The sequence below is a fragment of the Achromobacter sp. K91 genome (assembly GCF_003576205.1).
In the GTDB taxonomy this organism is placed as follows: Bacteria; Pseudomonadota; Gammaproteobacteria; order Burkholderiales; family Burkholderiaceae_B; genus Achromobacter; species Achromobacter aegrifaciens.
The window spans coordinates 169,201-266,065 of the sequence record NZ_QWFB01000012.1 but is presented as its reverse complement, the minus strand read 5'-3'; the positions used below and the strand labels follow the sequence as shown (position 1 = coordinate 266,065).

Annotated in this window: 99 protein-coding genes and 1 tRNA gene (1 of these 100 cut by a window edge); 36 read left to right on the top strand and 64 right to left on the bottom strand. The window is 66.2% G+C overall.

Annotated elements, in window-relative coordinates; translation table 11 throughout:
• Nucleotides 1-51: 51 nt before the first annotated feature.
• Genes DXK93_RS03570 through DXK93_RS03535 form a run of 8 tightly spaced genes read right to left on the bottom strand, consistent with a single transcriptional unit; the run spans nt 52 to nt 8,514 of the window.
• Complete coding sequence (locus tag DXK93_RS03570; protein WP_054456141.1) at nt 52-687, bottom strand: TetR/AcrR family transcriptional regulator; 636 nt, start codon at nt 685-687, stop codon at nt 52-54.
• A 6-nt stretch (nt 688-693) separates the two neighbouring features.
• Nucleotides 694-1,848: a thiolase family protein gene (locus DXK93_RS03565; RefSeq protein WP_119449357.1), complete on the bottom strand. Its 1,155-nt coding sequence runs from the start codon at nt 1,846-1,848 to the stop codon at nt 694-696.
• The gene (locus DXK93_RS03560; RefSeq protein WP_119449356.1) at nt 1,845-3,704 is read right to left on the bottom strand and encodes a long-chain fatty acid--CoA ligase; all 1,860 of its coding nucleotides are present in this window, start codon (nt 3,702-3,704) and stop codon (nt 1,845-1,847) included. The genes DXK93_RS03565 and DXK93_RS03560 overlap by 4 nt, the downstream gene beginning before the upstream one ends.
• Entirely contained in the window at nt 3,701-4,495 is a 795-nt protein-coding gene (locus tag DXK93_RS03555) for an ABC transporter ATP-binding protein (RefSeq protein WP_054456135.1), read from the bottom strand. The genes DXK93_RS03560 and DXK93_RS03555 overlap by 4 nt, the downstream gene beginning before the upstream one ends.
• Nucleotides 4,496-4,547: 52 nt before the next feature.
• A complete protein-coding gene (locus DXK93_RS03550) occupies nt 4,548-5,729 on the bottom strand; it encodes an ABC transporter substrate-binding protein (protein ID WP_054456133.1) in 1,182 nt (393 codons plus the stop codon).
• A gap of 41 nt (nt 5,730-5,770) precedes the next feature.
• Nucleotides 5,771-6,808 carry a branched-chain amino acid ABC transporter permease gene (locus DXK93_RS03545; RefSeq protein ID WP_013394582.1) on the bottom strand — a complete coding sequence of 346 codons (1,038 nt, stop codon included), beginning with the start codon at nt 6,806-6,808 and terminating at the stop codon, nt 5,771-5,773.
• A gap of 3 nt (nt 6,809-6,811) precedes the next feature.
• The gene (locus DXK93_RS03540) at nt 6,812-7,690 is read right to left on the bottom strand and encodes a branched-chain amino acid ABC transporter permease (RefSeq protein WP_054456130.1); all 879 of its coding nucleotides are present in this window, start codon (nt 7,688-7,690) and stop codon (nt 6,812-6,814) included.
• A complete protein-coding gene (locus DXK93_RS03535; RefSeq protein WP_054456127.1) occupies nt 7,690-8,514 on the bottom strand; it encodes an ABC transporter ATP-binding protein in 825 nt (274 codons plus the stop codon). The genes DXK93_RS03540 and DXK93_RS03535 overlap by 1 nt, the downstream gene beginning before the upstream one ends.
• 230 nt (nt 8,515-8,744) lie before the next feature.
• On the opposite strand from DXK93_RS03535, the gene DXK93_RS03530 reads away from it, so the two are divergent.
• Nucleotides 8,745-9,548: an enoyl-CoA hydratase/isomerase family protein gene (locus DXK93_RS03530; protein ID WP_119449354.1), complete on the top strand. Its 804-nt coding sequence runs from the start codon at nt 8,745-8,747 to the stop codon at nt 9,546-9,548.
• A gap of 36 nt (nt 9,549-9,584) precedes the next feature.
• Here the strand turns inward: DXK93_RS03530 and DXK93_RS03525 are convergent, their stop codons facing one another.
• The 3 genes from DXK93_RS03525 to DXK93_RS03515 are packed head-to-tail and all read right to left on the bottom strand — an operon-like array spanning nt 9,585 to nt 12,564.
• Entirely contained in the window at nt 9,585-10,361 is a 777-nt protein-coding gene (locus DXK93_RS03525; RefSeq protein WP_119449353.1) for an enoyl-CoA hydratase/isomerase family protein, read from the bottom strand.
• 14 nt (nt 10,362-10,375) lie between these two features.
• On the bottom strand, nt 10,376-11,587 hold the full coding sequence (locus DXK93_RS03520; protein WP_225590308.1) for a CaiB/BaiF CoA-transferase family protein: 1,212 nt from the start codon (nt 11,585-11,587) through the stop codon (nt 10,376-10,378).
• A 2-nt stretch (nt 11,588-11,589) separates the two neighbouring features.
• Nucleotides 11,590-12,564, bottom strand: a complete 975-nt coding sequence (locus DXK93_RS03515; protein ID WP_054456123.1) for a tripartite tricarboxylate transporter substrate binding protein — start codon at nt 12,562-12,564, stop codon at nt 11,590-11,592.
• Nucleotides 12,565-12,690: 126 nt separating this feature from the next.
• Here DXK93_RS03515 and DXK93_RS03510 point away from each other — a divergent pair, with 126 nt between their 5' ends.
• Entirely contained in the window at nt 12,691-13,650 is a 960-nt protein-coding gene (locus DXK93_RS03510; protein ID WP_054456121.1) for a LysR family transcriptional regulator, read from the top strand.
• On the opposite strand, the gene DXK93_RS03505 is transcribed toward DXK93_RS03510, so the two are convergent.
• From DXK93_RS03505 to uvrB, 11 genes are all read right to left on the bottom strand, one after another.
• Nucleotides 13,643-14,527: a methylglyoxal synthase gene (locus DXK93_RS03505; protein WP_119449352.1), complete on the bottom strand. Its 885-nt coding sequence runs from the start codon at nt 14,525-14,527 to the stop codon at nt 13,643-13,645. The genes DXK93_RS03510 and DXK93_RS03505 overlap by 8 nt on opposite strands.
• 138 nt (nt 14,528-14,665) lie before the next feature.
• The gene (gene iscX, locus DXK93_RS03500; RefSeq protein ID WP_119449351.1) at nt 14,666-14,860 is read right to left on the bottom strand and encodes a Fe-S cluster assembly protein IscX; all 195 of its coding nucleotides are present in this window, start codon (nt 14,858-14,860) and stop codon (nt 14,666-14,668) included.
• Nucleotides 14,860-15,201 (bottom strand): ISC system 2Fe-2S type ferredoxin, encoded by a 342-nt coding sequence (fdx, locus tag DXK93_RS03495; RefSeq protein WP_013394592.1) that lies wholly within the window; start codon nt 15,199-15,201, stop codon nt 14,860-14,862. The genes iscX and fdx overlap by 1 nt, the downstream gene beginning before the upstream one ends.
• A gap of 9 nt (nt 15,202-15,210) precedes the next feature.
• The gene (gene hscA / locus DXK93_RS03490) at nt 15,211-17,073 is read right to left on the bottom strand and encodes a Fe-S protein assembly chaperone HscA (RefSeq protein WP_119449350.1); all 1,863 of its coding nucleotides are present in this window, start codon (nt 17,071-17,073) and stop codon (nt 15,211-15,213) included.
• Nucleotides 17,074-17,145: 72 nt separating this feature from the next.
• Nucleotides 17,146-17,658, bottom strand: coding sequence for a Fe-S protein assembly co-chaperone HscB (gene hscB / locus DXK93_RS03485; protein ID WP_054456112.1), 513 nt, complete (start codon nt 17,656-17,658; stop codon nt 17,146-17,148).
• A gap of 3 nt (nt 17,659-17,661) precedes the next feature.
• Nucleotides 17,662-17,985, bottom strand: a complete 324-nt coding sequence (gene iscA / locus DXK93_RS03480) for an iron-sulfur cluster assembly protein IscA (protein ID WP_042794073.1) — start codon at nt 17,983-17,985, stop codon at nt 17,662-17,664.
• Nucleotides 17,986-17,987: 2 nt separating this feature from the next.
• On the bottom strand, nt 17,988-18,395 hold the full coding sequence (gene iscU / locus DXK93_RS03475; protein ID WP_054456111.1) for a Fe-S cluster assembly scaffold IscU: 408 nt from the start codon (nt 18,393-18,395) through the stop codon (nt 17,988-17,990).
• Nucleotides 18,396-18,428: 33 nt separating this feature from the next.
• The gene (locus tag DXK93_RS03470) at nt 18,429-19,640 is read right to left on the bottom strand and encodes an IscS subfamily cysteine desulfurase (RefSeq protein ID WP_054456109.1); all 1,212 of its coding nucleotides are present in this window, start codon (nt 19,638-19,640) and stop codon (nt 18,429-18,431) included.
• Nucleotides 19,641-19,661: 21 nt separating this feature from the next.
• On the bottom strand, nt 19,662-20,204 hold the full coding sequence (iscR, locus tag DXK93_RS03465; protein WP_054456107.1) for a Fe-S cluster assembly transcriptional regulator IscR: 543 nt from the start codon (nt 20,202-20,204) through the stop codon (nt 19,662-19,664).
• A gap of 194 nt (nt 20,205-20,398) precedes the next feature.
• Entirely contained in the window at nt 20,399-20,890 is a 492-nt protein-coding gene (locus tag DXK93_RS03460; protein WP_006386176.1) for a low molecular weight protein-tyrosine-phosphatase, read from the bottom strand.
• A gap of 249 nt (nt 20,891-21,139) precedes the next feature.
• Nucleotides 21,140-23,260, bottom strand: coding sequence for an excinuclease ABC subunit UvrB (uvrB, locus tag DXK93_RS03455; RefSeq protein WP_225588755.1), 2,121 nt, complete (start codon nt 23,258-23,260; stop codon nt 21,140-21,142).
• 75 nt (nt 23,261-23,335) lie between these two features.
• Between uvrB and DXK93_RS03450 the strand changes: the two genes are divergently transcribed.
• Both DXK93_RS03450 and lexA read left to right on the top strand, forming a co-directional pair.
• Nucleotides 23,336-24,535 carry an amino acid aminotransferase gene (locus tag DXK93_RS03450; protein WP_054456103.1) on the top strand — a complete coding sequence of 400 codons (1,200 nt, stop codon included), beginning with the start codon at nt 23,336-23,338 and terminating at the stop codon, nt 24,533-24,535.
• 179 nt (nt 24,536-24,714) lie between these two features.
• Nucleotides 24,715-25,365: a transcriptional repressor LexA gene (gene lexA / locus DXK93_RS03445; RefSeq protein WP_054456101.1), complete on the top strand. Its 651-nt coding sequence runs from the start codon at nt 24,715-24,717 to the stop codon at nt 25,363-25,365.
• A 127-nt stretch (nt 25,366-25,492) separates the two neighbouring features.
• Here lexA and lon read toward each other — a convergent pair whose 3' ends face one another.
• The 5 genes from lon to DXK93_RS03420 form a co-directional block, all read right to left on the bottom strand.
• Nucleotides 25,493-27,943, bottom strand: a complete 2,451-nt coding sequence (gene lon, locus DXK93_RS03440) for an endopeptidase La (protein ID WP_054456099.1) — start codon at nt 27,941-27,943, stop codon at nt 25,493-25,495.
• Nucleotides 27,944-28,202: 259 nt separating this feature from the next.
• Entirely contained in the window at nt 28,203-29,501 is a 1,299-nt protein-coding gene (clpX, locus tag DXK93_RS03435; RefSeq protein WP_054456097.1) for an ATP-dependent Clp protease ATP-binding subunit ClpX, read from the bottom strand.
• 100 nt (nt 29,502-29,601) lie between these two features.
• A complete protein-coding gene (clpP, locus tag DXK93_RS03430) occupies nt 29,602-30,255 on the bottom strand; it encodes an ATP-dependent Clp endopeptidase proteolytic subunit ClpP (protein ID WP_054456095.1) in 654 nt (217 codons plus the stop codon).
• Between the two features lie 4 nt (nt 30,256-30,259).
• Nucleotides 30,260-31,570: a trigger factor gene (gene tig / locus DXK93_RS03425; protein ID WP_054456093.1), complete on the bottom strand. Its 1,311-nt coding sequence runs from the start codon at nt 31,568-31,570 to the stop codon at nt 30,260-30,262.
• A gap of 169 nt (nt 31,571-31,739) precedes the next feature.
• Entirely contained in the window at nt 31,740-32,495 is a 756-nt protein-coding gene (locus DXK93_RS03420; RefSeq protein WP_119449349.1) for a M48 family metalloprotease, read from the bottom strand.
• 259 nt (nt 32,496-32,754) lie between these two features.
• Here DXK93_RS03420 and DXK93_RS03415 point away from each other — a divergent pair, with 259 nt between their 5' ends.
• Nucleotides 32,755-33,306, top strand: a complete 552-nt coding sequence (locus tag DXK93_RS03415; RefSeq protein WP_054456088.1) for a TIGR00645 family protein — start codon at nt 32,755-32,757, stop codon at nt 33,304-33,306.
• 120 nt (nt 33,307-33,426) lie between these two features.
• Here the strand turns inward: DXK93_RS03415 and DXK93_RS03410 are convergent, their stop codons facing one another.
• From DXK93_RS03410 to DXK93_RS03390, 5 genes are all read right to left on the bottom strand, one after another.
• Nucleotides 33,427-33,633 carry a cold-shock protein gene (locus tag DXK93_RS03410; protein WP_006225311.1) on the bottom strand — a complete coding sequence of 69 codons (207 nt, stop codon included), beginning with the start codon at nt 33,631-33,633 and terminating at the stop codon, nt 33,427-33,429.
• Between the two features lie 330 nt (nt 33,634-33,963).
• Nucleotides 33,964-34,527, bottom strand: coding sequence for a DUF924 family protein (locus tag DXK93_RS03405; protein ID WP_054456086.1), 564 nt, complete (start codon nt 34,525-34,527; stop codon nt 33,964-33,966).
• Nucleotides 34,528-34,755: 228 nt separating this feature from the next.
• Nucleotides 34,756-34,959, bottom strand: coding sequence for a cold-shock protein (locus DXK93_RS03400; protein WP_006220190.1), 204 nt, complete (start codon nt 34,957-34,959; stop codon nt 34,756-34,758).
• Nucleotides 34,960-35,334: 375 nt separating this feature from the next.
• Nucleotides 35,335-35,655 (bottom strand): hypothetical protein, encoded by a 321-nt coding sequence (locus DXK93_RS03395; protein ID WP_054456085.1) that lies wholly within the window; start codon nt 35,653-35,655, stop codon nt 35,335-35,337.
• Nucleotides 35,656-35,748: 93 nt separating this feature from the next.
• Nucleotides 35,749-36,147, bottom strand: coding sequence for a hypothetical protein (locus tag DXK93_RS03390; protein ID WP_054456082.1), 399 nt, complete (start codon nt 36,145-36,147; stop codon nt 35,749-35,751).
• 125 nt (nt 36,148-36,272) lie between these two features.
• Here DXK93_RS03390 and DXK93_RS03385 point away from each other — a divergent pair, with 125 nt between their 5' ends.
• Nucleotides 36,273-36,572 carry a DUF2513 domain-containing protein gene (locus tag DXK93_RS03385; RefSeq protein ID WP_054456477.1) on the top strand — a complete coding sequence of 100 codons (300 nt, stop codon included), beginning with the start codon at nt 36,273-36,275 and terminating at the stop codon, nt 36,570-36,572.
• A gap of 12 nt (nt 36,573-36,584) precedes the next feature.
• On the opposite strand, the gene DXK93_RS03380 is transcribed toward DXK93_RS03385, so the two are convergent.
• The 3 genes from DXK93_RS03380 to DXK93_RS03370 all read right to left on the bottom strand — a co-directional run bounded on the left by DXK93_RS03380 (nt 36,585) and on the right by DXK93_RS03370 (nt 38,496).
• Nucleotides 36,585-36,857 carry a hypothetical protein gene (locus tag DXK93_RS03380; protein WP_054456080.1) on the bottom strand — a complete coding sequence of 91 codons (273 nt, stop codon included), beginning with the start codon at nt 36,855-36,857 and terminating at the stop codon, nt 36,585-36,587.
• A gap of 70 nt (nt 36,858-36,927) precedes the next feature.
• Entirely contained in the window at nt 36,928-37,314 is a 387-nt protein-coding gene (locus DXK93_RS03375) for a RidA family protein (protein ID WP_054456078.1), read from the bottom strand.
• Nucleotides 37,315-37,338: 24 nt separating this feature from the next.
• Nucleotides 37,339-38,496 carry a DSD1 family PLP-dependent enzyme gene (locus tag DXK93_RS03370; protein ID WP_054456077.1) on the bottom strand — a complete coding sequence of 386 codons (1,158 nt, stop codon included), beginning with the start codon at nt 38,494-38,496 and terminating at the stop codon, nt 37,339-37,341.
• 100 nt (nt 38,497-38,596) lie between these two features.
• On the opposite strand from DXK93_RS03370, the gene DXK93_RS03365 reads away from it, so the two are divergent.
• Nucleotides 38,597-39,502: a LysR family transcriptional regulator gene (locus DXK93_RS03365; RefSeq protein WP_054456075.1), complete on the top strand. Its 906-nt coding sequence runs from the start codon at nt 38,597-38,599 to the stop codon at nt 39,500-39,502.
• On the opposite strand, the gene DXK93_RS03360 is transcribed toward DXK93_RS03365, so the two are convergent.
• Complete coding sequence (locus tag DXK93_RS03360) at nt 39,499-39,897, bottom strand: RidA family protein (RefSeq protein ID WP_054456073.1); 399 nt, start codon at nt 39,895-39,897, stop codon at nt 39,499-39,501. The genes DXK93_RS03365 and DXK93_RS03360 overlap by 4 nt on opposite strands.
• A 63-nt stretch (nt 39,898-39,960) precedes the next feature.
• Nucleotides 39,961-41,151: an MFS transporter gene (locus tag DXK93_RS03355; protein WP_119449348.1), complete on the bottom strand. Its 1,191-nt coding sequence runs from the start codon at nt 41,149-41,151 to the stop codon at nt 39,961-39,963.
• A gap of 92 nt (nt 41,152-41,243) precedes the next feature.
• Here DXK93_RS03355 and DXK93_RS03350 point away from each other — a divergent pair, with 92 nt between their 5' ends.
• From DXK93_RS03350 to DXK93_RS32255, 4 genes are all read left to right on the top strand, one after another.
• Nucleotides 41,244-41,828: a TetR/AcrR family transcriptional regulator gene (locus DXK93_RS03350; RefSeq protein ID WP_119449347.1), complete on the top strand. Its 585-nt coding sequence runs from the start codon at nt 41,244-41,246 to the stop codon at nt 41,826-41,828.
• Nucleotides 41,829-41,945: 117 nt separating this feature from the next.
• A complete protein-coding gene (locus DXK93_RS03345) occupies nt 41,946-43,388 on the top strand; it encodes an MFS transporter (RefSeq protein ID WP_119449346.1) in 1,443 nt (480 codons plus the stop codon).
• 94 nt (nt 43,389-43,482) lie between these two features.
• A complete protein-coding gene (locus DXK93_RS03340; protein ID WP_059373681.1) occupies nt 43,483-43,791 on the top strand; it encodes a hypothetical protein in 309 nt (102 codons plus the stop codon).
• Between the two features lie 339 nt (nt 43,792-44,130).
• Nucleotides 44,131-44,337 (top strand): hypothetical protein, encoded by a 207-nt coding sequence (locus DXK93_RS32255; protein ID WP_225590306.1) that lies wholly within the window; start codon nt 44,131-44,133, stop codon nt 44,335-44,337.
• A gap of 1 nt (nt 44,338) precedes the next feature.
• Here the strand turns inward: DXK93_RS32255 and DXK93_RS03330 are convergent, their stop codons facing one another.
• On the bottom strand, nt 44,339-45,988 hold the full coding sequence (locus DXK93_RS03330) for an intermembrane transport protein PqiB (RefSeq protein WP_054456064.1): 1,650 nt from the start codon (nt 45,986-45,988) through the stop codon (nt 44,339-44,341).
• A 176-nt stretch (nt 45,989-46,164) separates the two neighbouring features.
• On the opposite strand from DXK93_RS03330, the gene DXK93_RS03325 reads away from it, so the two are divergent.
• Nucleotides 46,165-46,650 carry a GNAT family N-acetyltransferase gene (locus DXK93_RS03325; RefSeq protein WP_119449344.1) on the top strand — a complete coding sequence of 162 codons (486 nt, stop codon included), beginning with the start codon at nt 46,165-46,167 and terminating at the stop codon, nt 46,648-46,650.
• A 21-nt stretch (nt 46,651-46,671) separates the two neighbouring features.
• On the opposite strand, the gene DXK93_RS03320 is transcribed toward DXK93_RS03325, so the two are convergent.
• The 9 genes from DXK93_RS03320 to DXK93_RS03280 all read right to left on the bottom strand — a co-directional run bounded on the left by DXK93_RS03320 (nt 46,672) and on the right by DXK93_RS03280 (nt 51,889).
• The gene (locus DXK93_RS03320; protein WP_054456059.1) at nt 46,672-46,980 is read right to left on the bottom strand and encodes a hypothetical protein; all 309 of its coding nucleotides are present in this window, start codon (nt 46,978-46,980) and stop codon (nt 46,672-46,674) included.
• Nucleotides 46,981-47,046: 66 nt separating this feature from the next.
• Complete coding sequence (gene kdsA / locus DXK93_RS03315; RefSeq protein ID WP_054456057.1) at nt 47,047-47,904, bottom strand: 3-deoxy-8-phosphooctulonate synthase; 858 nt, start codon at nt 47,902-47,904, stop codon at nt 47,047-47,049.
• A 93-nt stretch (nt 47,905-47,997) separates the two neighbouring features.
• Nucleotides 47,998-48,561: a cytochrome b gene (locus DXK93_RS03310; protein ID WP_119449343.1), complete on the bottom strand. Its 564-nt coding sequence runs from the start codon at nt 48,559-48,561 to the stop codon at nt 47,998-48,000.
• 77 nt (nt 48,562-48,638) lie between these two features.
• On the bottom strand, nt 48,639-49,328 hold the full coding sequence (locus tag DXK93_RS03305) for an MgtC/SapB family protein (RefSeq protein WP_054456053.1): 690 nt from the start codon (nt 49,326-49,328) through the stop codon (nt 48,639-48,641).
• A gap of 51 nt (nt 49,329-49,379) precedes the next feature.
• Complete coding sequence (gene aqpZ, locus DXK93_RS03300) at nt 49,380-50,093, bottom strand: aquaporin Z (RefSeq protein ID WP_054456051.1); 714 nt, start codon at nt 50,091-50,093, stop codon at nt 49,380-49,382.
• A 260-nt stretch (nt 50,094-50,353) separates the two neighbouring features.
• Complete coding sequence (locus DXK93_RS03295) at nt 50,354-50,746, bottom strand: VOC family protein (RefSeq protein WP_119449342.1); 393 nt, start codon at nt 50,744-50,746, stop codon at nt 50,354-50,356.
• 116 nt (nt 50,747-50,862) lie between these two features.
• A complete protein-coding gene (locus tag DXK93_RS03290; protein WP_054456047.1) occupies nt 50,863-51,192 on the bottom strand; it encodes a hypothetical protein in 330 nt (109 codons plus the stop codon).
• A gap of 43 nt (nt 51,193-51,235) precedes the next feature.
• Nucleotides 51,236-51,568 carry a hypothetical protein gene (locus DXK93_RS03285; protein ID WP_054456045.1) on the bottom strand — a complete coding sequence of 111 codons (333 nt, stop codon included), beginning with the start codon at nt 51,566-51,568 and terminating at the stop codon, nt 51,236-51,238.
• A gap of 234 nt (nt 51,569-51,802) precedes the next feature.
• Nucleotides 51,803-51,889, bottom strand: a tRNA-Leu gene (locus tag DXK93_RS03280).
• Between the two features lie 47 nt (nt 51,890-51,936).
• Between DXK93_RS03280 and dapC the strand changes: the two genes are divergently transcribed.
• From dapC to DXK93_RS03235, 9 genes are all read left to right on the top strand, one after another.
• A complete protein-coding gene (gene dapC, locus DXK93_RS03275; RefSeq protein ID WP_192352324.1) occupies nt 51,937-53,133 on the top strand; it encodes a succinyldiaminopimelate transaminase in 1,197 nt (398 codons plus the stop codon).
• Between the two features lie 24 nt (nt 53,134-53,157).
• Entirely contained in the window at nt 53,158-53,979 is an 822-nt protein-coding gene (gene dapD, locus DXK93_RS03270) for a 2,3,4,5-tetrahydropyridine-2,6-dicarboxylate N-succinyltransferase (RefSeq protein ID WP_013394697.1), read from the top strand.
• Nucleotides 53,980-55,122, top strand: a complete 1,143-nt coding sequence (gene dapE, locus DXK93_RS03265; protein ID WP_119449340.1) for a succinyl-diaminopimelate desuccinylase — start codon at nt 53,980-53,982, stop codon at nt 55,120-55,122. It abuts the gene before it with no gap.
• A 9-nt stretch (nt 55,123-55,131) separates the two neighbouring features.
• A complete protein-coding gene (gene prmB, locus DXK93_RS03260) occupies nt 55,132-56,028 on the top strand; it encodes a 50S ribosomal protein L3 N(5)-glutamine methyltransferase (RefSeq protein ID WP_054456040.1) in 897 nt (298 codons plus the stop codon).
• Nucleotides 56,025-57,959: an ABC-F family ATP-binding cassette domain-containing protein gene (locus tag DXK93_RS03255; protein ID WP_119449339.1), complete on the top strand. Its 1,935-nt coding sequence runs from the start codon at nt 56,025-56,027 to the stop codon at nt 57,957-57,959. The genes prmB and DXK93_RS03255 overlap by 4 nt, the downstream gene beginning before the upstream one ends.
• A gap of 124 nt (nt 57,960-58,083) precedes the next feature.
• A complete protein-coding gene (locus DXK93_RS03250; protein WP_054456036.1) occupies nt 58,084-58,572 on the top strand; it encodes an RNA polymerase sigma factor in 489 nt (162 codons plus the stop codon).
• A 2-nt stretch (nt 58,573-58,574) separates the two neighbouring features.
• Nucleotides 58,575-59,495 (top strand): FecR domain-containing protein, encoded by a 921-nt coding sequence (locus DXK93_RS03245; protein WP_119449338.1) that lies wholly within the window; start codon nt 58,575-58,577, stop codon nt 59,493-59,495.
• Between the two features lie 117 nt (nt 59,496-59,612).
• Nucleotides 59,613-62,246 carry a TonB-dependent receptor gene (locus DXK93_RS03240; protein WP_119449373.1) on the top strand — a complete coding sequence of 878 codons (2,634 nt, stop codon included), beginning with the start codon at nt 59,613-59,615 and terminating at the stop codon, nt 62,244-62,246.
• Nucleotides 62,219-63,400, top strand: coding sequence for a cytochrome-c peroxidase (locus tag DXK93_RS03235; protein WP_119449337.1), 1,182 nt, complete (start codon nt 62,219-62,221; stop codon nt 63,398-63,400). Before DXK93_RS03240 ends, DXK93_RS03235 begins: the two co-directional genes overlap by 28 nt.
• A 63-nt stretch (nt 63,401-63,463) precedes the next feature.
• Here the strand turns inward: DXK93_RS03235 and DXK93_RS03230 are convergent, their stop codons facing one another.
• Genes DXK93_RS03230 through DXK93_RS03220 form a run of 3 tightly spaced genes read right to left on the bottom strand, consistent with a single transcriptional unit; the run spans nt 63,464 to nt 67,274 of the window.
• Nucleotides 63,464-63,769, bottom strand: coding sequence for a chorismate mutase (locus DXK93_RS03230; RefSeq protein ID WP_054456030.1), 306 nt, complete (start codon nt 63,767-63,769; stop codon nt 63,464-63,466).
• Between the two features lie 5 nt (nt 63,770-63,774).
• Complete coding sequence (locus tag DXK93_RS03225) at nt 63,775-66,069, bottom strand: UvrD-helicase domain-containing protein (protein WP_059373632.1); 2,295 nt, start codon at nt 66,067-66,069, stop codon at nt 63,775-63,777.
• Entirely contained in the window at nt 66,066-67,274 is a 1,209-nt protein-coding gene (locus DXK93_RS03220; protein ID WP_054456025.1) for a fatty acid desaturase, read from the bottom strand. The genes DXK93_RS03225 and DXK93_RS03220 overlap by 4 nt, the downstream gene beginning before the upstream one ends.
• A gap of 355 nt (nt 67,275-67,629) precedes the next feature.
• Here DXK93_RS03220 and DXK93_RS03215 point away from each other — a divergent pair, with 355 nt between their 5' ends.
• The gene (locus tag DXK93_RS03215) at nt 67,630-68,025 is read left to right on the top strand and encodes a hypothetical protein (RefSeq protein WP_119449336.1); all 396 of its coding nucleotides are present in this window, start codon (nt 67,630-67,632) and stop codon (nt 68,023-68,025) included.
• A 14-nt stretch (nt 68,026-68,039) separates the two neighbouring features.
• Here DXK93_RS03215 and DXK93_RS32590 read toward each other — a convergent pair whose 3' ends face one another.
• Entirely contained in the window at nt 68,040-69,380 is a 1,341-nt protein-coding gene (locus tag DXK93_RS32590) for an RsmB/NOP family class I SAM-dependent RNA methyltransferase (protein WP_054456474.1), read from the bottom strand.
• Nucleotides 69,381-70,407: 1,027 nt separating this feature from the next.
• Nucleotides 70,408-71,064 carry a phosphoribosylglycinamide formyltransferase gene (purN, locus tag DXK93_RS03205; RefSeq protein WP_119449372.1) on the bottom strand — a complete coding sequence of 219 codons (657 nt, stop codon included), beginning with the start codon at nt 71,062-71,064 and terminating at the stop codon, nt 70,408-70,410.
• A gap of 134 nt (nt 71,065-71,198) precedes the next feature.
• Here purN and DXK93_RS03200 point away from each other — a divergent pair, with 134 nt between their 5' ends.
• From DXK93_RS03200 to coaBC, 4 genes are all read left to right on the top strand, one after another.
• The gene (locus DXK93_RS03200) at nt 71,199-72,164 is read left to right on the top strand and encodes a bifunctional riboflavin kinase/FAD synthetase (RefSeq protein WP_054456020.1); all 966 of its coding nucleotides are present in this window, start codon (nt 71,199-71,201) and stop codon (nt 72,162-72,164) included.
• Nucleotides 72,154-75,015 carry an isoleucine--tRNA ligase gene (ileS, locus tag DXK93_RS03195; protein ID WP_119449335.1) on the top strand — a complete coding sequence of 954 codons (2,862 nt, stop codon included), beginning with the start codon at nt 72,154-72,156 and terminating at the stop codon, nt 75,013-75,015. The genes DXK93_RS03200 and ileS overlap by 11 nt, the downstream gene beginning before the upstream one ends.
• Before the next feature lie 2 nt (nt 75,016-75,017).
• Nucleotides 75,018-75,554, top strand: coding sequence for a signal peptidase II (gene lspA, locus DXK93_RS03190; protein WP_054456015.1), 537 nt, complete (start codon nt 75,018-75,020; stop codon nt 75,552-75,554).
• Nucleotides 75,555-75,720: 166 nt separating this feature from the next.
• Nucleotides 75,721-76,920, top strand: a complete 1,200-nt coding sequence (coaBC, locus tag DXK93_RS03185; protein ID WP_054456013.1) for a bifunctional phosphopantothenoylcysteine decarboxylase/phosphopantothenate--cysteine ligase CoaBC — start codon at nt 75,721-75,723, stop codon at nt 76,918-76,920.
• 99 nt (nt 76,921-77,019) lie between these two features.
• Here coaBC and DXK93_RS03180 read toward each other — a convergent pair whose 3' ends face one another.
• The 7 genes from DXK93_RS03180 to DXK93_RS03150 all read right to left on the bottom strand — a co-directional run bounded on the left by DXK93_RS03180 (nt 77,020) and on the right by DXK93_RS03150 (nt 83,394).
• Entirely contained in the window at nt 77,020-77,913 is an 894-nt protein-coding gene (locus DXK93_RS03180; RefSeq protein WP_119449334.1) for a cation diffusion facilitator family transporter, read from the bottom strand.
• A gap of 124 nt (nt 77,914-78,037) precedes the next feature.
• The gene (locus DXK93_RS03175) at nt 78,038-79,027 is read right to left on the bottom strand and encodes a tripartite tricarboxylate transporter substrate binding protein (protein ID WP_054456473.1); all 990 of its coding nucleotides are present in this window, start codon (nt 79,025-79,027) and stop codon (nt 78,038-78,040) included.
• A gap of 118 nt (nt 79,028-79,145) precedes the next feature.
• Nucleotides 79,146-79,832 (bottom strand): AroM family protein, encoded by a 687-nt coding sequence (locus tag DXK93_RS03170; RefSeq protein WP_119449333.1) that lies wholly within the window; start codon nt 79,830-79,832, stop codon nt 79,146-79,148.
• A complete protein-coding gene (locus tag DXK93_RS03165) occupies nt 79,829-80,758 on the bottom strand; it encodes a DUF1177 domain-containing protein (protein WP_054456009.1) in 930 nt (309 codons plus the stop codon). The genes DXK93_RS03170 and DXK93_RS03165 overlap by 4 nt, the downstream gene beginning before the upstream one ends.
• A complete protein-coding gene (gene pepE / locus DXK93_RS03160) occupies nt 80,755-81,459 on the bottom strand; it encodes a dipeptidase PepE (RefSeq protein ID WP_054456008.1) in 705 nt (234 codons plus the stop codon). The genes DXK93_RS03165 and pepE overlap by 4 nt, the downstream gene beginning before the upstream one ends.
• Before the next feature lie 70 nt (nt 81,460-81,529).
• Entirely contained in the window at nt 81,530-82,297 is a 768-nt protein-coding gene (locus DXK93_RS03155; protein ID WP_119449332.1) for an IclR family transcriptional regulator, read from the bottom strand.
• 158 nt (nt 82,298-82,455) lie between these two features.
• The gene (locus DXK93_RS03150) at nt 82,456-83,394 is read right to left on the bottom strand and encodes a LysR family transcriptional regulator (RefSeq protein ID WP_119449331.1); all 939 of its coding nucleotides are present in this window, start codon (nt 83,392-83,394) and stop codon (nt 82,456-82,458) included.
• A gap of 137 nt (nt 83,395-83,531) precedes the next feature.
• Between DXK93_RS03150 and DXK93_RS03145 the strand changes: the two genes are divergently transcribed.
• Complete coding sequence (locus DXK93_RS03145) at nt 83,532-84,524, top strand: tripartite tricarboxylate transporter substrate binding protein (RefSeq protein WP_119449330.1); 993 nt, start codon at nt 83,532-83,534, stop codon at nt 84,522-84,524.
• Between the two features lie 16 nt (nt 84,525-84,540).
• A complete protein-coding gene (locus DXK93_RS03140; protein WP_119449329.1) occupies nt 84,541-85,968 on the top strand; it encodes an amidase in 1,428 nt (475 codons plus the stop codon).
• Between the two features lie 9 nt (nt 85,969-85,977).
• Here DXK93_RS03140 and DXK93_RS03135 read toward each other — a convergent pair whose 3' ends face one another.
• Nucleotides 85,978-87,018 carry a metal-dependent hydrolase gene (locus tag DXK93_RS03135; RefSeq protein WP_054456000.1) on the bottom strand — a complete coding sequence of 347 codons (1,041 nt, stop codon included), beginning with the start codon at nt 87,016-87,018 and terminating at the stop codon, nt 85,978-85,980.
• A 106-nt stretch (nt 87,019-87,124) separates the two neighbouring features.
• Here DXK93_RS03135 and DXK93_RS03130 point away from each other — a divergent pair, with 106 nt between their 5' ends.
• From DXK93_RS03130 to DXK93_RS03105, 6 genes are all read left to right on the top strand, one after another.
• Entirely contained in the window at nt 87,125-87,763 is a 639-nt protein-coding gene (locus tag DXK93_RS03130) for a DedA family protein (RefSeq protein ID WP_054455998.1), read from the top strand.
• A 16-nt stretch (nt 87,764-87,779) separates the two neighbouring features.
• On the top strand, nt 87,780-88,298 hold the full coding sequence (locus DXK93_RS03125) for a hypothetical protein (protein ID WP_119449328.1): 519 nt from the start codon (nt 87,780-87,782) through the stop codon (nt 88,296-88,298).
• A 69-nt stretch (nt 88,299-88,367) separates the two neighbouring features.
• The gene (locus DXK93_RS03120; protein ID WP_175162993.1) at nt 88,368-89,054 is read left to right on the top strand and encodes a dUTPase; all 687 of its coding nucleotides are present in this window, start codon (nt 88,368-88,370) and stop codon (nt 89,052-89,054) included.
• A gap of 172 nt (nt 89,055-89,226) precedes the next feature.
• Nucleotides 89,227-89,922 carry a 2OG-Fe(II) oxygenase gene (locus DXK93_RS03115; protein ID WP_119449327.1) on the top strand — a complete coding sequence of 232 codons (696 nt, stop codon included), beginning with the start codon at nt 89,227-89,229 and terminating at the stop codon, nt 89,920-89,922.
• Between the two features lie 50 nt (nt 89,923-89,972).
• Nucleotides 89,973-90,677 (top strand): 2OG-Fe(II) oxygenase, encoded by a 705-nt coding sequence (locus DXK93_RS03110; protein ID WP_119449371.1) that lies wholly within the window; start codon nt 89,973-89,975, stop codon nt 90,675-90,677.
• Between the two features lie 14 nt (nt 90,678-90,691).
• Nucleotides 90,692-91,423, top strand: coding sequence for a 2OG-Fe(II) oxygenase (locus DXK93_RS03105; protein WP_370126305.1), 732 nt, complete (start codon nt 90,692-90,694; stop codon nt 91,421-91,423).
• Nucleotides 91,424-91,436: 13 nt separating this feature from the next.
• Here the strand turns inward: DXK93_RS03105 and DXK93_RS03100 are convergent, their stop codons facing one another.
• The gene (locus tag DXK93_RS03100) at nt 91,437-92,372 is read right to left on the bottom strand and encodes a LysR family transcriptional regulator (protein ID WP_054455989.1); all 936 of its coding nucleotides are present in this window, start codon (nt 92,370-92,372) and stop codon (nt 91,437-91,439) included.
• A gap of 146 nt (nt 92,373-92,518) precedes the next feature.
• Here DXK93_RS03100 and DXK93_RS03095 point away from each other — a divergent pair, with 146 nt between their 5' ends.
• Nucleotides 92,519-93,508 (top strand): tripartite tricarboxylate transporter substrate binding protein, encoded by a 990-nt coding sequence (locus DXK93_RS03095; RefSeq protein WP_119449326.1) that lies wholly within the window; start codon nt 92,519-92,521, stop codon nt 93,506-93,508.
• On the top strand, nt 93,505-94,602 hold the full coding sequence (locus DXK93_RS03090; RefSeq protein WP_233564495.1) for a maleylacetate reductase: 1,098 nt from the start codon (nt 93,505-93,507) through the stop codon (nt 94,600-94,602). The genes DXK93_RS03095 and DXK93_RS03090 overlap by 4 nt, the downstream gene beginning before the upstream one ends.
• 36 nt (nt 94,603-94,638) lie before the next feature.
• Here DXK93_RS03090 and DXK93_RS03085 read toward each other — a convergent pair whose 3' ends face one another.
• From DXK93_RS03085 to ehuD, 3 genes are all read right to left on the bottom strand, one after another.
• On the bottom strand, nt 94,639-95,751 hold the full coding sequence (locus DXK93_RS03085) for an NADH:flavin oxidoreductase/NADH oxidase (RefSeq protein ID WP_119449325.1): 1,113 nt from the start codon (nt 95,749-95,751) through the stop codon (nt 94,639-94,641).
• A 107-nt stretch (nt 95,752-95,858) separates the two neighbouring features.
• Nucleotides 95,859-96,629, bottom strand: a complete 771-nt coding sequence (gene ehuA / locus DXK93_RS03080; RefSeq protein WP_119449324.1) for an ectoine/hydroxyectoine ABC transporter ATP-binding protein EhuA — start codon at nt 96,627-96,629, stop codon at nt 95,859-95,861.
• Nucleotides 96,626-96,865, bottom strand: the final stretch of a protein-coding gene (ehuD, locus tag DXK93_RS03075; RefSeq protein WP_054455981.1) for an ectoine/hydroxyectoine ABC transporter permease subunit EhuD. It continues 432 nt past the right edge of the window; the window shows 240 of its 672 coding nt (coding positions 433-672); its start codon lies off the right edge, out of view — the gene reads right to left on this strand; it ends in the stop codon at nt 96,626-96,628. The genes ehuA and ehuD overlap by 4 nt, the downstream gene beginning before the upstream one ends.

Sequence of the window (96,865 nt, the reverse complement as noted above, 5' to 3'; positions counted from 1 at the left end):
AAGAGACAGTTCCTCAGGCGCCGGGGCGGAACGCCCGCCCCTGCCGCGCGCCTATTCGGGCCACTTGCCGGCGCCCGCCGGCAACGACGGCAGCGAGGCCTGCAACATCGCATCGATGAATTCGGCGGGCGGCAAGCGGCCGTCCGGCTTGTACCACTGCACCGTCAGGTTCATGGCGCCCAGCACGCAGCGCTTGATGACGCGCGCATCGCCTTGCAGCAGCCCCGCCGCGACCGCTGCCGCCACCGCGTCCTGCCACATCTCCTCATAGTGGTCGCTCAGCGATTTCACGGCCGCGCGGCTGGGTGCGGACAGGCTGCGCCATTCATAGACCAGCGCGTTCATCGCGTCGCCGCCCGCGCCGTGCAGCATGCTCCACATATGCACGCGGAACAGCGCCGCCAGCCGGTCAGCCGGCGCCCGGTAGCGCGCCAGCGCCCGTTCGCCGTCGTCTATCACTTCCTGGATGCCGTTGTTCATCACCGCCACCAGGATCTCCTCCTTGCTGCGGAAATGATGGAACAGGCTGCCGGACTGCAGACCCACCGCCCGCGCCAGCTCGCGCACGGTGGTGCGTTCGTAGCCGTGCTTGCAGAACAGCTGCCCGGCCGTCAGGATCACCTCGCGCCGGCGTTCGGACTCCGAACCCTCGTCCCGCCCTTGCGCGGCCTCCCGCAGTTTCTCCATGTCCGGTCACAGCCTCTGGATGATGGTCGCCGTGGCCATGCCGTGGCCGATGCACATCAGCTGCATGCCCAACTCGCCTTCGGTGGCTTCCAAGCCCGTCAGCATCTTGGCCATCAGGCCGGCTCCCGTCGCCCCCAGCGGATGCCCATGCGCGATCGCCCCGCCCCAGGGATTGACGCGCGACAGATTGGCGCCCAGTTCACGCTGCCAGGCCAGCACCACACTGGCGAAGGCTTCGTTGATCTCGATCCAGTCGATGTCTTCCAGGCTCAGGCCGGCGCGCGCCAGCGCCTGCCGCGCCGCCGGGATCACGCCCGTCAATTGCAGCACCGGATCCGATCCCACCACCACCCGCGCCAGGAAGCGCGCGCGGGGTCGCAAGCCATCGGCCAGCGCCGCATCTCGGTCGGCCAGCAGCACCGCGGACGCCCCGTCCGCCAACTGGCTGGCGTTGGCGGCCGTGACGCCACCCTGGCCCGGCGGCCGCAAGGCAGGCGCCATGGCGGCCATGCGGGCGGGGTCGGTTTTCTCGCGTATGCCTTCGTCACGCCCGGCATCGACCCGCGGCCCCGGCAGCAGCTCGGCGTGGCGGCCGGCCTGCGCGGCGCTCCAGGCGCGCGCGTGGCTTTCCCTTGCCCATTCGTCCATCTCTGCCTGGGACAGCTGCCAACGTTCTGCGATCCGCTCCGCGCTCTCGATCTGGTGGATCAACGGATAGCGCTCCAGCAGGGCCGGGTTCAAGCCTTCGAAGCCGCGGAACTCGCCCTGGCCCAGCGTCACGTCCAGGAACATCGGCACCCGGCTCATGCTCTCCACGCCGCCCGCGACCACGTAGCGCATGTCGCCCGCGGCGATGGCTTGCGCGCCGAAATGCACCGCCTGCTGGCTGGATCCGCACATGCGGTTCAGGGCCACGCCCGGCACGCTCTCAGGCAGGCCAGCAAGCATGGCGGCCAGCCTGCCGATGTTGGCGCCCTGCTCGCCCGCCTGGCTGACGCAGCCCGCGATCAGGTCCTCGACCTGGGCCCCCGGCAGTCCGGCCCGCGCCAGCAGGCCGGACACCGTCTCGGCCAGCAGCGTATCCGGCCTGGTATCCGCCCACCATCCGCCGCGCCGCCCGAAAGGGGTGCGCACGGCCTCCACGATCACGGCTTCGTTCATACCGTCGTCTCCTCAACGTAGAGCGCTTCGATCTCATCCGCATAGCTGCGGTAGATGCTGGCGCGCCTGACCTTCATGGTCGCGGTCACTTCGCCATCGTCGTGATCCAGCTCCTTGGTCAGCAGATGGAAGCGCTTGATCTGCGCCACCGGCGCCAGGCCGGCGTTGGCGCGCGCGACTTCCTGCTGCACCAGTTCGCGCACCTGCGCGCATTCGGCCAGCGAGCGGAAATGCGTGAAGGCGATGCGGCGCGACTCGGCCCATTTGCCCACCGTGTCGAACTCCAGCTGGATCAGCGCGGACACGTACTTCCTGCCGTCCGCGATCACGATGCATTCCTTGACGTAAGGGCTGCCCTTGACCGCGTTCTCGATCTCGGAGGGCGTCAGGTTCTTGCCGCCCGCCGTGATCATGATGTCCTTCAGGCGGTCCACGATGCGCACGCGCCCCGCGTCTTCGGCCACCACATCGCCCGTATACAGCCAGCCGTCGCGCACGGTGCTGGCGGTGGCTTCCGGATTCTTGTAATAGCCCTGGAACACCATATCGCCGCGCACCAGCAGCTCGCCGGCCTCGCCCATGCGCCATTCCACGCCCAGGATGGGTTCGCCCACGGTGCCCACCTTCACGCGGTCCGGATGCTGGCCGAAGATCATGCCGGCGGACTCCGTCAGCCCATAGACCTCGATCAGCGGCACGCCCAGCGTGCGGAAGTAGCGCACCACGTCCGGCGAGATCGGCGCCGCGCCGGTCATGGCCACGCGCACCCGCCGCAGCCCGATGAAGTTCTGCAGGGCGCGCAGCACCAGCCAGTACCAGAGCCAGCGCGTCCAGCGCTCGCGCAACGTGTACTGCGCGGGGGACTTTTCCAGGAACGGCGTGCAGGCGGCCAACGCGCGTCCGTAAAGCCATTGCTGCAAACGCCCGGCCTCCTGCATCTTGATCGAAATGGCGGCGTGCAGTTTTTCCCAGATGCGCGGCACGCCCAGGAAGATCGTGGGCGCGACTTCGCGCAAATCTTCTTGCACCGTGCGTATCGATTCGCCAAAGTTCACCTGCGCGCCCAGATAGATGGGCACGAAGGTGGACAGCATCTGTTCGGCCACGTGACATAGCGGCAGGTAGGACAGGTGCACGCTGCCGCCGTCCATCGCCAGGCGGTCGGCAATGCCCGGCGCCACGCCGCGCATATTGCCGTAGCTCAGCATCGCGCCCTTGGGCTTGCCGGTGGAACCGGACGTGTAGATCATGAGGCCGGTATCGTCCAGCCGCTGGCCGTCCAGCGCCGCGTTCAACGCGGCGAGTTCCGCCTCCTCGCGCCGCGCGCCCTCGGCCTCGATCTCGGCGTAGGTCACGATGCGCTCGCGCTCGGCCGGCGCATAGGAGCGCAGGCCCTTGGTCTCCATCATGACGATGCGGCGCAAAAGGGGCAGCCGGTCCGCCACCTGCAGCACCTTGTCGGTCTGCTCCTGGTCCTCGCACACCACCAGTTCCACGTCCGCGTGTTCCAGCACGTAGCCCATCTCCTCGGCCGGGCTGGTGGAGTACACGCCCACCGCCACCGCGCCGACCGCGCCCGCGCCCATCTGCGCCAGCAGCCATTCCACGCGGTTCTCGGAGACGATGGCGACCCGGCCGCCCGCGCTCAGTCCCAGGGCGCGCAGGCCCAACCCCACGCGGCAGGCCCGGCTCCAGTATTCCGCCCAGGTCATGGGCTTCCAGATGCCGAAATCCTTTTGCCGGATGGCGATGGCCGCGGGTTGGCGCCGGGCCTGTTCGCGCAGCATCTGCGGCAGCGTCAAGGCCGGCCACGCCTGCGCCGATGCGCCGGAGGTATCCATATGCTTGTCCATCATGACAGCCAGCGCTTGCGGCGCTTGTAGTGCTTGATGTCGCGAAAGCCACGGGCCTCGCCCGTGCCGCCCACGCCCAGGTAGAACTCCCGCACGTCGGGATCCGCCGCCAGCTTTTCGGCGCTGCCGTCGATCACCACCTTGCCGGTCTCCATGATGTAGCCATAATGCGCCACCGCCAAGGCCACCGAGGCGTTCTGCTCCACCAGCAGCATCGACACCCCTTGTTCGTGGTTGATGCGCGCGATGATGGAGAAGATGTTCTCGACCAGCATCGGCGACAGGCCCAGCGAAGGTTCGTCCAGCAGCATCAGCCTGGGCTGCGCGATCAGCGCGCGGCCGATGGCCAGCATCTGCTGCTCGCCGCCCGACAGGTAGCCTGCCAGGCCGCGGCGCCGCTCGAACAGGCGCGGAAAGTAGCCGTAGACCAAGTCGAAGTCGACCTTCGCCCCTGGCCTGCCCGTCAAGGCATAGGTCGCGGCCACCAGGTTTTCCTCGACCGTCAGGTCCTCGAACACCCGGCGTCCCTCCATCACATGCGCCAACCCCGCGCGCACCAGGTTCTGCGGCCTGGCGCCCGCGGTGTCGCCGCCGTTGAAGACGATCTGCCCGCGCACCAGCGCACCGTCCTCCAGATCCAGCAGGCCGGACACGGCCTTCAGGGTGGTGGACTTGCCGGCGCCATTGCTGCCCAGGAGGGCCACGATGCTGCCGGCGGGCACCGACAGGGACAAGCCGCGCAGCACCTGCACCGCCTTGTTGTAGACGACTTCGATATTGTTGATATCGAGCACCGCCGCTGCGGGCGCTGCGGCATGCGCGTCATGTCCAGGGTTCACAGCCGCCTCACTTCAGCACGATCCAGTCGGATGCCGGCACCATCTGCTTCTGCTTCACATCGGCGCGATAGATCCGGCCCACCGGGATGGAGTTGCCCTTGATCGAGATCGGCACGCCGATCAGGCCGCCCGTGTCGAAGTCCTTGATGCCGTCCAGCGCCGCCTTCATGTTGGCGCTGGTCAGCTCCTTGCCGGCGTCCAGCGTGCGCTTGGCGACCTCGGTGAACAGCATGGCGGCCAGGAAGCCCTGCATGTAGCCGGTGCTCTGGTACTGCGGGCGCATTTCGCGGATCTTCTTCAGCATCGGCGCGTCGGCCGCCGTGTCGTAGTAGTAGCGGTACGGCATCACGCCCATGAAGCCTTCGGCGTCCTCTCCCATCTGCATCACGGTGGAGTTGTCCATGGTCCAGAACGTGCCCATGTAGCGCGTCTTCAGGCCCATGCGCTTGCCCTGCCCCACGAATTCGGGAATCGGCGCCAGCACGTAGCCGTGGAAGATGGTGTAGTCCGGATCGGCGCGGCGCAGCTTGATGACCTCGGTCGACACGTCCACGCTGCCCGGCGGCGTCATGATCTCGGTCGCGACCTTCAGGCCCAGCTTTTCCGCCACCGCGCGCGAGCTGGCGATGGGATCGCGGCCGAACTCCGTGTCCGAATACACGAAAGCCACCTTGGCGCCCGGCTGTTCCTTGGCGATATAGCGCAGCAGTATGCCGAACATTTCCGTGTAGTCAGGTCCCAGCATGAACTGGGCCGGGTACTTGGCCGGATCGTTGAGTTCGGTGGCAAAGGACGCGCCTGTCATCAGGATGTCGCCCGTGCGGTTCAGCTCGGCGTTGATGGTCTTGGAGAAGCCTGTCGAGTCGCCGTAGTAGAAGTTCACCTTGTTCTGGCTGGTGATCTTCTTGAAGGCCGCCACCGACGCGTCCACCTTGTAGGCGGTGTCTTCCGGCACGTAGCGCAGCTTGCGGCCCTTTACCCCGCCCTGGTCGTTGACGATCTTCACGTAGTCGGTGATGCCGGCGTGGATGCCCTGCCCGGCGAAGGCGAACACCCCGCTCAGCGGGATGGAGCCGCCCAGCACCAAGTCCTCGGCCGCCTGCGCGGCGGGCGCCGCCGACAGGGCCGCCGCCAGGCCCAGCGGGGCCAACAACCTCGATAAACCGCTGCCGATCCGGATGCGCTTCATGGTTAGTCTCCTGAGGGTCTTATGGATGGCCGCCGCCATGGCTAGGTACGGAAAGGCCAGAGGTGGAAGTAGCGGCGCACGCGCCGCCAGATTTCCGCGAGCCCGTGCGGCTCGAAGATCAGAAAGCCCACGATCAGCAGGCCGAAAACAATGGTGCGCACCGGCGAAATCAGGCGCAGCGCGTCGCCGCCCACCGGCAGCCAGCCCACGATCAGCTTGAGCAGTTCCGGCACCATGGTCATGAAGATGGCGCCCAGGATGGACCCCAGGATCGTGCCCATGCCGCCCACGATGATGGCCGCCAGGAAGAAGATCGACATGATCAGCGGGAAGCTCTCGGGCGTGACCACCCGGAAGAAATAGGCCCACATGCCGCCTGCCACGCCGGCATAGAACGAGGACAGGCCGAACGACAGCAGCTTGTAGCGCAGCAGGCGTATGCCCAGCACCTCGGCCGAAATGTCGCGGTCGCGTATGGCGATGAAGGCGCGCCCGATGCGCGTGCGGAACAGGTTGGCCGCCCCCAGCACCATCAGCGCCGTCACCGGCACGATCAGCCAGTAGATCTTGAACGAGGTATCCAGGTCCACGCCCAGCACCCGCGCCGGCGGCACCTGCATTCCCGTCGTGCCGCCCGTGAACTGCCAGTTGGCGAAGATGAAATGCGCGATGAACGACGCGGCAATGGTGGCGATGGCCAGGTACAGGCCCTTCACTCGCAAGGACGGAATGCCGACCAGCAGGCCGCCCAGCATCGCCACCAGCCCGCCGGCCACCAGATTGAGCAGCACCGGCGTGCCCAGCCGCTGCTCCAGCACCGCGACCGTGTACGCCCCCAGTCCCATGAAGGCGGCCTGCCCCAGGCTGACCAGGCCGGTATAGCCCGTGAGGATATTCAGTCCCGTGGCGCTGGCGACGTTGATCGCCACCAGGCAGGCCAGGTACAGCCAGTAGGCATCCGCCACGAAGGGAAACATGACCAGGGACGCAGCCAGCAATACCAGCCACGCCTTCTGCGTACGGGTGTCGAACAGCGCTTCGTCCGCAAGATAAGTCTGCTTGGCAGTCGCGATGCGCATCGGTCAGAGCCTCTCGATTTCACGGGTGCCGAACAGGCCATAGGGCCTGACCATCAGCACCACCACCAGCACGATGAAAGTGGCCAGCAATTTGTATTCGCCGCCCATGTAGGCGCCGGCCCAGGCTTCCAGCAGGCCGATGAACACGCCGCCCACCAGGGCGCCCGCCACGCTGTCCAGCCCGCCCACGATGACCACCACCAGCACCGACAGGCCGAACACGCCCATCGACGAGGAGATGCCGCCGATCGCGCCCACGATCACGCCCGACACCGCGGCCAGCGCGCCCGCCGCCACCCAGGCCAGCGAAAACACGCGCGGCACGTTGATGCCCATGGCGTAAGCCGCGCCCTGGTCCGAAGCCGTGGCCCGCAGCGCCACCCCGCCGCGCCAATAGCGGAACACCACCAGCACCAGCAGCGCCAGCACTACCGCCACCCAGAAGCCGTAGAACACCTTGGGCGCGACGAAGGCCTCGCCTATCATCACCGGCGAGCGCGGCATGAATTCCGGCAAGCGGCGCTGGTCCGCCGTCCAGATCAGTTCGACCACGCCCACCAGGATCGACGCCAGCCCCACCGTGATCATGAATACCGAGATCGGCGCTTCGCCCAGCATGGGACGGATGGTCAGCCGCTCGACCAGCGCCCCCAGCGCGCCCGACACCACCACCGCTCCCACGATGGCCAGCCAGATCGGCCATTCCATGCCGGTGGCAAAGGCATAGAACACGTAGGCGCCCAGCATCAGGAATTCGCCGATGGCGATGTTCACCACCCGGGTCGCCTTGTAGACGATGACGAAGGCCAGCGCCGCCAGCGCATAAAGCCCACCGCTGCCCAGCCCGGCCAGCGTGACTTCCAGGAAGAACAGCATGTCCATCAAGCCGCCTCCCGCAGGCGCCGCCGCAGATCGCCGACGTCGCCCGCGCCCAGATAAGCCTGGATGACCTGCGGGTCTGCCTGCACCTGCGCCGGCGTGCCATCGGCAATGACTTGGCCGAAGTTCAGCACCACCACGTGGTCCGACAGGTCCATCACCATGCCCATGTCATGCTCGACCATCAGCACCGTCACGCCCCATTCTGAGCGCGCGTCCAGAATGAAGCGCGCCATGTCGTCCGTCTCTTCGCGGTTCATGCCCGCCACCGGTTCGTCCAGCATCAGCACCTTGGGATTCATGGCCAGCGCCCGCGCCAGCTCCACCCGCTTTTGCAGGCCGTAGGACAGCGCGGCCACCGGCGCGTGGCGGATGTGGTCGATCTCCAGAAAGTCGATGATGCGTTCTTCGATGTCGGCGCGCAGCGCCATCTCTTCGCGGCGCGCCCGCCCGAAATACAGCAAGGCATCCAACACATTGGTCCGCAGGTGGGCGTGGCGGCCCAGCTTGATGTTGTCCAGCACCGTCATGCCGCGGAACAGCGCAATGTTCTGGAAGCTGCGCGCCAGGCCCAGCCGGGCGCGTTCGGGCGCCGCCACGCGCGTGATGTCGCGACCCTGGAAGCGGATCTGCCCGGATGCGGGGCGGTAGAAGCCGGAAATGGTGTTGAACAGCGAGGTCTTGCCCGCGCCATTGGGGCCGATGACCGTGGTGATGGACCCGGACTCCACGCGAAAGCCCACACCGGTAAGCGCCTTGACCCCGCCGAACGCCAGCGTGACCCCATCCACCTCCAGCAAGGGAGGGCTGTCGGACTGATCCACCATTTGTCTCCTCGCCTTTACATGCGAAGTTTTTATCGACGTTGGTCTGGCGAACCCGCGAGGCAGGAGATGCAACGAACCTGTCTTTACCTACGCCAGTACAGCGCCGGAAAATCGTTCTATGCGTTACGCTAAGCGTGCTTAAAAGAAAACCAAGCAAGCGCTCGGTTCAGACCATAGCATCGCGGTTTTTGGATCGACAGTTGGTACTTACCCGATAACGGAGACTCGCCATGACCCAAGAACACCCCGCCTTCCAGACGCTGTTTCTGGAAACCGACGGCGCGATCGCGACCGTGACGCTGAACCGCCCCGACGCGCTGAACGCCATCGACGTGGCGATGGCGCAGGACTTGCAACGGGCCGCGCAATGGCTGGAAGCGCGCGATGAAATCCGCGTCGTGCTGCTGCGCGCGACGGGCAAGACTTTCTGCGCGGGCGGCGACATCAGTATGTTCACGGGCGAACCCGCGTTGGTGCGCGCCACGCTGCTGGACCTGTTCACGCCATTGAACGACTTCATTGCGCGCATCGCCCGCATGGACAAGATCTGGATTGCCCAGGTCCACGGCATTGCCGCGGGTGCGGGCCTGTCGCTGGTCCTGGCCTGCGACCTGGCCATCGCCGACGCCGACGCCCGCTTCATGACGGCCTACCTCAAGCTTGGAGCGACTCCCGACGCCGGCATGACCCACGGTCTCACGCGGGTGCTGGGCGCCCGTCGCGCGCTGGACTTGCTATTGCGCCATGACCCGTTCCTCGCCAGCGACGCGCTGGCCTGGGGCATCGTCACGCGCACCGCCCCAACCGGAGAACTCGCGCAAGCCGCGCGAACCTACGCGCAAGAGATTGCCCGCCACGCGCCGCACGGCATCGCGGGGGCCAAGGACCTGCTGCGCTCGGCCGAACACGCCACGCTGGAAACCCAACTGGCCGAGGAAACCGCGCGCTTTCTGGACAGCGCCTCGCGCACGGACTTCGCGGAAGGCGTGCGGGCATTCCGCGAGAAGCGGACGCCGCAGTTCAAGGGCGAATAGGCCCAAAGGTACGTCTGGCGGCGGCTCCACCCCGCCTCACCGCAGCCCGCTCCAGTCGGGCGCGCGCTTTTGCACGAAGGCGCTCAGGCCCTCGCGCGCCTCGGACGTGGCGGCTGAGTTGCAGAACACCTCTACCGCCGTTGCAACCCTGCGCCGGTACTCGTTGTCATTGCTGTAGACGAAAGCGCGCCGCCCCAAGGCCAGGACTTGCGGCGGCTTGTCTGCCAGCGAGCGCGCCAGCAGGCGGGCCTGCTCCAGCAATTCCGCCGTGGGCGCAACGCGCGCCACCAGCCCCAGCCCGTGCGCCTCCTGCGCATCGAAGATGCGCCCGGTGAACAGCAGGTCGAACGCCCGGTGCTTGCCCACGACGCCCGGCAAATGCACGTAATGTATCGCCGGCAAGACGCCGACATCGATTTCCGGATAGCCGAAAGTGGCGGTGTCCGCGGCCACCACCAGGTCGCTGGAAATGGCCACCGTCATGCCGCCGCCGCGCACTGCGCCCGACACCACCGAGATTGAAGGCTTCGTCAGGTTGAACTGCGTGTCGTAGAGCTTGATATACAGCTTGGACAACAGCGCGTGGATCCGCGCCGGCGAGCTGTCCAGCAACTTCTTCATGTCCAGCCCGGCGCAGAAGCGCCCAGGCAAATCGCTGGCCAACAGCACGGCGCGCACCGCGGGATCGGCATTGGCCCGTTCCAGCGCGGCGATCAGCGCGTCCAGCATGTCCTCGTCCAGAGCATTGACGGGCGCATGGCACATATGGATTTCCGCAATACGATCGCGGACTTCATAGCGCAGGAATGTCATCTGTCTTCTCGCATTCAGGAATGGGTTTGCACGCTGCCCGATGCCAGCAGCGCTTCGATTTCAGCTTGCGCGTAGCCCAGCTCGGCCAGGACTTCGCGAGTGTGCTCACCCAGCACCGGCGCCGGCAGCGCAGCCTGGCGAGGCTGGCGGCCAAACCGTATCGGCAGGCCGACGTTGCGGACCTCGCCCAGCACCTTGTGCTCACTCTTGACGATCAGTTCGCGCGCAGCGACCTGCGGATGCGCCAGCGCCTCGTCCAGCGTGTGGATGGCGGAACAAGCGATGCCCGCGGGCTTGAGCGCATCCAGCCATTGCGCCACGCTGCGCGTCTGCATGCGCGCCTGGACCAGCGCGACCGTCTCGGCGAAATGGCGGACCCGGTCGGCGTTGGTCGCGAATTGGGGCGCATCGACATGGTCCTGCAGTCCCGCGACCGCGCAGAAACGCTGCCATTGCGCATCGTTCCCCACGCCCAGCATGATGTCGCCATCGGCCGCGCGAAATGCCTGATAAGGACACATGGCCGGATGGCCCGTGCCCATGCGGCGCGGAATCTGGCCGGTGCGCCAGTAGTTCTGCGCCATGTACGACATCAGGCCGAGCGAGGTGTCCAATAGGGAAACGTCCAGATACTGGCCCTTGCCGGTCTGGCTGCGCTCCAGCAGCGCGGCCAGAATCCCGCTCAGCGCGAACGAGCCCGTGCCCAGGTCCACAGGCGAGAAGCTGGCGCGCGCGAAATTTCCGTCCGGCTCGCCCATGGTGCTGATCATGCCGCTGAAGGCCTGCAGCATGACGTCGTAGCCCGGCTCCTCGCCCATCGGGCCTTCGCGACCATAGCCCGATATCTCGCAGTACACCAGACGGGGATTGAGCCCGCTGAGCGTCTCGTAATCCACGCCCAGGCGCGCGGCGGTCTTGCCGCCAAAACCCTGCAACACCACATCCGACTGTTGCGCGAGGCGGTGCACCACGGCGCGCCCTGCCGGCGTCTTGAGATCCACGGCCAGGCTGCGCTTGTTGTGGTTCACCGCCAGGAAAGTCGCGGATTGGCCGGCATCCTGCGGCAGCCAGGCGCGCGTATCGTCGCCCTTGCCCACGGGTTCGACCTTGATCACCCGCGCGCCCAACTCGCCCAGATACTGGCCGCATAGCGGCCCGGCCAGCACCTTGCTCAGGTCCAGGACGGTGATGTTCTTCAACGGCGTCATGCGTGCTTCAGTCGACATGATTACTGCTCGCCCTTGAGGCCGATGGTTTGCGCGGCCTGGGTCCATTGCGCGGTTTCACGCTTGAAGAACGCATCCAGTTCGGCGGGGGCGACCTGGAAAGCCTCTGCGCCGCGCTCCTGCATCGCCTTGCGGTAGGCATCGCTCGCGACCACGCGGGCCACGGCCTCGCGCAGCTTCCGCACCACGTCCGGCGGAGTGCCCGCGGGAGTCTGCAGGGAGAACCAGAACTTGAGATCCAGGCTGGGATAGCCCGCTTCCTTCAGCGTGGGCACGTCCGGCAGCAAGGGCGAACGCTCGGCGGCGGTAATCGCCAGGGCCCTCAGCCTGCCGCCTTGCACCTGGCCGAGGCTGGTCGACATGCTGTCGAACAGGAAATCGACCTGTCCGCCGATAACGTCGGTCACTGCGTTCGCGCTGCCCTTGTAAGCCACGCCCACGGCCTGAAAGCCCGCAAGCTGCTGCAACGACGCGCCATAGACATGCGGCGAACTGCCCGGACCGAAGGTGGCATAGCTGAGCCCGTTCTTCATGTCGCGGCCGCGCTGGACCAGCTCGGCCAGGGTCTTGACCGGCGTGCGCTCGGGATTGACCACCAGCAGATTGGGCATCGCGCCCGTCGTGCCGACCGGCACATAGTCCTGCAGCGGAGCCATCTTCGCGCTCGGGTACATCAGCGGATTGATGGCCTGCATGGCCACCGTGTTGTGCATCAGCGTGTAGCCATCCGCGGGACCGTTCAGCACGCTTTGGTAGCCGACGTTGCCGCTGGCGCCTGGTTTGTTCTGCACGATGACCTGCTGTCCCAACTCGCGCGCCAGAGGCTCGGCCACCAGACGCGCGATGAAATCAGTCGGACCGCCGGCCGAAAACGGCACGACCAACGTAATGGGCTTGGCAGGCCAGGTATCGGCCCACGCCGGGCCGGACAGCGCCGCCGCAGTCGCACAAGCGGCAAGAATTCTTTGGAACGCCATGATGTCTCCGTTGTGTTCTTAGAGGGATGGCGTCCATTATGCGAAGCGTCTTGATATATTAGAAATACCGTTTAAATATGCAGGCCATAATAAATTTGTGATGGCCTGCCTGCACGAGGTTTACGCATGTCGATGTCAATCCGCGCGATGCAATGCTTTGTCGCCGTGGTCTCCACCGGATCGATCAGCCGCGCCGCGGCCGCGCTGCACGTCGCGCAGCCCGCGCTAAGCCTGCTGATACGCAATCTGGAAGAGGATCTGGGCGTGGTGCTGTTGCATCGCAGCGCTCGCGGGGTCACGCCAACGGCCGCGGGATCGCGCATGCTGGCGCACGCACGCGAGATTCTCGGCCGCATCGACGCGGCGCGCGCCGACGTGCGCGAAGACATCAGCGCACCGCGCGGGACCGTCTCGCTGGCCATGTCCATGTCCATGGCCAAGCTGCTCACTGTGCCGCTCCTGCGCTTTTCCCTGGAACACTGGCCCGGCGTCTACCTGAAGATCATCGAATCCAGCACCGGGTACATCCCGGGCTTCGTCAGTTCCGGCCATGCCGACCTGGGACTGACGTTCAGCGACGACGCCTCGGTCGACCTGCGCTTCCAGCACCTGATAGATGAAGAACTGGTCGTGGTTTCGCCGCCGCCGGCCAAGTCGCGCAAAAAGCCGGCCCCAGCCGCGCTACATGCGCTGCCGGCCATGGATCTGCACGCGCTCGCCGAATTGCCGCTGGTATTGCCCGGCAGCCAGCACAGCCTGCGCCGCCTGCTGGACCACTATCAGCAACAGGAGCGCGCCGAATTCCGCGTCATTGCCGAGGCCAACGCCATTCCGCAACTGATCGAACTGGCGCAGGCTGGCATCGCGCACACCATCCTGTCTTACGCGGCGGTGCACCAGGAAGCCGCGCGCGGCGAGGTCCTCCTGCATCGCATCGTCAAGCCGCGCCTGGCGCGGCCTGTGTTCCTGTGCAGGTCCGATGTCCTGCCATTGTCCATGGCCGCGTCCGCCGTTGCCGACCGGGTCAGCCGCATCATTACGGACTCCCGGCCTGGCGACCCGCCCACCCGGGCCAGGCTTAGATGACGCGCTTTTCCACCGCCTGCGCCCAGCGCCGCGCCACTACCGGCGAAGTCGCGCAGGTCGCGGACTCGGTCACCACCCGCACCGCGCGTTCCAGCAGCTGGATGTCGGCCTCGTGCTGGCGCGCCACATGCGGATCCTCGAAGAAGATCACACGCTGGCATTGGTGTTCCAGCACCAGCTCCGCGATCTGGGCGTCGCCGCCCAGCGGCCCGCTCAGGTAGCGGTGCACCCAGGGCGTATCCTTGGGCCAGCCGCGCGACCAGGCCAGCTCGTTCAAGCGGCTGCCGGTGGTGCCCGTGGCGACGCGCCGCGCAAACTGCGACAGCACGTCGAAATGCTCGCTGGCGAATGCCACCATCTCGTCCTTGAGCGCATCGTGGGCAATCAGCGCCACCGTCTGGCCAGTGAAGTTGAAATGGCGCGAAGCCGAGACGTCCGGCGCCAAGCCGGCGTGGACGCGTTCGACTTCCATCCATTCGATGGCGCCGGCAAGCGTCGAGATGAACGGGCGGCCGTGCGTGATGCACTGGCGCTTGAGCGCCAGCGCCTCCGGAAAAATCGACGACGGGTCGACGGGATCGATCAGATAGATCGCGCCGTCGAACGGCGCCTGCCCGTCACGCCCTTCCGTCACCCGGGCCACCAGCTTCATCAGGCCGCCCTCGCGGCCGTACGGATAGCGGATCAACCCGCCGTAGCCCTGCAGCATGCCCTCGCGCACGATCGCGTCGTGCGTGCGGCCTACGGTGTGCAACTGCACGCCCAGCTCGCGTATCGTGCCCGAACAGGCGCGCAGCCAGGTAAACAGCGCGGCATCGGGAGTTTCGTGGTGCAGCCGGTTGGCGGCCAGGCCAAAGCGCAATTGGGCAGCGGGCATCGGTGGACTCAGGCAAGTAGGGACAACAAGAAGATCCTTGATGATACCGTGGCGGGCATGGCCGCGGCAGCTTTGGCCCGGATCCGCCGCGCTCAAAAACAAAAACGCTCCCCGCAGGGAGCGTTTCTGGTTTGGCGATCAGTCCGCCTCGTCGATCCAGGCCATCTGGATGGCCTCCAGGATCTTCTCGCCGCAATGCGAGGGGTCGTCGTTGAAGCCCGGCAAGGCCAGGACCCATTCGCGCAGCTGCACGAAGCGCAGCGTCTTGGGGTCCGCGTCAGGATGCGCGTCGAGCAGAGCCTCGGCGATCTGGTAGGTGTCGGTCCACTTCATCAATGGCCCTCTTTGGCGTGGTTGATGGTGTATTTGGGGATCTCGACCGTCAGGTCGGCGTCGGTCACCAGCGCCTGGCAGGACAGGCGCGAGGTCGGAGTCAGGCCCCAGGCCTTGTCCAGCAGATCCTCTTCGTCGTCGGTGGCGTCTTCCAGCGAAGAATAACCCTGCTTGACCACAACGTGACAGGTCGTGCAGGCGCACGACAGTTCGCATGCGTGTTCGATGTCGATGTGGTTATCCAGCAGCACGCGGCAGATCGACACGCCCTTGGGCGCGTCTTCGATCACGGCGCCTTCCGGGCAGTAGTCGGGATGAGGCAATACAGTCAGTTTCGGCATAGCGTGTTATCAGGCAATCTCATCAAGTTTGCGGCCCGCCAGCGCGGCGCGGATGCTGCGATCCATGCGGCGCGCAGCGAAATCATCGGTCGCGGCCGACAGGGCCTGGACCGCGTCCTTCACTGTGTCCACGTCCTGCGCATCCTGGGCGGCGATGGCAGCCTGCAGGCATTCGTCCACGCGCTTGCGTTCTTCGACGTCCAGCAGATCGCCATCGACGGCCAGCGCGGCCTGCACCGACTCGACCAACTGGCGCGCGTCCACCTGTTGCTCGCGCAACATGCGGGCGCGTGCATCGGTGTCGGCTTGCGCCACGCTGTCTGCCAGCATCTGCGCGATCTCGTCGTCGGTCAGGCCATAGGACGGCTTGACCGACACCATAGCCTCGACGCCCTTGCTCTGCTCGCGCGCGGTCACGCTCAGCAGGCCGTCGGCGTCCACCTGGAAGGTCACGCGGATGCGTGCTGCGCCGGCCACCATGGGCGGAATGCCGCGCAGCTCAAAGCGCGCCAGCGAGCGCGAATCGGAGACCAGGTCGCGTTCGCCTTGCACCACGTGGATGCTCATGGCCGTCTGGCCATCCTTGAAGGTCGTGAATTCCTGGGCGCGCGCCACGGGAATCGTGCTGTTGCGCGGGATGATGCGCTCCACCAGGCCGCCCATGGTTTCCAGCCCCAGCGACAGCGGGATCACGTCCAGCAACAGCCAGTCTTCGCCGGGAGCGCGGTTGCCCGCCAGCAGATTGGCCTGCAAGGCGGCGCCCAGCGCCACCACCTGGTCCGGATCGAGGTCGGTCAGCGGTTGCGTGCCGAACAGCTTGCCCACGGCAGCGCGCACGACCGGCATGCGCGTGGCGCCGCCGACCATCACCACGCCGCGCACATCGGCTGGCGTCAGCGAGGCGTCGCGCAAGGCGCGGCGCGCGCAGTCCAGCGTGCGCACGATCAGGGGCTGCGCCAGTTCTTCAAATGCCGCCCGCGCCAGGTTCGTGTCCACGGTCCGGCCATCGGACAATTCCAGCTTCAGGCTGGCCGCATCGGCGTCCGACAAGGCTTCGCGCGCAGCGCGCGCCGCCATCAGCAGGCGGCGGCGGTCCGCCGGCGAAAACTCGCCAGCAGCGAGTCCGGCTACCACGTGATCGACGATCAAGGCATCGAAGTCGTCGCCGCCCAAGGCGGTATCGCCGCCCGTGGCAATGACTTCGAACACGCCCTGGGTCAGGCGCAAGATGGAAACGTCGAACGTTCCGCCGCCCAGGTCGTACACCGCATACACGCCTTCGGCGGCATTATCCAGGCCGTAGGCAATGGCCGCCGCCGTGGGTTCGTTCAGCAGGCGCAGCACGTTCAGGCCGGCCAGACGCGCGGCGTCTCGCGTCGCCTGGCGCTGGGCGTCATCGAAGTAAGCGGGCACCGTGATGACCGCGCCGACCAGGTCATCGCCCAGCACGTCCTCGGCGCGCTGGCGCAGGACGGCCAGGATCTGCGCCGACACTTCAACCGGGCTCAGGTCGCCCTGGACGGTGCGGATGCGCACCATGCCAGGCGCGTCCACGAATTCGTACGGCGCGCGGCTGGCGCGCGCCTCTTCCAGCGAACGGCCCATGAAACGCTTGACCGACACAACGGTATTCAGAGGATCTTCGGCCTGCTGCGCGAGCGGTTCCCGCCCCGTGGTGACCTTGCCGCCGGCGAAATAGCGCACGGCGGAAGGCAGCAAGGCGTGGCCTTGCTCGTCCCTCAGCACTTCGGCGACGCTGCTGCGCACGGCCGCGACCAGGGAATTGGTGGTGCCCAGGTCGATCCCGACCGCCAGCTTGCGCTGGTGAGGCGCGGGCGATTCGCCAGGCTCTGATATCTGCAATAAGGCCATGATTCTGTTTTTTTGGTCAGTAGGCGGCGCTGTGCCGGCGCCCGTCTCGCGGACGCCCCGGCGCGGCCTGGGCTATGCGGCGGGCTGGGCGTGCGCCAGTTCTTCCGCCAACTTCTCCACGAACATCCACTCCCGCACCTTGAGCCCCGCCGCGGCGTAGTCGCGGTCCTGGTCCAGCAGACGGGCCAGCGTGGCGCGCATGGCAGCGCGCGCCTGCTGCAATTCCGCCTGCAAGGCCGCCAGAGCGTCGGCGTCGTCGCGCGCGTCGTCCAGCATCTCGCGCCACGTCATCTGTTGCATCAGGAACTCGGGGTCCATGGCCGTGTTGCTCTCGGTCTGCAGATCCACGCCGGCCTGCTCGCACAGGTACCGCGCCCGCAGCAAGGGATCGCGCAACAGGCGGTAGGCCTCGTTGGCGCGAGCCGCCCACTGCATGGCCACGCGGCGTTCCGCGGGGCTGGCAGTGGCGTAGCGGTCGGGATGCACCTGCGCGGCGACGGTGCGCCACGCGGACTCAAGCGCCTGGGCGTCCAGATCGAAACGCGCCGGCAAGCCGAACAGGCCGAAGTGATCGTCTCCAGCCAAGACTTACACCGTGAACGACTCGCCGCAGCCGCAGGTCGCCTTTTCGTTGGGGTTGCGGAACTTGAAGCCTTCGTTCAGGCCTTCGCGGGCGTAGTCGAGTTCGGTGCCGTCCAGGTAGGCCAGGCTTTTCGGGTCAATGAAGACCTTCACGCCGAAGCTTTCGAACACCACGTCTTCCGCTGCCGCGTCGTCCACGTATTCGAGCTTGTAGGCCATGCCGGAGCAGCCCGTCGTCCTAACGCCGAGCCGCAAGCCGATACCCTTTCCGCGCTTCTGCAAGTAGCGGCCGATATGGGTGGCAGCCTGTTGGGTCAGGGTAACGGACATGTTCAGCCCGCCACAGCAGCTTCAGCCGGGGCCGAATGCTTTTCTTTGTAGTTCTGCACCGCGGCCTTGATCGCGTCTTCGGCCAGGATGGAACAGTGCACCTTCACGGGCGGCAGGGCCAGTTCTTCGGCGATCTGCGTGTTGCGGATGTTCATCGCTTCGTCCAGCGTCTTGCCCTTGACCCATTCGGTCACGAGCGAGCTGGAAGCGATGGCCGAACCGCAGCCGTAGGTCTTGAAGCGCGCGTCTTCGATCACGCCGGCTTCGTTCACCTTGATCTGCAGCTTCATCACGTCGCCACAGGCGGGTGCGCCGACCATGCCGGTGCCGACCGACTCGTCCGACTTGTCGAACGAACCGACGTTGCGCGGGTTTTCGTAGTGATCCAGGACTTTGGTGCTGTAAGACATGTTAATTCTCCACGAATTTCAAGGCGCGGGCGCTTAGTGCGCAGCCCACTGCACGGTGTTCAGGTCGATGCCTTCCTTGGCCATTTCCCACAGCGGCGACATATCGCGCAGCTTGCCGACGCGGCTCTTGAGCAACTCGATGGCGTAGTCCACTTCCTTTTCGGTCGTGAAACGGCCCAGCGTGAAGCGGATCGAGCTGTGCGCCAGTTCGTCGTTGCGGCCCAGGGCGCGCAACACGTAGGACGGTTCCAGGCTGGCCGAGGTGCAGGCCGAGCCGCTGGAGACGGCAAGTTCCTTGATCGCCATGATCAGGGACTCGCCTTCGACATAATTGAAGCTGACATTCAGGTTGTGCGGAACGCGTTGGTCCATGTCGCCGTTGAGGTAGACCTCTTCGATCTGCGACAGGCCAGCCCACAGGCGGTCGCGCAGCATGCGGATGCGCTCGTTCTCGGTGCCCATTTCTTCGCGGGCCAGGCGGAAAGCTTCGCCCATGCCGACGATCTGGTGCGTGGCCAGCGTGCCCGAGCGGAAACCGCGCTCATGGCCGCCGCCGTGCATCTGCGCTTCGATGCGGATGCGCGGCTTGCGGCGCACGTACAGCGCGCCGATGCCCTTGGGGCCGTAAGTCTTGTGAGCCGAGAACGACATAAGGTCGACCTTGAGCTTTTGCAGGTCGATTTCCACCTTGCCGGTTGCCTGGGCGGCGTCCACGTGGAAGATGATGCCCTTTTCGCGGCAGATCTCGCCCAGCGTTGCCACGTCCTGGATCACGCCGATTTCGTTGTTCACCATCATCACGGATACCAGGACGGTATCGGGGCGCAGCGCGGCCTTGAAGGTGTCCAGGTCGATCAGGCCGTTGTCCTTGACGTCCAGGTAGGTCACTTCGAAGCCCTGGCGCTCGAGTTCGCGACAGGTGTCCAGCACGGCTTTGTGCTCGGTCTTGACGGTGACGATGTGCTTGCCGCGTTCCTGGTAGAAGTTGGCAGCGCCCTTGATCGCCAGGTTGTTGGATTCGGTGGCGCCGGAGGTCCAGACGATTTCGCGCGGATCGGCGTTCACCAGCTTGGCGACTTCTTCGCGGGCGCGTTCAACGGCTTCCTCGGATTCCCAGCCAAACGCATGGCTGCGGGATGCCGGGTTGCCGAAGTTGTCGTACAGCCAGGGCACCATCTTGTCCACGACGCGGGGGTCGACGGGCGTCGTGGCGGAATAATCCAGATAGATCGGGCGGGTGGTCATTTCTACAACTCCTGATACTGCTTATACGGTGGCGTTGGCGGCGACGGTCGCGGCCGGGGCGTTGGCGGCGTTGTTGGCGCCCCCCACCCGGTTCACGCGCACCGCGCAAGCCTGCGCTTGATTGTTGGCTTCCTGCAATTGGCGCACGCGCTGCTGATCGACGAGATCCTGCAGGGACACCGAATCCAGGTAATCCACCATCTTGCGATTCAACGTAGCCCAGAGTTCGTGCGTCATGCACTTGCCCGGCTTGCCGTCGTTGCCGCTCGTACAGTCCCGCTTGCCGCCGCAGCTGGTGGCGTCCAGGGGTTCATCGACGGCGAAGATGATGTCGGCAACGGTAACGTTGCGGGCGAGGCGCGCGAGCGAGTAGCCGCCCCCGGGGCCGCGCACGCTGTCCACGAGTTCGTGGCGACGCAGTTTCCCGAACAGTTGTTCCAGATAGGACAGCGAAATGTTCTGACGCTGGCTGATGGCCGCAAGAGTGACCGGACCGCTATGCTGCCGCATAGCCAGATCGATCATGGCAGTCACGGCGAAACGCCCCTTGGTAGTTAGCCGCATGGTAGGTTCCCAGTGATTCGGCAATGGCCGCAGGCGAATCCAGCGGTCAATACCCGAGTAATTGCCTCAAGTATAGCCTATTCCCGACTAATTTGGTATGGCTCCCGGCTAGAAAAAACCGCGCATTCGCGCGGTCTTTTACTGCCAAGCACCTCCGAGAACCGCCCGGCGGGCAGCCCTGCGGCAAAAGCGGATCAAGCCGCCTGGTACTGGGTAGCGCGCTTGCGCACCAGCTCGAGGACGCCCTGACAGGCGTCTTCCAGGTAGTCCAGGACCTTGCCGAAACCGTCGGCGCCGCCATAGTACGGATCGGGCACGGTGGCCTCTTCGAACTCATTGGCAAAGCGCATCAGCAGCATCAGCTTGTGCTGGTAGGCCTTGGGGCACTGCTGCTGCATGGCGGACAGATTGTCCCAGTCCATGGCGAGGATCAGGTCGAAATCGCGGAAATCTTCCGCGGTGACCTGACGCGCTTCGCAGTGCGTGATCTCGTAGCCGCGCTTGCGCGCTGCGGCCTGCGCCCGGGCATCAGGCGCCTCGCCGATGTGAAACGCGTGCGTGCCCGCGGAGTCGATGCGAACCACATCGCCCAAACCCGCGTCGTTCACCAAATGGCGAAACACGCCCTCTGCGCTCGGCGAGCGACAGATATTGCCCATGCAAACGAAAAGTACCTTGGTCATCATGGAAGTAAGTGTGCGGGAAAACCCGAGATAAGGCAAGCTTTTTTTGCGTCTGCGGGATTCGGATCGGGCAAATACGACCCCGATATTTAGTAAATAAAATCAAATACTTAGGAAGAAATCCGGATCCAGCCTGTGAACACTGAATCCGGATATTCGGACGAATCGTGGCAGCCTGATTGCAACGCAGCAGATTTCCGGCATATTCAGCCGCCTGTCAGCATATAGAAACATTCAGACATGATTTCGCCGCTACACCGCCCCATCCAGCAGCACGCGCTGCTTCAGCGCGGTCAGCGCATCGCGCGCCGCGGCAGCCTGTTCGAACTCCAGGTTTCGGGCATGATCCATCATCAGCTTTTCCAGGCGCTTGATCTCGCGAGCCAGGGCCTTTTCGTCCTTCAGGAACTCGGCCGGAACCGCGGCCTCGAGCGCATCGTGCTGGGTTGGAGCGACAACGCCATCGATCAGTTCCCGCACGGCCTTTTGCACGCCCCGGGCGGTAATGCCATGGTCGGCATTGAATTTCAGCTGCTTGGCACGCCGCCTCTCGGTTTCCTCCATGGCGCGTTGCATTGAATCGGTGATGCGGTCCGCATAGAGGATGGCGTGGCCATTGAGGTTGCGCGCCGCGCGCCCGATGGTCTGGATCAGGCTGCGCTCCGAACGCAGGAAGCCTTCCTTGTCGGCGTCCAGGATCGCCACCAGCGACACTTCGGGAATATCCAGCCCTTCGCGCAGCAGGTTGATCCCCACCAGCACGTCAAAGGTGCCCAGACGCAGGTCGCGGATGATTTCGACACGTTCGACAGTGTCGATATCCGAATGCAGGTAGCGCACGCGCACGCCATGCTCGCTGAGGAAGTCGGTGAGATCCTCCGCCATGCGCTTGGTCAGGGTGGTGACCAGCACGCGCTCCGCTTGCGCCACGCGCGCCTTGATCTGCCCGAGCAGATCGTCGACCTGGGTGCGGGCGGGCAAGACCTGGACCAGCGGGTCCACCAGGCCCGTAGGCCGGACCACCTGCTCCACCACATTGTCGGTGTGCTCTTTCTCGTAGGCGGCCGGCGTAGCCGACACGAACACGCACTGGCGCATCCGGGCCTCGAATTCCTCGAGCTTCAGCGGCCGGTTGTCCAGGGCCGACGGCAGGCGGAAACCGTACTGCACCAGCGTTTCCTTGCGCGCCCGGTCGCCCCGGTACATGCCGCCCAACTGGCCGATGGTGACGTGGCTTTCGTCGATGAACATGAGCGCATCGGACGGCAGGTAGTCGATGAGGGTGGGCGGCGGTTCGCCCGGCGCCGCGCCCGACAGGTGGCGGGAATAGTTTTCGATGCCTTTGCAGAAGCCCAGCTCCTGCAGCATTTCCAGGTCGAAACGGGTGCGCTGCTCCAGCCGCTGGGCTTCGACCAGATGACCGTCGTCGACGAAGCGCTTGACCCGTTCGCGCAGCTCTTCCTTGATGGTCTCGATGGCGCGCAGCACGGTGTCGCGCGGCGTGACGTAGTGCGAACCGGGGTAGACAGTGAAACGCGGCAGCTTCTGGCGGATGCGGCCGGTCAGCGGATCGAACAGCTCCAGGCTTTCGATCTCGTCGTCGAACAGCGTCAGGCGCAGCGCCAGTTCCGGGCTTTCCGCCGGGAAGATGTCGATGGTCTCGCCACGCACCCGGAAGACGCCGCGGGTGAACTCGGCGTCATTGCGGGTGTACTGCATGGCGACCAGGCGGGCCAGGATCTCGCGGCGCGAGATCTGGTCGCCAGCGCGCAGGATCAGCACCATGGCGTGGTAGTCGCCGGGGTTGCCGATACCGTAGATGCAGGACACGGTGCCCACGATGATGGTGTCGCGGCGTTCCAGCAGGCTCTTGGTCGCCGACAAGCGCATCTGTTCGATGTGCTCATTGATGGACGAATCCTTTTCAATGAACAGGTCGCGCGTGGGGACGTACGCCTCGGGCTGGTAGTAGTCGTAGTACGAAACGAAGTACTCGACGGCGTTCTTCGGGAAGAACTCCCGCATTTCGGCGTACAGCTGGGCGGCCAGGGTCTTATTGGGGGCCAGTACCAGCGCCGGGCGCCCCATGCGGGCGATGACGTTGGCCATGGTGTAGGTCTTGCCGGAGCCCGTCACGCCCAACAGCGTCTGGAACATCAGGCCGTCTTCGACCCCCTGGGTCAACCCCTCGATGGCGGTGGGCTGATCGCCCGCCGGCGGATAGGGTTGGTACAGATGAAACGGGCTGCCCGGGAAATCGATGAATCCAGGGCCTGGCGCGGACGGATCCGCCACGGCCGATGCCGCCGCGGGATCGGCCGCCAGGTTCGCTGCGGCCCCCGCCGTAATCGGGTCTATTGCGCTCTTAGGCATGCTAGACTCTTCCAGGGTAAACCCCTCATTATCCACAGCAGCCTGTACTGCGTCCACCCACCTCATCAGACTCCCATGAGCACCCTTTTCGATTCCGTCGAACTCGCCCCGCGCGACCCCATTCTTGGCCTGAACGAACAATACAACGCTGATACGCGTCCCGGTAAAGTCAATCTGGGCGTGGGCGTGTACTACGACGATCAGGGTCGCATCCCCCTGCTGGGCGCGGTCCGCAAGGCCGAAGCCGCCCGCATCGAAGCCGCCGCCGCCCGCGGCTACCTGCCGATCGAAGGCATCGCCGGTTACAACAACGGCGCGCAAGCCCTGCTGCTGGGCAAGGATTCCGCGCTGGCCGCCGCCGGCCGCGTGCTGACCACTCAGGCCCTGGGCGGCACCGGCGCGCTGAAGATCGGCGCTGACTTCCTGCGCCAGCTGCTGCCGACCTCCAAGGTCCTGATCAGCGACCCCAGCTGGGAAAACCACCGCGCCCTGTTCGAGCGCGCCGGCTTCGAAGTCGGTACCTATTCGTACTACGACGCCGCCACCCGCGGCCTGAACTTCGATGCCATGCTGGCCGACCTGAAGGCCGCGCCGGCCAAGACCGTCGTCGTGCTGCATGCCTGCTGCCACAACCCGACCGGCGTGGACCCCACCGCCGACCAGTGGAAGCAGATCGCGGCCGTCGTGAAGGAAAACAATCTGGTCCCGTTCCTGGACATCGCCTACCAGGGCTTCGGCGACGGCCTGACCGAAGACGCTTCGGTCGTGCGCATGTTTGCCGATCTGGACCTGACCATGTTCATCAGCTCCTCGTTCTCGAAGTCGTTCTCGCTGTACGGCGAGCGCGTCGGCGCGCTGACGGTCGTCGCCGGCAGCAAGGACGAAGCCACCCGCGTGCTGAGCCAGCTCAAGCGCGTGATCCGCACCAACTACTCCAACCCGCCCACCCATGGCGGCACGGTGGTGTCGACGGTCCTGAACACGCCTGAACTCTTCGCGATGTGGGAAGAGGAACTCGCCGGCATGCGCGACCGCATCCGCCTGATGCGCAAGCAACTGGTCGACAAGATCAAGGAACACGGCGGCAAGCAGGACTTCAGTTTCGTGCTGCAGCAACGCGGCATGTTCTCGTACTCGGGCCTGACCGCGGCGCAAGTGGATCGCCTGCGCGAAGAGCATGGCGTGTATGCCGTCTCCAGCGGCCGCATCTGCGTGGCCGCGCTGAACAGCGGCAACATCGACAAGGTCGCCAAGGGCATCGCGGCCGTGCTGTAAGCCATTTGCAGCGCGCAGGCCCACGCGGGCCTGCCGTCAGGAACGGGACCTTCGGGTCCCGTTTTTCTTTTGGTCCAGACCGGCTTGTTCTTTTGGTCCGGACCGGCTTGCTTTTTTGCGCTGCGTCCCCCAGAATGGCGCTGTATATATGTACAGTCCGCTAGCACCGGATCATCGCCATGGCCAGCAAACTCACTGATCGCCAACAACAAATCCTGGATCTCATCAGGCAGACCGTCACTCGCACCGGCTTCCCGCCGACGCGTGCCGAAATTGCCCTGGCCCTGGGTTTCCGTTCCCCCAACGCGGCGGAAGATCACCTCAAGGCGCTTGCCCGCAAGGGCGCCATCGAACTGACGGCCGGCGCGTCCCGCGGCATCCGCCTGAAAGACACCTCCCCTGCTCCCACGCAAAGCTCGCTGCCCATGCCGGGCCTGGCGCAGTTGCTGCTGCCGCTGGTCGGCCGCGTGGCCGCAGGCAGCCCCATCCTGGCTGCCGAGCACGTCGAACGCGAGGTCGGCGTCGATCCCAACCTGTTCGCCCAGACGCCCGACTACCTGCTCAAGGTGCGCGGCATGAGCATGCGTGACGCCGGCATCCTGGAAGGCGACCTGCTCGCCGTAAAGAAAGCCTCGGAAGCCCGCAACGGCCAGATCGTGGTGGCCCGCCTGGGCGACGACGTCACGGTCAAGCGCTTGCAGCGTCAGAACGGCCACATCGAACTACTGCCCGAAAACCCCGACTTCGAACCCATCGTGGTCGAAGCCGGCCAGGATTTCGCGTTGGAAGGCATCGCGGTGGGCCTGATCCGCACGCACGCGCTGCACTAGCCCCCCCACTACTCCCGCGTTTGCGCGCGGCATGAAAAAAACCCCGCCAAGAAATTGACGGGGTTTTTTGTTGGAAGCTTGATCCAGAAGGGGCGCCGCTTACCGGCGGCGTCCCTCCCGGTGTCCATCAGTGCTTGAGCACCGGGTCGGTCGAACCAGGTTCGGCAGGCTTGGCCACCAGGGGTTCCTTGACCGCTTCTTCCTCGGCCAGGGGCTCCGGCAGGCGCTCCAGCGCCAGTTCCAGCACCTTGTCGATCCAGCGCACCGGCACGATCTCAAGGTGGTTCTTGACGTTGTCCGGGATCTCCGCCAAATCCTTGACGTTTTCTTCCGGGATCAAGACCGTCTTGATACCGCCACGGTGAGCCGCCAGCAGCTTTTCCTTCAGGCCGCCGATGGGCAGGACTTCGCCGCGCAGCGTGATCTCGCCGGTCATGGCGACATCGGCGCGCACCGGGATGCGCGACAAGGCCGACACCATGGCCGTGGTGATCGCGATACCCGCGGACGGACCGTCCTTGGGCGTGGCGCCTTCCGGCACGTGCACGTGCATGTCGTGCTTTTCGAAGACGCTGTCGGCAAAGCCCAGACGGCGGGCGCGGGAACGCACCACGGTGCGGGCCGCCTCGACCGACTCCTTCATCACGTCGCCCAGCGAACCGGTGCGTTGGATGACGCCCTTGCCCGGCATGTCCGCGACTTCGATCGTCAACAGGTCGCCGCCAACTTCCGTCCAGGCCAGACCCGTCACCTGACCGATCTGGTTTTCCTTTTCGGCCATGCCGAAGGCGTAACGGCGCACGCCCAGGAAATCGCTCAGGTTGTCGCCCGTGACGTTGACCGGCTTGACCTCGGCGGTCTTGCCTTCGGCCTTGGCGCGGTCGCTCTGGGTCAGCAACTGCTTGATGACCTTGCGGCAGATCTTGCCCACTTCGCGTTCGAGCGCACGCACACCGGCTTCGCGGGTGTAGTAGCGCACGATGTCGCGCAGCGCGCTGTCGTCGACCGTGAGTTCGCTATCCTTCACGCCGTTGTTCTTCATCAGCTTGGGCAGCAGATGGTCGCGGGCGATGTGGATCTTCTCTTCCTCGGTGTAACCCGACAGGCGGATCACTTCCATGCGGTCCAGCAGCGCCGGCGGAATATTCAGCGTGTTGCTGGTAGCCACGAACATGACGTCGGACAGGTCGAAGTCGACTTCGATGTAGTGGTCCTGGAACGTGTGGTTCTGTTCCGGGTCCAGCACCTCGAGCAGCGCCGACGAGGGATCGCCGCGGAAATCCATGCCCAGCTTGTCGATTTCATCGAGCAGGAACAAGGGATTGCGCACGCCGACCTTCGACATGTTCTGGACGATCTTGCCCGGCATGGAGCCGATGTACGTACGACGGTGGCCGCGGATTTCGGCTTCGTCGCGCACGCCGCCCAGCGCCATGCGCACGAACTTGCGGTTCGTCGCCTTGGCGATCGATTGGCCGAGCGAGGTCTTGCCCACGCCCGGAGGGCCGACCAGGCACAGGATCGGCGCCTTCACCTTGTCCACGCGCTGTTGCACGGCAAGGTATTCCAGGATCCGTTCCTTGACCTTTTCCAGACCGTAGTGGTCGTTGTCCAGCACCGTTTCGGCGTTGCTGATGGAATTGTTGATCTTGCTCTTCTTCCTCCAGGGGAGGTTGATGAGCGTATCGATGTAGTTGCGCACCACGGTGGCTTCGGCCGACATGGGCGACATGAGCTTGAGCTTCTTGAGCTCGGCATCGGCCTTCTTGCGCGCCTCTTTGGGCATATGGGCAGCGATGATCTTCTTTTCGAGCTCTTCGATGTCCGCGCCCTCTTCGCCTTCGCCCAACTCCTTCTGAATGGCCTTGACCTGCTCATTCAGGTAGTAGTCGCGCTGGCTCTTTTCCATCTGCTTCTTCACGCGGCCGCGAATCCGCTTTTCGACCTGGAGGATGTCGATTTCGGTTTCGAGTTGCGTGAGCAGACCTTCGAGGCGCTCGGAGGTGCCGACGATCTCGAGCATCTTCTGCTTCTGCTCGAGCTTCAAGGGAAGATGCGCGGCGATCGTGTCGGCCAGGCGTCCGGCATCATCGATGCCAGCCAGCGAGGTCAGGATCTCCGGGGGGATCTTCTTGTTCAGTTTTACGTACTGCTCGAACTGCGCGACGATGGCGCGGCGCAGGGCTTCGGTCTCGGAGCCTTGCATGGCGTCCGGTTCGATCGGCGACACCTGGCAGGTGAAATGCGAATCGGCATCTTCGATGCTGTTGATGCGGGCGCGCTGGGTGCCTTCGACCAGCACCTTGACGGTGCCGTCGGGCAGCTTGAGCATCTGCAGGATGCCGGCTACGCAGCCGATCTCGTAGACGTCTTCGGGGGTGGGATCATCCTTGCCGGCGGATTTCTGGGCCACCAGCATGATGCTCTTGCCCGCTTCCATCGCAACCTCGAGCGCGCGGATAGAGCGCGGACGGCCGACGAACAGCGGGATGACCATGTGCGGAAACACCACGACATCGCGCAGTGGAAGCAGGGGCAGGTCGATCGGGTCGGAAGGCAGGGTCTGGCTGGCAGACATAGGAGGTTCCTCGGTATGACTCGGCGTATCGGGGACGGGAGGCCTGGGTATACCCGGACAATCCACGTCGGTTACGTCTGTTATGGGAACAATAGCCGAAAATTCAAGATCTCGGCGCCTGGATCCCCCAAAGGCTGAAAAAAACCGCGGGGCGGCACCCTCAGTATGCAAGCGTCGCGCCTGCAGGAAAAGCGTGTTTGCACCCGGGAATGCGCCTTAGGCAAAAAAACCCGTTACAGGAACGGGCTTTTTTGAAATATCAGGCTGCGGCGTCGCGGACTTCTCCGCGCTCTGGCTTGTCTGAAGCCGCGTCCTCGTCGGCGTAGATGAGCAATGGCTTGCCCTCGCCTTCGATCGCGTTCTCGTCCAGCACCACGCGCTTGACGTTGCCCTGGGAAGGCAGGTCATACATGGTGTCGAGCAGGGCCTGCTCGATGATGGAACGCAGACCGCGCGCGCCCGTCTTGCGGCGCAGCGCCTTGCGGGCGATCGCCTTCAGGGCGGCGGGACGCACGTCGAGCTCGGCGCCTTCCATGGCGAACAGCTTCTGGAACTGCTTGAGCAAGGCGTTCTTGGGCTCGGTCAGGATTTGCACCAGGGCCGCTTCGTCCAGCTCGTCCAGGGTGGCGACCACCGGCAGACGGCCAACCAGTTCGGGGATCAGGCCGAACTTGATCAGGTCTTCGGGTTCGACTTCGGAGAACAGTTCGCCCACGCCGCGCTCCGACTTGGCGCGCACCGAGGCCGAAAAGCCGATGCCCGATTTCTCGGTGCGGTCGCGGATGACCTTTTCCAGTCCGTCGAAGGCGCCGCCCACGATGAACAGGATGTTGGTCGTGTCGACCTGGACGAAGTCCTGGTTCGGGTGCTTGCGGCCGCCCTGCGGGGGCACCGAGGCGACCGTGCCTTCGATCAGTTTCAGCAGGGCCTGCTGCACGCCCTCGCCCGATACGTCGCGCGTAATGGACGGGTTGTCGGACTTGCGCGAAATCTTGTCGATTTCGTCGATGTAGATGATGGCGCGCTGCGCCTTTTCCACTTCGTAGTTGCAGTTCTGCAGCAACTTCTGAATGATGTTCTCGACGTCTTCGCCCACATAACCGGCTTCGGTCAGCGTGGTGGCGTCGGCCATGACGAAGGGCACGTTCAGCATGCGCGCCAGCGTCTGGGCCAGGAGCGTCTTGCCCGACCCGGTGGGGCCGATCAGCATGATGTTGCTCTTGGAGAGCTCGACTTCGTCGCCCTTGATCTCGCCGTGGCGGATGCGCTTGTAATGGTTGTAGACGGCCACGGCCAGCATGCGCTTGGGCGAGTTCTGCCCAATGACGTACTGGTCGAGGAAGGTCTTGATTTCAGCCGGAGTGGGCAGTTCGGAACGAATCGCCGCGCGCGCGGTGGCTTGCGCCTCCTCGCGGATGATGTCGTTGCAAAGATCTATGCATTCATCGCAGATGAATACCGACGGACCCGCGATCAGCTTGCGGACTTCATGCTGGCTTTTATTGCAAAACGAGCAATGCAGCACTTTTGCGTCTGCCGATCCCTTTTTTTCAGGCATATATGTTCGTATCTCAGGTAAAGATGCGCCAGGCCGGCTAAAGGCCTAGCGCATGCGCTTACTCAAACGTGGTGGCAGCGGGTTCGGGTCAACCGGGAAGTCAGCCTTCCGAGCGGGAGGTCATAACCTTGTCCACCAGTCCATACGATACCGCATCTTCGGCCGACATGAAGTTGTCACGCTCCGTGTCTATGCCGATGCGTTCCATGGTCTGGCCGGTATTGTCGGCCAGGATGCGGTTCAGGCGTTCACGCAGGTCCAGGATCTCGCGAGCCTGGATCTGGATGTCCGAAGCCTGCCCCTGGGCGCCGCCCGAGGGCTGGTGGATCATGATGCGCGAGTTGGGCAGCGTGAAGCGCTTGCCCTTCTTGCCTGCCGCCAGCAGGAACGCGCCCATGCTGGCCGCCAGGCCGGTGCAAAGGGTGGACACGTCCGGCTTGACGAATTGCATGGTGTCAAAGATGGCCATTCCCGCATACACCGACCCGCCGGGCGAGTTGATGTACAGGGAAATGTCCTTGTCAGGATTCTCCGATTCCAGGAACAGCAACTGCGCCACGACCAGGTTGGCCGTTGCGTCATTGACCGGACCCACCAGGAAAATGAGCCGCTCGCGGAGCAGACGCGAATAGATGTCGTAGGCGCGTTCGCCGCGCCCCGACTGCTCGATCACCATGGGAATGTAGCCCAGGCCGGTGGGGGTCACCGAAGACCCGCCATTCATTGCCGCATAGAAATCGGTGAATCTCTGCATAGTGTTACGCCATCCCCATCAACTGATCGAAAGGCACCTTCTCTTCGGTGACCTTGGCCTTTTCAAGCACGTGCGCGACGACATTGTCTTCCAGCACGATAGCCTCGATTTCAGCACGACGCTGGCGGTCGGCCAGGTAATAGCTGACAACCTGTGCGGGTTGTTCGTAGTTCTCGGCGAACTCTTCGATACGCGCACGGACTTGTTCGGGCTTGGCTTGCAGCTGGGCTTGCTTGACCAGTTCCGACACCAGCAGGCCCAGGCGCACGCGGCGTTCGGACTCGGTGGCGAAGGCTTCGGCCGGGATCGGCACGGATTCGGCGTTGGGGATGCCGCGCTGCTTCAGCTCTTCGCGGGCGGCGGCGACACGGCCTTGCACGTCGTTGTCGACCAGGGCCTTCGGCACGTCGAACTTGCCGGCTTCGACCAGGGCGTCCATGACGCTGGACTTGGTGCGGCCAGCCGAACGGACCTTGACTTCGCGCTCGATGTTGCTGCGGATGTCGGCCTTCAGCTTTTCGATGTCGCCTTCGGCCTGGCCGAGGGACTTGGCGAATTCGCCGTTCAGTTCGGGCAGCACGCCTTCAGCCACTTCCTTGACGGTGATGGTGAATTCGGCGGTCTTGCCGGCAACTTCCTTGCCCTGGTAGTCATCGGGGAACTTGAGCGGGAAGACCTTGCTTTCGCCAGCCTTCAGGCCGCGGGCGGCTTCTTCGAATTCCGGCAGCATGCGGCCTTGGCCCAGCACGAACGGGAAGGCTTCGGCCTTGCCGCCTTCGAACGGCACGCCGTCGATGGTGCCGGCGAAGTCCAGCGTGACGCGGTCGCCGTCTTGCGAGGCGCGGCCTTCACGGGCTTCGAACGTGGCGCGCTGCTTGCGCAGGACGTCCAGGGTCTGCTGCACTTCGGCGTCGGTGACGGCCGTTTCGTAGCGGGTGACGGCCAGGGCCGACAGATCCGGCACGGCGACTTCGGGGTAGACCTCGAACGTGGCGGTGAACGCCAGCGTGTCGTCGGCAACGCCTTCAGTCTTGGGCTCGAGGTTCGGGGCGCCGGCGACGCGCAGCTTGGCGCCATCGACAGCTTGTTCAAAGGCACGGCCAACTTGGCTATTGATCACGTCGTAGCGGATGCCGGGGCCATGGCTACGCTCGAGCATGGCGAGCGGAGCTTTGCCCGGACGGAAGCCGGGGACCTTGGCGGTCCGGGCCACGCGCTTCAATTGCGCCTGGACTTCCTTTTCGACGTCGGCCACCGAGACGGCCAGATCAACACGGCGCTCCAGGCCGGAGAGGGTTTCAACCACAGGCTGCATTAAAAGACCTATTTTCCGAGAGATAAAGAGATGACGGGCGGATAAACGGGGCATTTTACCGGAAACTTCCGGTCCCCTGACGCAAAGGGGCGCGAGCACCCGGATAAGTCCGGATACTCGCGCCCCGTTTTCCACCCGGGACGGGAGAATATACGTCAGCCAGAAAGCCTTATTTGGCCTTGGCGATGCGCTCTTCGATGTGCTGCGCGCGCTTGGCCGAGGACGGATGCGAGCTCATCATGTCGCTCTTGCCGCCGTCCAGCTCAGCCAGCTTCTGGAACGCGGTCACCAGGCCGCGGGTGTTCAAGCCCTTGGCCTGCAGCTGGTCGAACGAGTAATCGTCGGCGGCGCTTTCCTGCGACTGCGAGAACTGCGCGTTGATGAACTTCTCGGTCAGGTCGCCCAGTTGCGACGAGCTGAGCGCGGCCACGGTGGCGCCGCCTGCCGCATTGGCGGCATCGCGCGCGGCGGAAACGGTGTAGGCGGTCTGCATCGCCTTCTTGCTGTGGCCCAGCGCGACGTGGCCGATTTCGTGGCCCACCACGCCCATCACCTCATCGTCGGTCATCATGTCCATCAGGCCGCTGTAGACGCGGATGCAGCCGTTGGCCATGGCCCAGGCGTTGACGTCCTTGGTGATGTAGACCTTGTAGCTGGCCTTCTGGCCGTTGACCGTGCCGCCCAGTTGCTTGGCGATCTTCTGCAGACGGGCGTCGTACTTGCTGCCGGGAGCGGCGATCTTTTCCTGGGAATCGCTCTGCGCGCAAGCCTTGTCCGACAGGGTCTTGATCTCGGCATCGCTCAGCGTGGCAGCTTGAACGACCTTGCTGCCGGCGCCGACCAGGCCGCCGATGTCCAAAGCGTGGGAGGCGGAGAAAGGGGCGAGCGCAACGCCCAGGGCGGCGACGGTGTAGCGGATCTTCATGGGAACAAACTCCTCTTTACTGGCTCTATGCGAACGAGGCCGCAATTCTATATACGACCAATGCGCACCAAGCGTTTCGCCACACAGTTTCGCAAATGCCAGTTTTCCTTACATAAAACCCGAACAGGATTTGCGCAATCGTGCTAGCGGGTATTCCCTTGGATCAGACCCTCTCAAAGAAACTGATATCTGCGGCAACGCGGCGTTGATAGAATTGCGCCCGCCATTTTTTCGCACACACCATAGGGCTCGCACCCAAATGATCTCCAACACCCCTCCCCGCCTGGGCCTGCTGCCCAGCCTGATCTTCAGCTCGCGCTGGCTGCAACTGCCCCTGTACCTGGGATTGATCGTCGCGCAAGGCGTCTACGTCATGCTGTTCCTGAAAGAGCTCTGGCACCTGGTGACGCACGCCAGCAGCTTCGGCGAAATGGAGATCATGCTGATCGTGCTGGGCCTGATCGACGTGGTGATGATCTCGAACCTGCTGGTCATGGTGATCGTGGGCGGCTACGAAACCTTCGTGTCCCGCCTGCGCCTGCAAGGCCACCCGGACCAGCCGGAATGGCTCAGCCACGTGAACGCCAGCGTGCTCAAGGTCAAGCTGGCCATGGCCATCATCGGCATCTCCTCGATCCACCTGCTGCGCACCTTCATCGAGGCCGGCACGCTGGGCACGCCCAACGCGCGCTTCTCCGAGGCCGGCGTGATGTGGCAGACCATCATCCACGCCCTCTTCATCCTGTCGGCGCTGGGAATTGCGCTGGTGGACAAGCTGGCCACGCCACCGGCCAACCACGCGAAGCACTGACGCCGGCAAGCGCCCCAGAGGCGCGCCCGCCCGGCAACAAAAAAAGCCCCCGCACATTGCGTGCGGGGGCTTTTTTCTGGGCGGAGCGCCGGGCCGGCCCGGGGCGCTGCCCTGCGAAGGTCAGGCCGCTACCTTGATGTTCTTTGCGCTGGGACCCTTGGGGCCGGTACCGACCTCAAAGGTGACGCGCTGGTTTTCCTGCAGCGACTTGTAGCCTTCGCTGCGGATTTCCGAGTAGTGAGCGAAAAGATCCTTGCTGCCATCATCGGGCATGATGAAACCATAACCCTTTTCGGCGTTGAACCACTTAACGATGCCGGTTGCCATGGAGTGTCCTTGAACCTAGAAAAAGCGATTGCTCGCGGGGCGCCAGATCATCAAGGATGGGAGAGGAAGCAACCGCAGTACCACTGACGGCGACAAGTGAAACGCAGACCGCGTCGCTTGAAAATCTCGCTGAACCCAGTGTATTGGCGAACCCCGAAAAACGTCAAACATCCGCAAATTCAGGAGCACCGCCAAAGCAGCGGAGAAGCAAGGCCGGCGCGGGTTTGACACCGCCAGGCAGCCCAGGAATTTTCAACTTGGCACGCGTAGACACATGCGGATACCTGCTGCCGGAAAGGCGCCTGGACCCACGTGCCGCGCGCGGTGCGCCTACCCCGCAAACCCGCCGGAATCGAGAAACTCCTGCTCCGCCTGCGTAGTTTGCCGGCCCAACGCTGCATTGCGATGGGGAAAGCGCCCGAAGCGCTTGATGATGTCGCGATGCAGGACCGCCCAGCGCAGCGAGTCGGCGTCCAATGGTTCCATCAAGGCCACGGCGCGGTTTTGCGCGGCGAGGTTCTCCGCGTGCTCGAAGGGCAGGTAGAAAAACTGACGCAGTTGCGGGTCCACCCCCAGATCATGGCCGGCCGCGATGGCCCGGTCGGCGAAGTACTGGGCCAAAGGGTCCGTAGCGAACATGTGCGCCGTCCCCCGGTAGGCGTTGCGCGGAAACTGGTCCAACAGGACCATCAGGGCCAAGGCGCCGGTGGCGTCGTCCAGCCACGCATCCAACTGGCGCGCGGCCGCAGCCATGTGGGCAGCCTCGAAACGGGCGCGGAAGGCTGCGTCGAAGTCCGCGCTCTTGTTGAACCACTGTTGCGGGCCGGCATCGCGCCAGAACGCCACCACCTCGTGGGGCTGCGGAACGATTTGCGTGGCGGGGGTAGAAGTCATGAGCGCGCATATCCTGAAGTCGAAAGCAAGGCCGACAATAACAGAGACGCGCACCATATTAGGATCCATACACCGAATGAGTGAATCGGGTGTGACTTGGAAACCTGAATAACGCACTCTAGGGATTACCCTGAGATTACAAGCGCAGCGATACTTTCCATGTTTAGGAACGCTGCGGCAGAAAACAAAAAAGCCCCACGAGGGGGCTTCTATCGAAAACTCAGACCCTTACAGGACCTGGATCTTCGTAGCTTGCGGGCCCTTGGGGCCGTTGGCCGTCACAAAGCTGACGCGCTGGTTCTCTTCCAGAGACTTGAAGCCCGAGCCCTGAATTTCGGAGAAGTGAGCGAACAGATCCTTACCACCCGCTTCCGGAGTGATGAAGCCATAGCCCTTTTCCGAGTTGAACCACTTAACGACGCCGGTTTCCATACTGTATTTCCTAGAGATAATGGGCAAATGCCCGGAGGTCACGAATCAATCAAGGAGGGGACAGTAGAACAATAACGCTGAGCCGGAAAAGGCACGGCACTGAACGAAAATCGCAACGCTTGTGATCGTGTGCCGACACTATCGTTAGGTTCCCCTCACAAGTCAACATAATCCTAAAAAATGCGTGCCAATAATGCAACAAAGAGAAACTGCACGCGGATTCCACACATTTTCATAGGCAATAAGAAGTCCTGCATAGGTGTTTACACCCACGCATCATAAAAAAACAATCTAGGCTTATATAAATGCCGCCTGCCCGCGTACGAGGATTTCTTCATACGCCGTTCGGGCTAGCACTTTGGTTTGCCGCCAGGCTTACTCGTCGATAGGTAAACCCAGCAGATCGAGCGCCGCGCCGAAAGCATCGGGACCCGAGCAAAGGAAAACCGCCACGTCGCCGGGATTCATATTCTCCAGGACTTGGTCGATCTGTTCTTGCGCATTATCAACATTGTCGACACTAGAGGCGTGTATGTCAGCCCCTGCTTCGACTTTTTCACGCGGCACGATGTCTGCGATCGCATTGAGATCCGCCACGCCTTCCAGGACGTAGACGCTGATGCTCTCGCCATCCAGCGTGGTGTGCAGCTCGACGCCGCCCGCTACGTCGGCAACCTGCCGACTTACTATTTCCATGATCACTCTTCCTTGACTTGCGGGCGCTGCCCGCCTGGGCACGCACCTTGCAGGTGCACTCGCACGCCCAGGCGCGACTATAACAGCCTTGGGCTAATGCTTCTTGACAGTAGGACCAAGCGACTGCCGCGCGGCGCCGGAGGTGGCGGCAACGGAACGGGTCCGCACCCCGGCATCGGCCAGAACCCGGACCAGCGGCTTCTGCGCCGCCAGGAAGCGGTCCTTCTCCTCGCCGGCGAGCTTGCAGACGAACATCTGGGCCAGGAGCTGTGTACGGCGGGCCTTGCGGTTGCCGGCCTCCTGGGCCAGCCAGTCGCCGACCCACGCCGCCGCCGCATCCGCATCGCCCTGCAGCTTGATATGGCCAAGCAGATCGAACACGGTCACGCCTTCGATGCGGCCGTCCTCGCTGCGCGTGAGAAAGAGCTTGGCGGCCTGGCCCGTGTAGCCGGGGATCAGCGCGAGGCAATCGCGCTCTGCGGGTTTCTTCATGGAATCTGCATGTATCGGTTATCGAGAACCCTGGACTGTAACCCGGCTGCGGCCCCTGTCGCGTCGCGGCAATGGATCTCTGCTATCGTCGGCCTGTCTTTTACCCCCAATGAATGGTGGACAACATGCAACGCGATTTCGACCTGGTCGTCACTATCCTGGGCGCCCTGCGCGACGCCCCCGGCCCCAACCTGAGCACGCACGACATCAAGAACGTGGCCCTGGCGCCGCATCCCGAAGAGCAAGGCCTGCAACTGATTGCGCATCACCTCGACCTGCTGGAAGACGCGGGCCTGGTCAAGCAGATCAGCGAGACGGCGGCCACTGCGGGCGCGACGCGCTGGCGCATCACCTGGAAGGGCTACGACGCCCTGGAACAGGATGAAGAAGACGAAGACGACGAAGATTTCGACGCCGAAGAATAAGGCGCGAAGCGCTCAGCGGCGCAAGAGTATGCGCCGCGTGAGCAGCGATGCGGCGGCGCCGATCACCAGGCTGAACATGAAGGCGGCGATCGACAGCATCGCCGACAGTTCGCTGAAGCCGCCGTGGCGGGACAGCAGGAACACCGCCACGCCCACCGCCGCGGCCAGCGCGACAACCCCCAGCAGCACCCGCTTGACGGAGCCCAGGCGCCCGCATAGCGAGCCGCCTGCCAGCGCCGCCGCCACCATAGCGGCCATGGACCAGAACAGGTATTCGTACTGCATGCGGACGGTCTCCCCCGAAGGTATTGAGGCGCAGGCATTATAGGCGTCCGCCTGCGCGGTCCGCCGCGGGCTAGGCGACGGCGACCACGCTGATCTCCACCTGGGCGCCGTAGTGCAGCTCGCGGGTGGGCACAATGGCCCGCGCGGGCCGGTGAGCGCCGAAGCACTCCTCGTAGACTTGGTTGACCTCGTCCCAAAGCGCCACGTCCGGGATGTACACGGTCACGCTGGCGACCGCGGCAAGCGACGCGCCGGCCGCTTCGAGTATGGCGCGAACACTGCGCAGCGCTTCCCGGGTCTGGGCCGCGGCGCCATCGGCCAGCGCTGGTCGCGCGCCCGGCGCAGCGGGCGGCAGGAAGCCCAATTGCCCCGAAACGAATATGAAACCGTTGGCGCGGACCGCCTGCGAATAATGGCCCGCGGGCGGCGTGGCCCGATTCGTATGGATGAGATCCATGCATGCCTCCTCGTGAAAGGCGGCTTACCAGCCGCGAAAGCGTTCCCAATGCGCCACCACCCCGGACGAATCCGGACGCACGACCTCGTAGGCATCATGCTGGGCGCAGGTCGCGCAGGCGTGATTGGGCACGATGCGCAGCTTCGCCCCCAGCGGCAGCTCGGGCAAGGCGGCGCCGCTGCCAGGACGCACCTTGATGATGCCCTGCTCCTGGTTGGTCTCGGCCAGCAGCAAGTCGGGATAGACCGTGCCGCTGGCGTCGCACACCAGGCCGTACAGTTGGTCCACCCGCTGCTTGGCCGTGCCCCGGTCGCGCGACATGGCCATCCATCCGGCATCCACCAGGATCCAGCCCTTGTCCGGCTGATGGCCGATCACGGTCGTCAACACCGTGGCGGCGATGTCGTCGACCGTACACACGCCCAGCCCGGCCATCACCAGATCGAAGAATACGTATACGCCCGCGCGCACTTCGGTCACGCCATCGAGCTTGCGGGCGAAATGCGCGGTGGGGGTGGATCCCACGCTGACCACGGGACATGGCAGGCCAGCCTGGCGGATCGCCTCGGCGCAACTCACGGCCGCCACGCGCTCCTGCTCGGCCATGTCGGCAATGGCGTCGACGCTATCGCAGCCGTACGACTCGCCGGCGTGCGTCATGACGCCGCGCAGGCACGCGCCGTCCTCATGCAGGACGCGCGCAATCGCCAGCAACTGTGCCGTATTACCCGGCTGCACCCCGGCGCGATGGCCGTCGCAGTCGATCTCGATCAGTGCCGGGATGGCGTCGCCAGCATCCCTCCCCCGCTGGGCGACGGCGCGCGCCGCTTCGAGGCTGTCCACCACCACGGTGAGATCCACGCCGCGGCGGCGCAGCGCCAGCACGCGGTCCAGCTTTGCTGGCGACACGCCCACGGCGTACAGCAGGTCGGTGACGCCGGCAGCCGCGAACTGTTCGGCCTCCTGCAGCGTGGACACGGCGGCCGGCCCCTGGGGTGTAGACATGAGCCGGCGCGCGACATCTATCGATTTGGGCGTCTTCAGGTGCGGACGCAGTTGCACCCCGTGCCCGGCCATCAGCGCATTCAGACGATCGATGTTGCGCATCATGCGCGTCTCGTCGAGCAGCAGGCACGGGGTATCCAGGGTCTCGAGGGAGGAAGGCGTGGCGTTCTGGTTCATGGCGTTCTCGGCATGGCGTATCGGGGAATGGCTGAAGTATGGCGCGGCGGCGGTTCCGCGTGTTTAATCTAGACTTAATCATCCATTAATCCATGCCTGCATGATTACGACTGAAGACCTGCGTTTCTTCCTTAGCCTGGCCGCCACCCGCTCGCTGGCCGAAGCGGCGCGCGCGCTGGATGTCACGCCGCCCGCAGTCACCCAAAGACTGCATACGCTGGAAAAACGGCTGGGGGTCAGGCTGGTCAACCGTTCGGGACGCGGCACCGCGCTGACCGACGAAGGCAGGCTGCTGGCGCTGCGGGCGGAACAGATCTGCGGCGAACTGGGCGACCTGGCCGACGAACTGGCAGGCCGCAGGGGCGTGGTGGCAGGCCATCTGCGCGTGGTCGCGCCGCTAGGATTCGGGCAGCGCTACATCGCTGGGTTGGTCGCCGAGTTCCGCAGCCAAAGCGCGGACGTGACCGCCAGCCTGACGCTATCCGACGGGCCGCCGCGGCTGGCTTCCGATGACTGGGATGTGATGGTTCACATCGGCGAGCTGCGCGATTCGACATTGGTCGCGTACCCGCTGGCGCCCAATCGCCGGATCCTGTGCGCGGCGCCCTCCTACCTGGCGCGCCACGGCGCTCCTGCCAAGCCCGAGGACCTGCGCGGGCACGACTGCATCGCGCTGCGCGAGAACGATGAAGACGTGACCTTGTGGCGCTTCAAGCATGGACGCGGCCCGGCCGTGGGGGTGCGCGTGGCGCCGGTGCTGTCCAGCAATGCCGGGGAAACCGCCGTGGAGTGGGCCCTGGCCGGGCACGGCATCATCGTGCGCTCGGAATGGGATGTGGCCACGCATCTGCAGGCGCGCGCGCTGGTGCCGCTGCTGCCCGGCTGGACCTTGCCGTCGGCCGACGTGGTGGCCCTGGTGAAATCGCGCCAGGAACTGCCCGCGCGCACGGCCGGCTTTCTGGCGCATCTGCGCGCCGCCTTTGCAACGGCGCCCTGGCGCGCCTAGTCGAGCATGGCCTCGGCCTCGATCTCGATCAGCCATTCCGGCAGCGACAGGCCGCTGACGATGATCCACGATGAGGGCGGAGGATCTTTCTTGAAGCGGTCGCGCAGCGCCTGCGCAATGACTTCCTGATCTTCCCTGGCCGTTTCGCAGATGTAGATGCGCAGCATGATCACCTGCGCCAAAGTGCCGCCGGCCGCAGCCAGCACGCGCTCGACATTGTCCAGCGCGGCTTCGGTCTGCTCCTGCAGGCCCGGCCCCGCCGTACGCTCGTTGATGTCGACGCCAACCTGGCCGGACAGCAGCATGCGGCGCTGCCCCGTGACGATGACGGCCTGGCTGAATCCATACTGGACGGTGTTGAACACGGTGTCGGGATTGACGACTGTTCTGGACATGCGGTTCTCCTTGCGGCGCGCCTGGTGAGGGCGCCGGACTCCCCATTCTATCGGCCGGCCTGGTCAGGCGCCGGCGCGACCGGCCACGGGACTGCGTCCCACCGGCATGGCGGCCAGCAGCACGATGGCGCCCGCCCCTACCGCCGTCCAGAATCCCGCGCCCACGCCGTAGTGGTCGACCACCCAGCCCGCCAGCGCCGCGCCCGCCGCGACGCCCGCACCCAGGCCAGTCACCAGCCACGTCAGGCCTTCCGTCAGGCGATGGCCAGGCACGCTGCTTTCCACCAGCGCCATCGCGATGATCATGGTCGGCGCGAACGACAGGCCGGCCAGCAGCACGCCCAGCACCAGGGTCAGCAGATCGTTCACCAGCAGCAGCGGAACCGTGGTGAACGCCGTGACCGCCGCCGCGACCACCAGCAGGCGGGCCAGCGGCACCTGGAACTTCAGTACGCCGAACACCAGGCCGGCCACGCAGGAACCCAGGGCATAGGCGGAAAGCACCAGGCTGGCGCCGGCCGGCATGCCCTGCTGCCGGGCAAAGGCGACGCTCAGGACGTCGATGGTGCCGACGATGACGCCCATGGCGGCCATCATCGCCAGCAGGGACCGCATCGGCGGCATGCGCAACACCGACGCCTGACGCCCTTCCTGCGTAAACCGCACGGCAGGCGCCGTGGCCCGCTGCAGCACGAAGGCCGCGACGCCCACCGCGAGCAGCAGCGCCGCGAACAAGGGGCCGGCCTGCGGAAAGAACAGCGCGCTCAGCCCGACGGCCAGCGGCGGGCCGACGATGAAGCTCAGCTCGTCGGCCACGGACTCCAGCGCGCAGGCAGTGCGCAACTGCGGCTGGTCCCTGAATATCTCGGTCCAGCGCGCGCGTATCATCGCCGGCATGCTGGGCAAGGCGCCAGCCAGCGCGGCGAAGACAAACAGGGTCCACTCGGGCGCATTCCATTGCACGCAGGCCGCCAGGCCAACCAGCCCCGCGACGCACAGGCCCGCGGCTACCGGCAGCACCCTGCCCTGGCCATGGCGGTCCACCAGGCGGGAAATCCGCGGCGCCAGCAAGGCCGTGGCCAGCGCAAACGTGGCGGCGACGGCGCCCGCCAACGCGTAGGACCCGCGAACCTCGGACAGCATGGTGATGATGCCGATGCCGATCATGGGCAAAGGCAGGCGGGCGATGGCGCCGGCCAGGACAAAACCCAGTGCGCCGGGCGCCTGGAACAACTCGCGATACGGATTCGACACCGGAAACCTTTGATTGCCATGGACAGCGGCATCGTATTCACATACGATGCGTATGTCAATTTACATACGTATCGTATGTGCATGGAGAGAGCATGACGCGTTCCCGCGCCGAGATGATCGAAGCCACCCGCGCGAAACTGTTGGCCACGGCCCGGCAAGCCTTCCGCGATGTCGGCTATGCGGCCACGTCCATGGACGACTTCACGGCGGCGGCGGGGTTGACCCGGGGCGCCCTGTACCACCACTTCGGCGACAAGAAGGGCCTGCTCGCCGCCGTGGTCGAACAGATCGACGGCGAAATGGACCAGCGCCTGGCGGCCATCGCAGCGCAGGCGCCCGATGCCTGGTCCGCCTTGCAGGGACGCTGCCGCGCGTATCTGCAGATGGCGGCCGAAACCGAGATCCGGCGCATCGTGCTGCAAGATGCACGGGCGGTGCTGGGCGGGGCGGCGGACGGCTCGCAGCAACACTGCATTGCTTCCCTCGCCGCGCTGTTGCAGACGATGATGGATCAGGACCTGATCGAAGCCGCCGCGCCGCAGGCGCTGGCGCGGCTGATCAACGGCAGCCTGGTCGAAAGTGCCTTCTGGATCGCGCAGGACGCCAAGGACGGCCCGCGTCTGGCGCAGGCCTTGCAGGCGCTGGACCTGCTGTTGCGCGGCTTGCTCAAGCGCTGACCGCCGCCGGGGCGAGGACTGCGGCGCTCGTACACAGCGTTTGCTGTTGCACGCCGGCATGCGTATTATCCAATAAATATCTTGTTTAAATAATTTTTCTCGAAGGCGGAAGACCGCGTGAGCACCGGCACAACCCATGTTTCAAGCGCGTCCTGGGCAGATCTGCTGCATGGGACCAATGCCCTGCGCTCGATCGCGCTGGCGGGCGGGGTGGCGCTGCACGCCATCAACGTCTACATCGTCACCACCATCCTGCCCAGCGTCATCAAGGACATCGGCGGCTTGGAGTATTACGCCTGGAACACCACACTGTTCGTCGTGACCTCCATCGTCGGGTCGGCGCTGTCGGCCAGACTGATCGAAACGCTGGGGCCGCGCGCGGCCTACCTGCTCGCCGTCGCGGTGTTCACCGCAGGTTCCGTGGTGTGCGCGCTGGCGCCGAGCATGCCGGCGCTGCTGGCCGGACGCAGCATCCAGGGCTTGGGTGGCGGCATCCTGTTTGCGCTCAGCTATGCCCTGATCCGCCTGGTATTCGAGGCGCCGCTCTGGTCGCGCGCAATGGCCCTGGTGTCCGGCATGTGGGGCGTCGCCACCCTGTGCGGCCCCGCCATCGGCGGCGTCTTCGCCCAGACCGGGCACTGGCGGCTGGCGTTCTGGGCCTTGTTGCCCGTGGCCGCCGCCCTGGCGGCGATCGTGGCCCTCAAGGTAGGCGGCAAGGAATCGGTTCCGGCCTCGCGGCCAAGCCCGCTGCCCGTGACCACGCTGGGCCTGCTGGTGGCCAGTGTGCTGGCGATCACGCTGGCCAGCCTGTCGACGGACCTGCGCTGGAATCTGGCGGGCATCGCCGCCGGACTGGCGATCGCCGCGCTGATCGCGGCGGTGGACCAGCGCGCCGCAAAGCGGCTGCTGCCGACCGGCGCCTACTCGATAGCCACGCCGCTGGGCGCGCTGTACGCGGTGATGTGCCTGGTGGTAGCGGCTATCACCACCGAAATCTTCGTGCCGTATTTCCTGCAGGTCATCCATGGCATGACACCGCTGGCGGCCGGCTACATGACGGCGGCCATGGCGGCGGGCTGGACCTTGGCCGCCATGCCCAGCGCCACCCGCAGCGGCCCGGCGGCGAATTTCCTGGTGCGCCTGAGTCCCATGGTGATCCTGGCCGCGCTGGCCGCCCTGGCCTATATGACGCCGCGCACGGCGCAACTGCAGTCCTACCCGGGGCTGGCGCTCTATGTGCTGGCGCTGGCCGGCGTGGGCTTCGGCATCGGCCTGAGCTGGCCGCACCTGCTGACGCGCATATTCACCGCGGCGCCTGCCGGCGAAGAAACCTTGACATCTTCGTCCATCACGACGGTGCAGCTTTACGCGACGGCATTGACGGCGGCGCTGGCCGGCGTCATCACCAATAGCGCAGGCCTGGCGGATCCCGGGGGCGTCGCGGGCGCACAGCATGCGGCGCAATGGCTGTTTGCTGCATTCGCGCTGGCGCCGGCCGGCGCCCTGCTGCTGCTCGGGCGCATCACGCGCAGCCATGCGCAGGACGCCATCCAGCAATAGCAGCCAGCCGGGCCCGCCAATTTCCGCCAAAGGCGGTATGGATGGCCCGGGCCGCTTTTGCTACGCTGGACGCTATCTGCAAGGGGTCCTGGCCATGATCAACAGAATCCGCGTGCTGACCGTCCAGCCGTCGTCGTTCTCGGCGCGTTTCGCGTTCCTGGGTATCGCCCTGCGCTGGACTCTGGGCGCAACGCCCCGCCCCAGCCGGCTGCTGATCGGGCCGCACGACCTCGAACCGGTAGGCTCCGAGGCAGCCTTCTGGCAATTCGCCTTGCGGCATGCCGCGACCGGCCGGTCCTTCCTGGTGACGCGCGGCGACCGCTGGGACCTGGCGGCGTCCGTGGACGGCGACGAAGTGCGGGCTTTCGGCCGCAAGTTCGCTTTGCGACAATGCCTGTTCTGATTCGGCCGGCGCGGACGCCTCGCGCGCCCGCCTGCACTGAAAGGAACAGCCATCTCAACGCCCGACACCACCGTCATCCATCTCAACGGCCCGATCAACAGCGGTAAATCCACGGTCGGCGCAGCGCTGGCCGGCCTGCTGCCCGCTGCACGCTTCATCGACGGCGACGATCACGACGCCCCCAGCCATCTGCCATACACCGAGCAATGGGCGCTGGCGCTGGCCCGCCTCACCAGGCTGATCGCCGAGGCGCAGGAGCGTTATCTGGTCATCGCCTACCCTTTGGAGCAGGATAGCTACGAGCAAATCCTGGCTGCGTGCCGGCAACGCGGCGCGTGCTTGCGCGTAGTGACCCTGGCCCCCACGCTTGCGGCCGCGCAATCGGACAGAGGCGGACGGGTATTGACCGATTGGGAGCGGGAGCGCGTCGCGCAGATGTACCGCGAAGGCTATGCCACGCGTCCGTTCAGCGACCTGGTGCTGGACACTTCAGGCACGGATGCGCAAACCAGCGCCCGCCAGATCGCGCAGTGGCTCGCGGCCTAGCCTAGCGCGCCGGCTGGCGCTGATACTGGGCATCGGGAGCGCGGCCGCGCAGCAACGACTCCGGATGCGCTTGCAGATAGTCCGACAGTTCCCGCAGCGACCGGGCCGCCCGCGACAGTTCCTGCAAGACTGCATTGGCATTGACCGGCAGGCCGGCGTCCGGATTCAACACCCCGCCCACGGCAGCCAAGGACTTGCTGGCCTGGCGCAGCATGGCTTGCGCCTCGGGCGCCAGGCGGGTATCGAGCCGCTTCATCAGGCTGGAAGTGGCGCGCAGCAATTGGCCCAGATCGGCGCCCAGGCCTTCGAACGGCACCCTGTCCAGCTTGGTGAGGATACTGTTGATCTGCTGCTGCAACTGATCCAGGTTGTTCGGCACGGTAGGAATGAAGGGATCCTCTTCCATCTTGAACGTCACCGGCTTGGCGTCGGGGAACACCGCCAAGGCGACATATAGCTGCCCGGTCAGCAGATTGCCGATACGCAGTTGCGCGCGCAGGCCCTGCTGGATCAAAGCGGCCAGCAGCTTGCCGCTGGGATGCTGCAGCGTCGAACCCGAGTATTCCTTGATTTCCTCGACCGTCTGCGCGCCCAGGCGTTCGGGGTAGACGGTGGCTCCGACCAGCGCATAGAACTGCTTGATCGCCGGATCGAACTCCAGACGGATCGAGTCCACCTGGCCGATGGACGCGCCATACGCGTCGATGGGCGCGCCGACCACCAGCCCCCGGACCGACTGGTCAAAGCGCATGCGGATGTGCAGCGGCGTGCCATCGGGTTGTGCGCGGGCCGCGCCTTCAGACGAGAAGATGGTGAACTCGGCATCGGCCTTGGCCGCCACATGCGCATGCTGCTCGACGGTGTCGAACGCAACGCCCCCCACGATCACGGACAGCAGCGACTGCGAGCGCACCTGCAGGCCGCGCGCATCAACGCTGAAATCCACGCCGCTGGCATTCCAGAAGCGCGTGGCGCTGTTGACGAAGTCGTCATTGGGTGCGTCGATGAAAACCTGCACGTTGACGCCTTCCCCGCTGCTGTCCAGATGGTAGGCGACCACCTCGCCCACCGCGATGCGGCGGAAGTAGACGGGTGAACCTATGTCCAGCGAACCCAGGTCGTGGGCTTTGAGGGTGAAGCGCTTGCCGGCGCGGTCCTGCTGCACCTCGGGCGGCGTCTCCAGGCCGACGAAGCTGTACTTGGTGGCGCGGGTTTCGGTTTCCTGGCGGAACTGGTCGGACGGGTCCACGCCTATGTAGGCGCCGGAGAACAGGGTGCTCAGGCCCGATACGCCGCTCAGGGTCAGCCTGGGCCGGACCACCCAGAACATCGTCCCTTCCTGCAGCAGGCTGCCGGCGTCCTTGTTGATGCGCACGGTCGCGACGATACCGGAACGGTCCGAGTTCAAGGCCACGCGTTCGACCACGCCGACAACGACTTCCTTGTAGCGGACCTGGGTCTTGCCGGCCTCCAGCCCTTCGGCGGTCTGGAAGCTGATGGTGGCGGTGGGGCCGGCTTCCATCCAGACGCGTACGACCAGCGCCAGTCCGCCCACGGCTGCGATGAGAGGCACCAGCCAGATCCAGGACAGGCGACGCCTTTTACGGCTTGCGGCAGGCGTGCTGGCAACGGCGGACCCAGATTCAGGCATGGGAGATGTCCCCTGTTGTACGCATTGGACTCGAGGGCAGAACGCTTTCAAGAATCGCGCCCGCAGGGTCAGCGCGCAAGTAAGGGTATTCCCGGAATGGACGCGCTGGCCAAAAATGCGCGCCGCCCGATTCACGGGTAGGATAAGGCCCCCAAAAGCCGCAGCAGGAAGTACCCGTGACTATCGAAATTCGCCCCGCCGTCGCCTCGGACGCGGCGCAGATCCATGCCTTCATCACCGAGCTGGCCGTATACGAACGCGCCGCCCATGAAGTGATCGCCAGCCCCGCGGACGTCGAGCGCACCCTGTTCGCCGAGAACGCGCCGGCCAAGGCCCTGATGTGCCTGCTGGACGGCAAAGCCATCGGCTACGCCGTCTACTTCTACAGCTACTCGACCTGGCTGGGCAAGAACGGCATCTATCTGGAAGACCTGTACGTCACGCCGGAGCAGCGCGGCATCGGCGCGGGCCGCGATCTGTTGCGCCATCTGGCGCAAGAGGCGGTGGCCAATGGCTGCGGCCGCCTGGAATGGAGCGTGCTGGACTGGAACACGCCCGCCATCGATTTCTACAAGTCGATCGGCGCGCTGCCGCAGGATGAATGGGTGCGCTACCGGATGGCCGGAGACGCCCTGCTCAATTTCGCCCAGGGCCGGCGCTAGGCGCCTGCCGGGCTGCCCGCATCAGAATTCGGGCAGGTCGAAAAGCGTGTACAAGGTCGAGCTGGGAACCGGCGCGGACGCGAGGTGTTCGCGTCCGTCGTCATCCACCAGCACGCGCACCGGCCGCAACGCCACGCTCATGCCGTCCTGGCTGATGGCGGTTTCGACTTCCACGCCGTCCTTGATGGCCTCGATGACCTCGGATGCCGCCGCCGTCACCGGCTCGGTGACCCAGCCGGGGACGCCGCGTTCTGCCTGGCCCCAGCGCACATAGGCCACGTGCCCGCTGACGGGCTCTTTTCGAACGGCGACGATCACATACAAAGACATCCAGGCCTCCCCAATGTTTGGCCCGGATCGTATAACAACTTTGCGCAGCCGTTATGACCGCGGGATTCAGGGTTCGATGTCGATAGGGGCAAAGGACTTCACCAGGTCGTCCAGCATCTTCAACTGGGTCAGGAAGGGCTCCAGCTTGTCCAGCGGCAAGGCGCTGGGACCGTCGCACTTCGCGTTCTTGGGATCGGGGTGAGCTTCCAGGAACAGGCCGGCCAACCCCACGGCCATGCCCGCGCGCGCCAGTTCGGCCACCTGCTCGCGGCGGCCGCCCGATGCCGCATCCAGCGCCGAGCGCTGCTGCAAGGCATGCGTGACGTCGAAAATGAGCGGCCGGTTGCCGGACACTTTCTTCATCACGCCAAACCCTAGCATGTCTACAACCAGATTGTCATAGCCGAAGCAGGTACCGCGGTCGCATAGGATGAGCTTGTCGTTGCCGGCCTCGGTGAACTTCTCGACGATGTTCAGCATCTGGGTCGGGCTGAGGAACTGCGGCTTCTTGATGTTGATGATGCGCTGCGTCTTGGCCAACGCCACCACCAGGTCCGTTTGCCGCGCCAGGAAGGCCGGCAGCTGCAGGATGTCGACGACCTCGGCCACGGTCGCGGCCTGCCAGGGTTCATGCACGTCGGTGATGACGGGCACGCCGAATTCCTTCTTGACCGCCTCGAAGATCTTCATGCCCTCTTCCAGGCCCGGGCCGCGATAGGAATGGATGGACGAACGGTTGGCCTTGTCGAAGGAAGCCTTGAACACATACGGGATGCCCAGCTTGCGGGTGACGCGCTGGTATTCCTCGCAGGCGCGCAGCGCCAGTTCCTTGGATTCCAGCACGTTGATGCCGCCGAACAGCACGAAGGGGCGGTCGTTCGCGCAGCTGATCGAGGAGGAGATAAACACTTCAGGGGCGGTCATGATGGGTACATCCTGTGGAAGTAAGGCAGTGATAGTGCGTAATGTACAACCTGCCCGGCCCGGCTTTCACGTCCCGCCCTTGCCGCGCGCTCCTCAGCGGCTGGAGAGCATGCGGCGCAGCACGCCGTCACGCAGGACATAGTGGTGGAACAAGCCGGCCAGGGCATGGAGCAGCGCCAGCACGATGATGCACCAGGCCACGGTGTTGTGCAGTCCGCCGATGAAGCGGCGCTGCTCGTGGTCGATGGCGATCAGCGTGGGCACGTCGAACAGGCCGAAGAAGGCGAACGGCTCACCCTGCGCCCAGCGGAACAGAAAGCCCAGCACGATCTGCGCCGCCATCAACAGGTACAGCAATCCGTGTACGCCCGTACTAGCCGTGCGCAGCCAGCCCGTGGCGGCCGGCGGCAGGCGCCTGCCCGCGCTCACGCGCCAGATGGCGCGCAACACGAACACGGCGGCAAACAGCAGGCCGAACGAAATATGCAGGTGCTGCAGCAGGCGCCGCGTGGGCGTGCCGCGCGGCAGGAATTCCCAGATTTCGGCCAGCGCGAACAGGCCCACCACCAGCGCTGCCGTCAGCCAGTGAAACGCGATGCTGACGCGGTCATAGTGCGCCACGCCGGCGGGCCCGGCAGGGGGAATCGTTGTCGTCACGGAATACGCTCATCTTCTTGGAATCGGAGTGCAAGCGTATTGAGATCGGACTTACGGCGTCCTGATTCGGGCCGGCTTCAGGCGTTGCCGGTGTCGGAGGTCCACCTGGCCGAGTAGGTCTGCGGCAGCAGGCTGAGGCTGCCCACCAGTTGCTCCACCCGCTCGTCTTCCTGGCGCATGGAATAGACCACCGCGGTCACTTCGGAGCGGCCGCCGTCGCGCTGCTGGCTTTCCACGCCGCGCAGGCGCAGGCTGTGCTTGCCCAGGGCGTTCAGCAATTCCGCCCGCACCATGGCTTCGTCCGTGGAGGCGCAGGTCAAGGCGATGTTGTAGTAACGCTCTTCGGTTTCCGCATCGGGCACGTAGCGGTCCATCAGCCTGGCGCCGCGCCGCAGCAGCACATTGGTGACCAGGATCAGCGCCGTGACCGCGCTGGCTTCGGCCTGGAAGCCATAGCCGGCAAGTACCCCTACGGCGCCGGTAGCCCAGATGGTGGCCGCGGCGCTCAGGCCGCGTATGGTCAGGCCGTCGCGCATGATCAGGCCCGCACCCAGAAAGCCTATGCCGGTCACGACCTGGCTGCCCAGGCGCATGTCGTTGCCGGCGTCCAGCAGCGCCGGCAAGGCGGTATAGGCGGCCGCGCCCAGCGAGACCAGCGCATGCGTGACCACGCCGGCATAGTTCTGCCGCCATTGGCGCTCGGCGCCGATGGCGGCGCCAAGCAGCATGGCCAGCACAAGATTGATGGCGATTGAAAATTCGTTCATGGGACCAGGATCAGAGACTTGGCCCCATTATCGCCCGGTGCAGCGCCTGGCTCAGCTACGCTCCTGCGCGGGATCGCTGACCAGCCGGTAGGCGATGGCGCCGACGATCGCCCCGACGATGGGCGCGACCCAGAACAGCCACAGCTGCTCCAACGCCCAGCCGCCCACGAACAGCGCGGGGCCGGTGGAACGGGCCGGATTGACCGAGGTGTTCGTCACCGGAATGCTGATCAGGTGAATGAGCGTCAGCGCCAGTCCGATAGGAATCGCCGCGAAGCCGGCCGGCGCGCGCTTGCTGGTCGCCCCCAGGATCACGAAGATGAAGCCAGCGGTCAGCACGACTTCCGTCACCAGCGCGGACACCATCGAGTACTTGCCCGGCGAATAGGCCCCGTAGCCGTTGGCCGCGAAATGGCTGCCCTTCAGATCGAAACCCAGCTTGCCGCTGGCGATGCAGGCCAGCACCGCAGCGGCCACGATCGCGCCCAGGACCTGGGCAATGACGTAAGGCAGGATTTCCTTGGCGGGAAAACGGCCGCCCGCCACCAGGCCTACCGTGACCGCCGGGTTGAAATGCCCACCGGATATATGGCCGACCGCGAACGCCATGGTCAGCACGGTCAGGCCGAAGGCCAGCGCCACGCCTGCGAAACCGATGCCCAGTTCCGGGAAACCGGCGGCCAGCACAGCGGCGCCGCAGCCCCCCAATACCAGCCAGAACGTGCCAAAGAACTCCGCGCCGCAACGCTTGGAAAGCGGATACATGTCGACTCCCGAAAAACGAAAATGCCACGGTATCGCGGGGCGGCGACGGCAACTTCAAAGCAATGTAAATTCTTGACAATTCTTGAGCGCAGCCGGACGCGGACACCCCTGCCGCAACCAAGGTAACGGCGTAGGGCGGACTCGGGGATCGTCCGGACCGGCTAGACGGAAAGGCGCACGCCGCACGGACACCGATGATGCGGGCCGCAGCGGCAGCGTATCGGAGCGCTTGTCCCCGGCCACGGCGACGAGCGGCGTGCCTAGCCCTGCATGGGAGTGCAAAGCTCCACCAACGTGCCGTCCGGACAGCGCACATAGGAAACGACCTGCCCCCAAGGCTTGGAGACAGGCGCGCTCATTTCCGTGGCGCCCGCCGCAAGCGCGCGGGCGTGCGCCGCGGCCAGGTCGTCCGTCACGAAAGCCACTTCCATGCCCAACGGCTCGGCCGACGCCGATGCCGCTACATGGCCGCCGCCGAAGTTGGCGTCGGCCAGTTCATGCGCCGCGAACGACAAGGTGGTTTCGCCGGTGTCCAGTTCGCCGTAAGTCCGGGACTCGTGCAGAAAACGCCTGGCGAAACCGAATGCCTGTTCAAAAAAGGACAGCGATGCGGCGACGTCCGGTACGTAGATGATGGTGTATCCGAATTTCATGGTTCGTCCTGATCGTGGGAAATGGCGCTTTTGCAGGTGCATGCGCCGGAGGCATGATGGGATTGAACCAAATTACTGTTTATTTATCCAGTAAATTATGAAGTACCAAACCTCTCCTACGCCGCCTCTTGGTGTAGCCCGCCGCTGGACCACCGGTCCACGTCGCGGATCAGATACAGCAGGAACTTGGTGTAAGCCACGTCCAGCGCCTGCACCCAGGCGGAGTTGTCGTGGCGGGCGCAGGACGCGCGGATGGCGCAATCCAGCGTTTCCGCCAGATGGCTGACCGTGGTCCCGGACATCCGGAAGCAGATCGGCGCCTGGCAGGAATGCCGGTGGGCATGGCGCAGCGCGCTGTCGCGCGCCTGCGCCGTGGCGTGCGCATCGGCCACGTCCCGCAGCAAGCGGTTCAGGATTTCGCACCAGTCGGCCAACAGCTCATGCACGGCTCACCTCTCAGGGAACACGTCTGCGTCAGGAATCGGAGTACTAGGCGGGGGCGTGCAGCACCGTCACCAGCACGGTCGCGTCGCGCACGGCCTGCAGCGCGTGCGGTTCGTGCGCGGCCAACGCGACGAGCTGGTTTTCGCGCAACTGGCGCACGCCATCGCGCAATGCCAAGCTCACCTCTCCGGCGATGCAATGAATGGTGATTTCGCCCGCCACGGCATGTTGCGGCAGGCCCTTGCCGGCGGGCAGCGCCAATTGCAGCAGTTGCATATGCGCCGTCTTCATCAGGCTGACGCTGACGGCCTCCCCGTGTTCGCGATGCGGGGTGCGTATATCGATGACATCCAGAAATGCAGCGTGCTTGAGCGCCATGGGAGGCTCTCCTTATCGTGCTGTGTACGGGGCTGTTTGAGAGGCTGTTGCGATGCCGGCCAGCGGCAAGCCTCCACCGAAGAGCGCGAAGATATATCAAAAATGCGCTTTCGGCACGGGAGGTTATCCCTAAGCGCAAGGGCGCGCCGGCAAAGGAAAAGCCCCAAGGCATTCAATGCCTTGGGGCTTGCGGGACACTGGTGGCATGAAGCCGGATCAGTGCCTGAATAAGGTTGGTGCGAAGGAGGGGACTCGAACCCCTACACCTGTTACGGCGTCAGGACCTAAACCTGGTGCGTCTACCAATTTCGCCACCTTCGCTATAGGCCAAGCCCGCTATTGTAGCTTGCTTGTTAAAATCTTGCGTCATGAATCCGCGCCTCGATGCCCTACACCCCTATCCGTTCGAAAAACTGCGCGCTTTGCTGGCTTCGGCCAGCCAGCAGCCGGACGGTCTGACGCCCATCAATCTGTCGATCGGCGAGCCCAAACACGCCGCGCCCGCGCGCGTCGAACAGGCCATCCGCGACAGCCTCGCGGGCCTGTCCGTGTACCCGTCCACCAAGGGCGACCCGGCGCTGCGCCGGGCGATCTCGGAGTGGCTGGCGCGGCGCTACAGCATCCCTGCCCCGGATCCGGAAACGCAGGTGCTGCCGGCGCTGGGCTCGCGCGAGGCGCTGTTCGCGTTCACGCAGACCGTCATCGACCCGGCCGCCGGCTCGGTGGTGATCTGCCCCAATCCCTTCTACCAGATCTACGAAGGCGCGGCGCTTCTGGCCGGCGCCACGCCCTACTTCGTCAACGCCGATCCGGTGCGCAATTTCGCCAGCGACTGGAACCAGGTGCCGGACGAAATCTGGAAGAAGACGCGCATGGTGTTCGTCTGCTCGCCGGGCAACCCGGCCGGCAACGTCATGTCGCTGGACGAATGGAAAACGCTGTTCGAACTGTCCGACCGCCACGGCTTCGTGATCGTCTCGGACGAGTGCTATTCGGAAATCTACCTGGACGAAGGCAACCCGCCGCTGGGCGGCCTTCAGGCCGCGCGCCGCCTGGGCCGCGACACCTACCGCAACCTGGTGGCGTTCTCCAGCCTGTCCAAGCGTTCCAACGTGCCCGGCCTGCGTTCGGGCTTCGTGGCGGGCGACGCCGCGCTGATCGGCCGCTTCCTGCTGTATCGCACGTATCATGGCAGCGCCATGAGCCCCATCGTGTCGGCGGCCAGCATCGCCGCCTGGACGGACGAGGCGCACGTGAAGGACAACCGGCGCCTGTACCGCGAAAAATTCGACGCCGTCGTGCCCATCCTCCAGAAGGTGCTGGACGTGTCCCGGCCGCAGGCTTCGTTCTACCTGTGGGCTGCCACGCCCGGTTCGGATACGGCGTTCGCGCGCGACCTTTTTGGCCGTACTGGTGTTACCGTGCTGCCGGGCAGTTTCCTGGCACGCGAGGCGCATGGCGTGAATCCCGGCCAGGGCCGCATCCGCATTGCTCTGGTGGCGCCCTTGGCTGACTGCGTACAGGCAGCCGAGCGCATCGCCCATTTTGTGCATACTTCCGTTTGATCAACCTTTAAAAGCTGAGCCGCTATGACTCTCGACCTGCAGACCACCATCGAAAAAGCCTGGGACGACCGGGCCAACCTGTCGCCCACCGACGCCAGCGCCGAAGTGCGCGAAGCGGTCGAGCGCACCATCGACGGCCTGGACCTGGGCCGCCTGCGCGTGGCCGAGAAAATCAACGACGACTGGGTCGTGCATCAGTGGATCAAGAAGGCCGTGCTGCTGTCGTTCCGCCTGAACGACAACGCCATCATGGGCCAGGCTCCGCTGCAGTTCTACGACAAGGTGCCGCTCAAGTTCTCGGAATACGGCGATAACGCCTTCAAGCAGGGCGGCTACCGCGTGGTGCCGCCGGCCGTTGCGCGCCGCGGCGCCTACCTGGCCCGCAACGTGGTGCTGATGCCCTCCTACGTCAACATCGGCGCCTACGTCGACGAAGGCACCATGGTCGATACCTGGGCCACCGTCGGCTCCTGCGCCCAGATCGGCAAGAACGTTCACCTGTCCGGCGGCGTGGGCATCGGCGGCGTGCTGGAACCGCTGCAAGCCAACCCGACCATCATCGAAGACAACTGCTTCATCGGCGCCCGCTCGGAAGTCGTGGAAGGCGTGATCGTCGAAGAGAACTCGGTGCTGGCCATGGGCGTGTTCCTGTCGCAAAGCACCAAGATCTATGACCGCGCCACCGGCAAGATCACGTACGGCCGCGTGCCCTCGGGTTCGGTCGTGGTCCCGGGTTCGCTGCCTTCGGCCGACGGTTCGCACAGCCTGGCCTGCGCGGTCATCGTCAAGCGCGTCGACGCGCAGACCCGCGCCAAGACCAGCATCAACGATCTGCTGAGGGCTTAAATGAGCACGACGGCTGTACTGGATCTGGTCAAGGACCTGATCGCCCGCCCTTCGGTCACGCCGGCCGATGAAGACTGCCAGGCGACGCTGGCCGCGCGCCTGGAGCGCATCGGCTTCGCCTGCGAGACCATCGCACAGGGCGGTGTCACCAATCTGTGGGCGCGCCGCGGCAACGCGGCGCCGCTGGCCGTGTTCGCCGGTCACACGGACGTGGTGCCTCCGGGTCCGCGCGAGAAGTGGGAAAGCGATCCCTTCGTTCCCACCGAGCGCGATGGCTACCTGTACGGCCGCGGGGCAGCCGACATGAAAAGCTCGATCGCCGCCTTCGTGGTGGCGGCCGAGGAATTCGTGGCGGCCCACCCGCAGCATGGCGGCTCGATCGCCCTGCTGATCACCTCTGACGAAGAAGGCCCGTCCATCGACGGCACCGCCATCGTCTGCGACGCGCTGAAGGCGCGCGGCGAACAGATGGACTACTGCATCGTCGGCGAACCCACTTCGGGCGACGTGCTGGGCGACACCTGCAAGAACGGCCGCCGCGGCTCGCTGTCGGGCAAGCTCACGGTCAAGGGCATCCAGGGCCATGTGGCCTACCCGCACCTGGCGCGCAACCCCGTGCACCAGCTGGCGCCGGCCCTGGCCGACATCGTCAGCATCGAATGGGACCAGGGCAACGAGTACTTTCCGCCCACCACGTTCCAGGTGTCGAACCTGAACTCGGGCACCGGCGCCACCAACGTGGTGCCGGGCGAGGCGATGGCGCTGTTCAACTTCCGTTTCTCCACCGCCAGCACGCCGGAAAGCCTGCAGGCGCGAGTACATGAAGTGCTGGACCGCCATGGCCTGGAGTACACGCTGGACTGGGAGCTGGGCGGCGAGCCCTTCCTGACGCCGCGCGGCTCGCTGACGGACGCGCTGGTCTCGGCCATCCGCGACGAAACCGGCGTGACGGCAGAACTCTCCACCACTGGCGGCACGTCCGATGGCCGCTTCATCGCCAAGATCTGCCCGCAAGTCATCGAATTCGGTCCCTGCAACGCCACGATCCACAAGGTCAACGAACGCATCGAATTGGCCTCGCTGGATCCGTTGAAGAACATTTATCGGCGCACGCTGGAAAACCTCCTGCTGCCGCCCAAGTAAAAGCCTCACATGTATCAATCCGCCCGCCAAGAACTGCTGACCCTGCGCGACCTGATCCGCTACGGCGTATCGCGCCTGAACGCCGCCCAGGTGGCGCTGGGACACGGCAGCGACAACGCCTGGGACGAGGCGGTCTACCTGACGCTGCACGCCTTGCATCTGCCTCTGGACACGCTGGAGCCCTTTCTGGACGCCCGCGTGCTCAGCGAAGAGCGCAACCGCGTGCTCGAATTGATCGACCGCCGCGTGACCGAGCGCCTGCCCGCCGCCTACCTCACCAACGAGGCCTGGCTGCGCGGCCATCGCTTCTACGTGGACCAGCGCGTCATCGTGCCGCGCTCGCCCATCGCTGAGTTGCTGGACCAGGGCCTTGCGCCCTGGGTGCAGGATGCGCTGGCGGTTGAGAACGTGCTGGACATGTGCACGGGGTCCGGCTGCCTGGCTATCCTGTCGGCGCTGGCCTTCCCCTATGCCCATGTGGACGCGGTCGACGTGTCGCCGGACGCGCTGGAAGTGGCGCGCCGCAACGTCGACGACTACGGCCTGGCGGACCGGCTGGACCTGCACGAAAGCAATCTGTTCGACAGCCTGCCGCCGCGCCTGTACGACGTCATCATCTGCAATCCGCCCTACGTGAACAGCGGCTCCATGGACGTCCTGCCCCAGGAGTACCGCCATGAACCGCAGTTGGCCCTGGCTGGCGGCGACGACGGCATGGACCTGGTGCGCCGCATCCTGGAAGCCGCGCCGCGCTTTCTCACGCCGGAAGGCGTGCTGGTGCTGGAGATCGGCCACGAACGCGACTTCTTCGAGGCCGCCTTCCCGCAGCTCTCGCCCGTGTGGCTGGACACCGAAGAAGCCTCCGACCAGCTTCTGCTGCTTACCCGCGAGCAACTCAGCCTGTGATACGCGCTACTGGATTGACCCTGCGCCGCGGCACCAAGGTGCTGCTGGACGGCGCTGAATTCGTCGTGCATCCGGGCGAGCGCGTGGGCATCGTCGGCAAGAACGGCGCGGGCAAGTCCTCGCTGTTCGCGCTCTTGACCGGCACGCTGGACCTGGACGCGGGCAACCTCGCCATGCCCGCCGGCTGGCGCATCGCCAGCGTCAAGCAGGAAATCGAAGCTGACGAGCGTCCGGCGCGAGAGTTCGTCATCGACGGCGACACGCATCTACGCGAACTGCAGGCGCGCCGTGCCGAACTGACGGACGAGCAAGGCACGCAGATCGCCGAAGTGGAAGCGGCGCTGGTGGAAGCCGGCGCCTGGAGCGCGGCCTCGCGCGCCGAGCAACTGCTGGCCGGCCTGGGCTTCAAGCCCGCCGAATGGATGCAGCCGGTGGCGAGCTTTTCCGGCGGCTGGCGCATGCGCCTGGCCCTGGCCCGCGCGCTGATGGCGCCGTCCGAATTGCTGCTGCTGGACGAGCCCACCAACCACCTGGATCTCGACGCCATGCTGTGGCTGGAGAAATGGCTGGCCGCCTACCCCGGCACCGTCATGCTGATTTCCCACGACACCGAGTTCCTGGATGCGGTCGCCAAATCCATCCTGCATTTCGACCACGCCAAGCTGGTGCGCTACCGCGGCGGCTATGGCGACTTCCTGACACAGCGCGCCGAGCGCCTGCGCCAGACCAATATCGCCTACGAACGCCAGACCCGCGAAGCGGCCCGGCTGCAAGGCTTCATCGACCGCTTCAAGGCCAAGGCCTCCAAGGCCAAGCAGGCGCAGAGCCGCGTCAAGGCGCTGGCGCGCATGCAGGTGCTGGCGCCCTTGCACGCCGAGGCCGGCATCGACATCCGCATCCCCTCGCCCGACCAGGTGCCAGATCCCCTGCTGACCCTGGAGCACCTGTCGGCCGGCTACACGGACGCCGACGGCAACGCCGTGCCCATCCTGCGCGACGTGACGCTGATGGTGCGCGCGGGCAGCCGCGTCGGCGTGCTGGGCGCCAACGGCGCCGGCAAGAGCACGCTGATCAAGACCCTGGCCGAAGAACTGCCGGTGCAGGCGGGTACTCGCCGCGCCTCGCGCGGCTTGGCCATCGGCTATTTCCACCAGCACCAGCTGGACATGCTGGACGTGGACAGCACGCCCATCGCCCATCTGGCGCGCCTGGCCCCCGAGACCCGCGAACAGGAACTGCGCAACTATCTGGGCGGCTTCGGCTTTTCCGGCGACACGGTGACCAGCAAGGTCGGCCCCATGTCCGGCGGCGAAAAGGCGCGCCTGGCGCTGTCCCTGATCGTCTGGCAAAAGCCCAACCTGCTGCTGCTGGACGAACCCAGCAACCACCTGGACGTGGAAACGCGCGAGGCCCTGGCCGCCGCGCTGGCGGACTTCGGCGGCAGCATGCTGCTGGTATCCCACGACCGCCACCTGCTGCGCACCACCGTGGACAGCTTCTGGATCGTGGCCGACGGCGCGGTACGCGAGTTCGACGGCGACCTGGAGGACTACCGCGACTGGCTCGCCGCCCGCAACGCCGGCGAACGCGCGGAAGCCGCGCGCGAGAACGCCGAAGGCAACGAACCGGTGGTGGACCGCAAGGCCCAGCGCCGCGCCGAAGCCGAACAGCGCCAGCGCCTGTCCGCGCTGCGCAAGCCGCTCGAATCCAGGCTCGCCAAGGTCGAGGCCGAGATGGAGAAGCTGCGCGCCAAGCTGCATGCGCTGGACGCCGTCATCGCCGATCCGGACCTGTACTCGGATGCGCGCCGCGCCGAACGCCAAAAGGTCATGGCCGAGCATGGCGAACACGGCAAGCGCATGGACGAGCTGGAAGAACAGTGGCTCGAAATCCAGGGCTCGCTGGAAGAGATCGAACAGTCCGAGGCCTGACGGCCTGCGGCGGGCGCCCTGCCCGCCGCCGCTTCCTGCGCTCTCTCCTTATCTAGAAATAGAAATCGTTATCATTTATACTCTGGCGCGAATTTGACTCTATCTGGCGCCCGGCGCCGGCGACATGTCTACGCTCACGGATGTATTTCTCCGCCATTACCGAGAGGTGCTGGGTTTCCTCTCTTTGCGCACCGGCTCGCGCGACGTCGCGCAAGACTGCGCCCAGGACACCTGGATCAAGCTGGCGGAATTCAAGGACAGGACGCGTCCCGACAACGACCGCGCCTACGTCTTCCGCGTGGCCGCCAACATCGCTACCGACTGGCACCGGCGCCGCAGCCGCGAACAGGCCGCCACCGCCGACTACGCCGCTTCGCGCCCTACCCTGCATGAACCCGACACCCTGGACGTGGCTGCCGCGCGGCAAATGCTGCGCAGGCTGGAAACCGCGCTGCTGGCCCAGCCGCGCCGCAGCCTGGACGTGTTCGTGCTGCACCGGCACGAGGGCCTGAGCTACCGCGCCATCGCCGAGCGTTTCGCGATTTCGGTCAGCGCGGTGGAGAAACACATGATGCGCATCCTGCTGGCCTGCGACCAGGCGCTGGCATCCTGAGCATGGCCGCCCCCAAGACCGGCAGCGCCCAGGAAGAAGCGTCGCGCTGGGTCGTGCGCCACAGCGGTCAGGGCATGGATGCGCAAGCCCAGGCGGAGTTCGAAGCCTGGTACCGCGCTGACGCCAGCCACGCCGCCGCCTATGAACGGCTGGCGCGCCTGTGGCGGCGAATGGGCGAGATCGAACGCGGCAAGCTGCTGGCGCCACGGCGCGCGCATAAGCGCGGCGCGGCGGCCGCGCTTGTATTGCTGGCCGCCTGGCCAGCCTGGCAATTGCTGCGTACGGTCCATCCTGACGCCGACTACACGACCGGCGCCGAAGTGCGCCGCGTGGCCCTGCCCGACGGCTCCAGCGCCACCCTGGATGCGGACTCGGCCATCGCCATCGATTTCGCGCCGGGCAAGCGCGAAGTACGGCTCCTGGCCGGGCGAGCGTTGTTCACGGCCGCACCACGCGCGCCTGGTGGTCCGGATTTCACGGTGGTGACGCCGGACGCGTCCGCAGCCGCACTAGGCACCCGCTATGTCGTGGCGCGCGAGGCCGGCGGCACGCGCGTGGCGGTGTACGAACATCGCGTGGCAGTCCATTGCCTGGTCTGCCAGGATGACGCCGCCTTGGCGCTGGACGCGGGCCAGGAGGCTGCCGTGTCGGCGACGGGCATCACGCGCTTCGCCGCGCCGCAGGAACCGGCGCCGGACTGGAGCCAGGGCCTGCTGGCCTTCAACGATGTCGCATTGCCCGAGGCCGCTGCGCGGCTATCCCGCTATGGCGGCAAGCACATCCTGGTGCTGGGCGAAACCGCCAGGCGTTTGCGCGTCTCGGGCATCGCCAGTATCGGCGATCCCAAGCGAGCGCTGGAATTGCTGCTGGCGCAGGCCAAGGTCGGCATTACCGAGCTGCCAGGCCTGCTGATCCTGCGTTGAAGCCGATTGCCAATCAGTAAATGAGAATCGATATAAATTATTCATCGGCAATCCGCTGAGGTAATCCGTGCCTGCACACGTCCTACGGCTGACATCAACACCCGCTTGGACGCATTCATGCTGTTTCCCCACTTCAACCGGCGCGCCCGCCGGTCTGGCGCTTCGGCGGCGCTGCTCATCGCCGCGTTGATAACGGCTTCGCCGGCCCCCGCTCAGTCGACCGCGCCCGTCGCCTATGACCTGCCGGCCCAACCCCTGGGCGACGCACTGCTCGCGCTGGGCCGACAGGCGGGCCTGGAGATCTCGTTTCCGCCGGCGGCGGTGGCGGGCAAGACTTCGCCCCCACTGCAAGGAGAGTATTCGCCGCTGCTCGCGCTGAACCACCTGCTGGCGGGGTCCGGACTGGCGCTGCGCGCGGACGGACCTGGCCGCTACATCGTCTACGTGGACAAGACCAACCAGTTTTCCGCCCTGCGCCTGGATGCCGTGCGGGTCTACGGCGAGCAGGTGGGCGAGCGCATCTATACCCGCGAGGACATCGCCGAAACGCCCAGCTCCAACCGCGACCTCAGCACGCTGGTGGCGACGCATCCGGCGGTGCGCACCAATCCGGGCGCCGCCGGCTCGCAGAACCGCGGCTCGCTCAATGTGGAGGACATTTCCTTCCACGGCTCCAGCCCCTACCAGAACTTGTTCCAGCTCGACGGCATGGACGCGACCAACCGCGTGGACCCGGCCAGCAAGAACCTGAACCTGCAGGTCGGCAACGTGCCCAGCAACCCGCAGTCGTACTTCGTGGACACGAGCCTGCTGGAGGAAGTGCGCGTGCACGACAGCTTCGTGCCGGTGGAGTACGGCCGCTTCACGGGCGGCGTCGTCGACGCCAGGCTGCGCCGCTTTTCCGGCGAAAACCGCTTGAATCTGGACTACCGCTGGAACACTTCCAAAATGACGCGGCAGGAGGTCGCCGAGGGCGAACAAAACAGTTGGGCGCAGGGCAAGCCGGGCTATTCGCCGGAATGGAAAAAGCGCTTCTACTCCGCCGTGGGCGACCTCGCCTTCAATGAAAAATCAGGCGCCGTGCTGGCCATGTCGCGCCGCGAATCGGACATCACGCGCTGGAACATGGGCGTGGACGACAAGGGACAGCCGGCGCCGGGCCAGGCCGCCTATAGCGACCGGATCGACAACTTCCTGGGCAAGTTCAGCGTGCGCGCCAGCGCCGATACCACGGCCGACCTGACGCTGAAATACAGCGACCGCAGCGAAACCCTGGCCAGCGACCTGTTCCGGCACACCCGCTGGGACAACAACCATGAGGCGCGCGGCATAGGCGTCAACGTAGACCACTACTTCCAGGGCGGCCGGCTTGCGCTGCAGGCGGGCTGGGACCGGTCGCTCAGCAACCGCGAATCCGTCGGCGACGAGCTGGTGACATTCAGCCCCTACCTGCTGCCGCGGTACACGGCGGGCGGCTTCGGCAAGGAGCAGACGCGGCAGGACACCTGGACGCTGAAGGGCCGGGTCGACCTGGATCCGGTGCGCACGGGCGTGTTCACGCATATCCCCTATGCAGGCGCGGAACTGAACCAGGTGCAGGCGAACTTCGAGCGTTTCCAGGAAAGCCACTCCTACCAGCGCGCTTACAACCGCGACGGCAGCTATCGGGATTTCAGCAAGGTCCGCTACCTGCCCGGCACCGTGGACGTGAACTACAACATGGCCAGCCTTTATCTGTCGGACCGCATCGAATGGCAACGGCTGGCGCTGGACGCCGGCCTGCGCTACGACCGCGAGACGTTCCTCGGCAACAACAACCTGTCGCCGCGCACGCGGTTGGATTGGGACATGTTCGGTTCGGGCGATACCCTGCTCAGCGCCGGCTGGTCGCGGTACTACGGGGCCGGCGTGCTGGAGACGGCGCTCAAGGAAGAACGCAGCCGCCTGCGGCGCCAGGTGCTGGACAAGAACGGCAAGCCCGTGGCGGACGGCAGCAAGGAGTACTACGTGGAGTACAAGGGCCTGCGCATGCCCTATGACGATGAATGGGCGGTCTCGCTGCGCCAGCGCATGGCGGGCATGGAAGGCGTGCTGAGCTACGTGCGCCGCAACGGCCGCGACCAGTGGGCCACGACCGGCAACGACAAGGACGGCTACCGCTACACCAACGACGGCCTGTCCACCACCGACGGCGTCAGCCTGTCGCTGCGCACGCTGGAGCCCTGGCGCCTGGGCGAGACGCGCTGGAACATGCAGGCCAGCTGGAGCTGGCAGAAGCGCAAGACCAATGCGGACCTGGTCGAAGGCTACAACGGCGACGCGCGCGACCCCGGCGAATACGTGATCTACAACGGCTCGCGCCTGCGCGCCATCGACCTGCCTCCAAGCTCCTTCTACCAGCCACAGATCGCCACCCTCAGCCTGACCGGCGCGTGGCCGCGCGCCGGCCTGACCTGGAGCAACATGGTGAACTGGCGCAGCAAGCGCGACGCCACCGTCTACGTCGGGCGCGGTCCGCGGCCCGACTACCTGGATCGATTCGAATCCGGCGAGATCCCGTCCTACTGGACCTGGGACACCAAGCTTTCCTGGAATCCCACGTTTGCGCGCAGTCTGGAATTCACGGTCGAAGTCCTGAACGTGCTGGACCGCAGGCCCGCCGTGACGGCCAGCAATCCCAACGTCAAGACCAACCGCAGTACCTATCAGACGGGACGGGAGCTATGGCTGCAAGTCGGTTACCGCTTCTGATCCTGGGCGCGGCGCTGGCGCTGGCGGCGTCCCTATCCCACGCCGACGCAGACGCCCAGGACGATCAGGCCGCCTGCCGCACGCCCACGGGCTGGAATGCCGCGTGCCTGCGGCCGCTGTACGCTGGGCCGCCCTCGGCGTGGCCAGCGCCCACGATCGATCCTGGCGTGGCCTGGCGCGAATGGGGGCCGGTGCCGCCGGCCTCCAATCCGCCCCTATCCTGGACCGCGGCCAACGCCGGCCAAGCGGAACTGGCTGCGGACGTCGCGCGCCCGGCGGTGGTGACGCTGGGGCAGATGCTGTTCTTCGATACCCGGCTGTCGCGCAAGGGGCAGGTGTCCTGCGCCTCCTGTCATCTGCCGCAGCGCGCCTTCACCGACGGCCTCGCGCTGGCCGTGGGCGAAGACAAGCTGATGGGCAGGCGGCGCTCCACGCCGCTGTATGCGGCGCCGTTCGCGCCCCGGTTGTTCTGGGACGGACGCGCCTCCAGCCTGAAGGAACAGGTGCTGGGCCCCATCCACGATCCCCGCGAAATGAACCATGACGCCGACGGCGCCGTGGCGCGCCTGTTGGCGGCCGATCCCTACCCTGCGCAGTTCCTGCAAGCATTCGGCGCCGCCCCGGCAGCGCAGCCGCCTGTAGACGCCGACCGCCTCGCGCGCGCGCTGGCCGCCTATGTCGCTACGCTTCGGCCCGAAACCACGCGCTTCGACAAGTTCCTGGATGGACAATCGAATGCGCTGGACGACAGCGAGTTAATCGGCATGCACCTGTTCCGCACCCAGGCGCGCTGCATGAACTGCCACAGCGGCGCGATGCTGACGGATCACCAGTTCCACAACATCGGCCTGTCCTTCTATGGCCGCCGCAACCAGGATCTGGGGCGCTACGAGGCGACGCGCAATCCCGCCGATCTTGGCAAGTTCCGCACGCCCAGCCTGCGCAATGTGTCGCGTGCCGGACCGTGGATGCACAACGGACTGTTTCCCGACCTGAAGGGCCTGCTGCGGATGTACAACGCCGGCATGGGCCGCGATCCCGTGCCCAGCGATCCGCCCGACCCGTATGCGCCCAGCAAGTCCGAACACATCCGGCCGCTCGCGTTGAGCGCGGACGAGATCGACGCCTTGCTGGCGTTCATGCAGGTCTTGTAGGAAAGGGAGAGGCGGCGCCCGGCAGCTTGCAGATGCAGGCTCCCATGCGCCGCCGGCCTGGCATTACGAGTACGGGCGCTCGCGCAGGCGGGTGTGGTGGTCGACCACGGTGTCGATCACTTCGCGCAGGATGGTTTCGGCAAGCGCGGGCGGCACGCCCGCCTCTTGCGCCAGGCGGCGGATGCGCGCGACCTGCTGCTCCTCGCGCTTGGGATCCACCAGGTCCATGCCCAGATCGCGCTTGAGCTCGCCGATCATGTCCGTGCAGCGGAACCGCACGCCCAGCAGCAGCATGATCTGCTGGTCGATTTCATCGACCTCGGCGCGCAGCGACGCCAGCTCGGCTTTGGAAGTATCGTTGTCGGCCATGAGTATCAACCCTGAACAATGTCAAGTTTGGCGATGCCCAGCGCCAAGGTCTTGGCGCCCACGTCGCGGAACTGGATTTCAGCCTGGGCGTCCTGCCCTGCTCCGCTCAAGCCGATGATCGTGCCTTCGCCGAACCGCGCGTGGTGCACGCCCTGACCTACACGATACTGCTTGTCGCCCACCGTGACGCCGGTGGTAACGCTGCGGGCTTGACGCGGCGCAATGGTATTGGTGGGCTTGCGGCCAAAAGCGTCGCCGCGGTTGCCGCCGCCCCAGCCGGCGCCCGTGCCGCCAACCTGGGCCAGGCCGGCCTTGGGCGACAGCCACTTCAGGTGCTGTTCGGGAATTTCTTCCAGGAAGCGCGACCGCATCGCGTAGCGCGTCTGGCCGTGCAGCATCCGGCTTTGCGCCAGGCTGATGTACAGGCGCTGGCGCGCACGCGTGATGGCCACATACATGAGGCGGCGTTCTTCTTCCAGTCCGGAAGCTTCCAGGACGCTGTTCTCGTGCGGGAACAGCCCCTCTTCCAGGCCGGTGATGAACACCGCGTCGAACTCCAGGCCCTTGGCCGCGTGCACGGTCATGAGCTGGACGGCGTCCTGGCCCTGCTGGGCCTGGTTGTCGCCCGCTTCCAGCGCCGCATGCGACAGGAACGCCGCCAGCGGAGTCAAACCGTCGGATGCCACGACCGGCGCGTCGACCACGCCCGCGTTCAGCGTGGAGGCCGTGTCCTGTTCGGGCACCACGCCGGCAGGCATGCCGTCGTAGTTTTCCTCGGACGCGAACACCGCTGCGGCGGTGACCAGTTCGCTCAGGTTTTCCAGGCGCTCCGCGCCTTCGCGTTCGGCCTTGTAGTGCGCGTTCAGGCCGCTGGCCTCGAGCATGTGCTCGACCATTTCCGGCAGCGGCAGGTCGCGGGTCTCTTCGATCAGGCGATGGATCAGCTGCGCGAATTGCGCCAGGTTGGAGCCGCCCTTGCCGGGCACCAGGGCCACGGCCGCGTAAAGGCTGGTGTCGTGCGCGCGCGCGGCGTCGCCCAATTGCTCCAGCGTGCGCGCGCCGATGCCGCGCGTGGGGAAATTGACGACCCGCATCCACGAGGTGTCGTCGTGCGGATTGGCCATCAGGCGCAGGTAGGCCAGCGCGTGCTTGATTTCCTGGCGCTCGAAAAAACGCAGGCCGCCGTACACCTTATAGGGAATGCCGGCGGAAAAGATGGCGTGTTCCAGCACGCGCGACTGCGCGTTGCTGCGGTAGAGCACGGCGATCTCGCGGCGCAGGCTGCCTTCGCGGATCAGGGAGCGGATCTCGTCCACGATCCACTGCGCTTCCATGCCGTCGGACGGCTGCTCGATGACGCGCACCGGCTCGCCGTCGCCCTGCTCGGTCCAGAGGTTCTTGCCCAGGCGGCCGGTGTTATGGCCGATCAGCGCGTTGGCGGAATCCAGGATGTGGCCAAAGGAGCGGTAGTTCTGCTCCAGGCGGATCACGGTGCCGCGCGCGTAGTCGCGTTCAAAGTCAGCCATGTTGCCGACGTTGGCGCCGCGGAAGGCATAGATCGACTGGTCGTCGTCGCCCACCGCGAAGATCGCGGCGCCGCCGCCGGCCAACAGGCGCAGCCACTTGTACTGCAGCGTGTTGGTGTCCTGGAACTCGTCGACCAGGATGTGGCGGAAACGGCGCTGGTAGTGCTCGCGCACCGGCGCATTGCGCGACAGCAGTTCGTAGGCGCGCAGCAGCAGCTCGGCAAAGTCCACCACGCCTTCGCGCAGGCACTGGGCCTCGTAGAGCTGGTAGATCTCGATCAGGCGACGGCGATGGGCGTCGTAGGCTTCCACGTCGGCGGGACGCAGGCCTTCTTCCTTGGCGCCGTTGATGAAGCGCTGCACGTCGCGCGGAGGATACTTTTCGTCGTCGACCCCATTGGCCTTCATCAGGCGCTTGATCGCCGCGAGCTGGTCGGTGACGTCCAGGATCTGGAAGCTTTGCGGCAGGCCGGCATCGCGGTGATGCGCGCGCAGCATGCGGTTGCACAGGCCATGGAAGGTGCCGATCCACAGGCCGCGCGTATCGATCGGCAGGATGGCCGACATGCGCGCGAGCATTTCGCGCGCCGCCTTGTTGGTGAACGTGACCGCCAGCAGCCCAAAAGGCGAGGCCTGGCCGGTTTGAATCAGCCAGGCCATGCGGGTGGTGAGCACCCGGGTCTTGCCGCTGCCCGCCCCGGCCAGGACCAGGGCGTGCTGCGGTTCTAACGTTACTGCGGCGCGTTGTTCAGGATTGAGCTTCTCTAGCATCATGCCGCGTAGCGGCGCAGACGTTGAGCGAATTGCTCGAGCCCGGCGATGCCGCTTTGCTGGGCGCGCTGGCACCAGGCCTGCAGGTCATGAAGAAGCTGTTCGCTGCTGGCGCTGGAGCTTTCCCAGATGCGGCCGAGTTCACGGCGCATCTGTACCAGCGTGGCGAGCGACTTGTTGCGGGCGATGGCTTGATCCACGGCGGCAACCTGTTCGGGCTGGAGGATGTCCTCGTTGCGGTGGATGGCGCGGCGCACGCTGTGCAGCTTGGTCCAGTCGCACTCGGCGCTGTCCTTGTTGCGCGAATCCTTCAGCTTGGCCAGCTCTTCACGGGCGGCGCTCTTGATCACGTCCGCATAGCGGGCCATGACTTCGTAGCGGTGCGTGATCACGCCCTGCAGGGTGCGCAGGTCGATGCCGGTCTTGCTGTCGTCCAGCTTGAGCTTGGGCGCAACCTTCTTGATCTTGGCCAGGCCGAAGAACTTCAGGATGTTGATGTAGCACCAGCCGATGTCGAATTCGTACCACTTGGCCGAGAACTTGGCCGACGTGCCATGGGCGTGGTGGTTGTTGTGCAGCTCTTCGCCGCCGATCACGATGCCCCAGGGGAACACGTTGGTGCTGGTGTCCGGGCTGTTGTAGTTGCGGTAGCCCCAGTAGTGGCCGATGCCGTTGACGACGCCGGCGGCCCAGAAGGGGATCCAGGCCATCTGCACGGCCCATACCGTGACGCCGATGGCGCCGAACAGGGCGATGTCGATGGCGAGCATGGTCAGCACGCCCCACAGGCTGTGCTTGCTGTAGACGTTGCGCTCGAGCCAGTCGTCAGGCGTGCCGTGGCCGAACTTGGCCATGGTTTCCTTGTTGTTCGATTCTTCGCGGTACAGTTCCGCGCCGCGGAACAGCACCTTCCAGATGCCGAACAGGATGGGCGAATGGGGATCGCCTTCCTTTTCGCACTTGGCGTGGTGCTTGCGGTGAATGGCCACCCATTCCTTGGTGACCATGCCGGTCGTCATCCAGAGCCAGAAACGGAAGAAGTGCATGACGGCCGGATGCAGATCCAGACCACGGTGCGCTTGGCTGCGATGGAGAAAGACCGTGACCGACACAATCGTGATGTGCGTCACAACCAGAGTGAACACGACAACCTGCCACCAAGTGGCTTGGGTCAGACCGCCGGCAATGAAGGAAAGGATGTAATCCATAAAGCTGTTAGGAGCCTCGCTAGAGAAGTGCCTGGAGTTTAGCTTACCTTGGCTGACTTATGACAAGGTAGTTTCAAAATAGTTTTTGAGCGAAATCAAGGACTAAGCCCCGGTTTTTCAGGGCAAAAACCCACTCTCGCCACCAAAAATGCGGGTTGCGAGGCCGAGCCTTGCGGCACGCGGCGCTAGGGCCGTCCTCCCCAGGGTAGGTGGGGGGCATACGCGAAGGCGCAAGGTTTGGGCTCGATTTCGCCGTTAAAGTTCCTGTCAGCTTGGCGTCCGGTCTTGAAGCGGACTTGCGGCTGGCGCACACTGCGGGTGCTTTACCGACCAAACTGTCTCTTTTGTCCCACTGATGTTGCTGAAAAAAATCCGTCCCCAATTTTTTTACGCCCTGGCCGCGCTGGGCACCGTCCTGCCCGCCACCGTTTCCGCGCAAACGCTGAAATCGGGCGACGTCGCCGTGCTGGCCTCGTACTACGAGATCCGCGGATCGGACTGCCTGGCGCTGCGCGCGCCGCGCGTATCGCTCACCATGACGCCGCGCCTGGGCAAGGCCAACATCATGCAGACGCGGGGCCAGTCCAGCGATTCCGGGCGTTGCGCCTACCAGACCGTGCCGGTATCCCAGGTGGTCTACCAGGCGGACCAGCCAGGCAATGACAGCCTGGCCTGGGAAGTGAAGTACCAGAACAAGACCCTGGGCACGCGCCGCTACAGCGCCACGGTGGTGGTGACGCCGGGTCCCTGACCCGGCGCTCCCGATCAGGCCGGCTGGTCCTGTGGACCGGCCGCGTCCCCGTCGGACGTTTCTTCAGTCGAAGCCTCGTCCGCTTCCGAAGCTTCTTCGGCCACGGTCGCCGCGCCCTTCTTCTTGCGCTCGAATACCGCGGCGAAAAAGCCGTCGGTGCCGTGCACGTCGGGGCGCAGCTGCACGTAGGGGCCGTCCAGCTTCAGGTTTTCACAGCGCGCGGCCAGGATCTCGGCGGCGTCCAGGCGCTCGAAATCCGGATGGCTGGCGAGGAAACGCTCGGCCTGGACCTCGTTTTCCTCGGCCAGCAGGCTGCAGGTGGCGTACACCAGGCGGCCGCCCGGGGCGACGCAGCGCGCCGCGCTGTTGAGGATGCGTTCCTGCAGCTGGCCCAGTTCGGCCAGCGCCTCGGGGTGCTGGCGCCATTTCAGATCCGGATTGCGGCGCAGGGTGCCAATGCCGCTGCACGGGGCATCGACCAGCACGCGCTGGGCCTTGCCGGCCAGGCGCTTGACGCGGGCGTCGTTTTCGCTGTCGATGACCACCGGCACCACGTTGGACAGGCCGCTGCGCGCAAAGCGCGGCTTGGCGCGCTGCAGACGGGCCGCGGACACGTCGAACGCGTACAGGCGGCCGGTGGAGCGCATCAGCGCGCCCAGCAGCAGTGTCTTGCCGCCCGCGCCGGCGCAGAAGTCGATGATCATTTCGCCGCGGCGCGGCGCCACCAGCAGCGCCAGCAACTGGCTGCCCTCGTCCTGGACTTCGATGCTGCCGTTCTCGAACTGCGGCCAACGGTTGATGGCCGGACGGCCTTCCATGCGGATGCCCCAGGGCGAATAAGGCATGGCGACAGGTTCGTAGCGGCCGGCGCCCTGCTGCAATTCGGCCAGCATGGCGTCGCGCTCGACCTTCAGCGGGTTGACGCGCAGGTCCAGGCTGGCCTGGCGGTTCAGCGCCTCGATCAGCGTTTCCGGGCTGTCCATGGCGCCCAGGCGTTCGTCCAGCCAGTCCGGGATGCTGCCGCGCACGGCGCGCGGCAGTGTCGCCAGGTCGATCTGCGACACGCGCTGCAGCCATTCGGCTTCGCCGGCGTCCATGCCTTCGGCCAGCGCCTCGGCGCCCAGCGTCGCGGCCAGGCCCAGGATTGCCAGGCGGCGCGAAGCAGGACCGACGCCGCTTTCGCCGAACTGGCGGTAGCGGCGCAGATGGCGCAGCACGTCGTAGACGGCTTCAGCGACCTCGGAGCGATCGCGCGCGCCCAGATTCGGATGATTGCGCAGCCAGTGCGACAGGGCCGCGTCGGCCGGATAGGTCCATTGCAGGATTTCGCCCAGGACGCGCTGGACCTGGTCGATGCGGATCGCCGCGTGCGATTGGCGCGGGCGATTGAATTGGGGTTTGGGCGGGCGGTCCTGGCCGCCATCGCCGCCGCGCGGGCCGCCATACTGGCCGCGTTCGCCGCCGCGCTCGCCGCCGCGATCATCGCCTCGCGGCGAGCCATAGGACGGACGCGAGTCCGCGCGGCCTTCGCGACGATCCGGGCCATAGGAGGCGCGTTCGCCGCCACGGCCTTCGCCACGCGGGGCGTCAAAGGACGGACGCGAGTCCGGACGCCCTTCGCGGCGCTCCGAACCATAGGAAGCGCGCTCGCCGCCACGGCCTTCGCCGCGCGGAGCGTCGTAGGACGGACGTTGGCCCGGACGGCCTTCGCGGCGTTCCGAACCATAGGAAGCGCGCTCGCCGCCACGACCTTCGCCGCGCGGGGCGTCGTAGGACGGACGTTGGCCCGGACGGCCTTCGCGGCGTTCCGAACCATAGGAAGCGCGCTCGCCGCCACGACCTTCGCCGCGCGGGGCGTCGTAGGACGGACGCTGGCCCGGACGGCCTTCGCGGCGTTCCGAACCATAGGAAGCGCGATCGCCGCCACGGCCTTCGCCGCGTGGAGCATCGTAGGATGGACGCTGGCCCGGGCGGCCATCACGGCGCTCGGAACCATAAGAACCGCGCTCGCCGCGGCCCTCGCCGCGCGCCGGATCGAAGGACGGACGCGGGCTCGGTCGACCCTCGCGACGGTCCGAACCGTAGGAACCGCGTTCACCGCCGCGGCCTTCGCCGCGCGGCGCGTCGTAGGACGGGCGCGGCGTCGGGCGGCCGGCCGAGCGTTCGTCGCGGCTGCCACCGGAGCGCTCGTCACGGGCGTTGTCGCGTGCGATCGGGGCGCGCGCCTCGCCCTTGGGGCGCGAGAAGAAGGACCGACCGTCGCGGCCTTCGGACGCGGCCCTGGCGGCGCCAGCCGGACGGGAACGCGGAGATTGGGGTTTGGTCATGGTGTATTCCAGTGGGGCGGAGGGCTTCCGCCCGAAAAATTCGATTCGGGGCCGCTCAGGCGGCCGGCGACCAGGCGAAAAGGCGATCGGGATCGCCTTGCACGTTGACGCGGTGGTCGCTGGTCAGGGTAACCCGGCCTTCGGCCAGCCAGCGCACCGCCGCCGGGAAAGCCCGGTGTTCGACCGCCAGCACGCGCTCGGCCAGGGATTCGGGCGTATCGCCCGCCAGGACCGGCACGCAGCCCTGGGCGATGATGGGACCGTGGTCCAGCACCGGCGTGACGAAGTGCACGGTGCAGCCGTGCACGCGCACCCCGGTGGCCAGCGCCTGGGCGTGCGTGTGCAGCCCGGGAAACGCCGGTAGCAGCGACGGGTGGATGTTCACCAGCCGGCCGGCATAGTGATTGACGAAGCCCGGCGTCAACACGCGCATGAAGCCCGCCAGAATGACGTAATCGGGTTCGTAGCGGTCGATCTCGGCGGCCAGCGCGGCGTCGAAGGCTTCACGGCTGGCGTAGTCCTTGTGATACAGCGCGCCGGTGGGGATGCCCTGCTGGGCCGCCCAATCCAGGCCGGCGGCATCGGGCTTGCTGGCGATGACGGCGGCGACTTCGGCCGGCCAGCCTTCATTGCGGCAGGCCTCGGCCAAGGCCTGCATATTGCTGCCGCGTCCCGAAATCAGGATGACGATGCGGCGCTTGGTGGTAGATATTTCCGGCAAGATAAGGAATTCCAAGGGAAATCGGGCCCGTCCGCCCTACGCAATCCCGCGCGCGGCGACAGCCTGGACGCGCGGCAGGTAAGGACAGGAACAAACCCGGAATCCAAAATTGTAAACTCTCGCTCGTGAAACCATCGCTGCGCATCTACCGATCCCTGCCCCCGCCCGACCGGCGCGCCCCTTGCGCGCTGACGATCGGCAATTTCGACGGCGTCCATCGCGGACACCAGGCCATGCTGGCGCGCGTCTGCCAAGTCGCTCGCGACCGCAACCTGACGCCCGCCGTGATGACCTTCGAGCCGCATCCGCGGGAGTATTTCGCCACCCTGAATCAACGCCCGGAGCTGGCGCCCACCCGTATTTCGGGTTTGCGCGACAAGCTGGCGGCGCTGGCGCGTTACGGCATCAGCCAGGTCGTGGTGGAGCGCTTCAACGCCCGCCTGGCCGAAATGTCGGCCAACGCCTTCATCGAACAATTGCTGGTCCAGGGCCTGCATGCCAAATGGCTGCTGGTGGGCGAGGACTTCCGCTTCGGCCACAAGCGCAGCGGCGACATCGACCTGCTGCGCGAGGCCGGCCTGCGCCATGGCTTCGAGGTGCAGACCCTGGCGGACGTGACCGACCAGCAAGGGCACCGGATCTCCAGTTCCGAGGTGCGCACCGCGCTGGCGGTGGGCGACCTGGAGCGCGCCCGCCACCTGCTGGGCCACCCGTACCACATCAGCGGCCACGTGATCCACGGCCAGAAGCTGGGCCGCACGCTGGGCTTTCCCACCATGAATCTGCGGGTGGCCGAGCGCTGCGCCGCGCGCTCGGGCATTTATGTGGTGCAGGTCTACGGCCTGGCCGACCGCCCGCTGCCGGCGGTCGCCAGCCTGGGCGTGCGCCCCACGGTCGAAGACCGCGGCCGCGTGCTGCTGGAGTCGCACCTGCTCGACGAGACCGTCGACGCTTACGGTAAACTCGTACGCGTCGAATTCCTGCAAAAGCTGCGGGACGAAGAAAAATTTCCTGACCTCCCTTCCCTGACTGCCGCCATCGCCGAAGACGCGCGAAACGCGCGCGCCTATTTTGCCGTTCATGGACTATAAAAAGACCCTCAACCTGCCCGATACCCCCTTCCCCATGCGGGGCGACCTCGCCAAGCGCGAGCCCGCCTGGATTTCGCAGTGGGAAGAAAACCACGTCTACCAGGCGATCCGCGCCGCCAGCCGCGGCCGGCCGCGCTTCGTGCTGCACGACGGCCCGCCCTACGCCAACGGCGACATCCACATCGGCCACGCGGTCAACAAGATCCTGAAGGACATCATCGTCAAGAGCCGCAACATGGCCGGCTATGACGCGCATTACGTGCCGGGCTGGGACTGTCACGGCATGCCGATCGAAATCCAGATCGAAAAGAAATACGGCAAGCACCTGCCCGTGGCGGAAGTGCAGTCCAAGGCCCGCGCCTACGCCCTCGAACAGATCGACCGCCAGCGCAAGGACTTCAAGCGCCTGGGCGTGCTGGGCGAGTGGGATCGTCCCTACATGACGATGAACTTCAGCAATGAAGCCGACGAAATCCGCGCGCTGGGCCGCATCCTGGACAAGGGCTACGTGTTCCGCGGCCTGAAGCCCGTGAACTGGTGTTTCGACTGCGGCTCGGCCCTGGCCGAAGCCGAGGTCGAGTACGCCGACCGCGTCGACCCGGCGGTGGACGTGGCCTTCCCGTTCGCCGAGCACGCCAAGCTGGCCAGCGCCTTCGGCCTGGACTCGGTGGAAGACGGCGCCATCGTCATCTGGACCACCACGCCCTGGACCATCCCGTCCAACCAGGCGCTGAATCTGCATCCCGAAATCGAATACGCGCTGGTGCGCGTGACGCCGGTTCCCAAGTTCGGTCCTCTCCTGCTGATCGCCAAGGAACGCGTCGAAGCCTGCCTGAAAGCCTGGAACCTGGAAGGCGAAGTGATCGCCACGGCCCCGGGCGCGGCGCTGTCGGGCATCGAATTCCGCCACCCGCTGGCGCAGTTCAACGCCGCCTACGACCGCAAGTCGCCCGCCTACCTGGGCGACTACGTGACGGCCGACTCCGGCACCGGCGTGGTGCACTCGGCGCCGGCCTACGGCATCGAGGACTTCATCTCGTGCAAGGAGCACGGCATGAAGGACACCGACTTCATCAGCCCGGTCATGGGCGACGGCAAGTATGTGGACAGCCTGGCGCTGTTCGGCGGCCTGTCCATCTGGGACGCCAACCCCAAGATCGTCGAGGCGCTGACGGAAGCCGGCGCGCTGATGCACGTGGAAAAGCACAAGCACAGCTACATGCACTGCTGGCGCCACAAGACCCCCATCATTTACCGCGCCACCAGCCAGTGGTTCGCCGGCATGGACGTGGCCCCCAAGGACGGCGGCCCTACCCTGCGCGAATCGGCGCTGGCCGGCATCGACGCCACCGCCTTCTATCCGGCCTGGGGCCGCGCCCGCCTGCACGCCATGATCGCCAACCGCCCCGACTGGACGCTGTCGCGCCAGCGGCAATGGGGCACGCCGATGGCCTTCTTCGTGCACAAGGAAACCGGCGAACTGCACCCGCGCACCTCCGAATTGCTGGAACAGGTGGCGCAGCGCGTCGAACAAGGCGGCATCGAAGCCTGGCAGACCCTGGATCCGCGCGAATTGCTGGGCGACGAAGCCGACCAGTACGAAAAGAACCGCGACACGCTGGACGTGTGGTTCGACTCGGGCAGCACGCACGCCACGGTGCTGGGCGGCAAGGACGGCGACTTCGCCGGCTCGCATGGCGCTGAACTCGCCTGGCCCGCCGACCTGTACCTGGAAGGCTCGGACCAGCACCGCGGCTGGTTCCATTCGTCGCTGCTGACTGGCTGCATGCTCTACGGCCAACCGCCCTACAAGGCCCTGCTCACGCACGGCTTCGTGGTGGACGGCCAGGGCCGCAAGATGAGCAAGTCGGTCGGCAACGTGATCGCCCCGCAAAAGGTGTCCGACTCGCTGGGCGCGGAAATCCTGCGCCTGTGGGTGGCGTCCACCGATTACTCGGGTGAACTGTCCATCTCGGACGAGATCCTGAAGCGCGTGGTCGAAGGCTACCGCCGCATCCGCAACACGCTGCGCTTCCTGCTGGCCAACCTGGCCGACTTCGACGCGGTGACGCAGTCCGTTCCTTATGGCGAACTGTTCGAGATCGACCGCTATGCGCTGGCCATGACGGCGCAGATGCAGGCCGAGGTCCAGGCCAACTACGAACGCTACGACTTCCACCCCGCCGTCTCGCGCCTGCAGACGTTCTGCTCGGAAGACCTGGGCGCGTTCTACCTGGACATCCTGAAAGACCGCCTGTACACCTCGGCCGAGGACAGCCGCGCGCGCCGCTCGGCCCAGACGGCCCTGCTGGACATCACGCAGACGCTGCTCAAGCTGATGGCGCCGATCCTGTCCTTCACCGCTGAAGAAGCCTGGAAGGAACTGGTCAACTCGGCCTTGAAGAACCAGGCCGACGCCGCCCGCACCACGATCTTCACCGAGGTCTACCACGCGCTGCCCCCGTTCGCCGATGCCGACGCCTTGTCGGCCAAGTGGGCGCGTCTGCGCGCCATCCGCGCCGAAGTCCAGCGCAAGCTGGAAGAAGTGCGCACGGCCGGCGACATCGGCTCCTCGCTGCAGGCCGAAGTGGACCTGTACGCCAACGGTGCCGACCAGGAACTGCTGGCCAGCCTGGGCGACGACCTGCGCTTCGTGCTGATCGTCTCGCGCGCCACGGTGCACGCGGGCGAAGGCGAGACCCGCATCGAGGTCACGCCGTCCACGCACAAGAAGTGCGAACGCTGCTGGCACTGGCGCCTGGACGTGGGCCAGGACGCGGATCATCCCGAGATCTGCGGCCGCTGCGTGTCCAACCTGTTCGGCACGGGCGAAGCCCGCGACAAGGCTTGAGCATGGCCCGCCCCTCCGACCCCGGAGTGACGGGCGCCGCCCCCGTCCGCGCCGCGCCGGCGCGCGTGGGCGGCTGGCTGGCCCTGGCATTGCTCATCATCGTGCTGGACCAGTTGACCAAGGTCTACTTCAACACCTCGTTCCAGTACGGCGAACGCGTCAACGTGCTGCCGGTCTTCGACTTCACGCTGATGTACAACCGCGGCGCCGCCTTCAGTTTCCTGGCGTCCGAAGAAGGCTGGCAGCGCTGGCTGTTCACCGGCCTGGGCTGCGTGGCGGCGGTGGTCATCACCATCATCCTGCGCCGCACCCATGGCCAGCCGCGTTTCAGCCTGGCGCTGACCCTGATCCTGGGCGGCGCCATCGGCAACGTCATCGACCGCGTGGTCTATGGCCACGTGGTGGACTTCCTGCTGTTCTACTGGAACACCTCCTACTTCCCCGCCTTCAACCTGGCGGACGTGGGCATCACCTGCGGCGCCATATTGCTGGTGCTGGACGAACTCCTGCGCGGCCGCAAGGCCAAGACCCAGGCCTGAAGAAGGCCCGGCCGGGGCGCGACGCCCCGGCTTCCTTCAGCATTTCCCACGGTTTTTGTCCTGCTTGATGCCCCCTGAACGCATCGCGAAAGGCGCAATGCCGCAATGCAGAATAAAATCACTGTCCGTTCCTCGTTTACACGGCGCTGAACCCGCCGCCTCCCTCATGCTCGACCTCGCCCGCAAACGCATCGTCCTCGGCCTGACCGGCGGCATCGCCTGCTACAAAATCGCCGAGCTGGTGCGGCGCATGACCGAACAAGGCGCCACCGTCGATGTGGTCATGACCGAGGCGGCCACGCACTTCATCACGCCGGTCACCATGCAGGCCCTGTCGGGCCGTCCGGTGTTCGTGGATGCCTGGGATGCCCGCGTGCCCAACAACATGGCGCACATCGACCTGACGCGCGGCGCGGACGCGGTGCTGATTGCGCCGGCCAGCGCCGACTTCATGGCCAAGCTGGCGCACGGCATGGCCGACGACCTGCTGTCCACGCTGTGCCTGGCGCGCGCCTGTCCGCTGCTGGTGGCGCCCGCCATGAACCGCGAGATGTGGGCCAACCCGGCCACGCAGCGCAACGTCGAACAACTGCGCGCCGACGGCATCAGCGTGCTGGGCCCCTCCGCCGGCGAACAGGCCTGCGGTGAAACCGGCGATGGCCGCATGCTGGAAGCGCATGAGCTGCTGACCGACCTGATCGCCTTCTTCCAGCCCAAGCTGCTGGCCGGCCGCCACGTGCTGCTGACCGCCGGTCCCACGTCCGAACCCGTGGACCCGGTGCGCGTGCTGAGCAACCGTTCGTCGGGCAAGACCGGCTACGCGCTGGCTCGCGCCGCCCGCGAGGCCGGCGCCCGCGTCACGCTGATCACCGGCGCCACCTTCCTGCAGGTGCCGCGCGGCGTCACCGCGCTGTCGGTCACGACCGCGCGCCAGATGCACGACGCCGTGATGGCCAGCGCGGCCGACGCGGACATCTTCATCGCGGTGGCCGCGGTGGCCGACTGGCGCGTCAAGAACGTCAGCAACCAGAAGCTGAAGAAGACCAGCGAAGGCGGCGGCGCGCCCGTGATGGAATTCGAACCCAATCCGGACATCCTGGCCGAAGTGGCCAAGCTGCCCGACGGCCCCTGGTGCGTCGGCTTCGCCGCCGAAACCGAGAAGCTGGCCGAGCATGCCGAAGCCAAGCGCACGCGCAAGGGCATTCCGCTGCTGGTGGGCAACCTGGCGCACAAGGTCATGGATGCGGACACCACCGAACTGGTGCTGTTCGACGAGCAAGGCACCCATCCCCTGCCCGCCGCCGACAAGCTGGACGCCGCGCGGCGACTGATCGCCGAGATCGCGGCCAGAGTGCCAGGCAAATAAAAAGAGCAGGCCTCGCGGCCTGGCCTGGCTGCCGATGAACCCCTGTCTGCGGACAGGGGTTTTTATTTGCTTGCGGGCTTGCCGCTCATGCGGCCGTCGTCAGTGGATATGCTCCTGCGAGGAACGATCCTCGCGCTCCATCTGCAGCGTCGTATGGTGCAGGTCGAAATCCGCCTGCAGCCTGTCCTCGATGGCCCGGCGTACCTGTTCGCCGTCGGCCCCGGCCGCCAGCACCACGTGACCCGTGAGCATGGGATTGCTCTGCGTCACCGCCCACAGGTGTATGTCATGGATGGAAGCCACACCGGCCGTGCCGGCGATGGCGGCGCGCACGGCCTGCAGGTTCATGCCCGGCGGCACGCCTTCCAGCAGGATATTCACGCACTCGCGCAGCAGCACCCAGGTGCGCGGGAACACCATGAAGCCTATGCCCACCGCCAGCGCCGAATCCACCCAGCGCCAGCCCGTGAACCAGATGAGCACAGCGCCGACGATCACTCCGATCGAGCCCAGCATGTCGGCCCATACCTCCAGATAGGCGCCCTTCACGTTCAGGCTTTCGTCCTTGGCGCCTGCCAGCATGCGCATCGAGATCAGGTTGACGATGAGCCCCACCACGGCGACGGCCAGCATCCCCAGCGACTGGATCTCCTGCGGCGCCGACAGGCGCTGGTAGGCCTCGTACAGGATGTAGAACGCGACGCCCAACAACACCAGCGCATTGACCGCCGCCGCCAGTATCTCGAAGCGGGCGTAGCCATAGGTACGCATCAGGTCCGCCACCTTGCGACCGGCGCGTATCGCCACCAGCGCCAGCAGCAAGGCCATGGCGTCGGTCATCATGTGCATGGCATCGGAAATCAATGCCAGGCTGCCAGTGATCAGGCCGCCCGCGATCTCGACCAGCATGAAGCTGCCGGTCAGGCCCAAGGCGATCCAGAGGCGGGATTCGGGCAAGGCGCGCACGTCGCCGTGCTGATGGCTGTCGCTCATGGCTGTCCTGGTCGGGGAAAGGCACCATGACAAAGCCTGTAGCGGCTTCAGAGTCAAGCGCGGCGGCTCGCGCCATGAAAAAAACCCTCCGTGCCACCGGAGGGTTTTTGTTGGACAACCCGGCTTACTGTTCCAGGCTGATGTTGGCCGCCTTGACGATATCGGCCCATTGCTGGCGGTCCTTCTCCAGGAACTGGCCGAACTGCTCGGGCGTCATGCCGGTGACCGGCTCGGAACCCAGGCCGGCCATCTTCTCGACCAGCGCCGGCTGCTTCAGCACGTCCTGCATGGCCGCGTAGTAGGCGGCCAGCACGTCGGCGGGCAGCCCGGCGGGCGCGAACACGCCTTGCCAGGTCGGCATGTCGAAGCCCTTCAGGCCCTGCTCGTCCAGCGTCGGCACGTTGGGCAGCTGCGGCGCGCGCTTGATCGAGGCCACGGCGATGGCCTTGACCTTGCCTTGCGAGGCCAGCGGCGCGGCGGTGGAGATGTTGTCCATCGTCATGGCGATGTGGCCGCCCAGCAGGTCGGTGATGACGGGCGCGGCGCCGCGGTAGGCGGCGTGCGGCACCTTCACGCCCAGCTTGTAGAGCATGGTCTCGGCGATCAGGTGGTTGGAAATGCCCACGCCGGCGGTGCCGTAGGTGGCGGTCGGCGTCTTCTGGAAGTATTCCTTCAGCTCGGCCAGATTGTTGGCCGGCACGTCCTTGTTGACGATGACCACGTTGGGCTGCACCGCGGCCAGCGTGACAGGCGTGAAATCCGTCGGCTTGTAGTTGGTGCCCTTGGGGTTCAGGACATGGGTGATGGCCATGGAACCGGCGGCGGCGATGCCGATGGTGTAGCCGTCGGCCGGCGACTGGGCCAGGCGGTACGCCATGATGTTGCCGCCTGCGCCGGCCAGGTTTTCGACCACGACGGGTTGGCCCAGGCGCTGCGACAGCGGCTCGGCCAGGAGGCGCGCCAGGGTATCGGCGGAACCGCCGGGCGCAAAGCCCACCAGGAGGCGCACCGGCTTGGCGGGCTTCCAGGCGTCGGCGGCGAAGGCCGGCGCGGCCGTCAGGGCTGTGACGGCGAACAGTGCGCCAGCGGCGCGATGCAGATTACGGCTGAACATGAAAAACACTCCCAACGATTGATTGACGAAGCCCGCTTCGTCTCCTCTCGCCGCTCGCCCGTCCCACGCCGCGCCGCGCATCCATGCGCGGCCCGGTAGCGGAGCGGTACCTGCGGCGTTATTCCAGTATTTGCGCCAGCGTCTGCGCCACCATGCGGTTGGACAGCAGCACCGGCCGGCCCGAGGCCTGTGCCACGGCCTGGCGCATGCGCTCGGCGTAGCCCATGCAATGCATGACGATCAGGTCGCAGGACGCGAGTTCGCGGCCGGCCCGCTCGAAGTTGAGTGCGGCCTGGGCCGCGTCGGCTTCGTAGGGGGAGGCATGCACAACCACGGTCTCGCAGGAAAGCGGCACGACCATGTGGAAGGCATCGACCTGCGCCTCCAGCGGCACCACCAGGCCCACCTTGCGGCAATGCTCGGCCAGGCCGGCGACCAGGTGGTCCACCACCTGCTGCGGCTCCACCACCAGCGTGCGCATCGGCGCGATCGCGGTGCCGGTGCACAGCGGCATCAGCACGTCGTAGCCCGCGGCATCGGCCTGGCGCATGACCTCGGCCAAGCGCGCCTCGGCGGCGGCCGCGTCCAGTTCGATCTGCGAGCCGTCGCGCATGCGGGTGGCGAAGCGGTATTCGCCCGGCTTGGGCGCCAGCGCGGCCAGGCCCGCGGCGTCCAGCCCGTCGAGCGCGCCGAATTCGTCGATGCGCACCTGCGCGCCCAAAAGCGGGGCCATCTCGGGCACCACGTCGCTGCGCGGCGACTGGCCGATGGTGAAGAACGCCACGCGGCGCGGCTGCGCGCTCATGCCTCGCCCGCGCTTTCGCGGCCCACGGTCTGCAGATGCGCCATCGAACCGTAGCGGCTCTGCAAGGCGGCCCATTCCGTTTCGTCGACGAAGCTCATCGCGCCCTGCCCGTAGAGCTTGGCGATCTCGATGCAGAAACGCATGGCGACGTCGGCGTCCACGGCGTTGGTCACGCCCGTGGCGCAGCCCGGCACAGTGGTCTGAGCGGTCAGCGCCACGCCCACCACCGGCGCGCCGGTGACGATCGCGGGCTGCATCAACGAGTTCACGTGCCACAGGCCGTTTTCGTAAGGCGTGATGTCCTGCGTGGTCAGCGGCAAGGTCACCGGCAGTTCGCCGCTGACCCAGCCCATGACGTCCAGCATGGTCTCGGGAATGCGCAGCAGATAGCCCTGGCGCGCGACCGGCGTCAGCGCCACGCCGCGCTTGTTGACCAGGCGGTTGCCGCGCGTGGTGTCGACGGACAGGATCGCGTCCATGCGCGGGTCGACTTCATGCGACATCATCTCGCGCATCGGGAATGGCGAACGCATCATCGGCACCGGATGGTGCGGCCGCGTGCCGGCGCGCGGGCAGATGTGGGTGCGGATGCGCACGGTGCCCGGCATGACGTCGCCTTGGCGCGCCATGGCCATCAGCTTGAACGCCGCGGCAATCGCGACCACCGCGCCGTCGCTGTCGGACACCAGGCCGGTGACCGCCGGACGCGCGCCGATGCCGCCAAGGCGGCCGACGATGCCGAGTTGCGGCGCGGTTTCGTCGAGGCCCGGAATGACGATGGACAGGAATTCGGTGGCCGCGCCGTCGCGCTCCAGCCGGGTCACTTCGACTTCACAGTTGCCCGCCGCGCGCAGCTGTTCGGCCACGGCCTCGCCCGTGATGTGCGCAGAGGACAGCAGTTCGATGGCGTCGATGACGTGCTTCATGCCGGGATCTCCACGGGACCCGGACGGAACACGCGCGGCTCTTCGTTGCCGAGGAACAGCGGCGCGTCGTGCGGGCCGACCAGGTCGATTCGATTGCCGCGCACGCGCAGCGCGGAGCCTTCCGGCAAGCCCAGCACGGGCATCTGCGGATTCAGCGTGCAGAACTCGGCCAGGCGCTGGGCGCGGGTTTCGCCGCGGTGTCCGGGCGGATGGGCATTGGTGTAGTGCGGATTGATCTGGAACGACAGCAAGCCCAGGGCGTCGAAGCCTTGCGGGTCCGTGATGGGCATGTCGTTGGTGGTGCAGATGCTGGGGCAGCTCAGGTTGGAGCCTGCGCTCCAGCCCAGATAGGCCGCGCCCTCGCGCACGCGGCGCGCCACGACGTCCAGCAGGCCCTGGCGGCGCAGCTGGCCCAGCAGGTTGAAGGTGTTGCCGCCGCCCACGATGATGATCGCGGCGCCTTCCAGCGCGGCCACGGGATCCTCGGCGCGATGCAGCCCCTGGATGTCCAGGCCGGTATCCGCCAGGGCCGACGCCACCAGCGCGGTGTAGTCGTCCCAGTCGCGCGTGACGCCAGCGTACGGCACGAAGACGGCCGGCGCGCCTTGCGGCAGCGACGCGATCAGTTCGCGGATGTCGGGCAGCGCGTGGACCAGATAGCCGGCGTCGCTGCTGGAATTGCTGAGGAGCAGTAGGTTCATGTGGAGGATTTCCGTAAGGGGATTTTCTGGGTGTCCGGCGGCGCGGACGCATCTGTGGGCCTGAAAGCGTTCAGGCCAGCCAATAGGGATCGTTCAGTTCGCGGCCCAGCGCCCCCACCTGCCGCAGCACCGACTCGCGCAAGCGCGCGACGCGGGCGGCATCGGCCTGGAAGGAAACGAAGGACAAACACAGGCCGCGCAGTTCGCCGGTGGCGGGGTCGCGCACGGCGGCCGCCACCGCGCCTATGCCCGGCATGGCCTGGTCGATGGCCACGCCGCAATGGTCCGCGCGGGTCTGCGCGACCAGGCGGGCCAGATCGCCGACCGTGGCGGGACAGTCGCGGCCTTCGGTGGGCAGCGGCTGGTCGGCGTCGGCGCCGTAGAGCGCCTGGAACTCGGCTTCGCTCAGGCGCGACAGCAGCGCCCGGCCCATGGCGGTGCCCGAGGCGGCGCGGCGCGAACCGGGCGGCGACAGCACCTGCACCGGGTGCGAGCCGTTCAGGCGCTGCAGCACCACGGTCTCGCGCTGGTTCAGGGTGGAGAGATAGGCGGTCAGGCCACTATCGTCGGAGAGCCGGGCCAGCACCGCGCGGCAGGCGTCGTCCAGCGGCGTGGCCGCCATGCCGGCGCGCACCGCCTGGGCCAGCATGGTCCCGGCGCGATAGCGGCGCGTGGCGGCGTCCTGGTCGAGCAAGCCGTAGTGCTGCATCTGGTTGAGCAGGCGCGACGCGCTGCTCTTGGGCATGGACAGGCGCGCCGCCACTTCCGTGAAGCTCAGCTCCGACGCGCCTTCCGCGTATAGCCCCAGGACACGCTGGACGCCATCGAGAATACTCATACTTGTTCCATAAAACGGAACTTATGTTCCTGTGAGTTGAACAAGAATAATGCGGGGCTCGACGGCGGTCAATATGGGAACAGCATGAAAAAGCCCCGGGGTCGCCCGGGGCCTGGTCGCGGGAGCCGCCAGCCCCCGATGTAGATCAACGGAATGCCTCAGCCAACCGGCGTCTCGCAGAACTGCAGGAATCGATGCAGCGGAGTCTGCCGTTCGGCGGCACGTTGCCATACGACGACCGTGGGCGGATTCTGTTCACGCAGCTCGACCGGCAGGATGACCGCCTCTGCCGCGACGGTCAGGCGCTCGGCCGCCGCCAGCGGCAGCATGACCAGGTAATCCGTGGTGCGCACGAATTCATCGGTCAGCAAAAGATCACTTACCTGAATGCCGCGCGGCGGCAGTCCCAGGTCGCATCCCAGGAACAGCGCGGTCAGCTTGTCGTGCATCATCGTGCCCGGACGCGGCTTGCACCAGGGTTCTGCGTGCAACTCCGGCAGCGTAAGGCGGCGGCGGGCGGCCAGCGGCGACAGCCGGGCATTGGCGACGACCACCAGCGGCTGCGGCGGCACCAGCCGCAAGCGCCCCAGGCCAGGCGCTGTCAGCTCGGGCGCGTCGTAGCACACCAGCGCGTCCAGCTTGTCGTCCAGCAACAGGTCCGCCATGGCGCGGTATCCACCGGCCTGCACATCCAGCGCGACGCCGGGCTGGGCCTGGTTGAAGGCATGGATCAAGGGCGCAAGCGTCAGTTTGCCCATGTCGGTCGCCACGCCGATGCGCAGTTCGCCCAGGCGGCCGCTGCGTACGTCCGTTACGGCTTGGGCCAGCCCGCGCGATTGCGCCACCACGGCCTCCATCATGGGCAGGATCTGGCGGCCCATTTTCGTCGGGCGCTTGGCATTGCCGATGCGCTCGAACAGCTTGAAACCCAGCTGCGATTCCAGCTCGGCCAAGGTTTTGGAGACCGCGGACTCGCTCACGTTCGCGGCCGCGGCCACCTCCTTGGCCGACGGCGCATCGCGCAACGCCAGCGCGATCTGCAGATGCCGCAGCTTCAGGCGCGAAGCCAGCGACTCGATGGGCTGCGGCTTGACCATTTTCTCAATCCATTAGTCGAATAATTCACTATACGGTAAACCCGGGCGGACCGATGATAACGGCATAGCGCATGGCCATGAGCCGATCCGCGGCCGGCCAGGCCGCAGGAGCAACAGAGCGCAAACAGGAGACCGCCTTGCTAGCCCGCCCCCGACTTCTCGCCTTCATCCTTGCCGCCGCGACGACGGCAGGCCTGCAACCCAGCGCGATGGCCCAGGAGCCAGCCGGCGGCGACAAGCTCGTGCGCCTGGTGGTCGGCTACGCCGCGGGCGGCGCCGCCGACGCGGTGGCCCGCGCCTACGCCGAACAGTTGCAGACGGCGGGCTACGCCAATGTCATCGTCGAGAACCGTCCCGGCGCATCGGGACGCCTGGGTTTCGACGTGGTGAAGCGCGCCAAGGCGGACGGGCTCACCCTGTACCTGGGCTCGTCGCCGATGTTCGTGATCTTTCCGCTGACCTACAAGAAGCTGGGATACGACCCGGACCATGACCTGCGCCCGGTGGCTCTGGTCGCCGACGTGCCCACCGGCGCCGTCACGGGCGCCGCCCAACCCTACGGCAACATGGCCGAATACGTGCAATGGGCCAAACAGGCGCGCGCCAAGGCGACCCTGGGCCTGGCGACGCAAGGCAGCCCCGGCCAGTTGGGCACGATAGAAATGGGCGGCCAGAACGGCCTGGAGGTCGTGCCCGTGCTCTACCGCGGCGCGGCGCCGATGCTGGTGGACGTGGCGGGCGGTGAAGTGTCGATGGGCTGGGACGCCGTCGCCAGCATGCTGCCGCTCTACAACGCCGGCAAGGTGAAATTCCTGGGCGTGGCTGGCAGCCGCCGCCTGCCCTCCCTGCCCGATGTGCCGACGCTGCTGGAACAGGGCTACCCGCAGTACCAGCATGCCGCCAGCTGGTATGGCGTGTACGCTCCCGCGGCCACGCCGGACGCCACGATCGCCCAACTGGAACAGGCTTTCGTCGCCGCCGGCAAACGGCCGGCGCTGGTGCAAAAACTGCAGACCGCGGGCTTCCTGGTCGACCCCCAGGACGCGCAGAGCGCCAAGCGCCGCATCGGCGTCGAGCGCGCGCACTGGGCCCCCATCGTCAAGGCCGCCGGCATTTCCTTCGACGAATAGGCGCAACGTGGCTTCGATGAGCGATTCCCTTTGCGACTTGAGCGCGGTAGAGGCCGCAAGCCTGATCCGGACCAAGGCAGTGTCCCCGGTCGAGCTGGTGCGCGCCTCGCTGGAACGGGCCGAAAGCCTGCAGCCCGTCCTGAACTGTTTCATCACGCTGTGCGCCGAAGAGGCCATGGCCGAGGCCCGGCTTGCCGAGGCCGCGCTGATGCGCGGCGATGCGCCGGGCCTTTTGCATGGCCTGCCCTACACGGTGAAGGATCTGGTCAATACCGCGGGCGTGCGGACCACCTTCGGCGCCGTGCCGTTCAGCGCCAACGTGCCGGCCGAGGACGCCGTGGCCGTGGCGCGGCTGCGCCAGCAAGGCGCCGTCCTGATCGGCAAGACCACGACGCCGGAATTCGGCTCCAAGTCCATGACGGATTCGCCGCTGTTCGGCCACACCCGCAACGCCTGGAACCTGGAACGCACCTGCGGCGGCTCCAGCGGCGGCGCCGCGGCGGCAACGGCCGCCGGCATCACGGCGCTTGCGGTGGCCAGCGATGGCGGCGGATCCACCCGCATCCCCGCGGCGTGCAACGGCGTGGTGGGATTCAAGCAAAGCCTGGGCGCGATACCGCACAGCCAGGCGCAGGACGCCATCGGCAACCAGACCTACGTGACGCCGACCACGCGCACCGTGGCCGATACCCGCCTGATGATGGCGGCCATGGCCGGCCCGCATGACTGCGATCCGTGGTCGCTGGGCGTACCCAGGACCGACTACGCCGGCGAGGCGGCCAATCCCGAGATGCTGCGCGGCAAGCGCGTCCGCTATTGCGCCGCCCCGCCCGGCCGCCCCGTGGCCGCCGACGTGCGCCGCGCATTCGAAGCGGCGCTGGCGCGCCTGGCCGACCTGGGCGCGGAAGTAGAACCGTTCGACGGCGAGGGCTTCGATGTCGAGCCCATCTGGCGCGTCATCAACCACACGGTCTGGCGCACCCGCTTCCTGCCACTGATAGAACGCGAGCCCGACGCCTACAGCCCCACCTTCCGGCGGCAGATCGCCACCGCCGCGGCGTTCAGCGCCCAGCAATACCAGGAAGCCATGTTTGCCCGCACCGCGCTCTACCGCAAGGTGCAGGCGCTGTTCGGCCAGGCCGACCTGCTGGCCATGCCGACCATGTCACGCACCGCCTTGCCGCTGGGCACGGACATATTCGACACCATGGACATCGACGGGCGCTCGTACGGCGACATCCGCGCGCACTGGTATCCGTGGACCATGCTGTTCAACCTGACCGGGCACCCCGCCGTCAGCGTGCCTTGCGGTCTGGGCCAGGATGGCCTGCCGATAGGCTTGCAGCTGGTTGCCCCTTGCCACGCCGACCTGCAGCTGCTGCAGGCGGCCGAAGCCTATGAGCAAGCCGGCACTCCGCTGCCGCGGCCGCCGGCGGTAACCTGAATCACGTTCCTATCTGGTCGACAGCTCCGACCACTGCGCCAGCGGCAAGGGCGGCTGCGCATGCAGGATGCGCGCCAGCACCAGCTTCAGTTCGGCCCAACCGCCGCGCTCGGTGGGCCAGATGGAAGGCGTCACCGCCTGCCAGTTGCCGTCCGCCGCGCGTTCGGCCATCTTGAAGCGGAAGGTGTAATGCCCCGCCATGCCCATGCGCAGGTCCGTCACCACCAACGCATTGCCGATGACGTCGTAGCGCAGCCAGTCGTCCGTGAACCAGCGCAGGCGCTGGTGCAACGGCACGTCCGCCAGCGCCCGCGCCACATCCAGGTTCAGCGGCTGGCGCAGCCATTCCGGCGGATCGCTGTCGAACAGGCTGCTGACCGATTCGTAATAGTGGCCGTCGGGCGTCTTGGCGATGACGCGCCACACCAGCGTGTTGAAGGGCATGGGCACGGCGCGCAGTTCGCTCAGCGCAATGCCCTGCGCCTGCATCGCCTCGCGCACGCGGTCCTCGGCGGCGATGCGCGCGGCCAGCCCGAATCCCAGGTAGGCCGTGCTGAACACCAGCGCCGCGGCCAGCAGCCGGCGCGCCGTCAGCGTCATGCCGAAGCCGATGGCGAACAACACCGCCAGCAGCAACGGCACGGTATAGACCGGGTCGATGATGAACACGGCGGCCCAGCTTTCGGGGATGAGCGCCAGCGGCCAGAACAGCTGCGTCCCGTAGACCGTGAAGGAGTCCAGCACGGGATGGGTCACCAGCACCAGCCATAAGGTCAGGAACAGCCGGCGTCCGCTGTATGGCGCCTGCGGCCAGTACTTGCGGATCAGCCAGGTCAGGAAAACCGCAAGGCCGGTCAGCACGAAGACCGAGTGCGAGAAGCCGCGGTGGTAGGTCATGAGCGACACCGGGTCCGGATAGCGCATCAGGACGTCCAGATCCGGCACCGTGGCCAGCGCCGCGCCGTAGATCAACGCCCGCCGCCCCTGCACCCGCCCCAGGAGGGCGCCCTGTATGCCCGCGCCCAGTACCGCCTGCGTAACCGAATCCATAACTCTCCAACAATTAGCTTCATCCAGACGGACTATACGGTGCACCGGCAGTTCCGCAGGCGTTAACATACCTGATTGCGTTCAGCTAATTTTCAACTTCGTAAATATGGACCAATACATCGACCAGATCGCGATGTTCATCGAGGCCAACCAGGCCTGGGCGGGACCGATCACCTTTCTGCTCACGCTGGGCGAATCCATGGTGCTGCTGGGCCTGTTCATCCCGGCCACGGCCCTGATGCTGCTGACCGGCGGCCTGATCGGCGCGGGCACCCTGAATCCCTGGGCCATCATCGCCTGGGGCATCGCCGGCGCCATCGTGGGCGACGCCCTGTCCTACTGGCTGGGCCGCTGGGCCGGCCCTGGCATCCTGCGCCGCTGGCCGCTGAAGCAGCAGCGCAGCGGCGTGGCGCGCGCACGCCTGTTCTTCTACCGCTACGGCTTCGCCTCCGTGCTGATCGGCCGCTTTCTCGGCCCCATCCGCTCCACCATTCCCACCGTCGCCGGCGTGATGGGCATGGGGCACAGCCGCTTCCAGATGGCCAACGTCGCCTCGGCCATCCTCTGGATGCCGCTGATGCTGGCCCCGGGCTATATCACCGCGCGCAGCCTGGGTACGGCGGACAATGCGCAACAGATTGCCATGATGATCGGCGCGGGCCTCTCGGTACTGCTAGGATGCGGGCTGTTGATAGCCATGCTGCGCAAGCGCCGGGTCCCGGCACGCCAACGCCGCGGCAACTGAACCGGAGAGAGGGGCAATGGCCATAGATGGGGAACCCAGGAATGGCGATTTCGCGCGCTACGTCGAAAACCTGACGCGCGCCGGCGGCGCATCGCCGGGACAGGTTCCCGACAAGCGGGCGCAATCCCGCCCGGCAGCTCCGCCGCCCCCGCCCCCCGCTTCTCCGTCTGAAACGCTATCCGGCGCGCCCTGGGGCAAGCCGGCCCCGCCGCCCCTGCAATCGCGGCAAGCGCCGCCCGCGGCCCCGGGCCAGACCGATGCCGCCGAGGTATCGATGGCCCGCCAAGCCACCCAGCGCAAGATCGGCGTCATCCTGACGGTGGGCGGCATCCTGGCCGGCTGGGCCGGGGCGCGCATCATCTTCGAAGCCCTGCGCGGCCCCGGGTTCGACCTGGACGAGGCCATGCCCGCCGTCTTCCTGTTCTTCTTTGCCATGATGCTGTTCAAGGCGGCCCGCAACGCGCGCAATCCGCGCGGCAAGACGCCGCTGCCTCCGCTCAAGCGCTCTTCCTACCGCAAGGACGGCGACGCCTGATTCCGGCATCACGGCGGCACGGCCCCCGCGGGTAATGGTGCTAACATTTCCGCCGCTGTCGAAAGACCCATGAACCACGGAGTGAAAGTGAATAACGTAGTCGGATTGAACCAGGCCCAGGCGGCCACGATGCTGAAGCTGCAGGGCCACTTGAACAGCATGATCAATCCGGACTGGGTCAACGGCGGAGCCCGCTTCCTGCGCGCCGCCTTCGTCGAATCCGCCGAAGCGCTGGAACACTACGGCTGGAAATGGTGGAAGAAGCAGACCATCGACCTGCCGCAAGTGCAGATGGAGCTGGTGGACATCCTGCACTTCTATCTGTCGCACACCATCGTCCAGTCCCGCGGCGACATCGGCGCCGCCGCCGACGCGCTGGTCGCGGACCTGTCCGGCCCGGCCTCGGTCGCCCTGGACGGCAAGACCCATGCGCTGGACCAGTTGAACGTGCCCGAACTGCTGGAGCTGATCGGCGGCCTGGCCGTGTGCGGACGCGCCAGCTTCAAGGTCCTGGAACAGACCATGACGTCCTGCGAGATGAGCTGGAACGACGCCTACACGCAATACGTGTCCAAGAACGTGCTGAACATCTTCCGCCAGCAGCATGGCTACAAGGAAGGCACCTACATCAAGATCTGGAACGGCGAGGAAGACAACGTCGTGCTGGCCCGCCTGCTGTCGCAGCTGGATCCCGCGCGCGAGGATTTCGCCGACCAGTTGCACCGCGAACTGGAGCAGGCTTATTCGCGCCTCTGAGCCGCGACGGTTCCTGCCCGCCTGAAGACGCCGCCATCCGCGGCGTTTTTTGTTTTGGGGGAAGCAAGCGCAACAAACGGAGTTTCAAAAAGGCGGTGGATTTCTACACTGGCCTCGCCTGTAATCACGGGGAGGACCGGGCATGCGCGCCGCGGCAAGCGGAGACAAGGACATGACAGCAGCAGCCGACTATGACTGGCAGAACGTGGAGCAAGCGCTCGATGCCCACGGCAACGCCGTGCTGCCCGGACTGCTGACGCCCGCACAATGCCGCGCCCTCGCCGCCCTCTACCCGGATGAAGCGCGCTTTCGCTCGCGCATCGTCATGGCGCGGCATGGCTTCGGCCGCGGCGAGTACAAGTACTTCGCCTACCCCTTGCCGCCGCTGCTCGATCAATTGCGCCACGCGCTCTATGCCCGGCTGGCGCCGATCGCCAACCGCTGGAACCAGCGGCTGCGCGCGGATTCGCAGTACCCGCCCGAACTGGACGCCTACCTGCAACGCTGCCACCGGGCCGGCCAGACGCGTCCAACGCCATTGATGCTCCAGTACGGCGAGGGCGACTACAACTGCCTGCACCAGGATCTCTATGGCGAACATGTGTTTCCGCTGCAGGTCGCCATCCTGCTGGCCGTGCCGGGCAAGGATTTCACCGGCGGCGAATTCGTCATGACCGAGCTTGCGGCCAGAAGCCAGCGCGCCGACGTCGTGACGCTGGGCCAGGGCGACGCGGTGGTGTTCACCGTCAATCAACGGCCCGCGGCGGGCGCGCGCGGGCCGCGCAAGGTCGCCATGCGGCATGGCGTGAGCCGCGTGCGCAGCGGCCGGCGCCACACCTTGGGCATCATTTTTCATGACGCGGCATGATGCCGCGCACGCTTGCGACCATTGATGAGGACCCTATGCATCACAGCGGCATGACCGCCCTCGAAACCAGCCTGGACCGCCTGGATTGGCCGGACATCGGATCGCAGCTCGACGCCGAAGGCTATGCCGTGCTGCCAGGACTGCTGGGCGCGGAACCGGCGCGCAGTCTGGCGCGGCAAGCCGACGCGCCAGACGCCCGGCGGGTGAGCCTGGCATCCGCCGGCCTGGGGCGCGGCGACCTGTATTACTTCGATGCCGGCATCCCGCCGCCGCTGGAGCAATGGCGCTCGGCGCTGTACCGTCGGCTCGTCGTACACGCCAATCGCTGGAACGAGCTTCTGGACGTGCGCGCGCGCTATCCCGATGAGCTGGAAGATTTTCTTCAGCGCAACCGCGACGCCGGCCAGACCCGGGCGCAATCGCACCTGAGCCGGCTCGGCGTCGAAGACTACATCGCGCTGCACCAGCGCAATACAGGCGGACAGGTCTTCCCCATGCAGGCGGTCGCGCTCCTGTCCGAGCCGGGAGACGGCTTCCAGGGCGGCGAGTTCGTGATGACGGAGCAGCGCCCGCGCATGCAATCGCGTCCGCTGGTGGCGCCGCTCGGTTTCGGCGACGTCGCCATCATCGCCACGGGGGAACGCCCCTTTCACGGTTCCAAGGGCTATTACCGCGTCAACCTCAAGCATGCCGTCAGCCGCGTGCGCAAAGGCACGCGCATCGGCCTTGAACTGTTTTTCCACGATGCGCCCTGATGCCAGCCCCAGCCATGCCTACATCAACCATGCTGCACGGCCTGCCTGAAACCCGGATTGCGGATACGGACTGGCAGGACGTCGAAGACGATCTGGGCCGCGATGGTTACGCCGTGCTGCCGGGACTGCTGACGCAGGCTCAGTGCGAGGAACTTGCGGCCGGCTACGGCGACGAAACGCGCTTTCGCAGCCGCATCGTGATGGAACGCTATGCGTTCGGCCGCGGCGAGTACAAATACTTCAGCTATCCGCTGCCGGATATCGTCGCAAGCTTGCGGCAGTCGCTTTATCCACGCCTGGCGCCCATCGCCAACCGCTGGCATGCGGCCATGCGCCTCGAAGCGCGCTTTCCCGCAACGCATGAAGAATTCCGGAGTATCTGCCACGCCGCCGGACAGCGCCGGCCCACGCCGCTGCTGCTGCGCTACCAGGCGGGCGACTACTGCTGCCTGCATCAGGACCTGTACGGCGACCATGTCTTTCCGTTCCAGGCCATCTTCCTGCTCAATGAGCCGGGACGCGATTTCGAAGGTGGAGAGCTGCTGCTGGCCGAAAGCAATCCCAAGCAACCCGGACGGGCCGACGTGGTGCCCTTGCGGCAAGGCGATGCCGTGGTGCTTGCCGTCAATCACAGGCCGGTGCGGTCGGCGCGCGGCTATTACCGCGCGAATCTGCGGCATGGGGTCGGCCGGCTGCGCAACGGAGAGCGGCACACGCTGGGCATCATCTTCCACGATGCCACGTAAGGCTGCGCGATCGTCAGGCCGCGCGCGCAGCCTCGATGGCCGCATCCCACACGGAAGGCGAGCCGATCTGCCGCCGCAATTGTTCGGTGAAGGCGCGGATGCGCGCATTGGCGCGCGGCATGGCGCGCAGCAGGTAGATGCCGCTTTCGGGCGGCGGGCTGGCGTCCTGCAAGGTCAGCTGCACCAGCCGGCCGGCGCCCAGGTCCGCGCCCGCGGACCAGTTGGGCATGAGCGCGATGCCCAGCCCTTCCAGCGCCGCGAACCGGCGCGCGTCGCAGTCGTCGCACTCCAGGACGAACCTGGCGTCCTGGGCCCATTGGCCGTCGCCCAGTTCGCGCCAGCCGCGCACGCTGGTGCTGTGGCGCCGGTCGATGAGGCGATGGCGCGACAGGTCCGCCAGCGTGCGCGGTACGCCATGGCGTTCCAGGTATGAGGGCGCGGCGCAGATCAGGTAGCGATGGCTGCCGATGCGTTGCCCGATCAGGCTGCTGTCTGGCTGTTGCCCCACCCGCACCACCACGTCCATGCGTTCGACCACCGGATCCACCACGCGCTCGGTCAGTTCCAGCTCCACCTGCAATTGCGGATGGCGTTCACCCAGTTGTTGCAGCATGGGCACCACGTAGCGCCGCGCGAACGCCGGCAGGCAGCTGACCCGCAGCAGGCCCTGCACGGTCTGCTCCAGCGAAATGACCTCGGAACGCGCCTCGGTCATGTCGTGCAGGATCTTCACGGCGCGCTCGTACAGCACCTCGCCGGCCTCGGTGGGCATCAATGCACGGGTCGAGCGCACGAACAGCGGCACCTTGAGCTCGGACTCCAGCGCGCCGATCTGCCGCGCCACGGACGAGGCCACCATGCCCCGGCGGCGCGCCACCTCGGAAAAGCTCTGGGCGCGGGCGACGTCGACGAAGATGGAGAGGCTTTCCGCGAATTTGACGGTTTTCATTTGTGCGTGTGGCGCAAAAGGCTTTGGCGTGGCACGCCAGCTTTCCTGGGAGATTTGGCAATTACGATACTGCGCATGGACGCACTTTGGCAATTTAGACAAAGATAGACGGCCGGACACAACGACGATAAGCCCAGGAGACCCGCATGCCCCCGATCAACGCCCCCCGCCGCTCGCCCCGCGCCCTGCTGGCCAGCGCCGCCCTCGCCGCAGGCGCCTGGGCTGCCGCCCTGCCCGCGCTGGCGGATTCCTATCCCAGCAAGCCGGTGACGGTGGTGGTGCCCTTCGCTGCGGGCGGCACCGTGGACCGGGTGGCGCGCCAGGTGCAGCAGGCGCTGCAGGACAAGCTGGGCCAGACGGTGGTCATCGACAACCGCGGCGGCGCCGGCGGCACCATAGGCACGGCGCTGGTGGCCAAGTCCGCGCCCGACGGCTACACGGTGGAAATGGTGTTCGATTCCTACGCCACCGAGCAACACATCTACCCCAAGCTGTCTTATGACACGGCGCGCGACCTGACGGGCGTGTCGTACATGGTGCGCTCGCCCATGGTGCTGGCCGTGACCGCCAGCGGTCCGTACCAGACGCTGGCCGACTACGTCGCGGCCGGCAAGAAGGGCAGCGTGTCCTACGCCTCGGTCGGCGCGGGCAGTTCCAACCATCTGGCGGCTGAAATGTTCCATCAGGCTGCGGGCACCAGCGGCATCCACACGCCCTACCGCGGCGGCGGCCCGGCGGTATCGGACCTGATGGGCGGACACGTGGAGTCCATCATCGCCAGCCTGCCGCTGGTGCTGCCCCACATCCAGAGCGGCAAGCTGCGTGCGCTGGCGGTGACGGCGCCCAAGCGGGTCGCGGCCCTGCCGGACGTGCCCGCCATCGCCGAGAGCTATCCGGGCTTCGAGATCTATTCCTGGGTGGGCATGGTGGCGCCCGCAAGGACGCCGGCGGCGACGCTGGACAAGCTGGCCGACGCCACCATCGCCGCGCTGCGCGATCCGGCCGTGGCCGGACGCATCACCGAATCGGGATTCGAAGTGGTGGCCGGCGGCCGCGATGACATGAACCGGCTGGTGCAGGCCGAGTCCCAGCGCTGGGGCGAGCTCATCAAGAGCCGCGGAATCGTTGCACAATGACCGACATGCAGACGGGGAACGCCATGCAATCCTTCATCTACGCCAGCCGCGCCCAGCGCGTGGTCTTCGGGCCGGGCAGCCTGGGCGGCCTGGCGGCCGAACTCGATGCGCTGGGGCTGCAGCGCGCGCTGGTGCTCTGCACGCCGCCGCAGCGCGCGCAGGCCGAACGGGTCGCGGCGCTGCTGGGCGAAGCGCGGGTTGCCGGGATCTTCGACCAGGCCGTGATGCACGTGCCGATGGAAATCGCGCGCCAGGCGCGGGAAGCGGCGCGCGAGCTGGGCGCCGATTGCGCGGTGGCCGTGGGCGGCGGCTCCACCATCGGGCTGGGCAAGGCCATCGCGCTGGACTCGGGCCTGCCGGTCATTGCCGTTCCCACGACCTATGCGGGCTCGGAGATGACGCCGATCTACGGTCTCACCGAGAGCGGCCTGAAGAAGACCGGCAAGGATGACCGGGTGCTGCCGCGCAGCGTGGTGTACGACCCTGAGCTGAGCCTGTCGCTGCCGGTATCGATGAGCGTGACCAGCGGCATCAACGCCATTGCCCATGCGGCGGAAGGCCTGTACGCGCGCGACGGCAATCCGATCATGGACCTGATGGCGCAGGAAGGCATACGCGCGCTGGCGCAGGCGCTGCCCGCCATCCACGCAGGCTCCCAAGGCGCGGAACTGCTGCAGGCGCGCAGCGACGCGCTCTACGGCGCCTGGCTGTGCGGCACGGTGCTGGGCAGCGTGGGCATGGCGCTGCATCACAAGCTCTGCCACACGCTGGGCGGCAGCTTCAACCTGCCGCACGCGGAAGTCCACACCGTGGTGCTGCCGCAAGCCTTGGCCTACAACGCCGCGGCCGCGCCGCGGGCCATGGAGCGCATCGCCGCAGCGCTGGGCGCGCCGGCTGCGGCGGCAGGCGTGTTCGATCTGGCCAGCACGCTGGGCGCGCCCACGGCTTTGCGCGACATCGGCATGCGCCAGGAAGACCTGGACCGCGCCTGCGACATCGCCATGCAGACGCCCTACCCCAATCCGCGGCCGCTGGAACGCGAGGCCTTGCGGGCGCTGCTGCAAAACGCCTACGAAGGCAGGCGGCCTCAATAAACAGAGTCCGGCAGGCTGCCAGCCTGCCGGTTGCGCCTAGCGTTGTCCGAAGCGCGTATCGCCAAACAGCGCCTTCTGGTCACGCGGCTGCGAACGCCAGTACTGGCGCGGCGCGCTGACCTGGCCGCCCAGTTGCGCCGCGGCGTGCCACGGCCAGCGCGGGTCGTACAACATGCCGCGCGCCAGCGCGACCATGTCGGACTGGCCGTTCTGCAGGATGTCTTCGGCCTGCTGCGCCTCGGTGATCAGGCCCACCGTGATGGTCGGCATGCCCACCTTGCGCTTGATTTCGTCGGCGAACGGCACCTGGTAGTTCGGCCCCACGGGTATCTTCTGCTGGGACGAGACGCCGCCGCTGGACACGTCTATGAATTCACAGCCGCGTTCCTTCAAGGCTTGCGCCAGGACCAAGGTCTGTTCCAGGTCCCAGCCGCCTTCGACCCAGTCGGTGGCCGACACGCGCACACCTAGCGTCACCGACGGCGGAATGGCCTCGCGCAGCGCCTGGAAGACTTCCAGCGGAAAGCGCATGCGGTTCTCGAGCGAACCGCCGTAGGCGTCGTCGCGCCGGTTGGACAGCGGCGACAGGAACTGATGCAGCAGATAGCCGTGCGCGGCGTGCAGTTCGATCGCGTCGAAGCCCAGCCGCACGGCGCGCCTGGCGCTGGCCACGAAGGCGTCGCGCACGCGGGCCAGACCCGCCGTGTCCAGCGCGTGGGGCGGCGGTTCCGACGCATTGTGCGGCACGGCCGAAGGCGCCCAGCCCTGCCAGCCGCCGGCCTCGGGCGGCACCAGTTGGCCGCCGTTCCAGGGCGCTTCGCTGGACGTCTTGCGGCCCGCGTGGCCCAACTGTATGCCCAGCTTGATGGGCGCATAGCGGCGGATGGCTGCAACGACGCGGCCGATGGCCGCCTCGGTTTCATCGGACCACAGGCCCAGGTCTCCCGGGGTGATGCGGCCGTCGGGCTCCACGGCGGTGGCTTCCACGAACAGCAGCGCCGCGCCGGACAAGGCCAGATGCCCCAGGTGGATCATGTGCCAGTCGGTCGCCAGGCCTTCCTCAGCCGAGTACTCGCACATGGGCGCGATGACGATGCGGTTGGCCAGCTCCAGCTGGCCGATGGACGTGGGACTGAAAAGCAGGGACATGCTGGAGCCTCCGGGGCGTGGGATGCGACAGCATAGCGCCCCGACCCGCCCGGGAACCTGAATACCGCAGCCCGGGGCGGGGTCAAGGCTGGCACGCAAGCGCCGCGCTACTGCCCTTCGATCACCGAATCCAGGAACTGGCGCGTGCGCGCTTCCTTGGGCTGGCTGAACAGCACCGCCGATTCGGCGTCCTCGACGATGTTGCCTTCGTCGAAGAACAGGGTGCGGTCCGAGCTGCGTTCTGCGAACTTCATCTGGTGGGTGACGATGATCATCGTCATGCTGCGCCGGGCCGACAGGTCGCGCAGGATCTGCAGGATGCCGCCCACCAGCTCCGGGTCCAGCGCGGAAGTCACCTCGTCGAACAGCATGATGTCGGGGCACATGGCCAGCGCGCGCGCTATGCCCACGCGCTGCTTCTGCCCGCCCGACAACTGCGCGGGATAGACATCGAGCTTGTCGCCCAGCCCGACCATCTCCAGGTATTCCACGGCGCGCTCGCGCGCCTGGTCGCGCGACATGCCCAGCACGTGGACCGGGGCCTCCATGGCATTGGCCAGCGCCGTCATGTGCGGGAACAGGTTGAAGTGCTGGAACACCATGCCGATCTTGCCGCGCACCTTGCGCAGATGCTCTGAATTGAGGCTGGCGGGGCGGCCCTGCGCGTCGGTCCACATGGGCACGCCGTCGATCTCGATGTCGCCGCTGGTGGGCTGGTCCAGCGTCATCAGCACGCGCAGCAAGGTCGATTTGCCCGAGCCGGAGGGGCCGATCACTGCCACGGTCTGGCCGGCCGGTATCTCCAGGTTGATGCCGCGCAGCACCTCCAGTTCTCCGTACTGCTTGCGCAGGTTCTTGATGCTTACGCTGGCGCTCATCGCTTTCCTCCATATCGTTGCAGGCGGGCCTCCAGGCCGCGCACGCCCCAGGCCGCCACCAGGCTCAACGCCAGGAACAGCAGGCCCACCAGGGTCAGGGGCTCGGTGTAGCGGAAGGTGGCAGAGCCGATCATCTTGCTCTGCTGCAGCAGTTCCACCACGGTAATCGCCGACAGCAGCGGCGTGTCCTTGAACATGGCCACCAGGTAATTGCCCAGCGCCGGCACCACCGGCGG

Coding starts and splice junctions, on each gene's coding strand:
- DXK93_RS03395 (WP_054456085.1), bottom strand. CDS start 35,655: ATGGAAATAGTAAGTCGGCAGGTTGCCGACGTAGCGGGCGGCGTCGAG.
- DXK93_RS03470 (WP_054456109.1), bottom strand. CDS start 19,640: ATGACCACCCGCCCGATCTATCTGGATTATTCCGCCACGACGCCCGTC.
- lspA (WP_054456015.1), top strand. CDS start 75,018: ATGGCCCGCCCCTCCGACCCCGGAGTGACGGGCGCCGCCCCCGTCCGC.
- coaBC (WP_054456013.1), top strand. CDS start 75,721: ATGCTCGACCTCGCCCGCAAACGCATCGTCCTCGGCCTGACCGGCGGC.
- DXK93_RS03415 (WP_054456088.1), top strand. CDS start 32,755: ATGATCTCCAACACCCCTCCCCGCCTGGGCCTGCTGCCCAGCCTGATC.
- DXK93_RS03530 (WP_119449354.1), top strand. CDS start 8,745: ATGACCCAAGAACACCCCGCCTTCCAGACGCTGTTTCTGGAAACCGAC.
- DXK93_RS03305 (WP_054456053.1), bottom strand. CDS start 49,328: ATGAACGAATTTTCAATCGCCATCAATCTTGTGCTGGCCATGCTGCTT.
- iscR (WP_054456107.1), bottom strand. CDS start 20,204: ATGCGGCTAACTACCAAGGGGCGTTTCGCCGTGACTGCCATGATCGAT.
- DXK93_RS03085 (WP_119449325.1), bottom strand. CDS start 95,751: ATGTCCCTGCTTTTCAGTCCCACGTCCATCGGCCAGCTGGAGCTGGCC.
- dapD (WP_013394697.1), top strand. CDS start 53,158: ATGACTCTCGACCTGCAGACCACCATCGAAAAAGCCTGGGACGACCGG.
- DXK93_RS03155 (WP_119449332.1), bottom strand. CDS start 82,297: ATGAGTATTCTCGATGGCGTCCAGCGTGTCCTGGGGCTATACGCGGAA.
- DXK93_RS03245 (WP_119449338.1), top strand. CDS start 58,575: ATGGCCGCCCCCAAGACCGGCAGCGCCCAGGAAGAAGCGTCGCGCTGG.
- DXK93_RS03375 (WP_054456078.1), bottom strand. CDS start 37,314: ATGGATCTCATCCATACGAATCGGGCCACGCCGCCCGCGGGCCATTAT.
- DXK93_RS03135 (WP_054456000.1), bottom strand. CDS start 87,018: ATGGATTCGGTTACGCAGGCGGTACTGGGCGCGGGCATACAGGGCGCC.
- DXK93_RS03125 (WP_119449328.1), top strand. CDS start 87,780: ATGGCCATAGATGGGGAACCCAGGAATGGCGATTTCGCGCGCTACGTC.
- DXK93_RS03350 (WP_119449347.1), top strand. CDS start 41,244: ATGACGCGTTCCCGCGCCGAGATGATCGAAGCCACCCGCGCGAAACTG.
- DXK93_RS03285 (WP_054456045.1), bottom strand. CDS start 51,568: ATGGCGCTCAAGCACGCTGCATTTCTGGATGTCATCGATATACGCACC.
- DXK93_RS03230 (WP_054456030.1), bottom strand. CDS start 63,769: ATGGCCGACAACGATACTTCCAAAGCCGAGCTGGCGTCGCTGCGCGCC.
- dapC (WP_192352324.1), top strand. CDS start 51,937: ATGAATCCGCGCCTCGATGCCCTACACCCCTATCCGTTCGAAAAACTG.
- lexA (WP_054456101.1), top strand. CDS start 24,715: ATGGCCAGCAAACTCACTGATCGCCAACAACAAATCCTGGATCTCATC.
- DXK93_RS03095 (WP_119449326.1), top strand. CDS start 92,519: ATGCCCCCGATCAACGCCCCCCGCCGCTCGCCCCGCGCCCTGCTGGCC.
- DXK93_RS03540 (WP_054456130.1), bottom strand. CDS start 7,690: ATGGACATGCTGTTCTTCCTGGAAGTCACGCTGGCCGGGCTGGGCAGC.
- DXK93_RS03215 (WP_119449336.1), top strand. CDS start 67,630: ATGTTGCTGAAAAAAATCCGTCCCCAATTTTTTTACGCCCTGGCCGCG.
- DXK93_RS03175 (WP_054456473.1), bottom strand. CDS start 79,027: ATGTTCAGCCGTAATCTGCATCGCGCCGCTGGCGCACTGTTCGCCGTC.
- ileS (WP_119449335.1), top strand. CDS start 72,154: ATGGACTATAAAAAGACCCTCAACCTGCCCGATACCCCCTTCCCCATG.
- DXK93_RS03120 (WP_175162993.1), top strand. CDS start 88,368: ATGAACCACGGAGTGAAAGTGAATAACGTAGTCGGATTGAACCAGGCC.
- DXK93_RS03535 (WP_054456127.1), bottom strand. CDS start 8,514: ATGGTGGATCAGTCCGACAGCCCTCCCTTGCTGGAGGTGGATGGGGTC.
- DXK93_RS03330 (WP_054456064.1), bottom strand. CDS start 45,988: ATGCCTGAATCTGGGTCCGCCGTTGCCAGCACGCCTGCCGCAAGCCGT.
- DXK93_RS03090 (WP_233564495.1), top strand. CDS start 93,505: ATGACCGACATGCAGACGGGGAACGCCATGCAATCCTTCATCTACGCC.
- DXK93_RS03380 (WP_054456080.1), bottom strand. CDS start 36,857: ATGCAGTACGAATACCTGTTCTGGTCCATGGCCGCTATGGTGGCGGCG.
- DXK93_RS03360 (WP_054456073.1), bottom strand. CDS start 39,897: ATGTCCAGAACAGTCGTCAATCCCGACACCGTGTTCAACACCGTCCAG.
- iscU (WP_054456111.1), bottom strand. CDS start 18,395: ATGTCTTACAGCACCAAAGTCCTGGATCACTACGAAAACCCGCGCAAC.
- DXK93_RS03320 (WP_054456059.1), bottom strand. CDS start 46,980: ATGTCTTTGTATGTGATCGTCGCCGTTCGAAAAGAGCCCGTCAGCGGG.
- DXK93_RS03165 (WP_054456009.1), bottom strand. CDS start 80,758: ATGAAGCACGTCATCGACGCCATCGAACTGCTGTCCTCTGCGCACATC.
- pepE (WP_054456008.1), bottom strand. CDS start 81,459: ATGAACCTACTGCTCCTCAGCAATTCCAGCAGCGACGCCGGCTATCTG.
- DXK93_RS03220 (WP_054456025.1), bottom strand. CDS start 67,274: ATGGATTACATCCTTTCCTTCATTGCCGGCGGTCTGACCCAAGCCACT.
- iscA (WP_042794073.1), bottom strand. CDS start 17,985: ATGTCCGTTACCCTGACCCAACAGGCTGCCACCCATATCGGCCGCTAC.
- DXK93_RS03140 (WP_119449329.1), top strand. CDS start 84,541: ATGAGCGATTCCCTTTGCGACTTGAGCGCGGTAGAGGCCGCAAGCCTG.
- DXK93_RS03515 (WP_054456123.1), bottom strand. CDS start 12,564: ATGGCGTTCCAAAGAATTCTTGCCGCTTGTGCGACTGCGGCGGCGCTG.
- DXK93_RS03410 (WP_006225311.1), bottom strand. CDS start 33,633: ATGGCAACCGGCATCGTTAAGTGGTTCAACGCCGAAAAGGGTTATGGT.
- DXK93_RS03115 (WP_119449327.1), top strand. CDS start 89,227: ATGACAGCAGCAGCCGACTATGACTGGCAGAACGTGGAGCAAGCGCTC.
- DXK93_RS03370 (WP_054456077.1), bottom strand. CDS start 38,496: ATGAACCAGAACGCCACGCCTTCCTCCCTCGAGACCCTGGATACCCCG.
- DXK93_RS03510 (WP_054456121.1), top strand. CDS start 12,691: ATGTCGATGTCAATCCGCGCGATGCAATGCTTTGTCGCCGTGGTCTCC.
- DXK93_RS03390 (WP_054456082.1), bottom strand. CDS start 36,147: ATGAAGAAACCCGCAGAGCGCGATTGCCTCGCGCTGATCCCCGGCTAC.
- DXK93_RS03420 (WP_119449349.1), bottom strand. CDS start 32,495: ATGAAGATCCGCTACACCGTCGCCGCCCTGGGCGTTGCGCTCGCCCCT.
- DXK93_RS03100 (WP_054455989.1), bottom strand. CDS start 92,372: ATGAAAACCGTCAAATTCGCGGAAAGCCTCTCCATCTTCGTCGACGTC.
- DXK93_RS03520 (WP_225590308.1), bottom strand. CDS start 11,587: ATGTCGACTGAAGCACGCATGACGCCGTTGAAGAACATCACCGTCCTG.
- DXK93_RS03110 (WP_119449371.1), top strand. CDS start 89,973: ATGACCGCCCTCGAAACCAGCCTGGACCGCCTGGATTGGCCGGACATC.
- DXK93_RS03550 (WP_054456133.1), bottom strand. CDS start 5,729: ATGAAGCGCATCCGGATCGGCAGCGGTTTATCGAGGTTGTTGGCCCCG.
- DXK93_RS03170 (WP_119449333.1), bottom strand. CDS start 79,832: ATGAGCGCGCAGCCGCGCCGCGTGGCGTTCTTCACCATCGGCCAGTCG.
- prmB (WP_054456040.1), top strand. CDS start 55,132: ATGTATCAATCCGCCCGCCAAGAACTGCTGACCCTGCGCGACCTGATC.
- DXK93_RS03570 (WP_054456141.1), bottom strand. CDS start 687: ATGGAGAAACTGCGGGAGGCCGCGCAAGGGCGGGACGAGGGTTCGGAG.
- DXK93_RS03130 (WP_054455998.1), top strand. CDS start 87,125: ATGGACCAATACATCGACCAGATCGCGATGTTCATCGAGGCCAACCAG.
- uvrB (WP_225588755.1), bottom strand. CDS start 23,260: ATGCCTAAGAGCGCAATAGACCCGATTACGGCGGGGGCCGCAGCGAAC.
- DXK93_RS03150 (WP_119449331.1), bottom strand. CDS start 83,394: ATGGTCAAGCCGCAGCCCATCGAGTCGCTGGCTTCGCGCCTGAAGCTG.
- dapE (WP_119449340.1), top strand. CDS start 53,980: ATGAGCACGACGGCTGTACTGGATCTGGTCAAGGACCTGATCGCCCGC.
- DXK93_RS03240 (WP_119449373.1), top strand. CDS start 59,613: ATGCTGTTTCCCCACTTCAACCGGCGCGCCCGCCGGTCTGGCGCTTCG.
- kdsA (WP_054456057.1), bottom strand. CDS start 47,904: ATGACCGCCCCTGAAGTGTTTATCTCCTCCTCGATCAGCTGCGCGAAC.
- tig (WP_054456093.1), bottom strand. CDS start 31,570: ATGCAGCCTGTGGTTGAAACCCTCTCCGGCCTGGAGCGCCGTGTTGAT.
- DXK93_RS03105 (WP_370126305.1), top strand. CDS start 90,692: ATGCCTACATCAACCATGCTGCACGGCCTGCCTGAAACCCGGATTGCG.
- DXK93_RS03405 (WP_054456086.1), bottom strand. CDS start 34,527: ATGACTTCTACCCCCGCCACGCAAATCGTTCCGCAGCCCCACGAGGTG.
- DXK93_RS03560 (WP_119449356.1), bottom strand. CDS start 3,704: ATGATGGACAAGCATATGGATACCTCCGGCGCATCGGCGCAGGCGTGG.
- DXK93_RS03545 (WP_013394582.1), bottom strand. CDS start 6,808: ATGCGCATCGCGACTGCCAAGCAGACTTATCTTGCGGACGAAGCGCTG.
- DXK93_RS03460 (WP_006386176.1), bottom strand. CDS start 20,890: ATGATGACCAAGGTACTTTTCGTTTGCATGGGCAATATCTGTCGCTCG.
- DXK93_RS03525 (WP_119449353.1), bottom strand. CDS start 10,361: ATGACATTCCTGCGCTATGAAGTCCGCGATCGTATTGCGGAAATCCAT.
- DXK93_RS03295 (WP_119449342.1), bottom strand. CDS start 50,746: ATGAAATTCGGATACACCATCATCTACGTACCGGACGTCGCCGCATCG.
- DXK93_RS03235 (WP_119449337.1), top strand. CDS start 62,219: ATGGCTGCAAGTCGGTTACCGCTTCTGATCCTGGGCGCGGCGCTGGCG.
- DXK93_RS03505 (WP_119449352.1), bottom strand. CDS start 14,527: ATGCCCGCTGCCCAATTGCGCTTTGGCCTGGCCGCCAACCGGCTGCAC.
- DXK93_RS03450 (WP_054456103.1), top strand. CDS start 23,336: ATGAGCACCCTTTTCGATTCCGTCGAACTCGCCCCGCGCGACCCCATT.
- DXK93_RS03365 (WP_054456075.1), top strand. CDS start 38,597: ATGATTACGACTGAAGACCTGCGTTTCTTCCTTAGCCTGGCCGCCACC.
- DXK93_RS03225 (WP_059373632.1), bottom strand. CDS start 66,069: ATGATGCTAGAGAAGCTCAATCCTGAACAACGCGCCGCAGTAACGTTA.
- DXK93_RS03250 (WP_054456036.1), top strand. CDS start 58,084: ATGTCTACGCTCACGGATGTATTTCTCCGCCATTACCGAGAGGTGCTG.
- clpX (WP_054456097.1), bottom strand. CDS start 29,501: ATGCCTGAAAAAAAGGGATCGGCAGACGCAAAAGTGCTGCATTGCTCG.
- DXK93_RS03180 (WP_119449334.1), bottom strand. CDS start 77,913: ATGAGCGACAGCCATCAGCACGGCGACGTGCGCGCCTTGCCCGAATCC.
- ehuA (WP_119449324.1), bottom strand. CDS start 96,629: ATGAGCGCCAGCGTAAGCATCAAGAACCTGCGCAAGCAGTACGGAGAA.
- DXK93_RS03340 (WP_059373681.1), top strand. CDS start 43,483: ATGATCAACAGAATCCGCGTGCTGACCGTCCAGCCGTCGTCGTTCTCG.
- fdx (WP_013394592.1), bottom strand. CDS start 15,201: ATGCCGAAACTGACTGTATTGCCTCATCCCGACTACTGCCCGGAAGGC.
- iscX (WP_119449351.1), bottom strand. CDS start 14,860: ATGAAGTGGACCGACACCTACCAGATCGCCGAGGCTCTGCTCGACGCG.
- hscA (WP_119449350.1), bottom strand. CDS start 17,073: ATGGCCTTATTGCAGATATCAGAGCCTGGCGAATCGCCCGCGCCTCAC.
- DXK93_RS03400 (WP_006220190.1), bottom strand. CDS start 34,959: ATGGAAACCGGCGTCGTTAAGTGGTTCAACTCGGAAAAGGGCTATGGC.
- DXK93_RS03385 (WP_054456477.1), top strand. CDS start 36,273: ATGCAACGCGATTTCGACCTGGTCGTCACTATCCTGGGCGCCCTGCGC.
- DXK93_RS03565 (WP_119449357.1), bottom strand. CDS start 1,848: ATGAACGAAGCCGTGATCGTGGAGGCCGTGCGCACCCCTTTCGGGCGG.
- aqpZ (WP_054456051.1), bottom strand. CDS start 50,093: ATGTATCCGCTTTCCAAGCGTTGCGGCGCGGAGTTCTTTGGCACGTTC.
- lon (WP_054456099.1), bottom strand. CDS start 27,943: ATGTCTGCCAGCCAGACCCTGCCTTCCGACCCGATCGACCTGCCCCTG.
- clpP (WP_054456095.1), bottom strand. CDS start 30,255: ATGCAGAGATTCACCGATTTCTATGCGGCAATGAATGGCGGGTCTTCG.